Consider the following 115,343-nt stretch of genomic DNA (forward strand, 5'->3'; position numbering starts at 1 on the left):
GACTGAGTGAAGATTTTGCTTGCATTCTAGGGAGCGTCCACACACGTCCGGTGAGCGGATTTTGCTGAACGAGCCAGTTAGGCGATGTTCTGGCATTAGAACCAGCATTAGTGCTGACACTAATTCCAGATCTGAGAGGTTGGCATGGCCCGCATGGAGATCATTTCCGGCGTCGAGCGTAGGCGGCGATGGTCGAAAGAAGCTAAGCTGGAGATATTGGCAGAAGCCGACCAGCCTGGCGTCCGCATTGGTGATGTAGCTCGTCGCCATGACATCTATCCGGCTCAGATCCGTCTATGGCGCAAGACACTTAGCCACTTCGAGGCGTCACCCGGCGCTGGTCGGGCGCCAGGTCTGTTGCGGGTTTCGCCAATCAATCCCCTCCAGCAGATAGGACATCTGACCGGCGGTCAGCGCGATCGCACCATCCTCCGTCGCCGGCCAAATGAAGCGGCCGCGCTCGAGCCGCTTCGGATACAGCGATAGGCCGATCCCATCATGCCAAAGGGCCTTTATCAGTCGGCCGCTGCGACCGCGAAAGACGAAGACGTCACCCTTAAACGGTTATGTGGCGCGCCACATAACCCTATTTATGTGCCGGGCGAGATTATGTGGCGGAGCCGCCCCGGCGCCAGCCGAGGCCTGCCTAATCTGGAATTCTCCGCCACATAATATTTCGTGCCTCTTGGATGGGTGCGGGATCCCCCCGCGCCGCTATTCCGGAGGGACAACATGCTCGAGTTCTATTTCTCGTATCGTGGGGTGCTCAAGCGCCTACGTGGCGGTGCGCTTGGTGGCGAGATGGATCGCTTCGCCGAGCATTTTCTTACGCTCGGTTATAAGCGAGCGTCCGCCAAGATTTACCTGAGCCGGATTGCGCGTTTTAGCCAGTTTGCCGCGACGCGCTGTGGCTCGATGCCAATCCATCAAGATGTCATCGACAGCTATTTGGGCACGTTTACTACAGATACTCCGCGCATCGGGGCCGTATCGGCTCTGGCACACGCACGGCGAGTGGCTCCGGAGCGGTTCATTATTTTCCGTTCCAAGTGAAGAGGCTGACCCGGATGCTCTGCTTCTGGCCTCCTTTTCGGACTATCTGCGCACGGTGCGGGGCCTGGAGCCGAAGACCCGCGAAGGTATTCTTCTGGGCGGTCGCCGCTTTTTGGATTGGTTCCGCCATCGCCACTCCGGCCAAAATCTTGATGCGTTGACAGCCGAGCACGTGCTCGATGCTGTCGAGCATCGGCTGTCGCTATCGGCGACCTCCGGCACCCGCACGGCAGTGACTTCTCACATTCGAACATTCCTTCGGTTCTTATGTTGGGCTGGCCACCATCGCCAAGATCTTGCCCGCCTCGTCCCGAGGACGCCTTATTGGCGTTTGGCGCATCTGCCGCCGCGCCTTGCATGGGGTGACGTTCGGCGCGCAATCGATGCGATCGGCGCAACGACGCCGGTCGCTATCCGCGATCGAGCCGTCCTGCTGCTGCTCGCCACCACGGGCATTCGCAACGGCGAGTTACGCGCCATTCGGCTGCAGGATATCGACTGGCGTACTGGCGAGGTTTTTATCCGGCGCACCAAGGGCAAGCGTGATCGGGTGGTGCCACTCCTCGAGGAGACCGGCGCCGCACTCGTCGACTACATCCTGCGCGCTCGACCGAAGGTGGACAGTCCGTATCTGTTCCTGTCGTTCACGCCGCCGGTGGGAGCGTTCAAGTCTGCGGCGCCTGTTTCAAGGATTGTGAGGAAGCGGTTGCGACATGGCGGGGTCGAACTCGGGCGGGTCGCAGGTGCACATCTCCTGCGCCACAGCCTCGCCACCCAGCTTGTCGGGCAGCGAAGGCCAATCAACGAGGTCGCCGATCTTCTTGGTCACCGGAGCATCAACACAACGGCGCTGTACGTAAAGGTTGCGGCCTCGCAACTCGCCGAGGTCGCACTCCCCTTTCCGGGAGGCGCTGCATGACCGCCTTTGCCCGATTCCTCGGCGAGAAGGTCGAGCGTTACATCGAACTGCGCCACTCGCTCGGCTATGCCTTCAGCAAACAAGCCGGCACGTTGCGGGCTTTCGTCCGCTACGTTGAACGGGCTCAACTCGATGCGCCCGCCACCCGGACGATGGCGCTGGACTTCGTCCTGTCGTTCGGCGGCGCCGCCAACAGCCGCGCCACTCGTCACGGCGTGCTCCGCCGATTCTACGAGTATCTCGCTGTCTATGACGCCCAAACCGAAGCCTTGGAGCGCAGAGCCTTTCCCAGATCCAGGGCGATTCCGCCTCCACGTATCCTCAGCGAGGCAGAGTTGGCGTCGCTCATCGACGCATGCGCCCGCATTTCGCCAGGCATCGCTCTCAGGGGGCGGACTCTGGCGACGCTGATCGGACTGTTAGCAAGCTCGGGACTGCGATCGGGCGAAGTGGTTAGGCTTGATCGTTCCGATGTCGATCTGACCAACGGGGTTCTTCTGGTTCGGAAGACGAAGTTCCGCAAGGATCGTCTCGTTCCCGTTCACACGACGACCCAAACAGCGCTTCGCCGCTATGCCCGTGAGCGCGATGCAGCTTTTCCCAGCCCCAAGGACCAGGCCTTCTTCCTCAGCTCTCGTGGCAACCGCCTCTCGGCGACTGGCTTGCAAAGCGGATTTGCTCAGGTCCGCAAGCTCGCCGGCCTTGATGACGGCAAGCCGTTGCGGCCGCACGATCTGCGGCATCGGTTTGCCGTGACCCGCATGAGCCTTTGGCATCAACAACGCGCCAACGTCCAGGCGCTACTCCCGGTACTCGCCACCTATCTCGGCCACGCCAACTACAGTGACACAGCCTACTACCTCACTGGCTCGGTGGATCTTCTCGCCATGGCGGCGGAGCGCGCCTTCCTCGATGGAGGCGCAGCATGAGTGAACACTTACTCCTGGCGCCGCTCCTGGAGTCCTACTTTCGTCGGCGCTTGACCAAACAACGCAACGCGACTCCCGCGACCATGGCCAGCTATCGCGACGCGTTGCGCATGCTCATCCTCTTTGCCGCCACCCGCTTGCGGAAGAAGCCGGCGGCGTTGGTGCTCGAGGAGCTCGATCGAGACCTCATTCTCGCCTTTCTCGACGAACTCGAGGAGAAGCGGAACAACACCATCGCCACGCGCAACGCCCGCCTAGCTGCGATCCGATCCTTCTTCCACCATGTCGCCGCCGCCGATCCCGCGTCCTTCGGTGTCGCCCAACGCGTGCTGACGATTCCCTTAAAACGGGCGCACATCGAGGTGACGCATCACCTCACCAAGGCCGAAGTGGACGCCCTCATTGAGGCTCCTAATCCAAGGACGTCCCGTGGTCGGCGTGACCGCACGTTTCTACTGTTTCTGGCACGGACCGGCGCGCGGGTCTCCGAAGCTACCGGCGTCAACGCAAACGACCTTCAGTTGGAACGGTCGCACCCGCAAGTGCTGCTGCGCGGCAAAGGGCGCAGAGACCGCGTCATCCCCATTCCTCTGGATCTGGCGAGAGCGCTGACAGCCTTGTTGGCCGAGCACGGAATCGCGAACCACGAGCCGCGACCGATATTCGTCGGCGCCCGCAACGAGCGCCTGACGCGCTTCGGAGCAACCCACATCGTGCGGCGTGCGGTGGCCCAGGCCGTGACCATCAGACCGGCCTTGGCCCAAAAGCCTATATCGCCGCACATCTTCCGACACTCACTGGCCATGAAGCTTCTCCAGTCGGGCGTTGACCTGTTGACGATCCAAGCCTGGCTCGGGCACGCACAGGTCGCCACAACCCATCGCTATGCCGCCGCCGATGTCGAGATGATGCGTAAAGGTCTCGAGAAGGCTGGAGTCGCCGGCGATCTTGGCGTCCGTTTCCGACCAAATGACGCCGTGCTGCAACTACTGAACAGTATCTGACTATTATGTGGCGGAGAATTCCAGATTAGGCAGGCCTCGGCTGGCGCCGGGGCGGCTCCGCCACATAATCTCGCCCGGCACATAAAAACGGATCGCGGCCGAGGCCCTCCTGCACCAGCAGTGCCAGGCCCTGCATGCCCTTGCGCATGTCGCAGTGACCGCTCGCGATCCACACCCGCACCCCGGAACTGATCGGGATCATTTGAGCGCTCGCATGACCGCGGCTGCCAGCTCGCATGGCGCTGCTGCGCCAATCCTCACCCTCACGCCACTCGGGAAGTCACACACACGGCCGGCTCGGCCGCATCGCTGCTGGCAGGGCCAACGAGCTTGGCCGGCAGAAAGGCGGGCTCGGCCTCCTGTGCCAAAGCTAACCGCCGCCAGGTATAGATCAGGCCAGTCGCAACATCGAAACGGCGTGCGACTTCGCAAACCACCGCACCCGGCGAAAACCTCGGCCAGTATCTGGGCGCGATCTTCCAACGACCATCGCCGACGCCGCTCCGGCCCCGTCAGCAAAACTGCATGTCCCATGAATTGCTCGATGTGCTCTTAAGTCCACTCTTAAGAGCGCAGACTCACGGGAGATGCGGAACTTCGCAAGGCGGTTCACACCGGAGGGATACATTCCATTGCGGATAAGCGATGGAATGACCTTCGAGGCGAGAAGTTCGTCGCTTGCGGGATGCAGACGCGCGACGAGGCCGAGCGCGCGTTTGGGTTCAGGCTACCGCGGCGCTTCCGTGAACCGGCCGCTCCTCCTTGAGCAGCTTCCGGTAGAGCGCGACATGTTCGCGGCCGCAGTCGACATGGCTCATCGGGCGCCTGAGGGTTGCCCGAAGGTTGTCCCAGGATCGTGGTGTGCTCAGTACGTCAATAATCCGATCCGCAAGATCTTGTGCGCTGCCGGCGCGGAAATGGTAGCCGTCCAGGCGGTCGCGAACCTTCTCCGCCATGCCGCCGATGTCCGAACACAGAATCGGTCGGCCATGGTGCAGCGCTTCCTGGATGACGACCGGAGAATTCTCCCACCAGACCGAGGGTATCACCACCCAGTCGACCGAACGCATCAGCCGCGGCATGTCCTGGTTCTGGTAGGCTCCGTAGAAGCGGACACGGCGGCCGGCGTCCTCGATCAGTTTCGCGACGCGGTCCTGATAGTCGGTCGGCTGGCGCTCGAGGTTGCCGCCGAAGATCATAAGCGTGGAATCGTCACCCCAGATCTCCTCGGGCACGCGTGAAACGGCGTCGATCAGCACATGCACCCCCTTGAAGGGAGTCATCTGCCCGAAATAGGCAAAGCGGTTGCGTCGTGCCGTCGGCGTTGGCAGTTCGCGTGCGGGGGTCTTCTCACCCATGACGATGCCGTTTTCGATCACAAAGATCTTCTCGGCGGCGATACCCCACTCGACATAGCGATTGGCGAGAAAGGCGCTCGGGGCGATGAAGGCGTCGGCAAGGTTCAGCATGCCCCGGACGAATTGCTCGCGGCGTACGAAGCGCGACACCGGCATTTCGGGGAAGCATGTGTGGCAGCTGATCGGCGAGGCGCCATTGCAAAGCTGACCCGAGGGTCGCTTCACCATTTGTCCGTGGTTGTGACAGATCGGCAGATACTCGTGGAAGGTCACGACGATGCGTGCTTTCGGCAGAGCGTCACGCACCGCATAAAGCGCTTCCAGCCCAAAACCCATGACATGGTGGAAGTGGACGATGTCCGGCTTGATATCTCCCACGAAGCGCAAGAGGTCTCGGCGGATCGCGTCGGTATCCCCGTTGGACAGGAAGAAATGGTCAAAGTCCTCGGCATGGTAGAGCACCTCGTCCATCGCTAGGCGAAGGCTCATCAGCGCCGACGCGCCGTGGCGCGGCACGGGATTGCCGACGCGGGCGAGGTAAATCGATTCGATACCCGGCAGGCCGTTCAACGCCTTGTGCAAACCATGGGAGGCGATCTCGGCGCCGCCGAGCGAATGGGTCGGGTGGCCGTGCGAAACGACCAGCGCGCGGAGTTTTTCACTCATGTCGAAACCTCGTTGTGGGCCGTTCCTTCTGTTTCCACCGTCTGCATCCAGCGACCGCGGAACAGCGTCTGATCGACACGCTCCACGTATCTGGCCGTGGCTGCCGAGACAGCACCGGATGCCTCATCCGATCCGAGCATTTGCAAGACGGGCAGCCAATAGGATTCGTAGCCCCTGCGGCTCAGAACCAAGGCAAGATCCAGCCCCTTGAGAGACGCGCCGAGATAGGTGGGCGAAACACCGGTATCGTCGAGAAGTGCTGCGCGCGGCATGATGCAGCATTCAAGCGAGGCGGTCTGAACCCGCGTCAGCTTCAGGCGGTTCACGGCACCGACCGGATAACCGGCATAGCGGCTCGACTGAAGATGATCGGCACGGTCGAGCGAGGTGCTGCCTGCCCAACGGATCGAGTGATCTTCATAGGCAAGCGTCGGCGATATGATGCTTCCGCTCTTTGTCTCGTAGTTGGCAACAAGTGTCTGATACCAACCCGGATTGGCGGGCGTAAGCGACGCTGACAGCAGGATGACAGTCTCATTGTCCATTGCCTGCGCCGCAGTCCGCGCCAGATCGCTGGCATCGCCTGAACCTTCGACGGACACCAGACGTAGCGGCAAACGATAAAATTCCGCAAGCTGGCGAATACGGGCGGCGCGCCGGCGAAATTGTTCCGATTGCTGAACGAGCACGATCGGCGCTTGCCGCGTATACGGATCAAGCGCCAGAAGGCCCAACAGCGGGGCGAAATCCTCCTCGGCGTCTCCCACGGCGACAAGGATTGCCGCCCCCACGGCCTCACCGAAACGGCCTACATCGATGACGGTTTCGATCGTTGGTGCGTTCGCGCGCGCAGCGGTGAGGAACGGGACGATCTGCCGATCGACGATTTCAGGCAAGGCCCAACTGGTCGGGTCGATGGCGTTCAACAGTCGTAACGCCGCATGTCTTGCCGACAGCCGTGTCGGATGAAGCGGCATATAGGCGCGGCGGGAATCGCGAAGCGTCACTTCGAGGTAAAGCGGGGCCGCCGGATCGCCGACGAGGCCATCCGCGAAAGCGATGAAACCGTGCGAACGGCGATGTCCGGATATTGCGCTCTTGAATTCCGGCCGGTCCGCAAACGCATCTTCGACGTCCAGCCGTTCGGTGCGCGTCCAGGTTCCATCAAGACGCGCCTCGGCGCGCCCGCGCCGCAGCCGAACGCTTTGTACGTGATCGTCAGGATCGAGCATCCAGCCGGAGATTAGAAAGGCGCCCTCGTCGCCCTGATAGAGCGAGTCGACGCCGAGCCGGACCGGAAGTGGGAGACTTGAGATCGTTTCTGTGCCGTCGAAGCCGTTGGCCGCTTCGCGCAGGCGTAACAACACTTGCGGCGAGCTTTGGCTTTGAAGCAGCATCGCGCGAATATGTCCCGGCGTCTCAAGCGGCCCGGCAACGAACTTGCGCTCGTGAACCGCCAAGTAGCGCCAGGCGGTGCGGCCGCGATAGAATATGCCCTGGATATCGCGGGCTCGCGGCAGGTCGTCCGCCGATAGCAGGCCCAAAAAGCCGACGGCATCTTCCGGTGCGTCGTTACGCGGGAAAACCGCAACGTTGCAATCGGCGAGCGACGTGTCCTCGGCCCTGACGACGGCTCGGCACACGCCGGCGGCCATGTCATGCGCCCAGCCCTTGAGCGCGATCGCATCGTCGTGGCTTTCGCCGAGCAGCTCGATATAGCCGTCTCTTGCGATTCCCGCCTTGAGCAGAGTTGTGACCGCGCCAAGCTTCCGCGGATCGAGCGGCGGCTTCATCAATACGTCCACCAAGCGGCCGAGCACGTGGACGACCTGTGGGCCGGCGAGCTCCTTCAGCATCGCGGCAACATCTCCGGTCGACACGGTGCGGGGCGCAACGATGTAGCGTTTACCGCCGCCGTCCTTTCCGAAGCGCAGCGTTGTCGGCATGCTGCTTTCGCGATCGACAGGGACAAGTGCTGCGAAACCGTGTGTGGCGGAACCTTGCGATGCGGCAAGTCGCCAGCCGATAATGGAGGCGATCGCCTGGATCGTCGCGTCTTCGTCGATCTCCACCGGCAATTGATCTGCCAATGGGCCACCGGCGCCGATCACCAGCAACAGCGTTTCATCGATCGGGCACACCACGACCCGTCCGCTGCGCATGATCCGGGCAAGCGGTGCGGGGGTCGGCGAAAGGGAAAGCTCCGAATTGGGCATGAGGCGCCCCTTAAGTCCGTAGAAGAAGCGTCAGGATCGCACCTGCGGTAAAGCCCGCAAGTACGAAGAGCAGCAGGAATGCCGGTTTCAAGTCGCCGTTTGAGCGTTGCTTCAAGGCATGGAGGCTCTTTTCCATGCCGGCCACAACCCCGTCGAGACGCATCAGGTGCACATCGAGGTCGGTCAATCGTTGAGTGATCTCCGAGCGCAGGCTTGCGACATCTTCGCTGACTGCGGCGAGCCCGGCAGCTTCGCCTTCCTCGCCATCGTCGAGTTTCTGCCGGATGGCCGAGCGCTGAGAGACCTGGAGTTGACGTTGTGCCGCCATCAGCACATCGAGCTTGTCGAGCACCTTGGCGAGCGGAGCAGCAATCAAGGCCTCGGCCGCTTGTTCGTCGGGCTTTGGAACCCGAAGCGGCAGTTCACCACCCTTGTCCGTCGATGCCATGACGATCAGTTCGCCGGCGCGTGCACTTGCCAATTCGGGCAGAGCGATCTCGAAGGCGTGGTTGCCATCGCCGATCCCGTTTCGCTTGAGATCGGGTCGGTTGCGGTCAGCGAGCGCTTCTGCGATCACCTTGCCGTCCAAAAGCACGCGAATGGCAAGCCTTTTCTCGGGCGTCTCGGGATCGAATGCCCAGCCGAAAACACGGCCCTGGTCGATCGCATCCACGCGGCCCTTCAGGGGCTTGGCATTGTTTTGTTCCGGTGCGACATCCGGTTTGTCGGCTGCTACAGACATGGTCTTCCTCTAAAGCATTGCCAGCAAAAGTGCGTAGCGGTTTTGCGTCCGGAAATGCGTATAAACAAAGAGATGGAGCTGTTTTCTATTGTTCCATCTCAACTTGAACCGCTCTATGCCGCGGCGATTCGTGCCGGCTCAATCGCGTCAATCAGCGCAAGATAGCGGCGTGCCGTGGCATCGATATCATCGGGTTTGCGGGCGTTCGCCGAAAGGCGGCGCCTGAGGTCAGGGTTCTCGGCAATACGGCGCATGGCAGCGGCGAGCGCACGCGGATCGTTGGGCGTAACGGTTAGGCCGCTCACGCCGTCCTGAACCATTTCGGCCATGCCGCCGATGTTGCTCGCGATCACGGGCTTGCGCTGGGATTGCGCTTCGCCGATCACGAGCGGCGCATTCTCCCACCAGATCGAAGGCACGATGGTGCAATCGACAGCGGCAATGAGGTCGGCAATATCCTCGCGCCTGTAGGCGCCGCGATGCTGGACGGTCGGCGCCGTCTTCTTGAAGAGACGGGCGATCTCGTCCTTGAAACCATCGCTCTGGAACGGCGCGCCGCCGTGCACCCTGAGCTCGAAGCGGAGGCCCTCGTCGATCAGTTGCCGCGCAGCCTCGAGCAGGACGGTGGTGCCCTTCCAGGGATTGAGGTTGCCGAAGTAACCAAAGATTGGCCGGTCGTTTTCCTGCCGATCTTTCCGCGCCGGAACGTCCCGCCGTGGTAACCCATTCGCGATGACATCGATCTGTACCCCGTCGAGCCCCCAGTCGATAAATCGCTGCCTCAGGAACTGGCTCGGCGATACGAAACGATCCACGGTGCGCAACAAGGCTTTCAGATGCTGCTCGCGAAGAACGAAGCGGTCGAGCGGGATATCCTTGAAACAGGCGTGACAGCGGTCGGGCGTCGACTTATGGCAAAGCTCCTTGCCGGTGGTGCGCACCATCAGGCCGTCATGGTGGCATAGCGGATAGTAATCGTGCAGCGTCATCACGATGCGGCACTCGGGCAAGGTCCGGCGCACGATGTGCGGAAACTCGGCGCCGAGCAGCAGCAGGTGGTGGATGTGGACCACGTCCGGCTGGAAATCGCGCAGAAGTTCGGTGAGATCGGGCACGACGCCGTAGAGGTCGATCTGGCTCATGAAGAAGCGGTCGAAATGACCGGACCACAACAGCACCTCGTCGCCCTCGGAGCCGATCGCCTGGAAGCTCGTGCCTGGGCGCACCTGCCGGTGGGTCTGGTTGGTGGCGCCGAGGAAGAGCACCTCATGGCCGGCGCGCTGATAGGCACGGAAGAGGTCGTGCGCGAAAATCTCCGTGCCGCCCGGATGGAGTGCCGGATGATTGTGCGCTGCGACCAGAATGCGCTTCTTCATCCGTTTGCACCCCGGCGTTCGGCAATGAAGACATCCTGGTAGTGACCGGCATCCTGCCCGCGCCAATGGCCGAGTGATTTCAGGATGGTTGAAAAGCCCGCCCGTTCGAGCGCCCGATCGAGAAAACCGTCATCGAAACCGACGGCGGCGAGCGGCAGCAGCCCCGGTACGAACCAGCAGGGGCCGTCGCCGCTACGATTGAAGCCGAGGCGCGGATCCCGCCTGCCATTTTCGTTCTTCGCGGCGACGCGATCGACCACAAATGCCGTCACGAAGAGCCGGCCGCCGGGCTTAAGCATCCGGCTGATCTCGCTGAAATAGACGAGCACTTCGTCCGGCGGTAGATGCGTGACGATCGACGTCATGATCGCGAAATCGAACGTTCGATCCGGATAGGGCAGCTTCAGCGCCTTGCCGTTGATCTTGCCCATGGGATTATAGAGCTCGTGGGCAATGTCGACGTGCTCGAACGTGAAGTTCGGGTAGACCGGCGTGACGGACTTGCGACACCAGGCGACACCGCCTTCGACCGGATCGACGCCGACGTAGCGGGCGCGATCAGGGTCGAGATACTGCGTCAATGGGACCGCCATCCGGCCAATGCCGCTGCCGATGTCGAGCACGTCGCTTTCCGGCTGCAAACCGCCCATGCGGATGAAATGACCGAGAAATTCGGCGCCAACCGCCCGGTAGTTGCCGTCTCCGACGAAGACGCTGTTGCTGTCGGGCTGCGGCAGGAAACGATTGGCGAGAACCGTTTGAAGCATCCCGTCAATACGGTCCTCGTTCGGCTGCCATGCCGTTTGCAGGCTGTCTGCGTGGCGAAGTGCAGGTTGGTTCATGCGGCGCTCCTGGCGGCAGACTTGAGACCGCTCGACGCTGCCGCCTCTTCGGCGCCGAGGTAGGCTGGCATCAGCGCACTGATGTCGTCGTTCCAGCGTTCGGTGTGCAGCCATGCATTGTACTGGCTCGCCACACCGCGCGTGTAATCTTGGCTGCGGCTGATCGATCGCCGCTCGAGATGGTAGAGACAGGCGGCCGGTTCGTAGACGATGTCAAAGCCGGCCTGCCGGATCTTGAGGCAGAGATCGCTGTCTTCGTAATCACCGATCACGAAATCCTCGCAGTAGCCGCCGACGCGTTCCCATACTTCCCGGCGCATCACCTGGCAGGCGCCGGTGATGCCAGGCACGACGCGTGCTTGTTGCGCGGGCGCATAGGCACCGGGCATGCCCTTGTAGAAATGATGGTTCAGCCAGATGCCCTGCTTGTTGCGGCCGAAATAGAGACCCGCATGCTGCAGCGATCCGTCCTCGAAAAGGAGCTTCGGGCCGATGGCGCCGAGCGACTTCTGCTGGAGCACGGGAAGCGCGAGCGTCTCGAGCCAGCCCGGTCCGCAAGGCACGACATCCGAGTTCAGCATGACGACGACGGAACCGCGGGCATGACGCGCGCCGGCATTGCATGCACGGGCATAGCCGCCGTTGCGGTTCATCACCACGAGCTTCATCGATAGCCCGTGCAACAGGTGAAAGCCACCGAGCAGATGTTCCGTTTCGTCGTGGATCTCGGGCGAGTCCAGCACATAGATGATCTCGGCATTGGCGGCGACAAAGGGGTCGGTGGCCAGGCCAGAGAGCTGGAAACGCAGGAAATCGAGAACGCGGTAAAGTGGCACGACGATCGAGACCAGGGGCGCCTCCAGCATCGGACCGAAGTCCTTCGTCTGGTCGACCCTGATTGTCTTTCCGAGCCTTTCCTCGACGTCCTTGAGCGCGGGGGCAAGGATCGTGCGGAAAGCCGCATCGACGGCATGCTGCGGCGGGACCGCCCTTAAGATGCGGTTGCGTTGTGTAACTGGATCGAAGGGCTGCGGTTTCGGTATGAGCGGTTTGACGGCGCCGGAAGCAAGCCGCATCTGGAAGCGGGGCTGAAGCAGGGCGCCTGGCGGCTCGCGCATCGGCAGCCAGCTGACGAAGCCCGTTACATCGGTCTTGGAGCCTTCCTCCGCTCCGCGGGCCCAGCCCGGGAATTCATACCAGTTGCCGTCAAGCGGAAGCGCCGTGCCATCTTCCTGGAGATAGTCGATGCCGGCAAGCACGCCGGACGGGTCACGCGTCCAGCCGCCGACCAACAACCCATCGGCAAGCGCAAGCGCCAGATCGATCTCTGCGCCGGGATGGAGCGGGGATTTGCCGGCCTGGCGCGCCTGCAAGGGCGAACGAAGCTGCAGGTCGGTTGCAAGTGCCGTTCCACTTTCTGGCAATGCCGAGAGACACCTGACGACGAACTCCCGTAGCCCTGGAGCGGCGCCGTGCTCGGGCCACCACTCCTGTAGGCTTGGGCAGCGTGCACCGCGATCCGTCACCTCACGGATGGCAATCCCGCGCTTGCCCATGATCATCAGGGAGAGCGCCTGCGGCGCACGCGGCGTTTCGATGACGAAGTGGCAGCGGCGCCAGCCGCGCTCCGCCCGGCCGGTGACGGCAAACTGTTGCGGCAAGGGTAGGACTGCGTCCGCACTCAACGCATAAATCGCGCTGATCTCGCCGAATTCGGCGCTTATGGTCGTTTCAGCCAGATATCGGCCGTCGGCGAGCCGGCACGCAATCGCCGCAGGGCGCTGTCCAAGGTTCAGGGCGTGGATTGCGTCGTCGACAAGGCCGGTAAAGAACTCATCGCGGGAGAGCCTAAATGCGCTCCTCCAGACGGTGAGCAGGGTGTTGAGAAACTTGAAGCGCCCCTCCGGCAGAAGGCCAGCGAACTGGGCTGCCATATCGAGGAACGGAAGCCTGCCTGCCGGCTCGAGGACGACGGTCTGAAGGACATCGTGGCCGACGGCGATTTCCGCAAGTTCGCGTTCGCTTCCCGCACGCATTGCCCAGAAAACACGTTGCCCGCCATCGGCGCGCGGAAGGGTCATGCTGACGAGGGGAACGAGAGACCGGGATGCAGTGAGCGCGTATTTCGTTTTCGCCGGCAGCTCTGCAGGTGCGTCCCAGATCAACACAGCAACATCGAGGCTGAGCCTGAACGCTACAGCCGTCGTGAATTCTGCACTGAGGCTCCTGATACGGTCGTCTGCCGCCACGCGCTACTCCTGAAAGCACAGAAGGGAGGGCGCGCCCCACGGGAGGAAGTGGGGCGCACCGGTCAATCTCAATGGATCGTGAAGTAGTGGTTCGGGTTGGCCTGGATGTCTTCGGCATCCGCATTGACGAGCGTCAGCGTGTCGCCATGGCCGAAATCGATCACCACGTTGCCGCCAACCTGGGTGACGCGCGAGGCCAGATCTTCCGGAGAAGAGATGTCGAGACCGTTGATGTCCTTCGAAACCTGCAGCAGGTCTTCGCCGGGCGTGAAGTCAAGGATGACGTCGTTGCCGCCACCGCCGTCAAAGACGAACACATCGCTGCCTTCGCCGCCGGTCATGACGTCGTCGCCCTGGCCGCCGTTGATGATGTCGTTGTCGGCACCACCGAACAGGATGTCGCTACCGCGGCCACCCATGAGCAGGTCGCTGCCGCCGCCGCCAATGAGAATGTCGTTCCCATTGTCGCCGTAGAGCAGGTCGTCACCCTGGCCGCCAAACAGGACATCGTTCCCGTTTTCGCCATGGAGAACATCGCTGCCCCAGCCGCCGAACAGAGTATCGCTGCCGTTACCACCGAACAGCAGATCATCACCTTCGTCACCGAAGATGGTGTCGTCGCCATTGCCTCCGTTCACGAAGTCATCGCCGCTACGTGCATGGATGAAGTCGTCGAAGCGCGAGCCAAAAAGGGCGTCGTCATACGCGCCGCCTTCCAACGTGGCCATATGCTACTCCTCTTAGTTGTTGCTTACGCCCATCACTGGTCTCAAAACCTTGGATGAGCGCCGCGACATTGCACTGCAATAAAACAGAAGGCAACAGCAAAAACAAAAGAAATACAGCTGTACTGTATTATTGTTTTCTACCTAGGATGTATCTTGTGTGTCGTTTTGATGTTTATCCCCACGATATAAGGGGTAAGTATCTTTGGTATTACTTGGAATTAAATTCAAAATTAAAAGCAAATTGCCGACGAAATTGAATTCCGCCGGCGTCAGCTTCTTTCGATTTCCTGGTTCAGTCTTCGCGAAATGCCCGGTTCAGGCTGTCCGCAATCGGTGAGACCATATAGTCGATCGCCGAACGTGGCTTGTGGACGATCAGAACCTCGGCGGGCATGCCCGGATAGAGCCGAATGTCGGGGTTGGCGCTCAGCGACGAGGGCGCAATGCGGGCACGCGCCACGTAGTAGGAGACATTCGATTTCTCATCCACCGACTGGTCGGCCGCCACATAGCTGATCTCGCCGTCAAGAGGCAGATGCGTGCGTTGGTTGTAGGCCGTCAGCCGGATCTGCGTCTTCGAACCGATACCGATGCTGTCGATGTCACGGGTGCCGACATGCATCTCGACGAGGAGCGGTTCGTCCTCAGGCACGATATCGAGCAGCGGCTGGCCGGCCGAGACGGCGCTACCCGGCGTGCGTAGCTGAATATTGGTGACGATCCCCGCCTGCGGCGAGCGGATATCGAGACGCGTCAGGACGTCCTTGGCGGCCACCAGTCGCTCTTCGACATCGGAAAGCTCAAGACGGGCCGTGGTGATTTCCCCGGCAATCTCCGACTGGAATTCATTCTCGATCCCGGTCAAACCGAGCTCGGCGCCGGCTTCCGCCTTCTCGGCCTGGGCCTTGTTGCCCGCAAGCTCGCCGCGGGTTGCGGCCAGTTCGCTGAGCTTGGCGTCGATCTCGATCAGCTTCGAGCGCTGCGCGTATTCTTTCTCGACCAGCGTCGCGATTGATGTGCGCTGTTCGCTAATCAGTTCGATCTGGCGATCGGTCGCGCGGAGCTGCTCCGCAAGCGATTTCGCTTTTTCGGAAAACTCCTCGATCGTCTTGCTCTGAACCTCCAGGCGGCCGGTTTTGGCTTCACGCCGCCGCTCGAAGAAGTTTGTCTCCGCTGTGATCGCATCCTCGGCCGTCGCATCAGATGTTGCGGTCAGGTCGTTCGGAAAGGCGATTGATTGCAGTCCGGTCTGCTCCGCGCGCAGACGCGCAAGTTTTGCAATCAGACCGATGCGGCGACTTTGCAGCGCCTGAAGATCAGATCGGGCGCGCGTGTCCTCCAGCTTGAGCAACGGTTGCCCGGCCGCAACTCGGTCCCCTTCCTGCACTAGGAGCCGGTTCAAGATCCCGCCTTCGAAATGGCTGACGGTCTTGCGTTTCGAATCGACCACGATGGTGCCGCTTGCCACGGAAGCACTGCTGAGCTCCGTCGAGAAAGCCCAGCCGAAGAAGCCGCCAAAGGCGACGAGTATAGTCGTGAGCCCTGCAAGGACCACGCCGCGCAGCGGAGCGGTGGCGCTGCTTTCCGCATCAACCTCCAGCCCGTGCAGCGGATGAGGCCGGTCGACGATGGCAGGCAGGCTCTCCGGGCCACGCGTTGTCACCGCGTTCTTTGCATCGCGCGCGATCGGTAGTTTTGGCTTGTTCGTCATGCAGAAGCGCCTTCCCGTCTCGGTTCGCCAGGAGTCATGGATGCGACCACGTCGGTGCGCGGTCCGAACTGGGTGATGCGGCCGTTTTCGAGGACGAGCAATTTGTCTGCCGCCTGCATGATGGTCGGCCGGTGGGCAATCATGATGACGATCGCGCCATCGTTGCGGGCCCGCTCGATGGCGCGAATCAGCGCTCGTTCGCCGATCGCGTCGAGGTTGGCGTTCGGTTCGTCGAGGACGATCAGGCGGGGGCGGTCATAAAGGCAGCGGGCAAGCGCTATTCGCTGCCGCTGACCGCCGGAGAGCGTCAGATGGCCGTCACCGACCGGTGTATCGTAGCCAAGCGGCAACCGACCGATCATGTCGTGCACGTCGGCAAGGCGCGCGGCATCGAGCACCTTTTGCGGCTCGCCTTCCTCCATGCGCGAAATGTTATCGCGGATAGTCCCTTCGAGCAGCGAGACCGATTGCGGCAGGTAGCCCGTCATCTGTCCGAACGATGAGCGCTCCCAGAGATAGACGTTGTTGCCGTCGAGGAAGACGCCACCGGTGGTCGGCTTCAAGATGCCGACCAGAAGCCGCGCGAGCGTCGATTTTCCCGCGGCCGACGGGCCGACGATGCCAAGCACCTCGCCCGGAGAAAGCGTAAAACCGATGCCCTTGATGATCGGAACATCGAGGCCGGGAGCGGCATAAACCAGCTTGTCGACGACGAGATCTCCCTGAGAACGCGGCTGCGGCATCGTCTGGCGTACGGCCAGATCTTCCTTGAGGGCCGCCTCGATGCGGCGCCAGCTGGCAATGGCGAGCACCCATTGGCGCCAGTTTTCGATCATCGAATCAAATGGGGCGAGCAGGCGCCCCGTCAGAATGGTTGTCGCCATCATCGCGCCGGGAGAAATCTCCTGCTTCATCACGAGGATAGAGCCCGTCGCCAGCGCCGCCGCCTGGATCATGAACCGCAGCGAGCGGGTGATGGAGGCCATCGCCTTGCTTCGGCTGCCGCTGACCTCGAGCGCGTCCAGCGCATGCAGTTGCGCCGCGCGCCAGCGGCGGGCGAGGGCCGGAAGCATGCCCATCGCCTCGATGGCTTCGGCATGGCGCAAGCTCGCGCCAATTTTCGAGACGGCCTCGATATTGGCTTGATTGGCCTCTTTCATCAGCCGGCGAGTCAGCAAATCAGTCAGCAAACCGCAACATACGAGCAGGGCAATTGAAATGGCGCCAAGAAGGCCGAACATTGGATGCAGCGCGAAGAGCACGCCGAGAAAAATTGGCGACCAGGCGGCATCGAGCGGCGCACTGACGGCTGAGGTCGTGAGAAAGCTGCGCAACTCAGCCAGGTCCCGTAGCGACTGGGTCGCGCGGGTCAGCCCTTGATCGGCGGCCGCCTGCACGGCAGCCGTCAGCACTGGCAGGTTCAGCCAGCGCACGACCGCACTGCCCATCGCCTGGAATGTCAGCGCCCGGATATATTCGAGCACGCCATAGATGATGAGCGCGCCGATGACCAGAATCGTCAGCATGGTGAGCGTGTCCATGCTCTGACTGTTGAGAACCCGGTCGTGGACCTGCATCATGTAAAGCGGCGTCGACAGCTGCAAGATGCCGATGCAGGCGCTCAGCACCGCTGCATAAATAAGTGCCAAAACGAACACGCGGCGCGCCTTCAAAATAAGCAGCCGTGGATCGTTTGCTCCATTTTGCGCCGTCTTTGGCCCAATTTGGTTCTTGCTAATCATATTGCCTCGTTTGCTGTCACGCGTGGCGATTTTCTGGATAAGTTCGTTGGGGTCTTGAGCAAGCTATTTTGTTTGTTATCACTTAAATCACAGTGTTGCCGTGATAAGTGTGACACAATAATGGTGGAGTGCTCAAGATAATCGTATTCGGGGGGAGTAAAGGGGGCCGGAAATTGCTTCAAAATTTGAAGCAATTTTTGAATATTGTAGTAATGCTTAGTTGGAGAGAGGGATGAATCAAAAGATTCTCTATCCGTTCGCAGATTTTGGCGGCGCTGTTGCCATCCGCCCCGGGGATGACGCAGTTGGTAGTGCCTCTGAACACGAAAATATTGGCCAGGAGAGTGAAGCCTCCGTGGTCACGTATTTCGAGCTGGCGCGGATGATGGAGCGAGCAAGCAGACGCTTTACCGGCCTGTTGCGCGCCGAACTGACAAAGCTCGGCGTCGACGACATTGGCCCGGCGCAAGCCATGGTTCTGCTCGCGATCGGCGATGCCGAAGTGTCCGTGGCTGAGCTTTTGGATCGCGGCCACTATGTCGGTTCCAACGTTTCCTACTATCTGAAGCAGCTCGGCGATGGGGAATATATCGATCGGGCCGCATCGCAGCGCGACCGGCGTTCGGCGCGCATCCGGCTTTCGGAGAAGGGCAGGCAGCTCTGCGATTCGCTCCGTAAAGCTGCCGGCGCCTATGAGCGGGTGCTCAGTCATGGCGAGCAGGACCGGCGCAATCTCGAAACCGCATTTCAAACGCTGCACCGGCTTGAGCTGGTTTGGGGGAATGCAACGCGCTACGGCATCTAAGCCGCGGCGCGAACGCTGTCCTTTCATCGGCAAAAGGCTAGGAACATGCACGTAGCATTTGTACACCGGCGCGGCTTCTGCCAGTTCGCCGCTCTCGCGGCCCATTTGGCGCAGACGGGAAACGAGGTAACCCTCGTGACGGAAACCGTGGACCAGCGGATTCCGTCCACCAGGGTCATCCGCCACAGGGCCGAGCCGGGCCCGCAGGCCAATGCGCAAATGGCAAGGCATCTGGGCGTCCCGGACCATCACGTCCGGATAGGTCACCGGGTCGCAGAGACCTTCGAGGCGATGGCGAAGCAGGGCCAGGTGCCTGATGTTATCGTCGGGCACACCGGCTGGGGCAGCATGATGTTCGTCAAGGACGTGCTGCCGAACGTTCCAGCACTCGGTTATTGCGAATTCTTCTATCGCGCCGAGGGGGCGGACATCGGTTTTGCCCCCGGCGACCAGCCCGATTCGGACACGCGAAAGCGGCTGCGCCTGCGCAACATGGCGCAGCTTCTGTCGCTGGAAGCAATCGATGGTGGCATCAGCCCCACCCATTGGCAAAGAAGCCTCTATCCGGCCGAGCATCGCGGACGCATCGCCGTCTGCCATGAGGGAGTGGATACGCGCGTCTTCCGCCCGGATGCATCAGCCTCCCTCAAGCTTCCGGATGGGCGGGTGCTGAAGGCCGGCGACCCGCCGATCGTCACCTTCGTCGCCCGTGATCTCGAACCTTATCGCGGTTTTCCACAGGCGCTTGCCGCGGCTGCGAAAGTCGCGCGGGAACACCCCGATGCGCTCTTCGTGTTCGTCGGGGGCGACGGCGTCAGCTACGGCGCTCCTCCACCGGGCGGAAGCTCCTGGAAGGATTATCTCCTCCAGTCCCTGGATGTGCCGGCCGACAGGTTCCTGTTTCCTGGCACAGTACCGCATGCCGTGTTGCGGCAACTCTTCCAGATTTCTGCGGCTCACATCTACCTGACCTATCCCTTTGTCCTTTCCTGGTCGGTGCTGGAGGCCATGGCCTGCGGCGCACTGGTCATTGGGTCGGATACCGCCCCCATTAAGGAAGTGGTGAGTTCCGGTCGCAACGGCATGCTCGTGCCGTTCTTCGATACGGACGCGCTCGCGAGTGTCGTATCCGAAGCGTTGCGGCATCCGGAAAAGTATACCGAGATGCGTGCGGCCGCCCGTCGGACGATCGAGCAGCGCTTCCGGCTGGGTGATTGCATCGCCCGACAGATGATGTTGCTGGATAAGGCAACGGGCAATGCATCGCCCTCTAATATTTCACTGGTTTCATCTGCATAATACTTCAAAATCCGAAGTATTATTTCATGAGAAACACAAATATCACTTATTGTGCACTGCAAATAACCTTGGTATGATTTTCGTAGAAGCTTGAATTCGCCGACTTATTTCGTCTCGGCGAATTCAACTTCAGAGGGAAGTTTCTCAATTTTGAAGGTGGCGCGTGCAAGAGTTGATGTCTTCTGGCGTGAGGTATTCGCAGGCGAAGCGAAAGCTGGTGGTGGCATCGGATCACGACAGGGCGAGTGTCGAGGGGAGCGGCATCGAGCATCTGGTCCATTTCCTTCCTGCGGGGGATCGGGGGAAAACCACTCTCGAAAACGTATTCCCGCTGATCGGGCTCGCCTTCTCGAAAGAGGGGGAGGAGGACCTTACGGAGCGGCTCGTCTCCTTGCGTGCGCTGGGCACCGTACCAGAATTCCCGGTCAAGCGGTTGAGTGCACACGCGGCGACGGAAAGCGCAGCCCTCATCCAGGCGCTCGTCGATGGCGGTGTCGGGCGTCTTGCGCGATTTTCGAGTGCAATTACCTCGGAACTCGCGCTGTTGCGCCGCGAGCGCGAAACGCTGCTCGAAAACTACCGTGCGCTCGAAGATGCCTTCCAGGCCCGCAACTGGGAGCCGGTCACCGAGGTCTTTGCGCACGATCCCTATGTCGATCCCAAGGATGAGGGGATCGGCCATCTGATTGCCAATGCCTTCGTCGAACAACTCTTGCCGGTTTCCAGCCATGGCGTGGCCGGCATTGCGCTTCATTTCAATTCGGTCCCACGTGACGGCGGCGAACTGGTCGTTGTCCTGAGCTATGTTGAAAGCGGCGAAGGTGTCGCCGAATGGTCCGTGCCGTTTTCGCAACTGGTGCCAACGTGGAATTTCTTCGCCCTGCCGCGCACCTGCGGGGGCGGTGCCAGAACGCTGCGGGTGAGGGTGTCGACTACCGGCTCGGAAATCATCGGCCTTTCACTCGGCTATCCCATTGCCAGTGAGCATTACACGGCACGCTCTGAAACGCGCCATGCCGATCTCGATCTGCGTCCGCTCGCATTCCGCATCTATACGGGTCTTCCCGGCGTCAAGCCGGCACGCATGCCCAACATGATCGCGCCAACGGCGTTGCTCGACGGCCACTTCATCGAGGACTACCGGCTGTCGGTGGATCTCTTGAGCCAGATCGTCGATGTCTCCGTCACGCCGGTGGTTCCGGAGTTCCAGACGGTACGCTTCCTCGAGCACGAACACGCGGTGGTCTGCCATCCGCTGCCGAGTGGCGTGTCGGCGGGCGCCATTGGCCGCGCGGTGGAGCCCGGAACCATATCGTTTTCCGCAAGCGCCATCGTCGATCATCCAAAGGGCGCCCCTGCCGCCGTCAGCTTCCTGCTTGCGCCCGCCAATTCGAACGCGCGCTCGGAAGTGGCCGAACTCGCCCGCAAGGGTTCCGCCAAGCCTTCGGCCTTCTTCAGTGGCTGGCGCGAGGTGACGAACCAACAGCCGATCAACATCAATTTCCAACTGGACGAGCCGGTGCGCCAGCCCATGGATCTGATGATCCTCAGCCGTGCGGTCACCGACTCCGTCGATTTTTCCTGGCTCAAGGTGTCGGGCTTCCGGATGGTGAAGCAATCGGGTGGTGCGTCTCATGTCCAGCAATAGCGATCCCCGCGACCTTATCGCGATTGCCATGCCGCTTTACGGGCACGCGGCACTGGCGCTCGAGGCAATCGAATCCGCATTGGCTTCGGTGCTTTCAGATTGCCGGATCGCCATCGTCGTCTCCGTCGACGGCGATCCGCGGCACGAAACCTTCGATCAGTTGCTGTTGTTTTCTGCAGCTCATCCCGACATCCATGTGGTCTTTGGCCGCAATGCGGGGCCGGGTGGCGCGCGCAATCGGGCCATCGACTATGTGCTCGAAAACCTGTCCGAAGCGAAGGCTGTCTATTTTCTCGATGCCGACAACCGGATTTTGCCGGGCACGATCGAAACCCTTTACCGGCAACTGCGTGAGAGCGGCGCCGGCTGGGTCTACACCAACATCGATACCTTCTCGGTTAGCTGGCGAGCGCACTACGGCAACCACTATTCCAGACTGGTTCACTGCATCACCGACAACATCTGTGACACCGGCTCGATGATCTCCATCGATGTCTTCCGGGAGGGTGTTCGTTTCAACGACGACCGGCAGAACGGTTTCGAAGACTGGGAATTCTGGCTTTCCTGTGTCGAGCACGGATTCGTTGGTACGCCCTGCCACGAGACGACCTTCGAATACCGGCTGCGCGCGGAAAGCCGCTTCAAGGAAGCCAACCGCGACCGTGCGATGTCCGTCAGCTTCCTCAGAAAGCGTCACAGGGCGCTCTTCCAGCGGCCGATGCTCGTCGACTTCGAACACGAGGAATGCCCGCGCTATCTCTTCGCCCGCACCGAAGACGCGGCAATCTCATTCTTCACCGACCCGACCAAGCAGCCGAAGCGGCTGCGCCTCGATGACATCATTCCGGCCTTCTGGGCAAACACAGGCGAACCGGACAACGTGCACTTTCCGCCCTTCGTGATGGCTGGCAGCGGCGCGACGATCGATCTGCTCCTGCGCTCGCGCATGTTGCCGAACGTGCTGTGCCATCTCGAGCGCCTGAGCGAAAAGGCCAACGTCGTCTTCGTCCATCTCGGCAACGACGCAACTCAGCGCAAGATCGAGCCGACCTTCCGCGATGCCGGAACCGAGCATGTCGGCCAGCCGGATCTCATCTTCATTTCGACGGCGCTTCTGCGCGACGTCATCCGCAACAACGCGCTCGACTGGTTCGCCTCGATCGGCAGCCAGCAGGTCTGGCCGACGTCGGCGGTTCTCAATGTGCGGTTCCCGTTCCCGCGGGCTCTGCCGCGCCGGACGCTGATCACGCCGCAACAGGTGATGATCAACTGCGTCAACGCAATCGCCACGAGCCCGCTGCGTCGCACGGCCGGCCGCCGCTGGACCTGGCGGCCGCCACGCCTCATGCCCTATTCCGATCTGCACAAGGCCTTGCGCACCGAAATCGGCGGTTCGCCGGTGCTGCCGCTCGGGCACAGCGAAGCCGGAAAGAAGACGGCGGCTCTGCTCGTGCCGAACGCCTCCTTCGGCGGTGCTGAGAAAGTGATCTATGCTGCCTCCCGCGAACTGCGCGCCGCCGGCTACGAGACGCATCTGTTCGTGCTCGGCACCAGCCGAATGGACGTGATCGACGAATTCGATGCGAGCTTCGACTACGTTCATTTCTGGGATCAGGGCATTCCGGCCTGGGGCGGCTCCGGTTCCTTCCTTGGACAGGACTTCATTGCTGAACATCATGAGGTCGACTGGGGCGCACTGAAGGGCCAGCTTTCGGGCTTCGACCTCGTCATCAACAACCACGTCATGGCGATGCACCCGCTGATCGCCCGCCTGCGTTCCGAAGGCACGCGCACGGCCTGCTATCTGCACGTCGTCGACAACACGCCGTTCAAGCGCCCGGCCGGGCAGCCTTTCGCAGCGATCGCGCATGAGCATTGCTATGACGCGTTCCTGACCTGCTCGGAACAGCTGAAGTTCTATCTGCATAGCTTCGGCGTGCCGCTTGAGAAGATCTTTGCGGTTCCGAACGGCGCGAGCTTCTCGGTCCCGCCCAAGGTGCTTGCGGAGGTGCTGCAGGTGCGGCGGATCGAACGCAAGGACGATCGGTTGCGGCTGCTTTACATGGGCCGCCTCGACCAGCAGAAGGGCATCGACCGGCTTGCCGCGACGATTGCGGAACTGCGCGCAGCTCATGTGCCGTTCGACGCGCGCGCAATCGGCGGCGAGATCCTGGCCGACGCCAGCTTCTCTTGGACGGACCGGCTCAAGGAGCTTGGCGTTGACGTCCGTCCGCCGGTCTTTGCCAGCCGGGATCTCATCAAGGCGCTCGGCTGGGCCGACGTGCTGGTCATGCCGTCGCGCTGGGAAGGTGCGCCCTTGATGATCGCGGAAGCACAGCAGCTTGGCTGCGTTCCGATCGCGACCGCCGTCGGTGCGGTGGACGAGCTCATCGTCGATCGCGAGGACGGTATCCTGATCGACGCTCCTTCCGATCCGCAGGTGGTCCGAGACATGGTCAAGGCAATCACCGAGGTTGCCCGCGACCGCAACCTGCTTGCCCCCATCATGGAAGGCTGCCTCAGAACGGCGGCGCGACGCGCCTGGCCCAATTCCTTCGCGGAATTCCTTAGCTGGTGCGACGGCGCCGTGAGCAATTCATCTCTTTCGCGCGCCAAGGTCATCCGTGCGCGTGAGACAACCAATACCGGCGTCGCAGCAGCAGTTTGAGCGCGCCGGGCGACTATTCAACTAGAAGGGACATACGCATGCGTCCAAGAATCCTCCTGACGGGAATTCCTGGTCATTACACGCGCCTCGCCAATGGCGCGAATGGCCTGTCGGTTTCCTATTCGGAACGGCAAAAGCAGCCCGAATCCAAGGACGAGTTTCTTCAGGAGCTTCGCAACATCAGCAACACCGGTAACTATCTGATCGGTGAGGGGGCCTTGCGCGCCATCGCACCGCACGCCAAGCAGATTCCGTTCTGGCACCTCTATAATTGCCACAAGAACGGCACCGGTTTCGAAGAGTTCAACAACAACTTCGATATTTGCGTCTTCACCTGCGCGAACCTCTTGCGCAAGGGACTTTCCGCGGATGCGGAGGCTGATGTTCTGAGCAAGCTCAAAATGCCGATCGTCATGCTCGGCATCGGCCACCAGAACCGCAAGGATCTCGAAACCGGCCTGCCGGAAGGAACGAGGCGGCTGCTCGAGGTCCTGAAGGACCGTGAACATTATTTCCTGACGCGCGGCTATGAAACGGCCGGCTACCTGAAGGACCAGGGCTTCAAGTTCGTTCGGCCGACTGGTTGCCCCTCGGTCTACTTCGCGCCGAACAACATGCGCGCGTCGATGCGTAAGCTGCCGAACGTCAAGATCGGCCAGGCAAAGACCATCTTCTCGGGCTATCTCGGCGCCAATCACGATTGCATTGTCGATGCCCTTGCATTGAACCCCGAGGGCGCGAAGCCGCAATATGTCATTCAGGACGAGTTCCTGCACTTCGACATGAAGGTCGAGCCGGATGCCGATGGCAGGGTTTTCGACTCCTGCTCGGGCAAGATGCTCGGCGATCTCACTTTTCCGGGCGCCGACCGCCAGAAGGTGCCGTTCGACGTGCGCACCTTCTTCGACACCAACCAGTGGCGCGCCTGGGCCTCACACATGGACTTCAACTTCGGCCGGCGGTTCCACGGCTCGATCATCGCCATGCAGGCGGGCGTTCCCAGCCTGATGGTAGCGGTCGACGACCGCATGCGCGAAATGCTGGGCTTTACCGGTCTGCCGGCGGTCGAAGTCCAAGACCTCGAAAAGGCGGAAAACCGCGCGCAGTTCGTTGCCGACCATCTGGCCGGTCTGAACGCGTCGGAACTGGTTGACCGCTACTCCGACCGCGAACGCAACTTCCGCACGGTGCTGCGCGAGATCGGCATCGGCCAGTAAATCGCAGCGCCTCGGGTGCGTTCGCACCCGAGGCATGAATGCGATCGATTTAATAATGTTCGGGCGGAAAGAGGAAGATCGCGCATACGTCTCCTCATTCCGCCCGCGCTCTTCGTCAACTCTGTCGGTCAGTCCACAACTCAGGTGTATCGATGCGTATCCTGCTCACCGGAATTCCTTCTTATCTCCAGCGTACCGTCTCGCGCGTTTCCGGTGCGACGGTTCATCACAAGCCCTACTTCGACGACATCCGAAGCAAGAAGGAACTGATCGACCAGGTTAAAAAGATCGCCAACACCGGCAACTACCTGATCGGCGAGGGGGCAGCTTACGCCCTGCGCGGCCATGATGTGACCTATGTGCCCTTTTGGCACCTGGCCAACAGCCGCGGAGCCAACGATGTCTATGAGGCGCTGAACAAGGAATTCGACATGTGCGTGTTCGCCTCGGCGAACCTCTTGCGTCCGGGATATTCAGCCGATCTCGAAGCCGATGTCTTTGAGAAACTGAAGATGCCTGTGCTGGTGATGGGCATCGGCATCCAGAAGCGTGAGGGGCTCAAGGAGAACCTGCCGGCCGGCACATTGCGTTTCCTCGAGGTGTTGAAGCAGAAGGAAAGCTTCTTTCTGACTCGCGGCTATTTCACCGCGGAGTTCCTCAGGGCCGAAGGTATGAAGTTCGTCAAGCCGACTGGCTGCCCGTCGCTCTTCTTCGCGCCGAACGAGATGCGGCGCTCGCTGACGTCTCTTGCCAATGCGGACCTGGCATCGGCACAGAAACTCGCTCTCGGCGGCTATCTCGGCAGCGTCGCCGACACGATCGTCGATGCCCATGCGCTCCTAAAGCCGGACAGTGTCGCAAGCTACGTCGTCCAGGACGAGGTTGTCGCCTATAACCTGACCCTTCCCGTCGACGACAACGCCCCGGTCTACGACCGCTCAAGCGGACGCATCACCGGCAAGACCGAGTACAAGCATCAGGAAAAATGGCAGAGGCAGAACGAGCTCCTGGTGTTCTTCGACACCAACCAGTGGCGCGCCTGGTCGTCGTCCCGCGACCTCTGCATCGGCCGGCGGTTCCACGGTTGCGTCATCGGCATGCAGGCGGGCACGCCGTCGCTGATGATCGCCGTCGACGACCGCATGCGGGAGATGCTCGAATTCATCGGCTTCCCCTACATCGAAGCCGGCGTGTGGAACCGTGAAGGTGACAAGCGCACCCATCTTGCCAACTTCCTGTCCAAGATCGACGCGCAGGCCGTCACCGAGCGGTACTCGGCTTGCGAAGCGAACTTCCAAAGTGCGCTTAAACAGGTTGGGATCTGATCGCCATATGACGAGGGCAGCGCCATGGGCGCTGCTCCTTGCCGCCCAGATTTCCTTGGCGGCGATCGTCTGCGCGCCTGTGGCGTTGGCCGACGACGCGGCGTTTGCGCACTACGGGGTCAATCGCCTCAACCTCGCCTGGCTCGATCCCCGCGAACAGGAGCGCGTGCTCAAGGAGATCGCCGAAAGCGGCGCCACGCATGTGCGTCTTTCCCTGTCTCGGCCAGTCGACAGAAGCATCGAGGCCGTCGCCATAGCCAGCCGGCTGGGCCTGCGCATCCTGCTCGAAATCCAGCTTTCGAACACAAGCTATTATGGGGATGCGGTTCGACCCCGCAGCGGTCAGCGGCGGATCTGGGACATCAACCGCCTGTCCGATCTGGATCTCGATCGATATCGCGTAGGCCTTCGCGAAGCGCTCATGCGCCTCGATGCTCTCGGTGTTCGCCTCGACGCGGTGGAGCCTGGAAACGAGATCAACCTTGCCGGCTACAACGGCGACCTTGCCGTCTATCCAAAACCCGGTCAGCCAACGCCGCGAACCCTCGCCGATCTCAAGGATCGCGCAGCGTTTGAAGAAGGTCTGGACCGCTATATTGAGGTGCTAAAGATCACGCGGGACGAGGTGCGCAAAAGTGAAAAGAGCAGCGCCGCCGCCATCGTCTCGGCCGGTCTTTCCGACATGGGTGCCAGGGAAGCCGACCGACAAGGCATGGAGCGGCTCGATCCGGCTGAGGTGATAACACTTCTGCGGGCCCGGGGAATGGACCAGCTTGTCGATGCTTATGGCATCCACATCTACCCCGCCCGCAAGGATCCGAGCGCGATCAGATCCGTCGTCACCAGGCTCCTCGATTTCTGCAAGCCATCCGAGAGCAGCCGGCCATGCTGGGTGACGGAATGGGGAATCGCCAACACGGCGCGTACCTGTCCCGTCGATGATCGTGAGCGTATGGGCGCGATGGCCGCCATGCGCATGGTCTTTTCCGACTTCGCGAAGGCAAAGCGACTGGATGCGGCCTATTACTACGACTGGGACACGCAGCAATCCTATCGTCTGTGGCGCTGTGGTTCGCTAAGTCCGGCGGGTGCCATGGCGATCGCGCCGGAAACAGTCGATCCTCGTTAGCTGGAGGGTGCCCCCACGGCAGGCGCCAACCTTGTCAGTCAGCGGCGTGCCGCACGGCTCGATGCGGGCTCCAGGCCCTTGCCGCGATAGGTGACCGGGATGCCGAGCTCCTCATGGGTCCGTGCCAGTGTCTCGAGCCAGCTCGCCAGCTCTTCCGGCACCTTCTCCTCTCCGGTCTCCATCGCCTCTATCCATGCCAGGTTGCAATGGAGGGCGCTCGCCAGATTGATCGGCGTCCAACGAAGAACAAGAAGGCATTGGGTGAAACGGGCGGGGGTCATCGGTCGTGCTCAAGGTTGCGTTGTGGAATGGATGAAGCAGGCTTTACACGCAGAAATAAGTCAAGGTGATGACTTGTCGCGCCCAAAAGCCCTGATCTTTTCGTGAGTTAGAATTGATTGATAAATATCGAGGCGAAATGCATCAATCTGCGGAATTTCCCGCTGAGCCTCGCTGAGTCGAATTGACGAAAATCGCTCTTGCTTGAGGTGCGGGGTCGTAGACTACGGTTACGACCAGCATGTAACGCCTGACGGAAGGCTCTTCGAGATTCCGCTTCACGTCCCCTTTGCAAACTATCTCCTGGTTTGACGATGACCCACTGATCCGGCGGCCGGAAGCTGTCGTCGCCGGCAACCCCACCCAATCGCCGCCACCTCGCCAGACCCAATTTGCGACCTCCGGAGGTAGTTGGTGTAGGACTGCTCCATTGGATGGCTTTCCCGCACATGGAATTTCGCGAACGGTCGAATTTTCTCTTTAAATTGGTCACCCTATCACTTTAAATTGGACGAAAAATGAACTAAAAATAGTCGGATGAAGACCGGCCTCCTAGCAAAATCTTACGTCGATCGAAAAGCACGATCCGTTGTAGAAACGGCACTGGCGGACACGCGTGTGGTCCTCATATCAGGCCCGCGTCAGGCGGGCAAAACAACGCTTGCGCGTCAGTTCTCGGATGCCAATCGTCCCTACATCACGCTCGACGACGCGGGCACACTGAACGCCGCGAGGTCCGATCCGACGGGGTTCATTCGTGGCATCGACCGTGCTGTTATCGACGAGGTGCAGCGTGCGCCCGACCTGATGCTTGCCATCAAAGAGAGTGTCGACCGTTACGAAGATCCCGGCCGTTTCCTGCTGACTGGATCTGCCAACCTTGCAACTGTGCCAGCCATCGCCGATTCCCTCGCCGGGCGAATGGCCGTGGTTTCACTGCTTCCATTTGCACAATCCGAACTCCACTCTACGCCCGGTCAAATGCTCGATGCCCTCTTCGCTGGCGATGAGCCGACGACCCGCAGCGAGGTCGTGTTCGGCGAAGAATTGATGAACGTCGTCTTGAAGGGTGGGTACCCGGAAGTTCTACGTCGATCGACACCTGCCCGCCGAACTGCATGGCTCGAGGACTATGTGTCTCTCATTCTCGATCGTGACGTGCGGGATATCGCCAACATAGACCAGCTCGACCGTTTGCCAAGATTGCTTAACGTTCTTGCCGAACATTCCGGGCAATTGGTCAACCACAGCAGCTTTGGGGCGGCGCTCGGATTATCTAGTGTTACAGCGCAGAAATATGTGGCAATACTTGAGCGCCTCTTTCTGGTGCGCACTATCGCCCCTTGGTCGAATAATCGCCTCAGCCGGCTCGTGAAGACCCCCAAGCTCCACTTCGTTGATACCGGTCTTCTCGCAAGTTTGCGAGACGACGACCTGGAAACGCTGCGGCGGGACAAAACCAGGTTTGGTGCACTTTTGGAGAGCTTTGTGGTTTCCGAACTTCTGAAACTCGCTTCCTGGTCGGATCGTCGCTTCTCCTTCTCGCATTACCGGACCAAGGACCAGGATGAGGTGGATGTGGTGATCGAGGACAGACGAGGGCGTATCATTGGAATTGAAGTGAAGGCGTCGGCGACGGTCAAATCGGAGGACTTCAAAGGATTGAGGCAACTGCAGGAGGCGGTCGGAGATCGTTTTGTCCGTGGTCTAGTGCTTCACGACCATGATCGTGTAACTGCGTTTGGAGAGAAGTTGCACGCCGCTCCGCTATCGATCCTCTGGTCGATGTAGAATGACAAAACCGTCGGGCGGCGCGATGACGCCACGGCGCGGTCCGGTTCAGGAGACGGGGAGGCGACGAAAGTCTTCCTCACAGGGCGTGAGAAGTTTAACCATTAAGCTGGCACGCGGTTCTCGGCGCTCCGAGGCCATCAAAGCACGTAGTAACGCTTCGCCCCGATGCGATCCGCGCATTTTTCCGGTGTGTCCGTGGAGCCACGGTCATCCTCGCCCACACGCCGGCGGGCTTGACGACGGCGATAGCCGCGCTGGCGCAAACCGCTTCCATCCTCGGCGGCATCGTCTTCAGGCAAGGCGAGGGAAGTCCCGCCCGGCTTAGACAATCTAAATCAAGCGGCCTCGCGCGCAGCCTGCGAAATTGTCTCATGAATGAAATAGCTCCGACGTCGCCGAGCTGCCGCCTTTTCCTATCCGCAATTGACTCAGCGCTGAATTGCGCAATGCGGCAATCGAGCAGGGGCGCAGCGAACTCATCTCGATACAGGCCGGACAGGGCGCGTCGCTGATCCACCGGCGTGGCGCACCGGAGCTTATGGGCGACTTGACCGGTGAGATGGCCGGTTACTGGGGCGGATGGCCTCCAATAAAGAGGCGCATGAGGCGCCGGCCGAGGTCTAGAACCGCCTACATGTTCGTCTGGGCGTTCGGCAGCCTGGCGATGGGCGCAATGGGCTATGATCTCGTCACGGCCGCATCCGCCGTTGCCACCGCACTCTCGAATGTCGGCGCCGGGCTTGGGCCGATCATCGGACCGGCCGGCAATTTTTCGGCCTTGTCGGATCCGACACTTTATCTGCTGTCGGTCATGATGCTGCTCGGCCGTCTGGAAATCCTGACGGTGCTCGTCGTCCTGACGCCGCTGTTCTGGAAGGATTGAGCTCAGCGCCTATCGGTCGCACACCGCGGGATTCTTCATCCCAAAAAGAAACCTCGGACCGTCTCCAATCCGAGGTTTCTTTTACTGCCAGGCGAGGGAGGTCGTCAGGCCGCCTCGGTCCTGCGATAGGTTCCGGCGTTTTCGACGTAATATTTCTCGAAACGATGGCGATAGTGCTCGGGCCCACCGAAGTCGCTGTACTTCGCCAACTCGTTCATATCCGTCTTGTTGAGGATCACGCCAAGGATCTTGCCATTGATCTGCGGTTCGGAGTTGAGCAGGTCACGCACCAGACGCGACGGCGTGCGCCCCCATTCGGCGACGTAGATGAAGCCATCGGCGAGCGGTGAAAATGCCTTGGCATCGACCACCGGAGCGAGCGCCGCGAGGTCGACAACCACGTAGTCGAACGATTTGCGGGCATTGTCGATGAGTTCGGCCATCGCCGGGGACGCGAGCAGTTCGTGACTGTCATAGGGCTCGCTCTTTGCGCCTGCTTGCCCGCCAACCGGGAAGATCGCCAGTTTTGTCTTCTGGTCGATCTTGATGCCGGCGGGCCAGGTGGATTCGCCGATCAACGCCTCGACGAGGCCGGTCTTCGGCGGCGGGTTGATCATCTGGCTGAGACCCGGCTTGCGGATGTCGGCGTCGATCAACAAGGTCTTCTTGCCGCTCGCCGCGAGCAGTGCGGCAAAGTTCGCCGCGATGATCGACTTGCCCTCGTCCGGAACGGCCGAAACGATACCGATCACGCGCGAGCCGTTGCCATGCAGCATCCGGTCGCAGGCGAGCTTGGCGTTGCGGAAGGTCTCGGCGAAAGAGGAGCGCGGGGCGTCGAGCACGATGCGACTGACGCGCTCGAATGGCACTGCCGCCTGTGTGGTCGGCAGGGGCGTCTTGCCCTTCATCAAGTGCGCACGAACCCGGTCCGTCGTGGTCGGTTGACGCGGGCCGATCAGCGGAACGTAGCCGAAAGACCTGTGTCCGAGGATGGAGCGCACGTCGCTTTCCAGCCGGAAGGTCCGCTCGCGGAACTCCTGGAACGCGGCAAAGGCACCGCCGGCCATCATGCCGAGCACAGCCGAAAGCGCCAGAACCAGTGTCTTCTTCGGGCTTGAGGGCGCGGTCGGAACGCCAGCCGCGGAGATGACCCGAGCCTTGGCGATCGGGAAGGAGCGCTGCTGCGAGGCCTGTTCATAGCGATTGAGATAGGTCTCGTAGAGGGTCTTCAACGCTGCAGCCTTCTGCTCAAGCTCGCGCAGATGCACGAGCGACAGGTTCGCATCCGAATTGCGACCGGTAGTGCCTTCGATGTTCTCTCGCAAGGAAGCCTCGCGCGAGCGCGCAACCTCGTATTCGTTGCGGTAACTTGCGGTCAGTTGCTGCAGCTCTTGGAAGATCTGACGGCCGATATCGGACCTTTCCTTGCGCAGCGATACCGCCTGGGGATGATCGGCGCCGAAGCTCTGCGTCACTTCCTGTTCGCGTTTGCTGACGGCGAGGTAGCGCGTGCGCAGCTCCCGGATGACGGAGTTGTCGCCCTCCTTGGCGGAAATCGTCGCATTCTTGACCGCGGTTTCCGGTCCCTGGTCGACGATTGCCTGGAACTGCTTGAAGCGCGCGGAAGCGCTTGCCGTGTCGGCTTGAGCGATGATGAGCTGGCTGTTGAGATCTGCCAGCTGCTGTTCGGACATGAGTTCGCCGCGAGCGAGCGTCAGACCATTCTCGCTGCGATATTTCTCGACCTCGAGCGAAGCGGCCTGGGAGCGTTGCCTCAGATCTGCAAGGCGCTCCTGCAGCCACACGGAGGCGCGTTCCGTCGCTTCGAAATTGGCGTTCAGCTGATCGTTAAGATAAGCGTCCGCATAGCCGCGCACGATTGCCGCGGCGAGTTGTGGATCGCTGGAGCCGTAGGCGAGCGAAATGACGGAGCTTCTGTTGACGCGTTCGACGGCCAGTCCCTGCTGGATGAGCGCGGCCGCCTTCTGTCGCCGGCCATTGCGCGCTGCTTCTTCCGAGATCTCGGACCCAAAAAACGAAAAGATGCCGGTTACGGATCTCAGCCAGTCCTTGACGACGCCAAAGGGCGAGCGTGGCGGATTGAGAACCGTATCGTTGTCGTCGAGGTTCATCTTGTCGACGACCCGCAAGGCGAGTTCGCCGGATTTCAGGATCTCGACGGCGCTCGCCATCTGCGTGTCGAGCAACTGGCTGTTCTGCGGTGTTGCCTCCTCCTCGGCGTATTTCGACAGGTTCTCGTCGAGCAGGATCTGCGTCATCGACGTATAGAACGGTGTCGTGAAAACGAGATAGACCGCGCCAAGTGCCAGGAAAAGCACGACGAACGCGCCAACCAGCCTGGCACGGCGGACGATGACCGAGAAGAGCCGGTCAAGGTCGATGAACCTGTCGGGTTCCTCCATTTCCCGCGGCACAACGCTGTTGAAGGGGAGACTTCTTTGGTTCATTGGGTCGCTCTGTCCGTTTCCCTTTTGGTCCGACGATCTGGCGCCCCTTCTGAAAGAGGCGCCAAACAGCTTTATGCCGCGCGGATGCGGCCTTCGTGAGACAGGACCATGTCCTTGACCGAGGCATAGACCAAGTCGCCGAGGTCCGAACGCGCGAGCGCGAAGGCAACATTGGCGGCGATGAAGCCTTCCTTGGAACCGCAGTCGAAGGTGCGCCCCTCATAGGGATGGGCGTGAAAGGCTTGATTTTGCGAGAGTTTCAGCATCCCGTCGGTCAACTGGATTTCGTTGCCGGCACCGCGCTGCTGGTGCGCGAGAATGTCGAAGATCTCGGGCTGAAGAATGTAGCGGCCGTTCAGATAAAAATTCGACGGTGCTTCGCCGGCACGCGGTTTTTCGACCATTTTCGTGACTTCGAAGCCGTAGGGAACCGCAGCGCCCTTGCCGACAATGCCATATTTCGACGCCTCTTCCGGGGCGCATTGTTCGACGCCAACGACGTTGCCCCCGGTCTGGCGATAGAGATCGATGAGACCAGCCATGCAGCCGCGCGCGCCGTGACACAGCATATCCGGCAGAAGCAGCGCGAAGGGCTCATCGCCGATCAAGTCACGCGCACACCAGACGGCATGGCCGAGACCGAGCGGTGCCTGCTGGCGTGTGAAGCTGACGGAGCCAGCCCGTGGCAGCATCTCTTCCAGCTCGGAAATCTGGGCATTCTTGCCGGAACGGGTCAGCGACGAGATGAGCTCCGGCGTATCGTCGAAGTGGTCCTCGATTGCCTGCTTGTTGCGGCTGGTAACGAAAACGATGTGCTCTATTCCCGCCTGGCGGGCTTCATCGACCGCATATTGCACGACCGGACGATCGACGATCGTCAGCATCTCCTTGGGGATCGCCTTTGTCGCGGGGAGGAACCGCGTTCCATTGCCGGCGACCGGAATCACAGCTTTCCTGACGGTCCTGATACGGTCCATAGCTTTATCCTTTGCGTACGTGGGGGCTATTGCCCGAGGTGGATCGTTCAGCCGCCACCGTCGGTGTGGCGGACTTCAATCGCGCGAGCGGCGCAAGCAAGCGGCGCAGCCGCACGGCGATCGGCATCCTGAGATGCCGAAGCGCGCGGGGGTCGGAGAAGGCCACCTGTGCGGCCCCCACCAACGATCTGGATTTCAGATGATCGACGAGGCGCAGGAAAGCGTGCGCCTCGCGCAGGCTCCTGTCGCGGCGACGCTGCATTGTCATCGCTCTAGGATCGATCGCGTGTTTTGCCAGGAAGTCCCTGTCGGCCGCAATCATCGCCTCGATATGGCGAAGTTCGAGGACGCGAGAGATCGAACCCTCGCGAATATGGTAGCAATAGCCGGCCGAGGGATCGACGACGCAGCGCCCACCGCAAGCAAGTGCGGACGCCAGCAGGATGTAGTCTTCTCCGATCCGGATGGATTCCTCGAAGCGCAGACCATGCTCGTTCAGAAAACGCCGCTCGAAGATCGGCTTCATATAGCCAAAATTATAGGTGGAGCGGAAAAGCACATTGGATTGAATGAAGGCCGCAAGCGTCAGCACCCGGTGGTGTTCGAGCAAGGCTTCGGGAAACATGCGCTCGACGCGCCCATCGAGGTTTGCAACATCGATGTTGTCGACAGCAATCTCAGCGCCGGTGGTCGACGCCAAATCGATCATGCGGGACAGCCGATTGGCGGTGATGGTGTCGTCCGCATCGAGAATGGCGATCCAGTTGCCGCGTGCGGCGTCAAGCCCGGCATTGCGCGCTCCCCCCGGCCCACGGTTTTTTGAAAGCCGCAGCAGTCTTACGCGGGGATCTGCGATCTCTTCGACCACGGCTGAGGTGTCGTCGGTGGAGCAATCGTCGACGACGATTACTTCCAGGTCGACGTCTTCCTGGGCGAGCGCGCTCAAAATGGCGCGGCGGATCGTGTCAGCGGCGTTATAGGCCGCGACGACAAAACTGACCTCTGGTGGGGAAAGCGTCATCAGGCGGTCGCGGCCCCGTATTGCTGGAGTTCACGTACGCCGAGAAGGCCGCTGACGACACCCGCATGCATGATGGCGCGCAAGGCGTAGCGCGAACGGGCGACCGGCGATCCGAGAAGGAGGAGGCTTGCTGCAGCGCAATAGCCGGATTTGGCCATCGCCCGGGCGATTTCCACCACCTGCCTTGCGGGTTGGCCCGGCTCACTCAACAGGCGCCCGTGGGTCTGGCCGGAGCGGAAGCGGCGCTTGGCAAGCCAGGCAAGGCGTGCCCGCTTTTCCGGAACCGGCTCGAAAACCAGCGCTTCCGGGGCATAGGCGAGACGCCCGCCTGCCGCATGCATATGGCGGAAGAACTCCGTGTCCTCGCCGCCGGTCCGCCCGAGCGCCAGGTTGAACCGCCTTCCGGAAAGGACCGGCCGGGTGAGATCGAGCAGGACATTGCAGGTGTAGCCCGTGCGGATTTCGCCATTGACCCATACGGGGCGGGTCGAATGAAAGTCGCCCCGGCGCATCCAGTTCGGCGCGGACAACGCGTATTCGGCGTGAACCGGGCCGAGCACGACATCGGCGCCGGTCGCAAACGCCGTGTCGAGCAATTGCACGAGCCACGTTCTCGACACCGTCTCGTCGTCGTCGACGAAGGCGAGATAGTGGCCGGTGCTGTTGTCGAGGCAGGCATTGCGGGCGATCGAAATGTTCGACGCCGGGCAATGTACGTAGAGTATCTCGAAAGGCATGGTCGGGCGCATCTGGTTGACCAATGCCTCGGCACTCGGCGTCGTGTCGTTGTCGGCGACGATGACGCGGATGTCGAAATCGGCCGGCACCGTGATGAGTGCCAGCGAATGCAGCGTTTCCGCAAGCTCCGGACGGCGGAAGGTGCAGACCGCAATATCGATCCGCTTTCTGGCGATCGTTCCGGTCATGGCACCATCTTTCGGTTTCGGGAGGTGAGCAGTTCGCGCCAGAAGCCGGCCGACCAGGCGAAATGCATGACCATGGCCGAAAGGGCCGCAAGCGGGCCGTAGGGGTTCCTTTGGCCAAGTGCCATCCACATGCCGTAGCCGATGCAGGCGGCAGCCCAGAGCCCGACCGGCACGACGGCGAGCCAGTTGATGACGGCGAGCAGAGCGCCGATCGCTACCGGCGCTACAGCAAGCGGTAGGAGCTGCCGCAGGCTCGGCCAGGCGCGGTGCTTCAGGACATTGCGCGCGCGCCCGCGTCCATAGGCGAAGTATTGGCGAAAGAGCGGGCCGACCTTGGCACGCGGATAGTAGACCATGTTCGTCCGGTCGGTCATCCAGATGCGGTAGCCCGCCTGACGGAAGCGGTAGTCGAACTCCGCATCTTCGTTGTGGCTGAAGATTTCGTCATAGCCGCCGATCGCCTGGAAGGCGCAGATCCGCATCAATGCGTGGTGCCCGTGATCGGCCCAGTGGCTCGTCGCCCCAAGTCGATGCTTGGCGCCGCCATTGCCGAGCTTGGAATTCTGCGCGTAGGCCGTCGCCTTCTGGAAGGGCGTGAAGCCGACCGTCTGCATCGCGACGACAACCGAGTCCGCACCGGTCTCAAGCGCCTCTTCGACAAGGCGCTCGCAGTAGTCCTCAGGATAGGTCCCGTGCGCATCGATCCGGATCAGATAACCGAAGGACGCTCCATATTCGGCGACGGCCAGATTGATCGCCGCACTCTGAATGCGCTTGGGATTGTCGAGGGCAAGGACCGATGCGTCCGCCGCAGCGAGGCGGGCAGCAATCTCGCGCGTGCCATCCGTGCTGCCGCCGTCGACGATCAGAATGGCGCCGTTGAGACGTGCCGCCGACGGTCGCAACGCCTCAACCAGGCCCTCGATGTGCTCGGCCTCGTTGAGGCAGGGAATGACGATAAGGGTTCGTGTCGAAGCCAGCGTGTTGTTGCTCATGACAATCCGCCTTCGTTCTGGGGCGTTGGGGCGAGTTTCGGTGCAATCCGCGGCGGAGCCGCCGATGTCGCCGCCGAAAGGCAACGGACCAGGTTTTCACAGTCGCTGCGATTGAAGATCCAGGTGTCGGCCGCACAAGCCGCGATCCGGTCGGATGCCTCGGCGTAACGTTCGGGGTCGACCGAGCCGAGGAGGGCGGCGAGAGCGTCGGGCTCGGCTTCATCGAGCAGCACGCCGAGGCCGCGGATCGCAAGGAACCTTGCCGTCTCGGTACCACGCAGCGCAATCGGCACACGGCCGAAGCGGCAGCCCTCGTAGAGCCGGTTCGGCAACAGCCATTTCGAGTTCTGGCCTTCCTCGAAGAAATCGATCGCCCAGGTGAAGTGCACGTCGGAATAGATTGCGCCCAGTTCTTCCGGGCTGCGGTAGGGCCCGTGGAACTTAATGAACGGCTCATTTCGGACGAAGCCGTCGAAGTCGTCGAACTCCGAATGGGCGGGCCGACCACGCAGAACGATCTCGAAGCGGCCTTCCATCCTGCGGGAAAAGGCCGACAGCAGTGCCAACGACTTGCGGCAGCGCAATGCTCCAAACCAGCCGATCCGCCACGGTCCGTCCCGTGGCGGCGTTGCTGCCGGAACGAGCGGCCGCGCCATGGTTTCGTCGAGCTCGAGCACCTTGTTTTCCAGCATCATGGTTGGCGCCGAGATGCCGGAAAGCGGGCGGAAATAGTGCTCGATGAAGGCCGGAGAACTGGTGATCAGCAGTCGTGCATCCCGACCGAGAAACGCCTCGCTCGCCCGCAACGTCTTGCCGGCGATGTCGCGGCGCAAAAGCAGCCGGTGAATATCGAGACATTCGTAGACGATCGGCACGTCGCCGCCAAAAACACTGACAGCCTTCCTGGCGATCGCCAACATGTCGAGATTGCGCGCAATTATCAAATCCGGGCGTTCGACAGTGTGTAGTGCCTGCCTGAGCGTAAGGCAGCTCCTGGCAATCGCACCGATCCTTTGGACGAAACGGCCGTCATGCGTTGTCCCGAGCTCAATGGGCTCGATGCCCTCGATCGCCGCCAGTGGGTTGGCGTCACGCCGGAACCCGGCAAGCTTGACCTTTGCGCCCCCGGCAAGAAGCATCAGGACGCGCCGGCGGACGGCGGGATCGGCAAGATCCTGTGCGAAATAAAGTACCTGCAGCATTTGCACCCGGTTTTCTGCTCGGCTGTCGCCGAGCATGGTTTAGAACGTTGCACGTCGCGGTTTGAACGCGTCGCCTATGAATGCTGTTCCTCGCCTCCGCCTAGTTCGTTCGGCAGACGACAGACTCGGCAAACTGGCATTTGTCTCCCGGTGCGGTGAACGCGATCCGATCGATCTGCATTGTCGTAGGCCCCTTGTAGGAGAAGATGCCCATCCAATCCGAAAGCGTGTCGCTTCCCCAGAGGCTGAAGAAAATCTTCTGCGGGTTGGTGGGGATCTTCGCGGGGTCGGTGACTTCGTGGACCAGTTCGCCATTGACGTAGTAGCGGATCCGCTCCTTTTCCCAGACAAAGGCGTAATCGTTGAAACCCTGGTTGGCGCCGCCGGGCACGTCGACAAGCTTTTCGTTGCCGCCCTTGGCGGAGACATATTGGTTGATCTGAACCTTTGCGGAGTTCTTGCCGAGGACTTCGAAATCGATCTCGTCATGCGGCTTCTTGTCGGCCGGGCCGATATACGTGAAGAAAGCCGAGTTCAGCCCGGAACCATCGGCCGTCTTGATGCGGGCCTCGTAGGTGCCGTAGCCGAAGCGCTTGCGTGTCTGGATTTCGCCGCAGACGTAGTTGCGCTTGCTAAGCTTTCCTTCGGCAAAGGAGAGTTCCGCAATGCCGTTCTCAACCTTCACCTGCTTCTTGGACCAGGTGCAGTTCTGGTGTGCCCCGTTGTTCCAGCCGTCTGAGACGTACCAGATGCCGGTGTCGAGCGTATCGAAGTTGTCGATGAAGGACGTTGCCTCTCCAATGCCTGCGGCGCTTGCCGGGCCGGCAAGGCCAATGGCGACAAGGCTCAAAAGGGCAAGGCGGTGAGGTCCGGAAGATCTCATGGTCAGGTCCTTTGCTGTGGTGAGAGTTCGGCGTGCGCTTCCGCCGGCCGCGCCCTCGCGCCTCGCGTCGCTCCCGCTCGACTGCCGGTCAGGATTGCGGTCAGGTTCGGAAGCCAAAGCCCGGCGAGGCCGTAGGCGGCGACAAGGATGGCGATCGTGATGAACGGAACCGTGTAGTAGAAGGCCGGGTAATATCCGAAACCGGTGCGGTTCCAGATCATCCAGAAGAGAACCAGCAGCGGATAGTGCGCACAGAAGATCCAGAAGCTGAGCCCGCCGCCGCGCGCCAGCGACGCCCCGCAGCCCGTGCGGACCAGGAACGCGGAAACCGCCCAGGAACCGAGGATGCCGGACAAGGCCGTCAGGCTGCGCAGCATGTCGACCCAGACAGGGAAGTCCGGTCCGTAAGGGTAGAGCAGGAGCGAAAGCAGCACAGAGGCGCCAAGAACGGTGATGGCGATTGGCCAGGCAAAGCGATCGAGACTGCGAACGTCGACGCGATGCAGGCTCATGTAGATGCCGGCGCTGAAACCAAAGAGGATCGACTTCTTCAGGAAGATCCCGTTTGGCAATGGCAGCACGACATAGGCGAACAGCAGGGCGAGCGTTTGCATCGGATAGCGTTTGATCAGCCACGCCAGGACCGGCGAAAGCACGATGCAAAGCAGCAGATCCCTGAGGAAGTAGAGTGGCACGTTGATCGGCAGACCCTGGAGGGCCACGGCGAGGTTCACCCATTCCCGTGCGCTTGCACCCACGACATCCGGCAGGTAGCCGAAGCTGATACCCTTGCTTTGCGCAACGAAGGCGAGCGCAAGAAAAGCTATGTTCCAAAGCAGGAAGGGCAACAGAACGGTTCTTGCCTTTGTCTTCAGCGTCTTGCCGTAATCGAAATTGTCGAGGCCACGCCGGAACAGGAGATAGCCGGAGATCGCGCTGAGGCACGGGACACCGACACGAAAAAGGCTGTCGCCGAGGAAGACGCGCAGCCAATCGAGCACACCATAGGTGCCAACATACGGGCTCGTCGCCGGATCATGCGGCACGTGCACGAAGACGATGCCGGAGATCAGTACGATGCGCATCAGATTGATCCGCGACGAGATGTTCGCGTTCACATCCACGATGTCCGTCACCCCTATCTGCCAGCGCCATTTGCAGGCGACCGTTTCAACAGAGCAGACCAGAGCCCGCATTTCACTGTGCTAAAGGTAGGCTTGGGCGCGGATCAAAATATGGCGCCGCAGCAAACGAATCGGTCGCAGTTTGTTGCAATGCAGCATGGCGCGCTCCCCGGTTTCTAGGAAAATGTGCCTATCGGAGCGGCGGTGACGAGGAAAAAAGCCTATGCCCTCGGCGTTTACAGAATATTATCAGATGCTTATTTGGTCGATACTTTCACTTGCATAATTCGTGCTGAGACGCGGTAAAATTGTGCATTTTTTCTCTTCTGTCAGGCGAAAAAGGACCTGTGTGAGCGTGCGCCAAACCGAAATGCGGCGAGGGTGAGGCAGTTTCCAGCCCTTCAATCGGTTATTCCGCCGCCGCGGGCGCGGTCGGCTCGACATCGCGTTTGCGGATCATGCCGTAGAGTTTCAGCAACAATGGACGCTCTACCAGGAACATCAGCACGAGATAGATCAGTCCGCCGACCGCGGCTCCGATAACCACCTGCACGACCGCGTTCTGGACCATCGCACCATAGAAATCCAGCAACAGCCTGACGGCAACCGCCATCACGAAAGCGGCGATCATCGGCCTGATCGAGACCAGGAAGCTGCGCAGGAAGGGTAGGCGGTCGGCCCGGAATACCACCCAGGAATAGCCGACCAGCGTTGCCAGGTTGACGACGCAGAGCGCAATCATCGCGTCCACGAGCGAGCCGCCGATCGCCCCATACGCGACCGCCGCCGTCGTCACGACGGCGCGGATCACCGCCCACCAGAAGAGGACGGTCCCCTGGCCGATCCCTTTCAGGTAGGGAATGTAGGTGCTGCAGGGCGTCAAAAGTCCCTTTGACAGCGCAAGCAATCCAAGGGCCGGCCAGGCTGCCGCCCATTGCTGGCCAAAAAGGACCAGCATTGCGGGTTCGGCGAGCGCCCAAAGGCCAAACATCATCGGCGCGAGCAGTATGGTGGTGACCTGCGTGCTCAGCATCAGCGCTTGTGACCGCCGTTGACGATCTTCGCCCATATGGCTGAAGGCTGGAAAGAGCACGCCCATGACCGCCGAAAGCACGATCTGGTTGGGAATGCTGGAGAAACGGTTTGCCGCCGAATAGGCTCCGGCGTCCGAAAGGCCGAGGTACCGGCTGACCACCACCATCGGCGATTGGAAAGTGACGAAATTGGCCATTTCCGACCCCATCATGCCGAAACTGAATCGGCTGAGCGTAAGAACGCGGCGCGGGGAGAAGACCAATCGGGGCACATAGCCGGATACGGTATAAAGGCCGGCAAGGCGGATGAATGCGGAGACGAAAAGCTGCGCCAGCAGGGACCAGACGCCGAAGCCAAGAAGGGCTGCTCCGACGGCAACAAGCGCCCCGACGGTTTCGGAGATCATGGTCCAGACCGCGTCCTTGCTGAAATTCATCCTGCGGGCAAGGAGCGAATAGGCGACGTCTCCGCCAAGCTGCAGCGGGATTAGCAGGCTCATGATCCGGAGCAGGTGACCCGCCTCGGGCGCCCCGAGCAGGCCTGCGAGCGGATCGGCGAAGGCGAAAAGCGCAAGCGCCATCAGAAGCGCGACCGCGAGATTGGCCCAGAAAGCGGAGTGGATGAGCTCCATGTCTTCATCGCGCTGAATGATCAGCGCGGAGGCGAGACCAGCACCGCCGATCATCGCCAGAAACTGCACGACAGTGAGCGCAACAGCCACCGTTCCGAACTCTTCCGGAGTGAGGATCCGCGCCAGAATCGGCACCGTGACAAACTTCAGCCCGAAAGTACCTGTCTTTGAAAGGACGCTCCAGCCGACATTCCGTGTCACGGACTTGGCATTTACGGTTGAGGGCATAGCGAGCATCCTATGATGCCTTTGAAGGATTCCCGACAAAGGACTAGGGCTAAATATAAGGCCGCGACCCGGTGGGAGGAGACCACGCAAGACTCTTTTAGAGAAACCGCAGGGGCGAAAAGATGGCGAAGCTGACTGTTATTATTCCATACTATCAGAAGGAACCGGGTATTCTTCGGCGGGCGCTCGGCTCCGTCTTTGCCCAGACGTTCCAGGACTTCCACGTTCTGGTGATAGACGATCGCTCACCCTATTCGATAGATGAGGAGTTGAAACCGTTAACCGAGGAGGAACGAGCGCGGCTGACCGTGATTCGCCAACCCAACAAGGGGCCCGGCGGCGCACGCAACACCGGACTGGACCATGTTCCTGACGATGCCGAGTTCGTGGCATTCCTCGATTCCGATGATGAATGGACCCCGGACCATCTGAAAAATGCCTATGAAAGCATGAGCCGCTTTGGCGCCGACTGCTATTGGGCCTCGATCACTGGCGGCGAGGCGTTCTACTACCATTTCGATGTTGCCGAACTGACGGAAAGCCACAGCGTCGTCAGGCTGCAGGAAGCGCCGCTGGTCGTCGAAATTCCTGACCTTACCAATGTGATGCTCAGAAACTGGAGCTTCCTGCATCTTTCCTGCATGGTGATCGGGCGCAGCCTTTTCGAGAGGATCCGCTTCGATGCGGCGCTGAGACTGGCAGCGGAGGACGTCTTGTTCTTCTGCGACTGCATTCTCGCCGCAAGACGCGTCGTGCTTTGCGACGAAGCCGGCGCCGAGCGGGGCGAGGGCATCAACATCTTTCACTCGATCGACAACGATTCGCCACAGTTCCTGCAGCAGCAGTTCAACACCTTCGTTGCCCTGGAAACGCTCGAGGGCCGCTTCTCACGCAAGCCCACGGCAATCGCCTCGATCCGCTCCTATCAACATACGGCCCGGCGTCAGGCGCTGTGGAGCCAGGCGCGCCGGCTCAAGCGACGCAAGTCGCCGCAATTCCGCTTGCTGGCGCGTTGGGTCCTGCGTGATCCCAGACTCCTGCGAAGCGCGCTGGAACTCGCTCTCGGCAAGTTTTCCCGTTCGCATTGAGCAACCGAAACGCTCCTTCGAGAAGGAAGAACAGACCGCCTGTCGGTACCCGGACGTACCCGGCATTTTGAAAGAAGGGACTACCCCATGAACCCCTATTATTGGGAATCTCAGCACGGCAATTTCGGCGACGACCTCAATCTTTGGCTCTGGGATTTCCTGCTGCCGGGGTTGCGCGACGTTCATGAGGGAATCCTGCTGGTGGGCGTCGGCACGGTGCTCAACCGGGCGCTTCTGCCTGATGGCATCAGAAAGCTCGTTATCGGCAGCGGCTTCGGCTACGGCACCCTGCCAGACATGCATGACCCGAAGGAATGGGACATTCGTTGTGTTCGGGGCCCGCTGACCGCCGGGAAAATCGGCATCGCGCCCGAACTGGGCATCATCGATCCCGCCGTGATGGTCGCCGAGATGCCGGAGTTCCAAAACCTGCCGAAGCGCCATAAACGCAGCTTCGTTCCGCACTGGGAAAGTGCGGTTGCCGGCATGTGGCCGGTGACCTGCGGTACGGTCGGCCTGCACTATATCGATCCGCGTGGCGAAGCGAAAAGCGTGATCCGTGAGATTGCCCAGTCCGAGCTCATCATCGCCGAATCGATGCATGGGGCCATTCTCGCGGATGCTTTCCGCGTGCCGTGGGTGGCCGTGACGACGTCCGACAGCATCAATAGCTTCAAGTGGAACGATTGGGCAAGCACCGTCGGCGTCCGCTATCAGCCTCGCCACGTACCGGTATCGAGCCGCGCCGAAGCCATGCTCAAGGGGGAGCGTTTCTGGGGGATGGACTTCGAGGCACAGGCGCTGGCCGAAGCCCCGAACCTGCGCCCCGTCGGTCACGGTGTGATCGCGGCAGCAACAGAGCCGAGACAGACCTTCCTGCGCAGCGCCGCCAAGCAGGTTCTTGCCGCACCTTCGACGCTCGCACTCTGGCAGGCAATGCGGGCAACACCGCAATTGAGCGCAGACGACCGACTTGCCGAGCGCAAGGACCGCTTTCAGGAAGCACTGGCGGCCGTACGGCGCGCGTACTTCTGATGATCCGGCCACGGCCTTGGCGCGTCAGCGCTGATGCGCCGAACCTGATCGCCCATTCGACCAGGATCGAACGTCGACTGCCGCCGGCCCCCGTCCGGATGGGCACGCCATGATGAGGATCCGAGGGCCGTCTTGTTGCCAAGCCGCGATGGCATAAGCCCTTGGTTTCGATCGTAAAAATGAAACTGGCCAAAGATCGGCACTCGGGCTCGGTCGTATCCATCCGTTCAGGGATCGGATGCCGCAGGCACACTCAACAGAAGCGACCTGTTATGAGGGGCCAGCCCCGTCGAAAATCAGTTACGGGCGCGGAACTAATGTCCGGCCGGGCTGTTCAGTTGTAACTTTGATACGACGCTGACGTATCCGGCCCGCCGGGTCCGCGGCGACAAGTGAGGAGCTCTCATCATGAAAATCTCGTCCAGCTTCCGTGCAGTCGCGGTCACCGTTATCGCCGCGGCGGGAATCAGCATTGCCAGTGTTGCGCACGCCGATACCGGCCAGATCCGCTTCGCCATCTACAAGGCCGCTTTCTTCGTGGGTGGCGCCGGAGGCGAGGGCACGCTAACCTTCCATGGTCGCCGTTATCCGATCACGGTTGGCGGCATCTCGGGCGGCCTCGCCTTTGGGGCTTCTAAGACCTATTTCCAAGGTACCGTGCGCCACATTCGCCGCGCCCAAGATGTGACGGGAGTTTACGCTGCGGCGGGCGGTGGCGGTGCGGTCGGCAAAGGGGCCCAGGTGATCGTCATGACCAACGACAAGGGCGCCGAACTTGAACTCTCAGGCAAGCAGGTCGGCCTTCAAGTCAACGCCGATGTCAGCGGGATGACCATCACCATGAAGTAGGGGGCGTCACCCGTTCGCCAGTCGCTGGATAGGCAGGAGTGAAAACTCAGCGATTGGACGCTTGACCGTCCGCAGTTGCGGGAAGGAGATAACGCAGCCCTCCGGCGCCACCGAGAGCGGCCGGAGCATCCGAGCGAGGTTGTCTGAAGCGTTCGGTTTTGTCGGCAAGAATGCCGGCCGTGACGGCGGGAACGGCATCGGGTTGCCGTAGAAGATAGCCTATTGCGGCAACCGCGCCGCGTTCTCTCTTCAAATCGAGAAAGTGCCGGTGCTGATAACGGCTCCTGACGTGCCGCTCGTGTCTTCGGATCGCGGCCTCAGCCGCACTCTCCAGCCTGTTCGCCGCGAGGATAATCCGGTCGGCCTCGTAGAGCCGTTTGAGATCCTCGGTACGGTGGCTACCGCTCAAGGAATTGCTGCGCACGATTGCCGCGTAGCCGCAACTGCGAATGACCTTGTAGCGCGCGCCCTTGGCCAAAGCGCTAAGATAGAGATCGTAATCTTCGCCCAGCCGAAGCGTTTCCTGGTAGCGGATGGAGTGACGATCCAGGAAGTCGCGGCGCATCAACGGCTTCAAGAACCCGACCTCCCCGCGCTTCACGCCGCGCCGGGAGATGTTGCCGTCAACGAAGTCGATAAGGCCAAGCAGGCGGGGCTGCGGTTGAAAATTGTCGATCTTCCGGGCGACGTCGGTCGCTGCGGCCTCGTCGATGAAAGCGATGTTGTCGGCAATAAAGTCCCAATCATCCTCCGCGAGCAACCGGCCGAGGCGACCCGGCAGGAAGAAATCGTCGGCGTCGAGGATGGCAAGCACCGGTGAACGACTGATCGAAATGGCATGGTTGCGGGCGGCTGACGGTCCACGATTGCTTTCGAAGCGCACGATCGTCAGGCGCCCGCTCAGGTCGTCGGCCAAGCGGGCAGCCGCCTCGGTTTCATCCGACGATCCGTCGTCGATAACCACCACTTCGGCGCTTTCCGGCTCGGCCAAGGCCGATGCAACGGCTCGGGCGATGGTCGCCTCGGCATTCTTTGCGGCGATGATGACGCAGACGTCCGTGGTCATGAGGGCCTCCAGCATCGTGTCTTACAGGCAGCGCACTGGTCTTTGCGTTCGCTGCGGCACTTCCGTTCGGCGTGGCCCGCTTTCTGGGTCAAGTCGGCCACGTGACGTCGCCGACGATGGCGACGGCCGAACCATGCAGGGCGATCGTGTCGCAAACGCGTCAAAGATATGATTTTCTGGTGGATCGTTGCCGTCAGCCGACCGCAAGCCCGGCCGGGGTCACCGATTGAAATGCCCGGGGCGATCAAGGCCGCTCGGCGGCGCCTTGGCGGCTGACTTCTCGTCGCCAGCCAATTGCGTCAACGCGGCGGCCTGTCTTTCCTTTTCCCGCGCCTTCTTCCACACGAGGTAAAGCACGGCCAGGAAATAGCCGACCTGCATCAGAACGGCGCATATGACGGTCTGGAGAAGTGTCGACGCCAATGAACCGTTTAGGAAATAGGTAACGATCGCAAATACGGCGAGGGCGCCGAGCATGCTCGCAAGAACGCGCGGTGCGTACATAGCGCTACCTCGCACTCGGTAATGTCGACGATGTGGTCATCGGAGTTCGGCCTTTCCTCCTCAGAGTTCCAATATATTGGCAGCGCCCTTTCGCTTCAACCGCCAAAAGCCCGCGTCCTGCCGCCACTCTGCCTCCAAAGTCTTTATGTCGCGTTTAGAACACCAGGCATACGAATCAAATTGGCCGTTTTTCGATCCCGCGTCGGTCCGGCCTTTGTGACTCCATGGCAATCCTAAGGCAATTCCTCCACCATCCGGCGTTTTGTCAGGCCCGCACCGCCCCCTGGTTGCTGTTTGCGTAACGATTGACATCACCTTTTGTTACAAAATTAACTTTTGGTGTCCCGCTGCGCGTGCGGTGCAAAACCCTGTTGCAACGCAGCATTCGGTCGGAAAGACTGACGCCTGTCAATTTTCATCGAGGCTAAAACACGTGATTGCAGATGAAAGCAAACATAACAGATACCAAGATATATTGGCTTTATCGCAACACAATTGCGCGCCTTGAATACAATACACGAAAGCGCCGAACGTAAGACTTCATCGTCTGACAATATATCGCCTTGCCGGATGGAAATATTATATATTCGAAATCAGTGATATTCGTCGTTTGGGCGCCTTTCGGGTACCCGCCATTATTTTGCCTTCAAAAGACAAATTCTCACCACACACTCTTCCTTGAATAATGAGTGCTCCCTTTCGGGGGACCGACCATTCGCCAACGTAAATGGAGTCATCTCTATGAAGTCTGCGACTCGATCGGCCAATTCGCCGTTTTTCAGTGCCGCAGAGACTGCGGCGCTCAAGCCCGTGGGTGGTATTTCGAAGCGTGGCTTCGATATTTTTGCCGCTTCACTGGCGCTCGTCTTTCTGAGCCCGCTCTTTTTGATGCTGGTTGCGCTCGTCAAGTTCTCTGACGGCGGCAGCGTCTTCTATGGCCATCGCCGTATCGGTCACAACGGGAAGCCTTTCCGTTGTCTGAAGTTCCGCACGATGCGGGCGGACGGCGACCGGATTCTGCAAGAGTATCTTAGAAACAATCCAGCCGCTTACGAGGAGTGGCGTGCGACACGCAAACTGCAGGATGACCCCCGGGTCACCGTCGTCGGCAGCGTGCTGCGCAAGCTGAGCCTCGACGAACTGCCACAGCTCATCAACATCCTGCGCGGTGAAATGAGCATCGTCGGCCCCCGGCCGGTGGTGCAGGATGAGCTGGAGCTCTATGACAGTGCTGCCGTCTACTACCTGCAATCGCGTCCCGGTCTGACCGGCCTGTGGCAGATCAGCGGGCGCAACGACGTATCCTACGCGGCTCGCGTCGCGTTCGATACCCACTATGTCCAGAACTGGTCCTTGCTCAGCGACTTCTCCATCGTCGTGAAGACCATTCCAGCCGTTTGCTTCTCGCGCGGCAGCTACTGACGATCAGCGCTTTGACTCCCGCCCGACCAACACGGTCGGCCGCGGGATCGGCGTCTTTTAACGGGAAGCTCATATGAACAAGCATGCTCCGTCAGGGAAGTCTCGGATTTCCCGCAAGGTGTCTCGTTTCCTTCACCACACCGTCCTGGCCGGCGCTTTGGTCCTCGGGGCCGCTCAGGTCCGAGCCGAGGACTATCAACTTGGTACCATGGACAAGCTCAAAATCCGCGTAGCCGAGTGGCAGACCGCTGAAGGCGCTGTGCGCGATTGGTCGGTCATCACCGGTGAATATACCGTCGGGCCGTCCGGTGCACTGTCGTTGCCGTTCATCGGCGATCTGCCGGCGGCCGGCAAGACGACCGCCGAGGTCGGTGAAGCGATCGGCGAGAAAATGCAGACCCTGTTTGGTCTGCGCGATCGCCCGTCCGCCTCCGTCGAACTCGCACAATACCGCCCGCTCTATCTATCGGGCGAAGTCGAAAAGCCAGGCGAATATCCCTACGCACCCAATCTGACGGTGCTGAAAGCGATAAGCCTCGGCGGCGGATTGCGTCGCTCCGAAAGCGGCCAACGTTTCGCCCGCGACTACATCAACGCTCATGGCGAATCGAGCGTGCAGACAGCGGAACGCAACAGGCTGCTGATCCGCCGCGCCCGGCTTCAGGCGGAGATTGCCGACAAGCAGGACATCGAGTTGCCGAAGGACCTCCAGGGCGTACCGGGCATCGACAAGCTTCTTGCGAACGAGACGGCTCTGATGGCCTCGCGCGACCGGAAGCAGAAGCTGCAATTGAAATCACTCGCCGACCTGAAGTCATTGCTGGAAAGCGAAATCCAGTCGCTGACAAAGAAGTCGGAAACTCAAAACCGCCAGATGGAGCTGGTGGTGGAAGATCGCGAGAAGGTCGAGAGCCTGGCCGAAAAGGGGCTGGCGCTCAGCCAGCGCAAGCTGTCGCTGGAGCAGCGGGTGGCAGAACTGCAGGCGGCCCTGCTCGACATCGACACGGCCTCGCTCAAGGCGAAGCAGGATGCCAGCAAGGCGGCACAGGACGAGACCAATCTTCGCAACGACTGGGACGCGCAGTTGGCGCAGGATCTCCAGAATACCGAAGCCGAGCTCGAAACGCTGCAGCTCAAGCTCGGCACCAGCCGCGACCTGATGGCCGAAGCACTGTTGCAGTCGGCAGAAGCGGCCCGATCGAAGGACAATACGGAAGATGCCGTCATCGGCTATTCGATCATCCGCGAGCGTGACGGCAAGCCGACCGAGATCCCTGCCGATGAAAACACCGCGGTGTTGCCCGGTGACGTGATCAAGGTTCAAGCAAACCTCGCGACACAGTAGGATCGGCCGTGAGAATTGCGAAGTCGAGCTTGATATCGCCTGACCGCAACGGCGCCTATGGCACCGTTGCGGTCGCGCTGTCGTTTTTCGTCTTCGCCTATTCGTCACGCTTCGGGCAGGCGTCGATCCTGCTCTATTACGGGCTTTGGCTGCCGCTGGTGCTTGTCGATTACCGTCGCGTGCTCGGCAACTACGGCAGGCGTCTCTGGATCCTCGGCTTTGCCGTCTTTGCCTGCCTGTCGGTCTTCTGGTCGGCAGCTCCTGCGATGACGGCACGCACAGGCATCCAATATCTCTCGCATGTCGTCTGCGCGCTGATCGCCATGCGGCTCATCGACATCAGAACGCTGACGCGCGGCGCGATTGCGGGGACGGGGATCGTACTCGTCTATTCGCTGCTTTTTGGCGTCTACCACCTGGACCCGCTCGACGGCACATACAGCTTCGTCGGCGCTTTCGCTTCGAAGAACCAGTTGGGCTTCTACGCCTCGCTCGGCATCTATTTCGCTTTCATTGCGCCTGTCGCCCTTGGGGAGCGACGCCTGTGGCTCTTCGCATCCGCCGCAGTCGGACTGCTCGCGGCCTATTCGTTGCTCGCTTCGCAATCGGCCACGTCCGTCTTGACCACCGCCGTGATTATCGGGCTCTGGCTTGGCATGCGCGTCGTCGGGTTGCTCTCGCCCGGCCACCGCAAGGGTCTGTTTCTTGCGGCCGTCATCTGCAGCGCGCTGGTTGCTGTCGCGGGCATCTACGGCGGCGGCGTCGATCTGGTGCTCGGCCTCTTCGGCAAGGATTCGACGCTGACCGGGCGCACCTATCTGTGGCAGCAGGGCATTGCAGCAGCCATGGCCTCGCCTTTGGTGGGCGTTGGCTACCAGGCCTATTGGGTACAGGGCTTCTCGGAGGCAGAGCGCCTTTGGGAGGAGTTCTACATCGCGACGCGCGCGGGCTTCCACTTCCACAACACCTTCATCGAGGCGATCGTGGAAACCGGTGCCATCGGGCTTGTCCTCTTGTCGGGCATTCTGCTGACGACTGTCTTCGGCCACATCAAGCGCCTCTTGACGCTAGACCAGGATACCCAGTCCTCGGTGCTCTTCGGCGTCGCCATGTTGCTGCTGGTTCGCTCGTTCGTCGAGATCGACATCATGAACCCCTATCACGTCGGCTCGTTCCTGCTCTATTTCGCCGCCGGCAAACTGACCCTGCCGCTCACCCGGCCCGAATTGCGCCCGGCTGAGATCCGCAGCGCGCGGATCGCACCGCATGGCATGCCGCAGTTGAGGTACTGATGGATCGGACCACGGGGGGCGTGAAGGCCACAATCTACGGCATCCAGTATCTGCGCGCTTTTGCGGCGCTCGGCGTCGTCGTCTTTCATGCGGCCGAGCGCACGGGGCATCATTTCGCGATCGGCGCTGCCGGCGTCGATATCTTCTTCGTCATCAGCGGCTTCATCATGTGGGTGATCAGCGAGCGCCGGCCGATGTCGCCGTTCTCCTTCCTGCGAGACCGCGTGCAAAGGATCGCGCCGGTCTATTGGCTGGCGACGATGGTGATGGTCCTTGGCGGCCTTGCCGGACTTTTTCCCAATCTGGTGCTCAGCCCCGCTCACGTGATGGCGTCGCTGCTGTTCGTCCCGATGCCATCCCCAAGCACCGGCGAGGTCTGGCCAGTTCTCGTCCAGGGGTGGACGCTGAACTACGAGATGTTCTTCTACGCCCTCTTCGCCCTGACCCTGCTTGTGCCGCGGTCGCGGCGACTGCTGGCGATCACCGCCTGCTTCCTGCTGCTGGTGGGCCTGGGCTATGCCATCGACAGCGACAACGCGTTGTTCGTCGCCTACACGCGGCCGATCATTCTCGAATTCGTGGCCGGCATGATCATAGCCGAGCTTTGGCTGCGGGGTAGGGTACGGGGAAGCAATGTCGGATGGGCTTTCGTCGCAACCGCTATTTCGGGTTTTTCGGCGCTAGCCGTGTTTCGTCTGCCCTTCGACGAATTCGTCCTTGGCCCCTTGGCCGTCATGCTCGTCGTCGGCACATTGGCGCTTGAGGACCGTGGCTGGTTTCGCGGGCGCGGGATGCCGATGCTTCTCGGCGACGCGTCCTATTCCATCTATCTCTGGCATACCTTCGCCATATCGGTTGTGGTGAAGGTCTGTGCCCGGGCAGGTGTGGACCTGCCGCTATCGGCGTTCCTCGCCGTCCTGGCGGGAACGGCATTGGGCGCCGCTGCCTATATTCTCTTCGAAAAACCGCTGACGCGGCGTTTGCGCTCGCGGATCGTGTCGAAGCCATCGCAGCAGGTGGTGTAGCTTACGGTTCTCGTCGGCGCGGCGCACGAATCGCCGCACCGACGTCAGCACGTCATCAGGCGCCCTGGTTGCGACGCGAATGCCAGTTCCATGCGGTGCGGGTGATGTCCGACAGATCGTATCGCGGGACCCAGCCGAGAATGTCGCGTGCCTTGTCGTTGTTGGCGACCAGTGTCGTGGAATCGCCTTCGCGACGCTCGACCAGATCGATATTGAACGCGCGGCCGGAGACGTCGGCGATCGCCGTCAAAAGCTCCTTGACGGTCGTGCCCGTACCCGTGCCGAGATTGAGTTCGACGCTGTCGCCGCCGGAAAGCAGGTACTCGACGGCGCGCACATGCGCGTCGGCCAGATCGAGCACATGGATATAGTCGCGGACACAGGTGCCATCGCGGGTGTCGTAGTCCGTGCCGAAGATCTTGAAGCTTTGGCGGCGGCCAAGGGCAGCGTCGATCGCAAGCGGGATCGCATGCGTCTCAGGCTCGTGCCACTCGCCGATGCGACCTTCCGGATCGGCGCCGGCGGCGTTGAAGTAGCGCAGGATCACCGAACGAAGGCCCTTGTACTGGCCATAGTCCTTCAGCGCCTGCTCGCACACCCACTTTGTCCGGCCATAGGGGTTGATCGGCGCCTGCCGGTGCTGCTCGTCGATCGGAACGCTTTCCGGCAGGCCATAGGTTGCGCAGGTCGATGAGAAGACGAAGGCTTCGACGCCGGCGGCGAGCGCGGCCGAAAGCAGCGTCAAGGTGCCAATGACGTTGTTGTCGTAGAAGGAGACCGGGTCCTTGACCGATTCACCAACCTCGATCATCGCGGCGAAATGCAGGATCGCGCGCGGCTTGTGACGGGCAAGCACCTCGTCGAGCCGCTGGCGATCGCGGATATCACCCTTTTCGAGAACGCCCCATTTGACGAATTCCTCGTGACCATTCGACAGGTTGTCGTAGACGACCGGTTCGAATCCCTTGTTGGCAAGTTCGAGGCAGGTGTGCGAGCCGATATAGCCGGCACCGCCGACGACGAGGACTTTGTTGCTTTCCATGATGCTTTTCGATCCCTGGGAGGTTCAAAGGAATTGCCGAGATTTTTCAACGGATAATGACAGGCTTGTCAATGCCGGCTGCAATCAAGCACGCGTCCATGTCGCGTGTGTGGCGGGCAGGCTGAGCGGCGGCTTTTCCACAAGGACAAGCCACTCAATGCCATGTCGAGGTCGGCGCGAAAATCCGCTCCGGGGACAATTATCTCAGCCTGGCCCATGAGCGAGATGCTTCTTTCCCATCCGCCAAAACATATAGCATATTAATTTACTAGATTTAATTGATAATGACGCCGACAGTCGTACCATTGCCTTCGGATTTTTGAAGGAAGGCTCTCATGACGACGAAACTGAAACGGCTAGCGCTTACCCTGGCGATGCTTGCAGCAACCAGCCTGGCCCACCCGGGTGCCCGGGCCGAAGGCACGGCGGAGCCGGCCAAGGGCGGAACACTGATCTATCTGGAGCAGCAGGCCCATACCAATCTCTATCCCCCCGCAGGCGGCTTCTATCCGAACGGCGGTATCCTCAATCAGATCACCGACAAGCTGACCTATCAGAACCCGAAGACGCTCGAGATCGAGCCGTGGATTGCCGAATCCTGGACGGTCAACGCGGATGCAACCGAATACACGTTCAAGATCCGCCCCGGCGTCACCTTCTCTGACGGCACGCCGCTTGACGCTGCAGCCGTCGCCAAGAACTACGACGTTTTCGGCCTCGGCAACAGAGCGCTGAAGCACCCGGTTTCCGAGGTCATCAACAACTATGAACGCAGCGAAGTCGTCGACCCGCTGACGGTGAAATTCTACTTCAAGAAGCCGTCACCCGGTTTCCTGCAGGGAACATCGGTGATCGGCTCCGGTCTCGTGGCGGCAAGCACTCTCGCATTGCCCTTCGAAGAACTCGGCGATGCGACCAAGATAATCGGCTCCGGTCCCTTCGTGGTCGAGAGCGAGACGATCGGCAAGGAACTGAAACTCAAGGCCCGCGAGGAGTACAATTGGGGGCCGGTGAAGCTCGAGCACCAGGGGCGAGCCTATCTCGATGGCATCACCTATATCATCACCGGCGAGGACAGTGTCCGCATCGGTGCGCTGCTTGCGGGCCAGGCCGACTTCATCCGCCAGGTCCAGGCCTATGACGAGGGTCAGGTCGAGGCACAGGACTACCAGATCTACGCACCATCGACACGCGGCGTGAACAACAGCGTCGTTTTCCGGCCGGACAATCCACTGGTGGCCGACGTCAAGGTGCGCCAGGCACTGTTGCATGCGACCGACACCAAGGAAATCGTCACGACGCTGTTTTCGGCCAACTATCCGCAGGCGACATCGATCATCGCGTCCTCCGCACTCGGCTACAAGGATATCTCGGCAAAGCTTGCTTTTGATCCCGAGAAAGCCAAGGCGCTGCTTGACGAGGCCGGTTGGTTGGTCGGTTCCAATGGCCTGCGCCAGAAGGACGGCAAGGAACTGGTTCTGACGGCCTATGAATCTCTGCCGCAGCCGCAGAACAAGGAAACGCTGCAACTGGTTGCCCAGCAATGGGGCAAGGTGGGCGTGAAGCTCAACGTGCTTGCCGGCGACAGCGGCAGCAAGACGGTCGACGATCTCGATCCCCTGAAGACGCCGGTCTCGCCGGCCATGGTCGGCCGCGCCGACCCGGATGTGATCAAGAGCCAATACTATCCAAAGAACCGTGACGTGCTGCGCCAGAAGGGCGGTCTCAGCGACAAGGTCCAGAGCTTCGTCGACGACAAGCTGAACGGCCTGCTCGAGGCCCTGGCCTCCGAACCGAACCGCGAAAAGCGCCTGGCGATTGCTGGCGAGATCCAGGACTACGTCGTTGACCAGGCCTATGCGATCCCGATCTTCGAGGAGCCGCAGGCCTATGCCGGTGCACGATATGTCCAGGGCGTCGCCTTCGAGGCCGTCGGTCGCCCAAGCTTCTACAGCACCTGGCTCGCCGAGCACTGATCGAGCCGCGGCCACCGCGCTCGCGGTGGCCGCCACTCCTGAAATCTGCGTGCAGAGGAACGGATCATGTCCGCCTATTTGCTCAATCGTGTTGGCCAGGCGCTGTTCGTCCTGTGGGCCGCCTTCACGATTTCCTTCGTGTTGCTGCAGGCGATGCCCGGCGACGCAATCCTCATCAAGTTCCAGAACCCCGATCTCGGGCTGACCGCTCAACAGGTTGCCGAGATCCGGGCATCCTATGCTGCCGATAGCCCCGTTTTCGTCCAGTACGCACACACGATCGGCAAATTCCTGACCGGCAACTTCGGCTACTCCGTTCAGGCCGGTGTCCCGGTGAGCAGTCTTCTTGCAGCTCATCTGCCGGCGACGTTGAAGCTCGCCACGCTTGGCTTCCTCCTTGCCTCAGTGCTGGCGATCCTCATCGCCTTCCTTTCCAGCCTGACGCCGTTCGCCTCGCTGCGCGGCGCGCTGCAATCGGTTCCTTCACTCTTCATTTCGATCCCCACTTTCTGGCTGGGGATCATGCTGATCCAGATCTTTTCCTTTCGTCTGAAGCTCGTTCCGGTCATCAACCCGGGCCCATGGCAGGAATTGATCCTGCCAGTCATCACGCTGGCGGTGCCCATCTCCGCACCGCTCGCCCAGGTGCTCGTGCGCCACATCGACGACGTGATGACGCGACCCTTCGTCGGCGTTGCGCGCGCCAAAGGCGCCAACCGCCAGTGGATACTCTGGCGGCACGTCGCGAAGAATGCACTCCTCCCGACACTGACCATCGCCGGCGTGCTCTTCGGCGAACTGATCGCCGGAGCCGTCGTGACGGAAACCGTCTTCGGGCTCAACGGCATCGGTGGTTTGACCGAACGCGCCGTCGGCAGCCAGGACGCCGCCGTTCTTCAGGCCATCGTCGTGCTCTCGGCGCTCGCCTTCGTGATCATCAATCTCATCGTGGACCTGCTTTTCCCTGTGCTCGACCCGCGCCTGAGAACAAAAATCGGAGCCGCCGCATGACCACCTTCGATACACTTCACGAGGAGACCGCCGCGGATGCGAGGCGGCAGCGCCAAGGACAGCGCTCTCGCGCGGCCTCGACGCTGCGGCGCGTGCCTCCGGGACTGGCCTTGTCCTGGCTTATCCTGGCGACGGTTTTCCTCTGGGCGGTCGCCCCCTCGCTGTTCACAGGCTACGATCCGCTCGAGGGCGTGGGTGGCGCGCAGTTGAAGCGCCCGACCGCAGAGCATCTGCTGGGGACCGATGCACTTGGGCGCGACCTGTACGCCCGCATCATCCATGGTGCCGTGCATTCGCTGACCGGCGCCTTCGTTGCGGTTGGCCTCGGCCTTATCGTCGGCACCGGGCTCGGCGTCGTCGCCGGCTCCGTCCGGCGTCGTTTTGACGATGCGATCATGCGCCTCGTCGACGTTTTCCTGTCCATTCCGCCACTGCTGCTTTCACTCAGCATCATCATCCTGCTTGGCTTCGGCACGGTGAATGCGGCCATTGCCGTCGGCGTTACCTCGGTCGCCGGTTTCGCCAGATTGGCGCGCGCCGAAGTCGTACGTGTTCGCCGCAGCGACTATGTCGAAGCTGCCTTCGGCAGCGGCGGTACCTTTGTATCGGTGCTTTGGCGGCACATTCTGCCGAACTCGCTGACATCGGTTCTTGCCTTCGCATCGCTGCAATTCGGCTCGGCGGTCCTGCAAATCTCGACCCTCGGCTTTCTCGGCTATGGCGCGCCACCGCCGACGCCCGAATGGGGGCTGCTGATCGCAGAAGGACGCAATTACATCTCGACGGCCTGGTGGCTGACGACGGCTCCCGGCGTCGTGGTCGTTCTCGTCGTATTGGCCGCCAACCGGGTCAGCCAATCCTTTGGAAGGGCCGCAGCATGACCGTAATTCCCAAACAAGTGCCGCCCGTTCTCGAAGTCGAGGGGCTCTGCCTCGCCTATGATGATGGGACTGCGCCGCGCCGCGTCGTCCAAGATGTTTCCTTCCGCATCAATCCTGGCGAAGTCGTTGCTCTTGTCGGTGAATCCGGCTCGGGCAAGACGACCACGGCGCAGTCGATCATCGGTCTGCTCGCCGCCAACGGCCGCGTGGAGCGCGGCAGCATCAAGCTCAACGGGACCGACATTGCCCGGTGGACCGACCGGCAACTGCAGACGGTACGGGGCGCCAGGATCAGCCTGGTGCCGCAGGACCCGGGAAACTCTCTCAATCCGGTCAAGAACATCGGGGCGCAGATCGGCGAGATCTTCCGGATTCACGGGGCGTTGCGCCCGGACGAAATCGACCGCCGCGTCATCTCGCTGCTCGAGCGCGTAGGGCTGAGCGAGCCGGAACTGAGAGCACGGCAGTACCCGCACGAGCTATCGGGCGGCATGCGTCAGCGCGTACTGATCGCGATCGCCATCGCCCTGAAACCGCAATTGATCATCGCCGACGAGCCGACGAGTGCGCTCGACGTCACGGTGCAGAAACGCATTCTCGATCTCATCGATGAATTGCGAGCCGAGTACGGCACCGCCGTGCTCCTCGTGACCCACGATCTCGGCGTGGCGGCCGACCGCGCCGACCGGATCGTCGTCCTCCAGAACGGCCGAATTCAAGAACAGGGCGCGGCCAGCGCCGTTCTTGCGGCTCCGCGCAGCCCTTACACACGAGAACTGCTTGCGGCTGCACCGTCCTTTGCGCGGCCGGTGTCCAGGCCGCAATCGGAAGTGCGTTCAAGCCCACCAGGCGTTGAGGACGATATTGTCGTCGTGGACGGTCTTGTTCGCGAATTTGCCGGCGCGGGCAGCAGCCGGTTTCGCGCAGTCGACGAGCTGAGCTTTCGCGTCCGCCGCGGGTCGACCCATGCGATCGTCGGAGAATCCGGCTCGGGAAAGACGACGACCATCCGCAGTATCGTTGGCTTCGACAAACCGACTGCGGGCCGGATCGTTATCGACGGGACAGATCTCTCGTGCCTTGCTGGAGAGGATCTCCGGCAGTTTCGACGCAGGATCCAGCTCGTCTACCAGAACCCCTACGGATCGCTGGATCCGCGCCAGAGCATCCTGCAAATCGTAACGGAGCCACTGCTCAATTTCGGCAGGCTCAAGCGCGTCGATCGCGAGGCGAAGGCGTGGGCGATCCTCACCCGGGTCGGGTTGCCCGAAGACGTGTTTGCACGGCGACCGCACGCGCTTTCCGGCGGTCAACGTCAGCGGGTCGCGATCGCCAGGGCGCTTGTGCTCGATCCTCAGGTGCTGGTGCTGGACGAGGCCGTGTCCGCACTGGATGTGAGCGTCCAGGCGCGTATTCTCGCGCTGCTCCAGGAACTGCAGAGCGATCTCGGCCTCACCTACGTTTTCGTCTCCCACGACCTCGCCGTCGTGCGCCAGATATCCGACACCGTTTCCGTCCTGAGGGATGGCCGCCTCGTCGACGGTGGCACGGTTTCGGAAGTCTTCGAACACCCCAGAAGCGCGTACACGCGCGAACTGATCAACGCCATTCCCGGGCAAAGCCGCCGGGCCGCTGCCTGAGGCAGCGGGAACGACAGACAGGACAGATCATGACAGAGACGACCCCACGCAAGCGCCTTGGCTTTTTCACGCGCCTGCTCGACGATGTTCCCGCCGGCACACGCTATTATTACGCCAAGGAGCAGATCGTCGCGGCCGAGCGCTTTGGCTTCGATACGGCCTGGGTGGCGCAGCATCACTTTCATGCTGATGAGGGCGGCCTGCCCGCGCCCCTTGTTTTCCTCGCTCATGTGGCTGCCGAGACGACGCGCATCCGCCTTGGCACGGGCGTCATCACCTTGCCGCTCGAAAACCCGATCCGGGTGGCGGAAGACGCAGCGGTTTTCGATCTGCTCTCCGGCGGCCGGCTGGAGGTCGGCTTCGGCACAGGCGGAACGCCATCATCCTTCACTCCCTTCGGCCTTGAAAGCGCGGAGCGTGGTGTGGTCTTTGGCCGGCATCTGCAAACCGTGCTCGATGCCTGGGCCGGCCGAGCGCTCGCCGGCGGCGATCGTCTCTATCCCGCGGCACCGCAACTGCTCGATCGTATCTGGCAGGCAAGCTTCTCGGTCGCCGGCGGTGAGCGCGCCGGTCGCGCTGGCGACGGCCTGATGCTTTCACGCACGCAGCCGCGACCGCACGACAACCCGAGTGCCACATTGGCGGAACTGCAGAACCCGATCATTGACGCCTATCTGCATGCGCTTCCCGCCGGTCGCGCGCCGCGCATTCTCGGTTCCCGCAGCCTTTTTGTCGCCGATAGCCGCGCCGAAGCACTGCGGCTGGCGGAGATCGGACTGAACCGCGGTGCAGAACGCCTGATTGCCGCCGGCCACAAGGTTGCCGGCAACTCCCTTGCCGATCTGATCGCCGCCTTCGACGTACATGTCGGATCGGTGGACGATGTCATCGAAAGCCTCAGCCGCGACGAAACCCTGGAGCGCGTGACCGACCTCGTGTTCCAGGTTCACTCGGTCGATCCACCGCACCCGTTGATCCTGCGCTCGATCGAACTGATCGCGACGAAGGTTGCACCGGCGCTCGGGTGGTCGCCGCAGGAGAAGTTCCATGCGCGCCGTTTCGGGGCCGTCGGTTGAGACCAAACGCCGATTTCACCCTTAGAGGAGACCAAGCATGACCCAAGTGTCACCAGACGTCATCGATCTGCTCGCCGGCATCACGCCGGGATCGAGCCTCGACCGCATCCGCGCCCAACGGCCAGAAACGCGAGAACAGGCGCAGCAAAGCTATCTCGCGCTGTTTCGACCCAAGGCATTTGGCGAGGTCTCCCTGGCGGAGCGGCAGGTGATTGCGAGCTTCATCGCCGGACTTCACCGTCAGCCGGATATCTATGAATTCTACGTCAATCCGCTCGAGGAAAGCGGTATCGACCGCTGGCTTGTCGAGGTCTTGAAGGCAGAGATCGGGGCGGGGCGGGCGATAGGCCCCTACGGCGATTATCCCGCGGGTCCGTTGAGCGTCGAAAACAGGGCTGGGCTGCTTTACCGCGTCACGGACACAAACCGCGACGTGCTCGGCGAAAGGCTCTCAGCCGCGTTGGAGCATGCCCATCTGCTCGTCTTCCGCCCACGCGAGGCCAGCCCGCAAGCGTTGCAGGCGCTGCTCGATGCCGGCTGGACGACGGATGGCATCGTCACGTTGTCGCAACTCATCTCGTTCGTCGCGTTCCAGATTCGCGTGATCGTCGGGCTCAGCCTGCTCTCTGCCGCTTCGAAGCGTGCCGCCGCATAAGTCATCGAGAGGAACCGCAACAATGACGGAACGTGCCATCATCCCAGACGTAGCAAATCCTCCTGTAACCTTCACTCAAGCCGAGATCGGCTGGACACCCTGGCTCCAGCCTTTGGCGGAAGACGATCTGACCGAACGACATCTCCTTGGGCTCGTCGAAGCGGCGCGCGCAAAGTCTCCCTATTTTCGGCTGCTGGTGCGCGATCCGGAGGCGCTGGAGGCACGCACGAAGACGGACAAGGACATCTTCTACAACACCCGCACAGGCCTGCCGCGTGCCGAGCGCGAACTCGCGGCCACGGCTGCCTCGCGCTCGAATGGCTGCATCTTCTGCGCATCCGTCCATTCACGCTTCGCATCTCACCATTCGAAACGAGGCGAGGACGTGCAAAAGCTGCTGGATGAGGGCGTCGGTGCCGAACTTGGCGAACGCTGGAATGCGATCGTTGCCGCCTCAGTCGCGCTGACTGCGACACCGCCGGCCTTCGGCGACGAGCATGTCGCACGACTGACTGCGGCGGGCCTTGATGAGTTGGAAATCGCCGATGTGATCCACGGCGCTGCCTTCTTCAACTGGGCGAACCGTCTGATGCTTTCGCTGGGCGAGCCAACTCCTGCGAACTGATTAGCGTCTGGTCTGCGGGCTCTAGGCTGAGAATAGCTGCCCAGAGGTTAACCCTAACCGACGGCCCTACGCTGGCGAAGTTTTGCAGGGTCAGATCAGACCTGATAGGGCGGCCGCCCAACCATGTAGAGATGGTGGGCGGCCGCGACATGAGGACTTTATTGAGCGGGTGTCGTGGTAGAAGGCTGGGTAGTAGAGGGTTGTGTGGTTGAAGGCGCCGTTGTCGACGGCTCGGTCGTGGAAGGCGTCGCCGTAGACGGCTGGGTCGTGGACGGTTCGGTGGTCGACGGGGCCGTTGTCGAGGGGGTGCCTGTCGACGGTTGAGAGGTCGTCGGCTCAGTCGTGGTCGCCGGCGGTGTCGCAGTCTCCGTGGTCGTTTCCTTCTTCGGCACTAGAAGGACGACGAGGATGATAACCACTACGGCAAGAATTATTCCGAGGACAGTATTTCGGCTCATGCTTCACTCCTCTTGGATGCATCGACTCGGAAATTGTACCACGGCATCCCGAACCGGAGATGAACAGGCTATCAAGGCTTGGGGCTATCGCCGCGACCGGCCACCTTCATTGTGTAATGGAGAAATTTGGCGCATCACCACCTTCGCCGTGCGCTAGGAATTGCACCAGAGCGGAGAGGAGCCGTTCCGCTGTTGCGCGATCGAGCATGACTTCAACGACTTCCTCTTGCTCGGCCACTAACTGAAGACGACCGAGCAGCGGGTCAGTAGAAATCACGCCGATGTCATCACCTTGGTATTCCGCCTCCAATGTCGACCAGTTGCTTTCCATCGCCCCGTCCTCGTTTGTGCATTAGCAGAAGACGATAAACGAGTCCGGTTCGCAAAGCGAAGGAAACCAGCATGCAGGTCCAATCATGCAAGCCCAAGGCGCGAACTCTTTACTTCGTCAAAGCGGTTAGGAAGTCGCGATACATGGGCAGGCCAACCATATCACCAAAGTCGAGGCTGACGCGATTTGCGATCGCATGCCGCGTCGCCTCCGAGGCAACTTTCACATCTGACGCCTGAAAAGGCGTGCCATAACTGAGTCGCCGCGCTATCGGCGACCGGTCGCATGTCTCCGCGGAACGGCGCAGTTCAGCCAGATCTACCGCGTCGTCGGGACGCGCGAATCTGCACTGCGCCTGACGACCTTGCCCTCCTCAGCCTTGTAGAAGAACTGACTTGAGACGAGCCAGCCCTTCAAGGGCCGAAGCGGTGGAATACATGTCAGCAGCATGAACGGGCCGGTGACCAGCAAGTGAACCCAGAGCGGCGCGCTGTACTGAACTTCGAGCCAGACGCCAAGAAGCACGCTTGGCACGCAGGCAAAGCAGATGACGAAGAAGGCAGGCCCGTCGGCTGGGTCGGCGAAGGAATAGTCGAGGCCGCAGACTTCGCATTCCTTGCGCATCTTAAGGAAACCCTCGAAGAGGTGCCCCTGTCCGCAGCGCGGGCAACGGCCGCGCAGGCCGGTCTGCATGGGCGGGATAGGCGGCCAATCGTGATCCGAAGACATCGTCGATCCTTTCAGACGTCTTGTCCGGCGCATTCCTAATGTTGCGCCGATGTTGCCTGGGTATGCGGCCCGCCATTCCAGGCGCCGCCTCAGGTCCAGGGGATTAAGCGCCTGAAAGCATACATTGTCAATTTATTGTATGCATACATTGCTGCGACAATTCCGCCCGCCATTAGGACTCTCGTTAGACCACGAGGCTGGATGCCGCCGGGGATTGGCCGAGGAGATCGGCGATGATCAGCAGACTGCGACGCAGTTCCTCCTGCGTTGCCGGTGCGCCAAGCCCCAGGCGTACGGCCTCCGGGAGCGGTCCGAGGGAAAAGGCGTCGCTCGGTACGACTGCAATTCCCGCAGCCTGCAGCCGCCCGCTGAACTCACCGCGTGTCCACGGTTGCGGCAGGCGCAACCAGACGTGAAAAGCACTTGGATCGGTGACGGCCGTGCCCTTGGGGAGGACGTTTTCGACGATCTGTTGCCGAGCGGCCGTTTCGCGACGGATCGCGGCGAGGACGGCTTCGGCCGTTCCATCCTCAATCCAGCGGGTCGCGATCGCTGCCGTGAGCGGTGAAGCGAGACCGGCAGTCGCCCTGATCGCGCCCTCGATTCGGACCGAGCTGCGGCTGTCCGGAACGGCGAGATAGGCAACGCGGAGCGCTGGCGAAAGGCATTTCGCGAGACCTCCGATGTAGTAGACGAAATCGGGTGCCAGAGCGGCAAGTGCGGGCGGCGGCGCGACGGGCAGGGGGCCGTAGGCATCATCCTCAATGATCGGCACCCCATGCCGTCTGGCGATGGCAACGATCGCTTCACGACGCTCCAGCGGGAGCGTGGCGGTTGTCGGATTGTGAAGTGTCGGATTGCAATAGAGTGCCTTTAATGTTCGCGTTGAACATAGCTCATCAAAGGCTTCTGGTATAAGGCCTTTCTCGTCGATGGCGATCCCCAGCAGCGTTAGGCCGAGATGGGCGGCCAAGGCCCGGAGGCCGGGGTAGGCAATGGCCTCGGCACATATGGTGTCGCCTGGCTTTGCCAAGCTGGTGAGCGTTGCAGGCAGCGCGCCTTGTGCACCGGGGCAGATCAGCACGCGCTCGACCGGCACGTCGCCGAGGCGCGGCCTCAGCCAGGCGGCGCCGGCGGCTCTGTTGTGCGCAGTGCCGGCCGGCGCCTGGTAGCGCATCAGGAGGTCGAGTCCGTGCTCGGCCTGAAGTGAGGCCATGTCGTCCCAGAGCTTTGCAGCAAGCGCTTGATCGTCAAACAACGGCGGCAGGTTCATGCTCATGTCGACGATACCGCTCGTCGCCGGACGGGCGTTCGTGGCGCGCCGTGCCTTGACATAGGTGCCCTGGCCCACGCGACCTTCCACCAGGCCACGATGCCTCGCTTCGTTGTAGGCGCGGCTGACGGTGGTAAAATCGATCCCAAGGGCCTCGGCGAGCACGCGTTGCGGCGGCAGGCGGATGCCGTCGACAAGGCGGCCATCAGCGATATCCGCCGCAATTGCATCCGCGATCGCGAGGTAGAGAGGTCCGTCTGCCTTACGAATGGTGGGGCGCCACGAGATCTGCAGGCGTTCGTCGTTCATCACTACCATATCCGGCTACTATTATTGTATGGATATTGCATGTTTTTGCGTGGTGGGCAAGTCTCCCGACCGGCTGCTGAACGAGATAACACGCCAAAGCCCGCCAGCAGGACGCCGAGGACGCGATCCAGAGCCGCAGTCGAAACAGGCGGACACGCAGCCGGCCAGACAACGCTACATTTCTGGGTAGCACGTAGCGCTGGTGCGGTTGCAAAAGTAGTAGCTCGTTAACCAAATTTGTGGTTGAGTGAAGACATCGACTCGCCCATGAAGGGCAAAAATCTCTAATCGACGGCTCTGTAATGTCCAGCATTCATACGAACGCGGCAGCGATGTCTGCCGTCCATATTTTGAGAAATACCGCTGTAACGCTTGCTACCACTCATGATGAAGTGAGTTCCGGCCTTCGTATACAAACCGCGGCGGATGACGCTGCGTACTGGTCGATCTCCACGACGATGCGTTCAGATCGCAAGGCGATCTCGGCCGTTGCCGACGCTCTCGGTCTGGGGGCAGCGAAGGTCGGCGTCGCCTACGAGGGGACCGAATCGATCGTTGAGATTTTGACTGCATTCAAGACAAGGGTCATCGCCGCAAAAGAGCCTGGCGTTGACAAAGCCAAGATCCAGAAGGAACTCGGCCAACTCAATGCTCAAGCGGAGAGCGTCATTGCCTCGTCCAGCTTCAACGGCGTGAACTGGCTACGCACAGGCGCCTCGACCCACCTCATGCAAACCGCTGAATTGACCGCTTCGATCGTCTCGTCGTTCGTCAGAGCGGCGGACGGATCGGTGGCAGTGAACACGACGGATCTCAATCTCAAGCTGACGAGCATGCTCAATGCTGGTGGCGGCGGCATCTTGCAGAAGGAAATAGGCGGTGTGGGAGACATTGGCGGTTTCCGGAGAACGGGCATCAATTCGACCGCTCATCAGGGTCACGAGAACCATGCCTTCACGGGGCCGGCGACATTCGGGCCGACTGACTATATCGAGTTCGATCTTACGGTCGATGCGGGTACGCACTCCGCAGGCCAGGTTTTTGCGGGCTTGCGGATTGACAAAGCCGTGATCGACGCGGCGCTCGCCACAACCGACGGCAAAATCAACACGGCGTCTCAACTGCGTGCTGTCCTGCAGCGAGTCTTTCAGGACAACTCGGTTCCCGCTACCGCCTATGAAACATTGTTCAGCGGATCCCCCTCATCGAGTCAATTCGAGATCGGCTCGCTCGAGACGTCCGGGGAACCAGGCTCCAGCATCGATATTTCCAACGTGGTGTCCGACTTCAACGGTGTTCACCCCGCAGGGTTTGCGCTGGGCCTGGAGGACGCACCAATAAACAATCACGATAATATGTATCCCCAGGCGAGCATCGGGTTTACCAAACCGTTTACGGTCTCGCCAACGGCGGCAATCTATTTTGATGTCAAGGTCGGCCCCGGCGCTTTACAGACCTACACGATAGATCGGGCGACGGTCGATGCCGCACTCGGCACAAGCGACGGCACGGTCGGCGACGCAACCGCGCTTGCGACGGTTATCGCATTTGCCTCGGCAGGAAGCGGGCTGGCCGTCACAGCGTCCGGCACGTCTCTCACGTTTTCCGCGGATCAGGCAATCTACCCCGAGGCTGGTAATCGCGCTGCGAGGGTCACGGTCGAAAACGTACGATCTACGCCACGCTGGACGCTCGACTTCGACCTTGCCGAGATTGACGTAACCGGCGCGGACTTTACTCTCGACGAATACATCGAGGGTATCGAATACATGTTGAAGGGCGCGATTTCGAGTGCGAGCTTGCTTGGCTCTCTGCAAATGCGCATCGACCTGCAATCCGACTTCACCAGTACTCTGATGGAGAGCATCGAAAAGGGCATCGGGCGCCTCGTCGACGCAGATATGAATGAAGCATCGGCTCGCCTCAAAGCCGCTCAAGCACAGCAGCAACTAGCAATACAGTCCCTGCAGATTGCCAATACAAACGCCGCTGGTGTGCTCTCATTGTTCCGATAGATTGGGGTACCGTTTCAGGCCGCACGCTCGGGCGACGCTCCCACAGTTTCGAGTACGTCTACATCAGCCTTCGGGCCGCCATTGCCGCCGAGCCTCCGTACGCCAAATTCCCTGACTGGCTGTTGGCGATTGTCATCTGAAACCAAGCCGTTTTCATTTCTGTTATTTGCATAAAGGGCAGCAACGTCATACGTTTGCCAGCGAAGCATGCACAACTGGCGATCCGATCGTCCGAAGGGTGTGTGTGCCATCTGAAATACAATCGATTCGACCCCGCGGGTCCCCGGAGCGGCGCCATGACTATCCTCAAAACCGATCTCGACCACGGGTGCCGCGCGGAGCGCCGAACCATGGGGCCGCGCCTGGACGCGCTGAAAATCGCGGCGCGCGCAGTGAAAAACCTGCTGGCACCGGCGATGACCGCCTGCCTTGTTACCCTTGCGGCGCCGGCCGTGGGCCACGCCGCCAGTTGCAAGGACGCGGCAGCACCCGGAGCGGACTGGACCGATTGCAACAAGAAGGCGCTCATGCTTGGCGGGAGCGATCTGCAAGGCGCCAATCTGGTCAATACGGATTTCACCCTGACCGATCTGCGCGCTGCCAATCTGACAGGCGCCAATCTGGAAAAGGCAACGCTGGTGCGCTCATCGGTAGCGGGCGCTCTGGCCGAGGGCGCGAATTTTTCGAGGATCGAAGCCTATCGCTGCAATTTCGCGGGTATCGCCGCTGAAAAAGCGTCCTTCGTCAATTCAGAACTGCAGCGTGCCAATTTCACCGGCGCTCGGCTGACGGGAGCGAGTTTCGAGAAAGCCGAACTCGGGCGCGCCAATTTCGATAAGGCGGAACTGACCGGAACCCGTTTCACACACGCCAACCTGTCGCGCGCCACCTTTACCAACTCGAGCTTTAAAGGCCCGCTCGACTTTCATGGCGCCTTCATGTTCCTGACGCGCATCGAGGGCGTAAACCTCTCCGAGGCGACCGGACTTGAACAGGAGCAGATCGACCTGACCTGTGGCGACAGCTCGACCAAGTTGCCGCCCGGCTTGAGCACGCCGGCGGCCTGGCCCTGCGCTTCCGACTAGGGATACTTCGCTATCCTCCGAACACTGGCGTGGTTGCAGCGACCATCCGCAGACGAGCCACGGCATCTCGATCTGGCGTACGGGAGGCCAGCCCTTTTTGTGCCAGATCCCGACGTGGAAGACCGTGGCTGATTCATCAATGCTTGGGGCGGCAGTGCTTATGGCGCAGATGGCGGGTACGGATACTGCCGAAATGTTGGATGTAACAAGCGGCGAATCTGATCGCGGAATTCGGGATAGTACGGAAATATGGCCTTTTAGGATTGCCTTCCGCGGCTCGGCTAAATCGACAACCCGACGAGTTTGGCGCGACCCTCGATCAAGTCCGCAAAGTGATTTGCGGAATTCCAAAGAAACATTCAGCCGGATGTTGGCGCGGGTTGTAGGGTATACCCGAACGACTTTGCTCTTCGCTCGAGATTGGTGAGGACGCGTCGACGGTAATTCTCCTCGTAGCGGGAGGGTCCCGGATCGCTGTATTCCATACCGTGCCGCAGGGTATTGTAGAACAAGACGGCGATTTTGCGGGCCGTGGCAGTGACCGCCTTGGCCTTACCGACGCGAGCCGACAGACGCCGATAGAATGCCCCCAACGTGCGCCCAACCGCAACCGCGGCAGGTCGCAGTAGCGCCGCGGCCCGGCTATCAGATCGTCGGGTCCGTGATGACAACACTTTGCCGCCGGAGATTTTGTTGCTTGGTGAGAGGCACAGCCAGGAGGTGAAGTGCTTGGCACTCGGCCAGGCCGAGAGGTTGGTCCCGCACTCTCCGACCAATTTGAGCGTCAGATAAGGTCCCGAGCCCGTGAATCTGGGTGACATCGCAGCCGAGCAAGCCGTACAGGGCGGCGCGAACGTCGAAGGCTGGGTCATTGGATTGCTTCTGCGTTGTCCGTCCGGTCTGCGGTTTGCCTACAGCGGTGGACGAGGCCCTCCGCAGCCGTTTCAACGCAGCCTCGATGCGCGCGTCGCAGAGCGCCACTTTGGCTTGGTAGACGTCGTAGAACTCCAGGGCCTGGGTCAGGGCAAAGATGTGCTCTTCGCGATCATTGCCGACGAGCGCTTGACGGATCGTCTCTGCGGACGCATGGCAGCGTGGGTCACGGTAGGACGCCAGAACCATCGGATCGCGCTCACCGGCGACAATCGCACTATTTACGGTTTCCCCGGACCGCTAATGACACTTTCACCGGATTCCTATTGACACTTTCCCCGGACCGCTATCGACACTTTCACCGCAACTCTATTACAACTTTCCCCATATCGCCTTGCTGAGAAAATGAAGTGACAAGCCAGGCGCTGGCATTCTTCGGGCAGCAGGCCGCCAAAAAATGGTCTGCATTCACGACGGGAAAAACGTGCCGGGCGCTTCGGGAGGGAGGCTGAAAGCGGAAGTGTGCTTTCATCGTCAAGCCAAGCTTCAGCGTAGGCGAAGCCGATATCGCCGTGCCGATCCTGGGTGAATTGCCCGGCTTCGACTATCCCACCAGACGTTGAGAACCCTTGCCGTCATTGTCTGCGTTCACCAGGAGCCAGAATATCGACCGAACAGCCGAGCGTTTGCAGAACCTGCAACACTTTTCCTATCTGAGCTGTCGGCTTGCCGGCCTCGAGATCGACAATGAACCGGAGCCCGACGCCAGCAACCCCGGCAAGTTCATCCTGCCGCAACTTTTGCTCCTTGCGTGCACTTCGGACCAAGGTGCCGATATCAGATGGAGTTTTAACGCGCTTTGCCATCATTATTTTCCCGCTCGGGAAAATAGCAAAATATTGGGTGGTCCGTCGAGAATAATATTCCCGATCGGGAAAAATAACGCGGACAGGGATATCTTCCGCAGATAACTTCCCGATCGGCGAATTTTATAGGAGATTGTCTCGACCCGGCCAATCGTTTGATGCGCATAAGCGAATGGAGAGGATTGAACCAGTCTTTGATGCCTCTTTGATACCGAAGGGATTGAGAACTACAAGCTGGCGACCGAGCGATCGGCGACAGCTGTGGATCACGGCACGTTTCGCCCTTGATGTCGAGGGCGGCGACCGGTCCGTCAAGGTCAATGACTTCTCCGGCTTCGGCAGGCCCTTGCCGGACGACAGGATTGATCGTAAGTCTATCTGAGGTGCCGCCTTGCGGCGATGGCCAGGCATTGCTTGAAAGCCTCGAGATCGGTAAGGCGATCGGCCTCCGGTACTTCCCGCTTGATCAGCACTCCCTCCCGGCGAAGGATGCCGCCGTCCAGCATGAGATTGTCGGCCATGTCGAAATCTTCGATGCTGAGGCCGTCGGAGCCGGCCATGCGTCCGTCAGGGCGCAGCGCAGCGTTACCCTGGTAATGATCGTTCAAGATACGTTCGTAGTAGCTGCGCGAAGTGTTGGTATAGGCGTAGACATGCTTGCCACGGCCACACATGAAGCCGAGCTCGAACACCGTGCCGACATCGGCACTGATGCCGCGAAACGGTGTAAGGTTGGCGATGATCATTTCGGATGCCAGCATCATGCCCTCATCGACGGCATAGATCGCCAGACCGCGTTCATGCTTGGTGGGGGCCGGTGGGATTTCAAGGTCGCCCGGCACCAGAGGCGTGAAGCCGGCCGCACGCGCCAGCGCCGCTTTCTCCTTCTGGACCTCGACCGCTTTGGACAGAAAAACTTCCGGGCCAGCGAGATAGACTTTCACGCGCAAACCTCCTCACGTCTCAGGCGGCCAATCTAGGGGAGCAACGCCGCCGCGCCTAGCTGCAGTCCAAAGCGAGCGTGCTTACCCACGGATTTCTCGCCTTTTGTCGAACTGGAGCGGACGCGAACGCTGTGTCCGACCGCCATGGACAGAGGCATTGGCCATCCGCTATGTGTCGCAACCGGTCACAACTCGACGATTGAGGCGCGCCCCATGTCTTTGCAGGATTTGACAACCTATGTCGGCGTTGCCCACCCTTGGATGTGCGACACGATGGGGCACATGAACGTGCGCCATTATGCGGCGATGTTCGACGACGCGAGTTTTCAGCTTCTTGGCCATATCGCCGGCACCGAAACAGAAGCAGACTCGGGCAGGGGGTGGGCGGATGTGCGCTCCGAGGTGGAATACAAGCACGAAACAAAGGCTGGCGCGCTGATCACCATCCGCTCGCGCGTCATCAAGCTCGGCCGCTCGTCGGTCACTTTCGAGCAGATCATGTCCGGTACGCTTGACGGCGTGGTACACGCCATCAACAGGACCACGACCGTACGCTTCGATCTTCAGGCGCGCGCGGCGGTCGTGCTCGAAGCGGACGCGCGGGAACGGGCGGAAGCGCTGGTGTCAAATGAGCCGGCGCGGCTTCGCGATCAATCGACGTAGACGCGTTCTTCAACCGGCGTTTCGGCAATCAGCGTCTGCAAGCCGCCGATCAAAGCCCTCTCGGCCCGGTTGATCGCTTTCTCCGGGTTCGTCAGCATGAAAATATCGATGGCGGGCGGATTGTCGTAGGGCGGCAGGCGCCAGAGAAGCCCGTCTGTTACATCGCGGCGGGCGACATGCAGTGGCAGTGAGCCGACGCCGAGACCGGCAAGTGTCATCCGCCGCACCTCCTCGAGGCTTGAGGAGACGCCAACGACATTGGCGTTGAGCTTGGCTTCGCTGCGAAGCAGCGCCACAGGCCGGAGCGCGTCGGCGATATGGTCGGTATGGAAGGAAACCGACGTCTCCCCCTTGAGGTCGGCGAGCTTCAACCCCTCCCGACCGAACAGCCGGTGGTGCGGACCACAGAAGAAGCCGAAAAACTCCCTGAAGACCATGAGATAGTCGAGCGCCGGATCCCGGACGCTGACGAGGCAAAGACCGAAGGAAGCACGCTTCTCTCGGACCTGGCGCGTGACCTCACCGCTCGGCCCGACATTGATCGTCAGCGTCGCACGCGGATAGCTGCGATGGAACTCCATCAGCGCCCGGTCGAAGATCGGCGTGACCACATGGCTCGCAACGGCAATCGTGACGTGGCCGGTGACGTCGTCGCTGACGCCGCGCACGAGTTGCGGCAGTTGCGAGATCGTGCCGAAGACCTCGACGCTCTGTTCGTAGAGCAACTGTCCCACTTCGGTGAGCTCAAAGCGCGTCGCATCCCGCTCGACCAGACGTCGCCCGACGCGGTCTTCAAGCCGCCGAAGTGCATTGCTCACACTCGGCTGCTTGAGGTTCAGCCGCTCGGCCGCACGTGTGATGCTTTTGACCTCGGCGATCACCACGAAGGTGCGCAAAAGGTTCCAGTCGAGCTCCCAGACGAGCCGATCCAACCGCGGTGAAGTCATTCTTCAGATCTATGCCTTCTATTTCCATTATCTATTTGCGCAATGCTGAAGCAGAAGCAATCATGAAATTCGGAAGGCGCCTCCGTGCCGGGCCCCAAGCGCACCAGAAGGCGCATTCACCCAGAGGAACAAGGAACAATTTATGAAGAGCCTATTCTCCGGCCTGCTGGCCGCGACGCTGACCATCGCTGCAACTTTCTCCGCCGTCTCGGCGAAGGCCGACGACCTCGAGAACGTCAAGGCGGCCGGCGAACTGAAGATCGCCATGTCGGGCCAGTACCCGCCGTTCAATTTCGTCAATGAAGAAAACCAGGTCGTCGGTTTCGACGCTTCAATCGGCCAGGCAATTGCCGAGCGTGTCGGCGTCAAGGGCACGCTGGTCACGACCGCCTGGGACGGCATCATCGCCGGCCTGCTCGCCAACAAATACGATACGATCGTCGGCTCGATGACGATCACCCCGGAGCGGGAGAAGGTCGTCGATTTCGTCGGTCCATATTACCATGCCGGTCGCGCCGTCTTCGTCAGCGAGGCATCCAGTGTTCAAAAGCTCGACGAACTCAAGGGCAAGACGCTTGGCGTGACGCTCGGGGAAACGCATGAGAAGTGGGCACGCGAGCAGGGCGGCTGGGATGTGCGCACCTATAAGGGCCTGCCGGAGCTGCTGATGGAATTGAAGAGCGGTCGTGTCGATGCGATCGTCGTCGACAACATTCCGGTCATGGTCGCCGTCAAGGAAACCGGCGAAAAGGTCCGTCGCCTGGAAACGCCTGACATCGAAGGCGGTAGCGTCGCGATCGGCATTGCCATCCGCAAGAACAATCCGGAGCTGAAGGCGGCGATGCAGAAGGCGCTCGAGGACATGCTGGCAGACGGTTCCTACGAGAAGATCGCCATGGAATGGGTCGGCAGCGATATCCGCTGATCCCCTGAGCTTCCCGTCTCTCCGGCCGCAGCATGAGCCGCGGCCGGAGCTTATGAATTCGCCTTCCGGAGTTTTCCCATGGACGTTTCGCTGGTTGAGCGCGTCTTCCCGTTTTTCGTGGAAGCGGCGTGGATCACGATCGAGATCTCGGTACTTGCGCTTGCGCTCGGGCTGGTGGTGGCGTTCCTGATCGGCGCCGCCAAGATGTCGCGCTCGTTTCTGCTGCGCGCCTTCGGTACCGCCTATGTCAGCCTGTTTCGCGGCACGCCGTGCCTCATCCAGCTCTTCGTGCTTTACTTCGGCGGTCCGCAGATCGGCATCAATCTGGAGCCATTTGCTGCCGGCGTCATTGGCCTTGGTCTCAACATCGGCGCCTACATGGCGGAATCGATCCGCGGCGCGGTGCTCTCGGTCGATCGCGGTCAGACGGAGGCAGCACGCTCGATCGGCTTCAGCCGGTTCCAGACCATGCGCAAGGTGGTCTTGCCGCAAGCTGCGCGCCTGATGATCCGGCCGCTCGGCGTCAATGCGGTAGCCCTCGTCAAGGGATCAGCACTCGTCTCGACGATTTCAGTGGTCGAGCTCACCTATACCGCGCAGCGCTACATCGGTTCGACTTACAAGCCGTTCGAGATCTTCGGCGTTGCCGCGGTGCTCTACATGCTCATCGTCTATGTCGTCGCGCGGATCGTCGATCTCATCGACCGACGCTACGCCATAGCTTGAGGGGGAGACGCGCATGCAAGGTCTCGATTTCAGCGTCGTTCCACCCTATGCCGACATCCTCTGGCTGGGCGTCTGGTGGACGGTCGTCCTGACCATCTCCGCCGCCCTGATCAGCTTCGTCTTCGGCATCGTTTTCGCCCTCGTCGTGCTCTATGCACCGAAAACCGTGGCCCTGCCGGTGCGGGCGTTCATGTGGCTGTTCATGGGCACGCCGTTGCTCCTGCAGCTTTTCCTGATCTATTACGGGCTCGGACAGCTGGGCTTCAAGATCCCGGCGCTGATCGCCGGCATCATCGGTCTCGGCCTGCATTTTGCCGTCTACAATGCCGACATCCTTCGCGCCGGTATCGTGGCCGTCGATGCCGGACAGACGGAGGGCGCCCGCAGCCTTGGCTTCAGCCGCATGCAGACGCTGCGCCACTTCATCGTGCCGCAGGCGATCCGCAACACCATTCCGGCCATGGGCAACAACCTGATCGTGCTCCTGAAGGAATCCTCGCTCGTTTCGATCATCGGCATTGCCGAACTCGTCCATGCCGCACAGCTCGCGATCAGCGAGACCTTCAGGCCGTTCGAATTCTACATCACGGTCGCAGCTCTCTATTACATCCTCAATCTCGTCCTCGAAGCGGGTCTGCGCCAGGTCGAAAAGAACGTGGAGGTTTCACGATGACCGCACAGAGACCCATGGTCGAAGTCAAGGGTGCCCGCAAGAATTACGGCGCCCTGGAAGTCCTGAAGGGCATCGATCTCTCCGTGGCGCGCGGCCAGATCGTTGCGATTATCGGCCCGAGCGGTTCGGGCAAGAGCACGCTTTTGAGGTCGATCAACCATCTGGAGACGCTGAATGGTGGCGAAGTCTGGCTTGATGGCGTTCAGGTCAACCAGGACCTGAGAGGTCAGGCCTTCGAAAGGCACATCAATGCGGTGCGCCAACAGATGGGTATGGTGTTCCAGCACTTCAACCTGTTCCCACACCTGACCGTCCTGCAGAACATTACCATGGGGCCGATCATTCTGAAGGGCATGGCAAAGGCGGCGGCGCGTGAACTCGCCATCGAACTCCTGTCGAAGGTGGGCCTTGCCGACAAGGTCGATGCCTTTCCGTCCCGGCTTTCCGGCGGACAAAAGCAACGCGTCGCGATCGCCCGGGCGCTTGCGATGCAGCCGAAGGTGATGCTCTTCGACGAGGCGACTTCGGCCCTCGACCCGGAACTGGTCGACGAAGTGAACGCGGTCATGAAGCAACTCGCGGCCGAGCATATGACCATGCTGATTGTCACCCATGAGATGCGGTTTGCCGGTGAGGTCGCCGACCGTGTCCTGTTCATGGATGGCGGTGTCGTCGTCGAGCAAGGCGCGCCTGGCGAGATCTTCCGCCAACCGACGCAGGAGCGCACCCGGGCCTTCCTCAAGAAGTACCTGGCGGCGTGATGGGGGTGATGATGGAAGAAAACAACCGATACCCCGATTTCGGCCTGACGCCGGAACAGCGCCGCGAGGCGGTGCTAGGTCACTATTACGAATATCCGGGCATGGACGGGGAGCGCGGCGAGATCTGGTGCTACACCGACGCCTATGCCTATCCGCCAGGCGCCACCGTGCGGCTGCAGGTCAGTTCGACGGCTCCCCGCTTCTCGCTTGAAATCGTTGGCGACGGTGCAACCGAGCAAAGCGTCATGAAGCATGACGGCCTTGCCGCGCGCTGGCAGGAAACGCCTGACCAGTGCTCGGTCGTCGGCTGCGGCTGGGAGTCGAGCTTCGAGTTCAAGGTTGAAGAGAACTGGCCGTCCGGCGCCTACCGCGTCACGCTGAGAGCGGAGGGCAAGGACGGCACGCCGATCTATTGTCATCACCTCTTCATCGTGCGGCCGATCGCTGGCCGAAAGCCGGGCCGCGTGCTGCAGATCGCCGCTACCGGCTCCTGGACCTCTTACAATACCTGGGGTGGATCCAACCACTACCAGGGCATCACGGGTCCCAACCGCGACCAGTATGCGACGACGGTCAGCATCGAGCGCCCCTTCTGCCGTGGCTTCGTCGTGCTGCCGGCCGACGCGCCGCGCGTGCCGCTTGAAATCTACGCGCCAATGGCCGTCGCTCCACGTTACCCGCATATGGAATGGGCCTATGCCAACGGCTATTCCAAGAAGTATGCCTCCTCCGGCTGGGCGAGTTACGACAGTCATTTCTTCCGCTGGGCGGAACGTCAGGGCTATGCCGTCGATCTCGCCAGCCAGCATGACCTGCATTTCAACCCTGAGATCCTCGACGGCTATGACTGCGTCGTCTTCGTCGGCCATGACGAATACTGGACCTGGGAAATGCGCGATGCGGTCGACACCTATGTCGAGCGCGGCGGCAGGGCGGCCCGTTTTGCCGGCAACTTCATGTGGCAGACGCGCCTCGAAGACGGCGGCAAGCGCCAGGTTTGCTACAAGTACCGGTCACGGGCCGAAGACCCCGCCTATCGCTTAGCTGATCCGACGCGGACCAGCGGCTCCTGGGAGGCCGCCGAGATCGGTCGGCCGGGCGCGGCGACCTTTGGACTCAACGCCACCCGCGGGCTCTACGTCGGCTGGGGCGGTTGCGCCCCGCGCGGAGCACGGGGCTTTCCGGTCTATCGGCCCGAGCATTGGGCTTTTGCCGGAACAGGTATCTACTACGGCGATATCCTCGGCGCGGAAGGCCATGCCTTCGGCTATGAGGTCGATGGTCTCGACTACATCATCCGCGGCGGACTGCCGGAGCCTGCCGAAAACAGTGGCGCGCCGGAAGGTCTCGAAATCCTCGCGCTCGGCATGTCGTCGTTGAAGGAAGAAAGCGCCGACATTCCCGCCGACGACCAGTTCCTCTCAGATGCCGACGCGAAATTCGTCGCCGAGACGCTGACCGGCGACAATGGCCCGGCGGCCGTCGAACGCGTCAAGCGCGGCGCAGGCATGATCGTCAATTTCCCGCGCGGCAAGGGCGAGGTCTTCCACGCCGGAAGCTGCGAATGGGTGGCGGCACTCAAACGCGGCGACGCGATGGTCGAGCGCGTCACCGCCAATGTTCTCAATCACTATCTCAACCGCTGACAGAGACTTGCCATGCTCAAGACGACAGCTTCCAACGAACGACCCGCCTCTCACCTCTTCTATCAGTCGCGCCTGCGCCGTCCGCTGGTTGACCGCGCTGAAGGCATCTATCTCTGGGATCAGGACGGACGCCGTGTGATCGACGGTTCGAGCGGCGCCATGGTGGTCAATATCGGCCATGGCAACCGCAACGTGCTCGATGCGATGAAGCGCCAGATGGATCGGGTGACTTTCGCTTACCGGCTGCATTTCGAAAACGAGCCTGCGGAGGACTTGGCCCGCCGCGCCGCCGAAAAGCTGCCTGATGGCATGGACAAGATCTTCTTCGTTTCAGGCGGCTCGGAAGCCGTCGAATCCTGCCTCAAGCTCGCGCGGCAATGGGCTGTCGCCACCGGCCAGAAGGATCGCTGGAAGGTGATTTCGCGCTTTCCCTCCTATCATGGCGGCACGCTTGGAGCCTTGGCCGTCACCGGTTATGCCGCACTCTCTGCCCCCTTCTCGCCGATGATGCGCGAGATGCCGAAGGTGCCGGCGCCAACCGCTTATCTTGACCGGGACAACCTGACGATGGAGCAGCGCGGCATCAAATATGCCGACATGCTGGAGGAGAAGATCCAGGCGGAAGGCCCGGAAACGGTGCTGGCCTTCATCATGGAGCCGATCGGCGGCGCCTCGACCGGAGCTCTGGTGGCGCCGGACAGCTACTACCCGCGCATTCGCGAAATCTGCGACAAGTACGGCATCCTGCTGATCCATGACGAGGTGATGAGTGGTGCGGGCCGCACCGGAAAGTTCCTCGGTGGCGACCACTGGAATTGCCGCCCGGATCTGATCGCGCTCTCAAAGGGCTTCGCTTCCGGCTATTGCCCGCTCGGCGCCATGGCCGCGCCGTCACGGATCGTTCAGCCGGTTCTCGATGCCGGCGGTTTCCAACATGGCTTCACCTATGCCGGCAATCCGCTTGCCTGCGCGGCCGGTCTTGCCGTTCTCGACGAGATTGATCGGCTTGGCCTCATAGACAATGCCGCCGCCATGGGCGAGGCGTTGAAGGCAGAACTGGTGGCGCTTTCCGGTCGCTTCCCTTTCATCGGCAACGTGCGCGGCAAGGGGTTGTTGCTGGCAGCCGAGTTCGTTTCCGACCGCGAAACGATGAGGCCATTGCCAAAGGAATTGAACGCACACCAGCGCATGGTCGATCTCGCCTATGAACGCGGCCTGATCATCTATTCCAGGCGCACGCGCGGCGGCGTCGAGGGCGACCATTTCCTCGTCTGCCCACCGATGATCATCACCCGTGAGCAGATCGGCGAGATCGTCGGCATCCTCGGTGACGTTCTCGAAGTGCTCGCCGAAGAACTCAACCTTCCCGTCAACCGCTGAGGCCTTGACCATGACGAAAGCCAAGACATCGCGCAAAGTGATCATCACCTGCGCGGTGACGGGATCGGTGCACACGCCGACCATGTCGCCTTACCTGCCGATTACGCCCGACCAGATCGCCTTTGAAGCGGTTGCAGCGGCCGAGGCCGGCGCTTCCATCCTGCATCTACACGCGCGTAACCCGACGGACGGCCGTCCGTCCGCCGATCCGGCGCTGTTCATGCAATTCCTGCCGCGCATCAAGCAGTCGACCGATGCGGTCGTGAACATCTCGACCGGCGGCTCGTCGCTGATGGCGCTGGAAGATCGACTTGCCGCATCCCTTCGCGCCGAACCGGAAATGTGCTCGCTGAATATGGGTTCGATGAATTTCGCGCTCTTTCCGGCGCTCGACAAACCGACGGAATGGAAGCACGAATGGGAGCCGGAGCTTCTGGAAGCAACGCGCGGTTCGATCTTCAAGAACACCTTTGCCGATATGGAGTTTATCCTGACGCGGCTCGGCCAAGGCTGCGGCACGCGCTTCGAGTTCGAATGTTATGACGTCGGCCATCTCTATTCGCTGGCGCATTTCCGCGATCGCGGCCTGGTGTCGGGCCATCTCTTCATCCAGTTCGTCTTCGGTGTCCTCGGTGGCATCGGCGCCGACCCGGAAAACCTGACGCATATGAAGCGCATCGCCGACAAGCTCTTCGGCGACGACTACAGCTTCTCGGTGCTGGCTGCCGGCCGCCACCAGATGCCGATGATCACAATGGCTGCTGCCATGGGCGGCAATGTGCGCGTCGGGTTGGAAGACAGTCTCTATAACGGCCGCGGGACGCTTGCGACCAGCAATGCCGAACAGGTTCACCGCATCCGCACGGTGCTGGACGCGTTGTCGCTGGAGGTTGCCACACCAGCCGAGGCACGCGATCTTCTCGGCCTAAAGGGCGGAGACAAGGTCGCGTTCTAATGGCGCAGCCCGCCGCCAAAGCGCAGGCCGCCATGGTCATGGGAACAAAAGGAAGAATAGGTGATGACAATAGGAGCCGATGCCTTGGATGTGGCGATCCGCCCCGGGCGGCCGGAGGATGCCGATGCAATGCACCGGGCAATCCTTGAAATGGGGCGCGGACTTGGCATGGAGGCCAAGATCACGAGTAGTGTCGAGGTTTTTCGCCGATGCGGCTTCGGGCCCGAGGCCGCCTTCGGCAGTTTCGTCGCGGAAGCGCGCGGGGAATTGGTCGGGCTTTGCCTCTTTTTCCCGATCTTTTCCACCTGGCGCGGCCGGCCCGGCGTTTTCGTCCAGGACCTCTATGTCGATGGACGCCTGCGCGGGCAGGGCATCGGCGAGCGGCTGCTGCGCGAGGCGGCAAGCTGGTCGAAGGCGCGGGGAGGCGACTACCTGCGACTGGCGGTCGATGCCGAGAACTTCGCCGCTCAACGCTTCTACGAACGGCTCGGCATCACCTGGCAGAAAGCCGACCATGAACACGCCGCCTATGGTGACGCCTTTCTGGCGCTCGCCGATGGACTGAATTGATGAGGACGGAACGAGTATGAAAGCCTTCTATGCAGAGGAACAGAAGCGCCACGACCCGAAGGCCTTTCTGTCGAGCGGCGCGCCGAAGCCGAATCCCGAACAGCCGGAGCGCGTCGAGCGGTTGGTCGCCGGGGCGAAGGCAGCAGGCTGCGAAATTCAGCGGCCACAGGATCACGGGCTTGGCCCGATTGCCGCCGTGCACACACCCGAATATCTCGATTTTCTCGAGCATATCTATCAACGCTGGCAACGCATCGCGGAAGCTTCAGACGAGGTCATACCAAACATCCATCCGTTGGCGCGCGATGGTCGGTATCCGGCTTCGGCCGTCGGGCAGGCAGGTTATCACATGGCCGACACCGCGTGCCCGATATCCGGCGAGACATGGGATAGCGTGCGCTGGAGCGCCTGGAGTGCGGTCGACGCGGCAGACGCAGTCATGGCGGGGGACCGTGCGGCTTATGCGCTGTGCCGGCCGCCGGGGCACCACGCCTTCGCCGACGTCGCCGGCGGCTTCTGTTTCGTCAACAATTCGGCCGTTGCCGCACAGCGTTTTCTGACGAATGCCTCACGGGTCGTAATCCTCGACGTCGACCTGCACCACGGCAACGGCACACAAGGCATCTTCTACCAGCGCGCCGACGTGCTGACCATTTCGATCCACGCGGACCCAGTCCGTTTCTACCCGTTCTTCTGGGGTCATGCGGATGAACGCGGCGAAGGGCCTGGGCTGGGCTACAACCTGAACCTGCCGCTTGAACGCAAATCCGGCGATGCTGAATTCCTGGCCGGCCTCGATGTCGCATTCCGCCGCATTCGCGCCTATGCACCCGATGCGCTGGTCGTAGCGCTCGGCCTCGATGCGTTCGAGGGAGACCCTTTTGGTGGCCTGTCCGTATCTACTCCGGGCTTTGCCCGGATTGGCGAAGTGATCGCAGGGCTCGGGATTCCGACGGCGATCGTGCAGGAGGGTGGCTACCTCTGCGACGCGTTGTCCGACAACTTGACGGCGTTCCTTACGGGATTTGGTTCGGCGGCTGCGCGCTGACCTACTGCGTCGATGGCTATTACTACGTGGTCGGGCGAGGTCGCTCGCGTTCGTGGATAGCGCGCAGCCGGCCCGGTAACGCCGCGCAAAGACTTCATCGCCCTGACCCAAGCGCCGGCAATTCGCGCCACCGATGAAGGGGCGAACAGCCGGCTAGTTTGGCGCGCTGGCTGCGGTTTCACCCGGCGGCAAGATCCGGAACATAAAAGTCGACACCTTGTCTCCCGGCTTGAACGGTCCGGGGACCTGGTTGGTCACAGGCTTCAGGCTTTGAAGGAACGCTGCAATTGATGTCACGTCTTCTTCAGTGAGCTGCGCGAACGCATGCCACGGCATGATTGGCGCCAGGATGCGACCGTCCGGCCTCTGCCCGCTCTGAAGGGCAGTCACGATCTGTTCCCTAGTCCAGCCGCCAATGCCGGTCTCCTTATCCGGCGTAATGTTGCGGCCGACAAAAACGCCCTGTCCCGGGATTTCAAATCCGACATCCGATCCACCGAGAAATCGCGAAGTGTCCGGCTTTCCGAAGAAGTATCCCGGTGTATGGCAGTCGCTGCAGCCGCCAATCGTGACGAGATATTCGCCGCGCGCAGTGTCAATATCGTCGGCAGCTGCTGCCGTGCTCGCCGGGAGCCCCAAGGCACAGGCTAAAAATGCGAGCCGAACGCTCAGTCGAAACATCTTGCCCTCCGCGATACAGCCGCTTGCAACCAAAAAATATGAATAACACGAAGAACTTGTTCTATGTATTAGCCACTTTGAATTAGCGAATATGGGAACGCGGGCTCGTTAGGCCGCAGTGGCAAAGGCCCTGCGGTCCAAATGGCGCGAGGCGCAGGAAATTGAACGACGCATCGAAGGTGCGACAACGGCGCCCTTTAGCGGGGTTTGTGCAGTGCTGCTGCCGGAAAGTCTGAAGAAATTTGTGTGCGTGTCCTACTGGCGCCCGACGATCCGACCTCGAGGACCATTCAACACCACCTACGCCGCCCCGTTCAAGAAACGCCTTGACGACGTGCGGGCCTAGGGGGCGATCCCGAGGACGACGATGATCCGAAAGAAACTCCCGCTTCATATCACCGGCAACGAGAGCACGGCGTCGTCGAGAGAATTTCTGCCTGCATAAATCCTTGCGACAAGTGGCGCGCCACTCTCGCTGACGGATGGCCTCGGACGAAAGGCTCAGGTTCTGTTCGGCCCAGGCGTCCAATATCGGCGCAACTTTGTGATGTGCTACGTCTCGCCCACAGGTTGCTGAAGAGTTCGGCTATCTGCTCTCATCTTTGGGGCGAGGAGATCGATGCTTCTGTCTCGTATGCGACATTGAACAATTATGCATACAGAATTGTCGACAAAAGAGTTGACATTGTCGCCAACAACTTCAAATCTAGAGCTGCCTGCTGGACGGAAGAACGCAGACGCTGTTGGCGCCCGAATATGGCGACAGACGAAAAAACAGAGGGAACGACATGAAACTGAGAAAGCATCTCCTTGCGGGGCTGGCATTTGCCTTTCTTGCAACCACCGCATCCGCCGAAACGCTGCGTTGGGGGAGCCCGCGGGATATCTACTCGCTCGACCCGTATTCTTACGGCAGTACCTCCAACCTGGCCTTCCTCAACCATGTTTACGAGGGCCTGACCCGCTATACGCCCGAGTTCAAGGTCGAGCCGGCGCTTGCCACCAGCTGGGAGATGGTCAAGGACAATGTCTGGCGTTTCCATCTGCGCAAGGGCGTGAAGTTCCAGAACGGCGCCGACTTCACCGCTGACGACGTCGTTGCCTCCATGGCTCGCGTCAGCCACCCGACCTCGCCGCTGCGCGGCAATATTCCGGCCTACGTCTCCACCACCAAGGTCGACGACTATACCGTCGACATCGAAGTGAACTCGCCGAACCCGCTGTTCCTCAACGACATGACCAACATCTTCATGTTCGACAAGGACTGGCTGGTCGACAACAAGTCCGAGCTGCCAACCGACGTCGGCGCCAAGGTTGAAGGCTACGCGACCCACAACACCAACGGCACCGGCCCGTTCAAGCTCGAGTCCCGCGTTCCCGACAGCAAGACGGTGCTCGTCAAGAACGACGGCTGGTGGGATACGCCGAAGCACAATCTCGACCGCATCGAGTTCATGCCGATCACTTCCGCCGCCACGCGCGTGGCGGCACTGCTCTCGGGCGAAATCGATCTCACTGACGGCGCGCCGGTACAGGATCTCGAGCGCCTGAAGAGCTCGCCGGACATCAAGGTCATCGAGCGCACCGATTTGCGCACCGTGCACATGGTCTTCAACCGTCACGAGACCTTCGCCGACGGTCGCGAGAACTTCTTCAACAACATCAAGGTGCGCCAGGCGATCGACCATGCAATCGACCGTCAACTCATCTTCAAGCGCGTGATGCGTGGCAAATCGCATGTCGCCGGCACCATGGTCGCCCCGGAAATCCCTGGCTACAGCGCAGAGCTCGACGTGCCGACGAGCTACGATCCGGAACTCTCCAAGAAGCTGCTTGAAGAGGCCGGCGCCGTCGGCAAGGAGTTCACGCTCGTCTGCATGAACGACGAAAGCGTCAACGAAGAAGACGTCTGCAGCGCACTGGTTTCGATGCTGTCGCGCATCGGCCTCAAGCCGACCCTCGACATCGGCCCGCGCGCGGTCCAGGCGCCGAAGCGCGCCGGCGGCAAATCCGACGCCTACATGATCGGCTGGGCCAACGAGCCGACGCTCGACGCCTATTCGATCCTGGTTCAGGTGCTTTCGACCCGCGAAGGTGCGGCCGGTGTCGCCAACTACGGCGGCTGGTCCTATCCGCAGCTCGACGCGATGGTGAAGAAGGCCGCGCTCGAGATGGATCATGACAGGCGCCTGGCAATCGAGACCGAAGCGCTGAAGTTCGCCAAGGACGAGGTCATCATGATCCCGCTGCATCAGCAGCCGATGGCCTGGGCGATGTCCAAGAACGTCACGGACGTGACCATTCGGGCCGACAACAAGCCGCGCCACTGGCTGACCCGTATCGGCGATTGAGTTTCCTTGCGCCGGCAGGGTTCGCTCTGCCGGGCCTTCTCATTCAGCGAGAAACCCAATGATTGTCTTTCTCATAAAGCGGCTGGCCAACGCCGTGCTGGTCATGCTCGCCGTCGCGCTGCTGGCCTTCCTGATCTTCCGCTTCGCCGGTGACCCGGTCGAACTGATGGCCAACGAGCAGATGTCGCAGGCCGACCGCATCGAGCTGCGCGAAAAGCTCGGGCTCAACGATTCGTTCCTGACCCAGTACGGCCGCTTCGTCGTCAACGCCGCGCGGGGCGACTTCGGCATCAGCTACCGCAACGGCCAGGACGTCATGACGCTCATTGCCGAGCGCTTCCCGGCGACCATGGAACTTGCACTGGTTGCGACCATCCTGTCGCTTTTGATCGGCATTCCACTTGGCGTCGTCACCGCCATCCATCGAGGACGATGGTATTCGGAGGGGCTGCAATTCGTCAGCATCATCGGCGTCTCGCTGCCGAGCTTCGTCGTCGGTATCCTGCTGATCCTCGTCTTTGCCGTAACCCTCGGCCTCGTGCCCGCCTTCGGTCGCGGTGATGTCGTGCAGCTCGGCTGGTGGAGCACCGGCCTGCTGACGGCCTCGGGCCGCGCATCGCTGCTTTTGCCGTCTCTCGCGCTCGCGCTCTACCAGATCACCCTGGTGATGCGCCTCGTTCGTGCCGAGATGATGGAGGTTCTGCGCTCCGACTTTGTCAAGTTCGCGCGTGCCCGTGGCGTGCCGCGCCGGCGCATCTATTTCCGCCACGCGCTGCGCAACTGTCTGATGCCTGTCGTCACCATGACGGCCATGAATTTCGGCTCGCTGATCGCCTTTGCGCTGATCACCGAAACCGTCTTCCAGTGGCCGGGAATGGGCATGCTCTTCATCCAGGCGGTCACCTTCCTCGATATGCCCGTGATGGCGGGTTATCTCTGCATCGTCTCGTTCATTTTCGTCACGCTCAACACCCTGGTCGACATCGCCTATGCGGTCATCGACCCGCGGCTGCGCGATGCCACCCGTTGAGGTCGCTGTCATGACAGATCACGTTCAGCCAACCACGCCGCCACGCCAGCCCTCCAGGCTTGCTCGCTGGCGCCAGAGCGATCTCTGGTGGTCCTTCACCCACAAGCCCTCGGCGATCGTCGGGGCGGTCATGCTCACCTTCCTGATCGTGACCGCTTTTTCGGCACCGCTAATTGCGCCGCAGAACCCCTTCGATCCGGCTCAGCTCGAACTCTGGAATTCCGAACTGCCGCCGATCTGGGAGGCCGATGGCCAGTGGCCCTACGTGCTCGGCACGGACACGCAAGGCCGCGACATGCTCTCGGCCATCCTCTACGGCTCACGCATTTCGATCCTGATCGGCGTCGCTTCGGTCATGCTGTCGCTCGCCGTTGGCCTCAGCCTCGGTCTCATTGCCGGCTATTTCGGCCGGTTTATCGACAACCTCTTGATGCGTATCGGCGATGTGCTCCTGTCGATCCCGACCATCCTGATCGCTATCCTCGTCAGCGCAGTCGCACGCCAGATGCTGCCGCCGGAACTGAGGGACGTCGGCGCCGCCGCAGTGCTGGTGCTGGCGATCACGCTCAGCGCCTGGGTGCAATATGCCCGTACCGTCCGCGCCCAGACAATCGTCGAGCGCGGCAAGGAATATGTCCAGGCCGCGCGTCTTTTAAAGACGCCGGCTCGGCGCATCATGTTGAAGCACATCCTGCCGAACACGTTGACGCCGATCATGGTCGCTGCGACCTTGAACTTCGGCATGGCGATCCTGACGGAGGCAACGCTTTCGTTCCTCGGTATCGGCATGCCGCCCAGCCAGCCGAGTCTTGGAACGCTGATCCGCCTTGGCAACCAGTTCCTGTTCTCGGGCGTATGGTGGGTCGTGCTTTTCCCGGTCATCCAGCTTTGCCTTCTCGTGGTCTCGGTCAACCTGCTCGGTGACTGGCTGCGCGATGCGCTCAATCCGAAATTGAGGTGAATGATGTCCAGTCTCCTGATCCGCAATGTCAGGCCCAATGCCGGCGAAGCGACCGACATTCTGGTGCGCGACGGCAAGATCGCGGCCATCGGCAAGGGGTTTTCTGCCGAAGGTGCTGCGACCGAAGACGGCAACGGCCATATCGTGATCTCCGGCCTCGTCGAGGCGCATACGCATCTCGACAAATCGGTCTGGGGCATGCCCTGGCATGTGAACGCCAAGTCCGCGACGCTGCGCGAACGCATCGACTTCGAGCGCGAGAAGCGGCTGGAAATCGGCATCGACCCGCACCGCCAGTCCATGCGCCAGGCGATCATGCTCGCGGCCAACGGTGCAAGCCACATCCGCAGCCATGTCGACATCGATACCACCCACGGCCTGCGCCTGATGGAAGGCATCATCGAGACCCGCAACGCGCTCGAAGGCGTAATCGATATCGAGATCGTTGCTTTCCCCCAGTCGGGGCTCGTCACGCGCCCGGGCACGGTCGAGCTCCTCGACCAGGCTCTGAGCAATGGCGCGGAAGTCCTTGGTGGCATTGACCCCTGTGGCATCGATCGCGATCCCAAAGGGCATCTCGACACGATCTTCGGCCTCGCTGACAAGCACGCAAAGCCGATCGACATCCACCTGCACGAACAGGGGGAGCTTGGTGCCTTCAGCATGGAGCTGATGTTCGAGCGCATCCGCGCGCTCGGCATGCAGGGCAAGGTCGCAATCAGCCATGCCTTTGCGCTCGGCGCGCCCGACTACCTGCGCGTGGCGGGTCTGATCGAACAGATCGCCGAACTTGACGTCCGCATCATCACTACAGGCTCGCCGTCTTCGACCGTGCCTTCGATCCTTCGGCTGAAGGACGCCGGCGTGAAGGTGGCAGCCGGCTGCGACGGCATCCGCGATACCTGGGGTCCATGGGGCCAGCCCGATATGATGGACCGCGCCCGCGTTCTCGGCATGAAGAACGGGCTCCGCCGTGATGTCGATCTCGAACATGCGCTGCATGTCTGCTCCAAGGGCGGCGCCGAGGTTATGGACATCAAGGGCTACGGCCTGGACGTCGGCTGTGACGCCGACTTCACCCTGCTCACCGGAGAGACGTTGGCGCATGCCGTTGTCGACGTGGCCCCGCGGCCGCTGGTCGTCAAGCGTGGTCGCGTCATCGCCCGTAATGGCATTGCGGAGGTAGCCATCCCATGAACAGCATCAAGGATTTGACACTCGGCCGTCGTCCGGACGGTCGCACGCTTCTGACGGCGCAATGGGTGCTCGGCCACCGCGACGGCTCACACCGGCTGATCCCGAAGGGCGAGGTCGTTATCGAAGGCGGTACGCTGCTCTACGTCGGACCACGTTTCGAAGGCGAGGTCGCTCGGCGGATCGATCTCGGCGCGGCCATGATCAGCCCCGGCCTGATCGACCTCGACGCGCTTTCCGATCTCGACACGACCGTTCTCTCGATCGATCACCAGCCGGGCTGGGCCAAGGGTCGCGTCTGGCCGCGTTCCTATATCGAGCGCGGGCCCTACGAGATGTACACGCCTGAGGAGCTTGCCTTCCAAAAGCGCTTCGCCTTTGCGCAACTCCTGTTGAATGGCATCACCACGGCAGCACCGATTGCGTCGCTCTTCTACCGCGAGTGGGGCGAGACCGTGGCGGAGTTCGCCGCTGCTTCGGATGCTGCCGGCGATCTCGGCTTGCGCGTCTATTTGAGCCCGGCCTATCGCGCCGGCGGCATGATGGTCACGGCCCCAGGGCAGCTCGAAGCGATCTTCAATGAAGAAAGAGGACTGAAAGGCCTCGACGATGCCATCGGCTTCATTCGCGATCACGAAGGTCGTCACGGTGGCCTGGTCAAGGGCCTGCTGGCTCCGGATCGGGTGGAAACCTGCACCGAAAAACTCCTGCTTCGCACGGCCGACGCGGCTCGTGACCTGGACTGCCCGATCCGTCTGCACGCGGCGCAGGGCACCATGGAGGTCGATACCGTTCGCCGCCTCCACGACAAGACCGCGCCGGAATGGCTGGCGAGCTTCGGCTTCCTCAGCGACCGGCTGATTGCGCCGCATGCGACCCAGGCGACGGACAACGATCTGCGTCTCTATGCCGAAAACGGCGTCAGCATCGTCCATTGTCCGCTGGTTTCAGCCCGCGGTGGCAGCACGCTGAATTCCTTCCGCTCGGTCAAGGCCCGCGGCATCAACATCGCCATGGGCACCGACACGACGCCGCCGGACATGCTGATGAACCTGCTGGTGGGCCTGATCACCTGCCGCGTCGTTGAAAACGACGCGACCGCGGTGCGCTGCGCCGATCTCTTCGATGCCGCCACGCTTGGCGGCGCCAAGGCGCTCGGCCGCTCGGATCTCGGTCGCCTGGAAGCGGGCGCTCGCGCCGACATCGCCGTCTTCGACCTCATGGACCACCACATGGCGCCGGCGGTCGACCCGATCACCACGCTGGTGGTCGGCGGTTCCGGGCGCGTCACCAAGGCGGTCTTCGTCGACGGCCGCCTGTCGATGCGCGATGGCGAAGTCGCAGGTTTCGACATGAACGAAGCCCGCGCGAAGGCACAGGTGCAATTCGATGGCCTGATCGCAAAATACCCCGAAAGAAGCTTTGGCCACCCGCCGGTTAGCGAGATCTTCCCGCCGAGCTACCCACTGGAGGGGCAGCGATGACCGAACATCTCTCATCGGCCGTGCTTGACGTTCGCGGCCTCTGCGTCGAATTCCCCGGGCGCCATGGAACAGTGTCGGCGCTGTCCGACGTGTCGCTCAGCATCCGCCCGGGCGAAATCCTCGGTGTCGTCGGCGAGTCCGGCGCCGGCAAGTCGATGACCGGGCTGGCGGTCCAGGGGCTGCTCGAGCCCCCGGGCCGGATTTCCGGGGGCGAGGTCTGGCTCGCTGGCCGTCGGATCGACCAGCTCGACGACAAGGAAATGCAGCAGGTGCGCGGCCGGCAGATCGGCGCGATCTTCCAGGATCCGCTAACCTCGCTTAACCCGCTGTTTACGATCGGTGCCCAACTGGTCGAGACCATTCGCCTGCACCTGAAGCTCTCCAAGGCCGATGCCAAGGCGCGCGCCATCCAGCTTCTGAAGGAAGTCGGCATTCCGGCGCCCGAGGCCCGCTACGACCACTATCCGCATCAATTTTCGGGCGGCATGCGCCAGCGTGTCGTCATTGCACTCGCGCTCGCCGCCGAGCCGAAACTGATCATCGCCGACGAGCCGACGACGGCGCTCGACGTATCGATCCAGGCACAGATTACGTCGCTGCTGCGCCGACTTTGCGACGATCATGGCACCGCAGTCATGTTGGTCACGCACGACATGGGCGTCATCGCAGAGACGGCCGATCGGGTCGCGGTCATGTATGCCGGGCGGCTGGTCGAGATCGGTCCGGTCGGCGACGTGCTGAAGAACGCCCGTCATCCCTATACCCGCGGTCTGATGGCCTCGATTCCGGCACTCGGCCGTCGCGTCGAGCGGCTGAACCAGATCGACGGTTCGATGCCGCGGCTGAACGCAATCCCGACCGGCTGCGCCTTCAACCCGCGCTGCCCCGAGGCGGGTCCGCGCTGCCGGAAGGATCGTCCCGAACCGGCGCCGGTCGGCTCAGGCGTCAGCGCATGCTGGCTCAATGCAGGAGGAGTTCTATGAGTGATGCCCTGACGGTCAACGACCTGACCTGCAACTTCGATGTGTCCGCGCCCTGGCTCAACCGCGTGATCGAGCGCAAGCAGAGGCAATTCGTGCGCGCGGTGGACGATATCAGCTTCACCGTGCCGATGGGGGGATGCCTCAGCCTCGTTGGCGAATCCGGCTGCGGCAAGTCGACGGTGGCAAGGCTCGTCACGGGCCTGTACCGGGCGAGCGAAGGTGAGGTGCGGTTTGCGCCCGGCAAGAACGGGCAGCCGCTTTCCGCGCAGATGATCTTCCAGGATCCCTATGCCAGCCTCAATCCACGCTGGAGGGTGCGCAACATCATTGCCGAGCCGCTTCGCGAGTTGAAGCTGCGCAACTCGGAAGACGAGATCATGGAGCGGGTCGGCGAGCTGCTGACGATCGTCGGCCTCGCCCCATCGGACGGCGCCAAGTTCCCGCATGAATTCTCCGGCGGACAGCGTCAGCGCATCTCGATCGCACGGGCGCTTGCCGGCGAGCCGGAGTTCCTCGTCTGCGACGAGCCGACCTCGGCGCTCGACGTCTCGGTCCAGGCCCAGATCCTGAACCTCATGCGCAAGCTGCAGGACGAGATGGGGCTGACCTATCTTTTCATCAGCCACGACATGAGCGTGGTGCGCCACATGTCCGACCGCATTGCGGTGATGTATCTCGGCCGCATCGTCGAGGAGGCGGACACGGAGACACTCTTCGCCAATCCGCGGCATCCCTATACGCAGCTGCTCTTGGAGACGATCCCGGATATCACGGACCCGAAGCGTGGGCGCAGCATCGCTGCCAGTGAGGTGCCGAGCCCGCTCAATCCGCCGACCGGCTGCGCGTTCCATCCGCGCTGCCCCTTCGCGGACCAGCGTTGCAAGAGCGAGCGCCCGGAAATGCGCAATTTTGCCGACGGGTCGCGTGCTGCTTGCCACCGCATCGAAGAGACGATGAAAGCCATCCACGCCGCTTGACGCAGCTTTCTTCCCTGAAGCCTTGGGCTCCGTGTCGTGCCAGTCGCGGAGCCTCTTTTTTGGCCGCAGTTGCGGCGAGCCCTTGCGGCATGTTTCGCATTGCTGTCGTCAGGTGCATGCAACAGTGCTAACCGGAATTCAACGAAATAGACCGATGAACCATTTTCGGGCCCCGACACTCACGTTAGGGTAGGGGCCGAAAGCCGGGCCGCACTACACTTGGCGGACGCGGCTGGGATCGATGCGTTGATTTGAAGAGTTGGCCCATGAACACGACCTCCGACACTGATTTCCCTGTCCTCAATGCCGTTGAAGCCCGCGTTCTCGGATGCCTGATCGAGAAGAAGGAAACGACGCCCGACGTCTATCCGCTGACGCTCAATTCGGCACATTCGGCGGCGAACCAGAAGACCGCACGCGATCCCGTCATGGCGCTCGAGCAGGTGGATGTCCACCGTGCGCTCGCATCATTGGTGCAGAAGGGATTGGTCCGGCAGGCGTTCGCGTCGAGGGTCGAGCGCTACGAGCACCTGGTGGCCAACCGTTTCTCGCTGACGTCGCCGCAGATCGTCGCGCTAGGCCTGCTGCTTCTTCGTGGTCCGCAGACGGCATACGAGCTCTGGGCGCGCAGCGAGCGCATGGCGCGGTTCGCATCGATCGAGGACCTGAAGGACAATCTCGACCTGATGATGGGCCGCCGGCCGCCCCTCATCGTTCAACTGAACCGGGGCGCCGGCCAGCGCGAGGACCGCTTCGCGCATCTGCTTTGCGGGGAAGTCGAGCAGCCAACATCCGAGAGGGTGGCAGTGTCACCGGCGTCGAGTGGTTCGGCGCTATCCGCCCTTGAAGAGCGACTGGAAGCGCTTGAGCGGAAGGTGGCGACGCTGCAGGAGCAGCTCGACGCCTTGGTGCGCTGAAAAGCTCGAGGTCTCCTATGAAGAGGGTAGCCTGAGCTTCGTCGGCCAACATAGCCCGTTCAAAACGAAGCCGCTGAAGGGGAAGGAATCTTCACGAGAGTCAGCTCCCAACTGACGACGAGAGCCGCTCGGTCTCGGCATTCCGCAAATCCCTGGTGCGCGGACGGTCTATGATTGCATGAGGATTCCGGTTTCCTGCGCCCCTCAGTCATTTCCCCATGCGCCCATCAGCATCTCAAGAAATCTCTCCGCTGCAGGCGACAAGGTGCCGCCGCGGCGGCGGACCACGCCGATCGTGCGCGATATCTCGGGATCGCCAATCGGGCGCGTGATCAGGAACGGATGGTCATCCTGCGGGGTCGCCATGCGCGGCAGGACCGAAATTCCGAGGCCGGCCTCCACCAAGCCGAGGGAGGTGGACAGATGGGTCACCTCGTAGAACCAACGTAGTTTGATATTCGATTTTGCCAGCGCGGCGTCAAGCAAGGTTCGGTTGCCGCTCGATCGATGAACTGTAATCAGATGGTAGGGCTCAAGCTCTGCCCAGCCGACCACGGGCTTGGCGGCGAGGGGGTGATCCCTGCGCGCTGCAAGCACGAACGGGTCTTCCACAAGCCGGTCGAAAATCAAGTCCGGATCCGATGTGCCCATGATATTTATCCCGAACTCCACCTCACCGCGCGCCACGGCTTGGAGGCCGTCGGTCGCCGGCAGGTCGAGGATCCGAAAGCGAATGTTGGGATACTCCTCGTTGAACTGTCGGATGACGGTCGGCAAGAAGTAGAATGCTGCGGTCGGAAGGCATGCGATCGTTACCAATCCACCTCGATTGGTACCAACGTCCCGCACGGCGAACAAGGAACCGTCAAACTCTTCCAACATGCGCCGCACAAGCGGAATGAGTTCTGTTCCGAGCGCCGTCGACGACACATGCCTCGTCGTTCGCTCCAGGAGAGGCGCTCCAATCGCCTGCTCAAGCTTTTGAATACGGCGGCTCAGGGCGGGCTGCGACAGATGCAGCGCATCGGCAGCGCGATGAAAGCTCTCCAACTCGACGACGCTCAAGAACGCCCGCAGATCTAGGATTTCGCAATTAATGCTCATCTTGCATCAATTTCCCGATTCTTAGCATTTCACAAATCAACCGTAGTTTCGATAATTGGATCAAATAGGCCGATTGATACGGCGATGACATAATTCCAATGGAAGCACAAGCGATGAACGACCTGTTGGCGATCCCTTGCGTACTGATGAGAGGCGGGACCTCGAAAGGTCCCTTCTTTCTGGCAAGCGATCTTCCCGTCGATACTCACGAACGCGACAAGATCTTGCTTTCCGTGATGGGTTCAGGTCATCCCCTGCAGATCGATGGCATCGGCGGCGGCAACCCGGTCACGAGCAAGGTAGCCATCGTCGGACCTGCCACCATCCCTGGTGCTGACGTGGACTACCTCTTTGCCCAGGTGCGGGTCGATCAACAGATCGTCGACACGTCACCGAACTGCGGCAACATGCTTGCTGCGGTCGGCCCTTTCGCCATCGAGGCGGGTCTCGTTCCGGCCCGAGGCCAAACGACGCTCGTGCGAATCCACAACGTCAACACCGGCAAGATGATCGAAGCCGACGTTCCCACGCCGAATGGCAACGTCTCCTATCTCGGCGAAGCGGCGATCGATGGTGTGCCGGGCAACGCAGCGCCGATCGCGCTGACCTTCATGGACGCAGCCGGCGCGCGTACCGGACAGCTCTTCCCCACTGGCCAGCCGATCGATTCGATCGACGGTGTGGCTGTTACATGCATCGATTGCGCCATGCCGATGATGTTGGTCGAGGCTGGCGCGGTCGGCGCAACCGGCTTCGAGTCGGCGGCAGAACTCAATGCCGATAGGACGCTGCTTGACCGGTTGGAGAAGCTGCGCATCGATGCCGGAGAACGAATGGGCCTTGGCGATGTGCGGAACCAGGTGACCCCGAAGCCCGTGCTCATTTCCCGGCCAAAGTCAGGAGGGGATGTCAACGTGCGCTATTTCATGCCGCATCAATGTCACCCTTCGCTGGCGACGACCGGGGCCGTGGGAATTGCCACCGCCTGCATCCATGAAGGCACCGTTGCTTCCCTTCTCGTCGGCACACGCAAACCGCCGGTGGTGCTTTCGATTGAACACCCGAGCGGCCACCTGGATGTCAAGCTTCATGAAAGGGACGGCAAGGTCGTTGCCGGCATCCTGCGCACCGCCAGGCGGCTGTTCGAAGGCCATGTCTTTGCAAAACCTGTCACGCAATTCGGTTGCGCGGCATAATGATCGTGGCCGCCGGGAGGGCGCCACCAACAGGAGGAGAATATCATGCACAAGCTCATGCTCGCCCTCGCGGCAACCGTCGCCTTTGCCGGTTCGGCATTGGCGGATCCCGTCCGTATCAGCGTCGGTTCCTATAATCTTAACAATCTTCCCTTTCCGGTTGCGCAGGGTCTCGGCCTCTACGAAAAGGAAGGCTTGGAGGTGACCGTCGAAAACTTCGCGTCGGGCGGCTCGAAAACGCTTCAGGCGCTTGTTGCTGGCTCGACGGATATCGCCGTCGGCTTCTACGATCATACGATCCAGATGCAATCGCAGAAGAAGGCTGTGGTGGCGTTCGTGCAACTCGCCCGCAATTCCGGGCTCGTCCTGGCGGGCGGCAAGGACAGCACGTTCGACCCGGCAAAACCGGAAACGATCAAAGGTGCAAAAGTCGGCATCACCTCGCCAGGCTCGTCTTCCGACTTCTTCGTCCGCTATTATCTGCAGCGCAACGGCATGTCCGCGGACGATGTCTCGCTCATCGGCGTTGGCTCCGGGTCCGCCGCCGTCGCGGCGCTTGAACAGGGCAAGGTTGACCTCCTCGTCAACTACGACCCGGCGGCGACCTTCGTTGAGGCCAAGGGCGTCGGCAAGATCCTGATCGACGGGCGCAGTGATGAGGGTGCCAGGGCGATCTATGGCGGGATTTACCCGACCTCCGTCCTCTATGCCACGCAGAGCTATATCGAGGAAAATCCGCAGACCATCCAAAAGGTCACGAACGCGACGGTCAAAGCGCTCGAGTGGATGAATAGCCACTCGGCGGAAGAGATTGTCGACAAGCTCCCGAAGGAGTTCATCTCCGGAGATCGCGACACCTACATCAAGGCGGTCGAGAACGCGAAGGCGATCTTTTCAAAGGACGGCCGTATCAACGAAGAAGATATCAAGACTCCGCTCGCGGTCTTGAAGAGCTTCAACGAAAAGGTCGCGGCAGCCGAAATCGACCTGACGAAAACCTACACGAACGAGTTCGTCGGCAAGGCCCCGAACGTCGCCGCCAACTGACAGGAGGAGTTCATGGCATTGGCTGTAGTGAAAACCGCACCCCCGACGGACAGTCGGCATCAGGCAAAGCCGATGGTTTCCATCGACTCGGTCACCATGTCCTTCGGTGCCTATGTGGCCGTGCAGGATGTGAACCTGAGTGTCGCCGACGGCGAGTTTCTCGCGATCGTAGGTCCGACAGGCTGCGGCAAGAGCACGATTCTTAATGCGATTGCCGGGCTGTTGAAACCATCGAGCGGTACTGTCGCTATTGACGGTCAGCTGGTACGCGGTGTCCAAAACGATATCGGCTATCTGTTCCAGCAGGATGCGCTGCTTCCGTGGAAGACTGCTCTCGAGAATGTGGAACTTGGCCCCATGTTCAAGGGTACAGGCGCCGCCGAACGGCGCGAGCAGTCGATGAAGTGGTTGGCGAAGGTCGGGCTGAAGGGCTTCGAACACCGCTATCCGCATCAGCTTTCCGGCGGTCAGCGCAAGCGGGTGCAGATGGCGCAGGCGTTGATCACAGGCCCCAAGGTCATCCTGATGGACGAGCCCTTCTCGGCGCTCGATATTCATACACGTCACCTGATGCAGAACGAGCTGTTGCGGCTCTGGCAGGAGGAACGGCGCGCCGTGGTGATGATCACCCACGATCTTGAGGAGGCAATCGCTCTCGGGGATCGCGTGGTGGTGCTTGCCGCCGGACCGCGCTCGCGCGTGATCGACAGCTTCCCCGTCGATCTCGAACGTCCACGCGACGTTGCCGAAATCAAGCTCGATCCAAGCTTCATGGATCTTTATCGCAACATCTGGTCATCGCTGCGCGGCGAAGTGGAGAAAAGCTATGAACGCCATGACTGAACGCCTTATCCAAGTCGTGCTGCTGCTGGCAATCGTCGGCGGCTGGCAGCTCGGCGTCACGGCCGGCGTCATCGACGTCTTCTTTTTCCCGGCCCCGGCCGACATCTTCAACCAGGTGGCATCCTGGGTGGCTGACGCCAGCTTTTATAACCATGTGGCCATCACCCTGACGGAAACCGTGCTCGGCTATCTGGTCGGAACGGGCCTTGGGGTAGCAGCAGGCGTCTGGCTCGGCCTCAGCCGTTCGGCCGCGCGCATTCTGGACCCTTTCATCAAGGGCTTGAACGCGATCCCTCGGGTCGTGCTTGCGCCTATCTTTGTGCTCTGGCTCGGCCTCGGCCTCTGGTCCAAGGTGGCGCTCGCCGTGACGCTGGTATTCTTCGTCACCTTCTTCAACGCCATGCAGGGCGTTCGTGAAGTCAACCCGGTGGTGCTGTCTAACGCCCGCATTCTGGGAGCCAAGCGATCGGATCTGCTTCGCCACGTCTACTTCCCGGCAGCGGCAAGCTGGATTCTCTCCTCGCTGCGCACATCGGTCGGCTTTGCCGTCGTCGGGGCGATCATCGGCGAGTATCTTGGCTCGTCTGCCGGCCTTGGCTATCTGATCGCTCAGGCGGAAGGCAATTTCGATGCGGTCGGGGTCTTCGCAGGCATCCTCATCCTCGCGATCTTTGTCCTGATCATCGACAGCATCCTGGACGTCGCCGAGAAGCGACTGATCAAGTGGCGACCGAGCGCTTCCGACCGGCCTGCGTGACGATCCTTAGCGGCAACCCTGAAGCCGCATATTTGCAAGCGTTCTCCCTTTTTGCCAGAAGGGAGAACGCAGGCGTTCTGAGCACTCTCCGGGACGCATCGGCTTCCGAGCCTCGTTCAATTTGCGTACCCCCTACAGCGCCGCGCGTCCTATCAGACGCGCAAAGGTCGCTGTAGCGCTTTGATTCGCTGCATGTCTCCTTAAATCGAGGTCGATCTAAGGAGACATGCAGTAGGGATATTTAGTGGGAAATCTACGCTGGCTCTCTATCGGGCGGGGATGCGCCCGGTGACATGCCGAGACTTAGCCGGCGACGTCAACCAGGCGGCAGGCTGGCACTTCTTTGGCGCGAGGGTAGTCGTAGGCCCCCACCTTCGAGGTGGCATAGCCGCCGCCGACAAGGGCTTCGGCGAGCTTTACCGCAGCAGTCACTCCGTCGATGACAGGCATGCCGGTGCGCGCCTTCAGGCGGTCGCAGAGTTCGGACATGCCAGCGCAGCCGAGAATGATCGCTTCGGCGCCATCTTCCTGCCGCGCCTTGAGGATCTCCTGCACCAGCATCTCCTCGGTATGGGCAAGATCCTCTTCCAGCGCCAGTACCGGCATGTCCACCGAACGGACCTTGCGGCAGCGATGGCCCGCACCATAAGCCACCGCCAAATCTTCGATGATCGGCACGGAGCGGGGCAGGGTGGTGATGATCGTGAACCGGGTGGCGATGTTCATCGCCACCTGCACCGCCGCCTGACAGATGCCGATGACCGGACCGCGGGCGATTTCGCGCGCGGCGCCAAGGCCGGGATCATCAAAGCAGGCGATCACATAGGCGTCGATCCCGCGCGCCTCGCCCTTGCGGATCTCGGCAAGCATGGCCGGGACGGCCATCGCCTCGTCGGCATGGCCCTCGATGCTGGCAGGGCTCGACGTCGGGTTGATGGACTCCAAGCGGGTCCCGGGGGCTGCGACGCGCTCAGCGCTGCGATGCGCCTGTTCCGTCATGGAGCTGGTGGAATTCGGGTTGATCAGCAGGAGACGCATTGGGATCAGCTCATTTTCCGATGGACGATTGCGAGGACCACATGGGCCGTGATGCCGGGAGCGCGCATCGCGGCCCCTCCTGGTGCGGCAGTTCAGTGAATTCAAAGTCCATTGGAGCTCTCAAGTGGCACCACGCACCGGCTTCAGGCCGATCGCGTGATCGTGTTTAAGCAGTTGCCTTTGCACATCAAGTTGCGGTACACAATATTGTCTACAATTTTGTAGTCAATATCTAACTGCAGCGGATGGAATTGACTTTGAGCGCCGCACGGCGAGAGTAGGCGAACGGCTAGAGCGGGATGAGGAAAAGTGTACGCGGTTTTCCGCCCGCATCCCGCTCTAACTTTTTAGAATCGATCACGTTCATGATTTTGGGTCGGATCGACCCAAAATCATCGTGATCTAAGGGAGATTTCATGTACAACGCGGACGAAGCCGCCGGTGCTCCGACGGCGATCATTTGCGAGAAGATCTGGCTTGCGATTGCAGAACGGCGGCTACGGCCGGGCACGCGGTTGAAGGAAGAGCAACTTGCCGAAATATTCTCCGTCAGCAGGGCCCGCATTCGCCAGGCCTTGACCGCGCTGGAACGCGACGGCCTCGTGACGATCATGCCGAACCGCGGCGCCTTCGTTTCCGAGCCCTCCGTCGATGAGGCGCGCGACGTATTCGTCGCGCGACGGGCGATCGAGCAGCGCGTCGTCGAGCGCTTGTGCGAACGCGCCACCCCCAAGGATATCGTTCGGTTGCGAGGCCATATCGAAGAAGAGCGCATTGCCGGCCGTTCCGGCAATCTCTCTGATATCGTTCGGCTTTCCGGTGGCTTTCACCTGTTGCTCGCAGAGCTGTCAGGCTCGGCCTTTCTCTTCGGCATCCTGCGCGACCTCGTCTCGCGCACATCTCTGATTACCGCGATGTACCGCTCGAACCATCTGCACAATTGCGGGCCGGACGAGCATCTGGCTGTCGTCGAGCACATCGCGGCGCGCAATGTCGCGAGCGCGATCAAGGAAATGGCCGAGCACCTGAACCACGTCGAAGCGGAACTGGATCTGGACGAAGAGAAGGATCAGCCCCGGGATCTTCGCACCGCATTGCTTTGAGGCCTGCAGCGCCGCACGTCTCATCCAACGTGCAAAAAAGTCGCTGTAGCACTTTGATTTGCTGCATGTTTTTGTCCTCAATTCGGAGACGATTTAAGGACAGATGCCGTAGCGCAGGACCAATTGCACCGCATTTGAAGAAGAGGCGGTGCCTGCCAGCAGACTGAAGGAAGATATGACCAACCGTAGTTACTATGCGCCGCATGGCGGCAACCCGGCACAAACCCAACTCCTGACGGATCGCGCAGTGTTCACCGAAGCCTACGCCGTGATCCCCAAGGGCGTGATGATGGACATCGTCACCAGCTACCTGCCGTTCTGGGACAAGACCCGGCTGTGGATATTGTCGCGTCCGCTCTCCGGTTTTGCTGAAACATTTTCACAATATATCATGGAAATCGCTCCCGGCGGCGGCAGCGATCGGCCGGAACTCGACGAGGGCGCCGAAGGCGCGATCTTCGTCGTCGAGGGCGAACTGACCGTTACGCTCGACGGCAAGGTGCACAAGATGCAGCCGGGCGGCTTCGCCTTCATTCCGCCGGCCAGCAGCTGGACCGTTCGCAACGGAAGCGAAGCGCCTGTTCGCTTCCACTGGGTGCGCAAGGCCTATGAACACGTCGACAGCTTGCCCGTACCGGAAGCCATTTTCACCAACGAGGCCGAGATCACCCCGGCGCCCATGCCCGGAACGGATGGCAAGTGGGCGACGACCCGCTTCGTCGATCCGTTGGATCTCCGTCACGATATGCACATCACCATCGTCACTTTCGAGCCCGGTGCGATCATCCCCTTTGCTGAAACCCATGTCATGGAGCACGGCCTCTACGTGCTCGAGGGCAAGGCGGTCTACCGGCTCAACCAGGATTGGGTCGAGGTCGAGGCCGGCGACTACATGTGGCTGCGCGCCTTCTGCCCGCAGGCCTGCTATGCCGGTGGTCCGGGCAAGTTCCGCTACCTGCTCTATAAGGACGTGAATCGCCATATGAAGTTGCGGTCGCGCTAAGGAAGCTCACGCAAGGCAAAGCAAACCGCGCGTCCGATGAACGCGCGGTTTCTCTTTTTCAATGCGTTGCAGCCTCTTCCGGATGTCTCGGCTGACAAGTGGCCAGGGCAGGCAGTGCCCGCTGCTCTTTTGCTTCAATCCACCAACTGCGGATCGGCAGGCCGAAGGCTCCTTGGCTGCAGCCGCCGCAGCGTACTGCCGACCGGGTTCTTGTCCAGGTGCAGCACGCGGGTGAAGAAATGATTGCCGCGTTCTGTGCGCCCGATGTTGACGATCGCGACACCTTTGAGCTCCTCGTCCATGAACTTCAGGACCCGTTGGTAGGCGTCGTCCTCGAGCGTGTCGAGCGCCTCGTCGATGATTAGCCACCGGGGCTTGTGCAGGCTGAGCCGGGCGATGGCGAGAAGCCGCTGCTCCGCCTCGCTGAGGTTCATCTGCTTTCGTGCATCCTGGTCAAGCCGGCCACTAAGCCGACCGAGCCCCACCTTGGAGAGCACCGCTGCAAGTTCGCCCTTGCCGTAGCTATCGGCCGGACTGGGATAGGCAAGAACGTCGCCAAGGGTACCGGGCGGGAAGTAAGGTGACTTCGGAACGAAGGCGAGACCATCGTCCACCGGCAGTGCAATGCGGCCGTGGCCCCAGGGCCAAAGGCCGGCGATCGCCCGGAAGAACGGGGCCTTTTCCACTTCCGGAGCACCGGTGACCAGCACCCGTTCGCCCGGGTCGATGGTGACGCTCTGTTCTCGAAGCTTAATGCAGCCGGTCGGCGAGACGATCTCGATATTGTCGAAGCTCATCTGCGGCGTTTCCGCCGTCTTGAAGTCGATACGCTTGTCGCCCTCGTGCCGTTCGTCGGTCATCAGCAATGCTGAACGGAAGGCGGCGACACGTAGCAACGTGGCACGCCAATCGGCGATCGCGCCGATGTTGTCGACGAACCAGCGCAGCGACGCATGCACCTGGTTGAACGCGCCAACCGCCATCATCAACCCGCCGAAGCTCAAGTCTCCCGAGAAATAGACCGGCGCGGCAATGACGATCGGTGCGACGACGGTGATCCAGCCGTAGCCCCCCGTCACCCATGTCAGCCGCGTGACCGCACGCAACAGGCCGTAACTGATCTCGAGTACCGAAGCAAGATCGCGGTGCAAGCGCTTCTTTTCATTTGCTTCTCCCGATGAGAGCGACACGGCTTCGATATGTTCGTTGACGCGCATTAGCGAGAAGCGCAGCGCCGCCTCGCGGGCATAGTGTTCGCCGTTCAGTCCTACCAGCGGACGGCCGACGAGCCAGCTTAGCCAGGAGGCCGTGCCCGCGTAGAGAATGGCAGCCCAGACCATATAGCCGGGAATGGCGACGGCGTAGTCCGCGACATGGAAGACGAAGCCGTCGGACAGGGACCACAGGACGCCGATAAAGCTCACCAGCAGAATGCCCGACTGGAAAAGGCCGATCGAAAGCCCGGCGGAAAGATCGGTCAGGTGACGTGCGTCCTCATGGATGCGTTGATCCGGATTGATGCCGATTGCGCCGGCATTCGCCAGGCGAAATGCCCGCGTGGGGCGCATCCATTCGTTGATGAGATCTTCCGTCAGGCCCTCTCGCAGGCGCAGCTTGATGACCTGCCCGAGCCAGGTTTGCACAACGTTGAGGACAAGAAGCACGCCGGCGATCTCGGCGAAGACGACGAGCTGGTGAAGGAAGGCAGGCAGGTCGCGTCGCTCGAGCGTGTCGTAAAACGGCTTGTACCATCGATTGAGGATGATCTGGCCGAAGGCTGTTACGACGATGACGATGATGATGCTGATGCTCAGCCAGATGATCTTGTTGCGTAGCGGCGAGGCCATGAAGGCCCGATGCATCATCCGCAATTGATCACCGAGGGGTTGTTCGTCGCTGGGTTCTATCCGGCCGTTATCCCTGCCGTTCGTCCGGTTCGACATCGGTGCGAATCTCTCCTTCCCACTCTCCTCAATTAGAATATAGCGTGCCTTGCCGTCCCACCCTAGAGCGGATTGGCTCAGCGCACACGTAACCGCGGTCACAAAGGTCCTCGTCCCGCGGCGCAAATTTGATTTGTAACGTTCCGCAGCCGGTTCATAGTTCCGCCAGACGAGGTCGGAAACCGGCGCCAGGGAGGAACCTTATGTCCGCGCATCTCGATCAAATCCGCGATCAGCAAAGAGAGACATGGGACCGCTTCTCCGCCGGCTGGAAGAAATGGGATGCACTGGTTCTCGGCTGGCTTGCCCCCTTCGGCCAGGCGATGATCCGGCAGGCGGCCATCGAGGACGGCGATCAGGTGCTCGACGTTGCTGCCGGTACGGGAGAGCCGGGGCTCACGGTCGCTGCATTGATCCCGAACGGTCGGGTCACCGTCACGGATCTATCCGAGCGTATGCTTCAGGTGGCGAGCGAGAATGCCGGGAAACGCGGCCTGACGAATTTTGAAACCAGGATCTGCGACGCCGGCGCATTGCCTTTCCCGGATGCGGCATTCGACGCCGTCCTTTGCCGGTTTGGGTTCATGTTCTTCCCTGATGTCGCGGCAGCGGCTGAACAATTGAGACGGGTTGCGAAACCGGGCGCACATGTCTGCGCCGCCGTCTGGAGCTCGCCGGAAAAGAACGCCTGGGCAACCACGATCATGGCGACCATCGCGCGCAACGTGGAACTGCCGAAGCCACCGGTTGGAGCGCCGGGCCTGTTCCGCTGTGCACCCGAAGGCATGATGACGGCCGTCTTTGCCAACGCCGGCCTGCATGACGTTCGGGAAGAAGAGATCACCACCACGATGGTTCACGATAGTCCCGAGGATTATTGGGCCTTCATGACGGAAATCGCAGCACCCGTGGTCGCCGGGTTGGGGCAGACGGATATTGCGACGCGGGAGCGTATCAAGGCGGAGGTTCTGGATCTCGTCCGGCAGTCGATGCGGGCCGGCAAGGTGGAGCTGCGCTCCACCGCAACCGTCGTGGTCGGGACGCGCGAACTGCCTTAGGGCCACAATTCGGGGCGAAACCTCCAGGCAGCGTGGAGGAACGCGCGGCCACGAGATTAGAGCAAGTTGCCGGCTCTATCGCACCACATCGGGGACGACGACGCGACTACCGCGGTGGAGTAGGTTAAGACCGGTAAGGCGCAATATGCCGGCCACAGTACGCGAACGCTTCGCCGCGGCTTTTCCGTGCAAAACTGGGAACGGCGATGATGCAATTGAGCATTGCGACGCGCTCCAATTTGCTGCGGCTGCCGCAAATCTTTAGTTCTCCGTTATCAAACGGAAAGCTCCGGCAGGTCGCCAAGCAAAATCTCAGGCGTGATCCGCAATTTTGAAAGGTCGAGCGCCGGCATCCATTATTCCATCCATTTCCATCCAATACCGCCTGCCGGAACGGCTTTTCGACGACGGATTGGCCCCGCCTTGGGGCGGGGCCGGTGCTCCTCAGTCCCGGTTCGGGCGGGACCAGATGAGTTGGTATCAAGACACGCATCGCCCGCGTCGAAAACCCCTCCGACAAGGGGCCGAACTACCGCATCTACGCCGGCAATGTCGAGCTCGGCGCCGCCTGGCAAGAAGCGCTCCGACCAAACCGACCGCGACTACCTCTCGGTCAAGCTCGACGACCCGAGCTTCGTGGCTCCCATCTACGCGACGCTGACGGAAGTTGAGGGCGAAGATGGCTGACGTTGAGGGCCAGTGTGCGGATCGAGCCGGTGAAGCCGTTTCGGCGGAGGTGAAGGTGCCCATGGTAGCCATGTCCAAGTTCCTTTTGCTGTTTCGGGCCGCGCCCTTCGCGGCCTCGATGGCAGTCGCAAAGACCGGGGAGGATCGGACCGCACCCAAGGGGCCGGAATGAAATGGAGGGCGGCCGGGAGGAATTTTGTTGCTCCGCGAGGAATGGCGGTGGAGAACCGACAGGGGAAGAAGGTTCCGAAGGCCGTTGCGGGAAGACATCGAGCCCGCAGAAGGGAGTGCCCGCAGATCGACCATTTCATCTCGGTGGGCGACCGAGAATAAATCCGGACGATCCGCCGCCCGGACGAGGCCGAAAAGGTCTACCGAATACCAAGAAGACGCCTGTCATGGTGATCGTGCAGCGACCAGATGACGTCACACCCGGCACTCCGGCCGACTTAACTTACCGGGCAATCGCGCCCCAGAGAACGAACCCGCCTGCCACGAAAATTGCAGACTTTATAAAACCTCCAATTTGCTCGCAAATTGCGAGCAATGTCATTGTTGCATAAAGTGAATTTCCCCCCCAAAAAAAATTGTCTCGGGCCACCTCTTGCGACATGTCACCAGAGGCGAGCCACAACTCGAACTCGTGGCGCCGACGAAGAGGTTGTTCGGCTGGGGCAAGAGATTTTCGCGGGCGGCACAACCGTTTGGGGCCTTGTTTACTCTTGAGCGCAAGCTTCACCGGGTCGCGGCAGGCTCTTGCGATGGCGCTGCGTGCCCTGTCGTTCCATCTTCGAGCATTCGGACCATTTCGCCTATCGCCGCCTCCCGTTGCGGATCCTTGCCCGCCGCATAAGCAAGCGGAAACGGCACCGCCCGGTCCGGTTCGATGCCGATCCCCTCAAGCCGCAGACCGTTATCGATCACCGCGTCCGAAACCGCGAGTTCGAGCAAGCTGTCGTCAGGCAGCACATAGGCGCGGCCTGCGAGCAGGGCGCCCGCACTCCGTTCACCAACCAGCGCGATGGCGTTCTGCCGTAGGGCATAGGCGAAGAGTTCCAGGCCGCTGCGCGTGCCCTTGTCGATCAACGCGACGACCGGCTTTCGCCAACGGAAGTTTGCAAGCGTCGCATCCCCACGGCGCGGCACCAGCCGGAAGGACGGGGTATCGCCGACGAAAAGCTCGGCCGCATCGGCAGGGCCACCACCCCAGCGTCCGCGCAAGTCAACGATAACGCCCTCGGCATCCTTGAGGCGGCCAGTCGCAAGGGCCTCCGCGACAATATCAAGGCCGTTGCGCGTCGAGAGCGTCCATAACCGCACGTAGCCGATCTTGTGACCTTCGCGTTCGCTCAAGGCAAGGCTTTCATCGATTGCCCGCTCGAACATCGGCAGCGGCCGCAATCGCTCGACCTGGACTTTCGCCGAAATCGGCGCGGCATCGCGATGGCGTCGAAGCCGGATCTCGACACTTCGGCCGACTTTCTCGGCGAAAGAGCCGATTTCGCGGTAGGGTAGCCCGTCAACCGACAGGATCTCGTCACCAACGAGGAGGCCGGCCTTCTCGGCCGGCGATCCATCGTAGACATCGGCAACGAAGCGCCGACCACCATCAACGGCCGTCACCATGCCGATGCCGGGATAGCGGACCTCGCCATCGGGCGGAAAGAGGCGACGCAAATCGTCCCTGATCGCGAAACGGAAAATGTCCGAGAGTTCAAAATAGTCGATCGTATCGGACTTGTAGCGTCCCGTATGCGAGACCCGAAGGCTGGCAAGGGCCGATGTGATTGCGTCGTCTACGTCGCTGGGCGGGCTCGCTGCCGAGATCGAGTGCCTCTTCCCGTCGATTTGTGCCCGAGCAACGGCGTTGAAGCGGTCCAGCGCCGTCGTGTCGTAGAATTCTTCATCCACCAGTTCGACGACACGGTCAAACACGGGCTGGCCGGAACGCGTGACGTCGGCCGCATAGGGAGCATCCAGTGTCGACAGGAGCAATGAAAAGGTTAGCAACGTGCCTAAGCAGCCTTGGCCCATAGCTTCGTCCTCCGGTTTCCGGTCGCTCGATTATCGGCAAAACACGGGAGACTTGGGAGGCGACGTGCTTGCAAATTCGCGTGATCCCGGTAGCGGGCATCATCCGCCCTGTCGTGTGCCGGGCGGCTGTCGGAGGCGGGCAAGACAGCACAACAACAGGTAGCGATAGCAAGACAAGTAGAGATTGCAAAAGATCGCTCACCGAACGAGCGGCATTTAGGTATGCCCGAATTGCAATCACGGGGCAGAAAACCGACACAGGCTTCTGACCACTTTGGGTCATCAAAAGGAGGCGGCCAAACTAGCCCCAAAGAGCTATAAAATCCTTTCAAACCAAATTGTTAACGGCCCAGCATTATTTAGGGGGTTTCTGTAACAAAGTTGCCATATGCTTTACGGTTTAAGTAAAAATCTAGTGGATTATAAAGTTTTTCTGACAACGCAAGATTACATCTTGTCTTTCCGCATTAGAGTTTGTTAACATTCGAATATAGGGGTTTCATTACAGCTTTGAACGCGGGAGGGTGGCATGCCGCTGTCGTCGATGCTTGATTCCAGGAATTCCCGTCACCTTCGCCAAAAATCAGCCGCACAGGATGGGCCACCTCCCCAGGAAACGGCTATGGTCGAACGCCTTTTCCGGTGGTTCGGTGGCAGGAAGGCGCGAGGCTTCACACCGCGCTCGGAAACCACCCATCTGTCCGGGCTCGCGCTCGAGACGCTTGAGCCTCGCTACCTGTTGTCTGCCGATATCATGCCCTTTGCGGTGGACATGGTCGGCGATGGCGGCGCCGACTACAGCCTGCGCTATGACAATCTCATCCAGACGGTCCAGGTTTACGACAACAGGTCGAGCCTCCTCGTTGCGCAGCGGAACGCTGCGGAAATCGACTATATCCGGGTGACCGGCACGGCGGCGAACGACACGCTGACAATCGATTTTGGCACGGATTTCCTTCAGGCGCTCGATATCGATTTTCAGGGCGGTGACGGCGACGACAAGCTCTCGCTGACCGGCGGCCTGTTCGATCTCGTCGAATTCGCGGCCGATGGCGCGAAGTCCGGCGTGTTCACCGCCGTAGACGGCCAGATCAGCCATCGGATCGGTATCGGCGGCGTCTCGGCCGTGACCGATGCCACGACTGCGCAGGAGCGGATCTTTGCCGACGTGACCGGTGAGGGGCAGACTCTGCGCCTCAGCGATGCCGGCACGCCCGGAGATGGGTTCTCGACGCTCGACAGCATCAATGACGGCGCGCTGGTGTCCTACACCTTTGCTTCGCCCAATCTGAAGCTGACAATCGACACTGGAGCCGGCGACGACACTTTCGTTCACAACGGCTTCGACAACGCCATTTCGGGCAAGGTTCTCTTGAGTGGCGGTGCAGGAAGCGACGCGGTAATCGGACCGCCGGAAGATACCGACTGGAACATAACCGGACTGAATTCCGGCAACGTTTCAGGGGTGTCCTTCGTCGAGGTTGAGAATCTCAGAGGTTCTGCCGACAACGAGGACACCTTCTTCGTTTCAGCCGGCGGCGGACTGGCCGGCGTCATGGACGGCGGCGCCGGTGGCTTCGACAGCCTCGTTCTCGATGGCGGTGTCTTCCATTCCGTCACTTACGTTGCGACCGGTCCCGCCTCCGGCACGATCACCCGCGATGGCCAGGTTCTGCGCTACGACGGCCTGGAGCCGATCACAGACAAAAATACGGTCGTCGCCGATCGCATTATTGCGACCAGCGATTTCGACGACGAAGCACGCCTGAAGGACAACGGTGACGGCACTCTGACGCTCGAGTCGCTGTCGCTGATCCCGACCTTCGAGGAGGTCACCTTCGCCAAGCCCACCAACAGCCTGACGATCAAACTTGGCGCAGACCTCGGCATCCCGCTCCTGTCGAAGGATGTCCTGACGGTTACGGGCGTCAACCTCGGGGCTGCGAGCCTTACCGTTTTTGGCGAAAGCGCTGCCGATACGGCCGGCGATGACGGCAAGGACGAAGTCCTGATCGAGGGGGCGAACACATTCGGTGCCTTGGCGATTCATGCCGAAAAGATCACGGTTTCAGGCAATGTTTCGGCGACGACGGTTACCCTTGTGGCGCTCGCCGAAGACGACGGCAAAATCACCGGCGGCGCCTATTTCGCGACACCCGAGGCGATCATCGACCTCAGCGGTGCGACCATCACCGCCTCTGGCGCTGTGCAGATCTCGGCGACGGCGGATGCGACCGTTTCGGCTTCGACCGCGGAAGTCGGGCCGCTCGAAGGCGTCATCGTCACCGTGCTGCCGGAGGCGAGGATCAAATTTGACAACAGCACGCTGACGGCTGCGAGCCTTTCGGCCGGCAGTTCGGTCAGCGTTTCGCTGACCGCAGCCGACGAAGGCGATGCAAGCGAGAACGACACGACAAAGGATGCCGCGGTTTCCGTGACAGTTGTTCTCAGCGATTCCATCACCGAAGTGCTGGGCGGGAGCGCCCTCAACGTATCCGGCGCTGTTTCGCTGACCGCCGACACCAATCTCGCATTGACGACGACCGCAGATGGCGGCTCCGGCTCCAAGGGTGCCAGCGTTGCTGTTTCGGAAGTGAACGCGACAACGCGCGCCTATATGTCGGGCAATTCCGCGCTCAACGCCAATAGTGGTAACCTGCCCGATTCCGTCGCCTTTAGCGCAACACTGACCAGCAATGTCAGCACCACAGCGATTTCCAGCGCCGGCGGTTCGAACCAGGGCGACGGCTCAAACGAATCCGAGAAGCGGCTCGCCGACCCGAACCAGGACAGCAATACCTCGGACAAGGCAACGACGAGTGGCGGTGACATTACCTTTGCCGGCGCGGTGGCCGTCTCCGATTACCGGACCACGACCGAGGCCTATGTCGACAGTTCGACCCTTGTTTCTGCGACGACCCTCGGCTTGACGGCGACCTCCACCGAGAGCGTCACGGCATCGGCAGACGGCTCGGCCACGGGCAGCGCCGGGACCGGCGTTGGCGTGGCTGTCGCGCTCGGCATTGCCGACGTTACCACTCGCGCCTATATCGCCGGAACGTCCGACCTGACGGCAAGTTCCGTCAACCTCAATGCCACGCTGAACGCCGGCGACAGCTTCGTCGTGACGGCGGAAGCCGGTGCCGGCGGCGCCGAAACGAATGTCGCCGGCGCTCTCGCGGTCAGCATCATCATGACCGACGTCGAGGCCGTTATCGAAGCGGGCGCCTCGGTCGACCTCAATGGTGCGGACCTCAGCCTCACCGCTTCGTCGACCACCCATGCCGAGACGGCCGCCACCCCGAACGGCGACGACCTCGGCGAAGCCGGCGAGACCGGCGTCGGCGGTTCGGTAGCGCTCGCGGTCATCGACAACAATACGAGCGCACTCGTCGAAAACGGGGCGACGGTCACGGCAGCAGACGACGTGACGCTGTCGGCAACCGGCAGCCATGAATCCGAAACGACGGCGGAAGCCGGCGGCACCGGTGGCAGCACAGGTATCGGCGGTGCAGTGGCGATCGACGTGATCGACAACACCACCCGCGCCTCGCTCGGAACGGATGAGGTCGAGCTCGACATAACAGGAGATTTCTCTGCAACAGCGACCCATCATGGGCTGAGCACGGCCACGGCTGACGGCACCGCGATCGGTTCGACCGCTGTCGGCGCGGCGATCGCGCTTGCCTTCGTCGACAACCGTGCAATCTCGACCACAAACCGGAACCTGCGTGCTGACGGCTCTGTCAGCCTGTCGGCGTTGGGCGACGGCTCCAGCAAGGCGGAAGCCAAGGCAAGCGCGAAGGGCGCCGACAAGAACGACGAATCCGCCGACGGCAACACCAAGGCCGACCAGCAGAAACAGAAGCAGGTCGCCTTCGCCAACAGCAAATCCGGCGATGCCGACAGCACGAGCCAGACCGCTAATACCGGCGGCGGCAGCGGTGGCGATGTCGGCGTTGCAGCTGCCCTTGCGATCAACGTCTCCGACAGCGAAGCGCTGGCCAGCATCGGCAATGGCCGCACCATAACGGCCGGCGATGGCGCCGGAACCGGCGGCGTGAGCCTGCAAGCCAAAAACAACACGGATGCCTCGGCAGTCGCCGATGGCAGCGCGACGCTCGAAAGCGAAACCTCGGGCACGGCGGTTGGTGCTGCAGTGGCGATCAATGTCGCCGATATGAGCAACAGGGCGATCATCGGCACCGGCGCGATCGTCAATGCCGACGGCAGCGTCACGCTGTCTGCCACGATGAAGAACGTCGGCGGCGACCAGAAGAACGTCTTCGAAGCGCATTCGACTTCCGGCGCCAGCGGCGGCGACACCGGCGTTGCCGGATCGTTTGCGCTCAACGTGTCGGATGCCACCGCGGAAGCGGCGATCCGGCCTTCCGCCAGCATCACGCTCAGCAGCGACGACGCTACGCTTACAGCCTCCAATACGTCCGAAAGCAGCGCTGTCGCCGAGGCGGATGCCGAGAGCGCCAGCACCGGTGTCGGGGCCTCCTTTGCGATCAATGCGGCCGACAACACGGCGTCGGCCAAGGTCGAGAATTCCGCCGTCCTGACTGGCCTCGATGACCTGACGCTCAGCGCCACGGGCAGCCACAAGACCACCACGACGGCAGAATCCGGGGCGGCAGCTGAAGATGGTACCGGCGTCGGTGGCGCGATTGCGATCACCGTTGCCGACAATGTGACGGAGGCAAAGCTCGGCACCGGCGGCCTGATCGATCTCGACGGCGCCTTCAGCGCCACCGCGACCCACCATGGCGATAGCACCACCTCGGCACTGGGCGATGCGCTTGCCGGCGACACGGCGGTCGGTGCGGCAATCGCGCTGGCGTTTGTCGACGACAGCGCCACTGCGACCACGGCCCGCAATATAACCGCTGATGGCAATGTCAGCTTCGCAGCCCATGGCGATGGTGCGAGCAAGGCCGAAGCCACGGCCAGCGCCGCCGGCGCGGACAAGGACAAGGAAAACACGAGCGGTAACACGACCGCCGACGATCAGAAGAACAAGCAAAAGCAGCTTGCCAACGAGAAATCGGGCAAGACGAACACCGGCGACAAGTCCGCAACGAGCCAGGGCGGCACTGGCGGCGGCCAGGTGAGCGTCGCTGCAGCGCTCGCCATCAACGTCTCGTCGTCGCTTGCCGTCGCTTCGATCGGTGATGGCGTCACGATCATTGCCGGGCAGGGCGTAGGCACCGGAGCGCTTCTGCTCCAATCCTCCAACAACATGAATGCCAGTGCCACGGGCGACGGCAAGGCAACGACCACGAGCAGCGGCACCGGCGTCGGTGTCGCCGTTGCCATCAACGTCGCGACCATGCGGAACGAAGCCTCGGTCGGGGCAGGCGCCCACATCACGGCCGATGGCCTCACGGCTTCGGCGACAATGAAGACGGTCGGCGGCAATGCCGAGCACAATTTCGGTGCGAAATCCACGTCAGGTGCGAGCGGCGGCGACACCGGCGTGGCGGGTTCGTTTGCCTTGAGCGTTGCAACCACCAATACGCTCGGCACGATCGGGCTTGACCACGGCGGTGGCGGCACGACGAGCGTGGCGCTCACCGGCGGCAATGTCAGCCTGCAGGCGACCAACACAACCAAATCGACGACAGAGGCGACCGCCCATGGCGCCGGCAGCGGTTCGGGAAGCACCGGCGTCGGCGCATCGATAGCACTTGGAATTTCACTCAACACGACCTTCGCCGGGATCGAGAACGGCGAAACGGTCAGCGGCAATACCGGTAACTTCCAGGTTCTTTCCACCTCGAACGATACGGTCACCACCACGGCCAAGGCCGGCGCAGCCGGCAACACCGCCGTCGGCGGCGCAATTGCAGTCGCCTACGTGGATAACGACACGGATGCGCATATCGGCACGGGTGCCGGCGGCGCGATCACGCTCACCGGCAATCTCGCCGCGCAGACGACCCATGCCAGCACGATCCATACGCTCGGCGACGGCGAAGCGGCAGGCAGCAATGTCGGTGTCGGCGTTTCGCTCGCTTTGAACATCGCGGAAGTGACCAACGACGCCTTTGTCGGCAGAAACTTCTCCGGCGCCAACAATGTCAGCGTCACTGCCACGTCGACCTTCGACACGAAGGCAGAATCCAAGGCCAGCGCCAAGGGTAACGACACCTCGAAGGCGAACTCCGACCAGGAGACCAGCAACCAGACGAGCATGGCGCAGAACCAGAGTGGCGGCTCGAAGGCGCCGACCCAATCTGGCAGTAGCAGCCTCGGCACCGCCGATAGCAAGAGCACGAACGAGACCGGCAAGTCGACACAGGGCGGGACGAGCGTCGCCGCAACGATCGCCGTCAACTTCCTCGACGCCGACAACACCGCGACGATCGCAAGCAATGTCGTGATCGGGTCCTCGGGTGCGATGAAAATCGAAGCGACGATGACCACCGACGCGCGCGCACTCGGCACGGCGACGGCGACCAATACCAGCGCCAACACTGGCGTCGCCGCCGCGGTCGGCCTCAACATCGCCTTGCTCGACAATACCGCGCAGGTCAATTCCGGCGCCGACCTTACCGCCGGCTCGATCAAGGTACGGGCAGTCACGGCCGATGGCGAAAGGAATACCTTCCAGGCGCGGGCACTGGCCGGCGCCGTGTCGAAGAATACAGCCGTCGGCGGCTCCGTCGCGATCAACTATCTCGACGTCAATTCAAGTGCGGTCATCGGCAACAATGCCGATCTCGACGCCAATGCCGGTGGCATTGCCATCAATGCAGTCAGCGTCAACGAGATGCAGAGCATCGCCGGCGGTGCGGCGCTCAGCAGCGGTAGTGGCAGCACCGGCGTCGGCGTCGCGGTCTCCATCAACATCGTCAACGATCTCAACACCAAGGCCGACGTCGGAACCGGCGTCGATGCCGAGGCTACCGGCGCGATCGGTGTCACGGCGCATGCCGAGCTGTTGCCGATTACCGAGAGCCTTCCTGTCATCGGCAATCTGGCGGTGACCAGCTTTGCCGCCGGCGTTGCGGCAAGCAACGGAACGGCGGTGGGTGGCTCCTCCAGCGTCAACGTCATCTTCATGGAGACGCATGCCTTCATCAATGATGGCTCCGACTTTGACGGCGATGGCGGCGTGACCGTCGAAGCGACCGACATCTTGACCATGGTTAGCGGTGCTGGCGGCATCGGACTGTCCGGCGGCAGCAATGCCGGTGTCGGCATCGGGCTTGACGTGAACGTCATCATTCGCAACACCAGCGCCTGGGTCGGCGGAACCGCGGACCTCGGTGCGACTGCCGGCAATATTCTGGTCAATGCGGATTCGTTCGACACCATCACCTCGATTGCCGCCACCTTTGGCTTGAGCCTCAGCGGCTCGGGCGTTGCCGCCTCCGTCGGTGTCGTCGTGCTCGACACCTCGACCGAAGCCTATGTCGAGACGGGAACGGCACTCGACAAATCTGAACTTCATGCCGGCGGAAATGTCTCCGTCAAGGCAACCGGTGACGCCAAGATCTTTGCGCTCGCCGGCGGCGTCGCCTTCGGCCAGGGCGCCGGCATCGGTATCGCCGGTACGGTCTTCGTTCACATCGACGATGTGAAGGCACAGATTCTCGGCCACGCCGACGTCGAAACCGGTGGACCGGCCGGCCTCGATGTCTCCGCGATCTCGACTGAGGATGTGACCACGATCGCCGCCGCCGGCGGTGTATCGACCAGCAGCGCTGCCGTGGCTGGCTCTGTTGCCGTCACGGTGCTGACGGAAACGACGATCGCGCGCATTGGCTCGAATACGGCGGTGACCGCCCAGTCCGGTGCAAACGATCCGGGTGTTGCGGTCTACGCTTATGGCGAGACCGATCTGCTCACTGTCGCCGGATCGCTTGCGGTGTCCGGCGGCAGCGCAGCGGTCGGTGCCGGCGTCAATATCGCGACACTGATCAAGACCACGCAGGCATCGATCGATTCCGGCATGGACATGGACGCTGACGGCAACGTCAAAGTCGAGGCAACCAGCAACGAGGACATTGGTTCCTTCTCGGTGGCGGCCGGCGGTGCCTCCACGGCCGGCATCACCGTTTCGGCGGATGTCTTCGTTTTCGACATGACCACCCGCGCCTTCATCGGTGACGATCCGCTCGACGGTATCGCCAATGCGGGCCTGACCGACGTGCGCGCCCTTGGCAGCGTGCTGGTACAGGCGATCGACGAAACGGAACTCGACCTGATCGTTGGCGGCGTCGCCGTTGGCGGCAGCGCCGGCGTTGGTGTTGCTGCCGGCGTCGCGGTTGTCGACAAGGTGACGGAATCGTTCATCGGAGAAAACGCGCGCGTGACAGGCGAAGGCCAGCACAGCGTGGCCGCACGCACCGGCCGCTTCGACATCAGCTTTGCCGGTTCGCAAAGCATGGGCGACGGCTACGATCCGAAGACCGACGGCCAGGTCGGCAAGGACAGCCTCGAAGCGGGCGTGCCGGTCAAGGAAGGAGGCGGCGGCCTCGGACAATTCAACGACCTCGACCAGGATCACAGCGATGACGGGACGCCGACCGATCCGGGCCTGACCCAGCAGCGGATTGCAACAGCCTCTGTCGACAGCGGTTTCCGTGGGGTCGCGGTCTCGGCAACCACCAAGGACGATATCGAAACGGCAGCGATCAGCGTTGGCGGCGGCGGTTCCGTCGGCGTCGCCGTCGGTGCGGCGGTCAACGTCCTCAACACGACGACCACCGCGCTGATCGGCGAGGGCGCCCGTATCAATCAGGACATGAGCGGCGGCGGTAATGGAGCGCAGTCCGTCCTCGTCGCTGCGGCCAGCGATTTCAGCCATCTCGGTGTTGGCGCAGGTGCCGCCTTCGGCGGTTCGGCTGCGGCCGCGCCTGCGGTCGACGTGTCGGTGGTTACGACGAAAACTACGGCGACGATCGGCGACGACACTCTGGTCGATGCCAACAATGACGTGGCGGTGATCGCGACGGCGAAGGAGAAGGTTCTCGTCGTCTCCGCCGGTCTGGCACTCAGCGGTGCGGTCAGCCTTGCCGGCGGTGTCTCGGTCGTCTCGATCGATGCCGACACCTTTGCGCGCATCGGAGATTCGACCGTCGAAGCCGGTGGCGACGTCGCCGTCATGGCGAAGGACGACTCCCAGTTCACGATCGTTTCCGGCGCAGTTGCCATCGGCCTTTCCGGCGGTGGTGCCGCAGGCTCCGTCGGCGTCGTTAACGTCACCAAGGACACCGAGGCGACGATTGGCGCCAACGCCACCATTGATGCGCGCGCCAACGGCGCAGGCATCGCGAATGTGCTCAACGGCAACATCGCCACGAGCGGTGGCGACCCAACCGGCTTCTCGACGCTTTCGGGTGAGGCCCATGGCGTCATCGTCCAGGCGCAATCGTCCGAAGTCGTCACCCATATCGCCGTTGCCGGCGCGGGCGGGCTTTATGTCGGCATAGCCGGCGCGGTCAGCGTGACCATCATCGATTCCGATACCTTCGCCGCCATCGGTGCGGGTGCTGCAATCAACCAGGGCTTTGCCAACTATCAACTTCATCCGGCCGCTGTCGGCCTCGGGCAGGGAGTCTACGTCAACGCGGCCAATGATGTCCGCATCACCTCCTTTGCCGGTTCGGCAGCCGTCGGTTTCGTCGGCATTGGTGGCGGCATCGACTTCGGCAGCATCAAGAACGACACAACAGCCTCGATCGGCGCGAATGTCGACGTCCTGGCGCGCAACGATGTCGCGGTCAGTGCGGACTCGATCCAGGTCCTCAAGGGCTTCGCGTTCAGCGGCGTCGGCGGTGTCGTCGGCCTCGGCGCGTCGGTCTCCGTCTGGTCGATCGGGCAGGATTTCAGCGACGACTATAAAAACGAGAAGGAAAGCACGTCCGGCGATGCCACCACAGGCAGTGGCGACAATGCAGCCGCCGATGCGGGCGAAAAGACCGACGGCGGCGTCGGCGAACTGACCGGTCAGATGACCGGCTTCACCGGCGACGGAAATGCGCGTACAGCCGATTCCCGCGTCCGGGACAATATGCAGGGCGCATCGAACCGGTTGAGCGATCCATCGTTCTTCTCTGCCGCCGACCTGAATGCTGCCCTGGCCCCGACGAGTGAGGAGCATGGCACCACTGCGACCATCGAAGCCGGTGCGGAGGTGCAAGCCGGCCATGATATCCTGGTCGTTTCGCGCCAGAACGTGAAGGTCGATCTGCTGATCGGCAACGCCGCCGTCGGCCTGGTCGGCGCCGGCGCAGCGGTGACCGTTCTCAATGTGTCCGAGCAGGTCAAAGCAAAGGCAGGCGGCAATCTCAAGGCCGGCAACCAGATCAAGGTCGAAGCTGAACTCGACGAAGAGATTGATGTAACCACCGTCGCCTTCCAGGGCGGGTTTGTCGGCCTCGGGGCTTCGGTCATCGTTATCAACGATACCAGCCGCGTACAGGCGCGCCTGCTCGACGGAACCGTGGTGGATGGCGCAAGCTTGCTATCGGTCTCAGCTTCGAATACGCAGGATTTGGACGTCACGACGACGGGCATACAGGCAGGCCTATTGGCGGCCGGCGCGTCCTATGTCGACCTCAACATCGGTGATACGGACGACAGCACGATCGAGGCTCTGGCGACCATCGGGTCCGGTAGCCAGATTGGCCAGACCGACACCGTGGGCGCGATCACCGTGCATGCGGATTCGACCGTCGACGCCAAGGCGAAGACCTTTGCGCTCGCCGGCGGTGCGCTCGGCCTCTCCTTCAATTTCGCGCTGATTGATGTCGAGACCAACATCGAAGCCTCGATCCTTGGCGGCGCGAACATCGATGCCTCTGGCACGGTGACGCTGGGAGCGCTCTCAAGCCACAATGCCAAGGGTGACGTTTTCGCGCTCAGCATCGGTCTCGGCGCTGTGGGCACGAGCTTCGTGACCGTCAATGTCGTGCCGACGACAAGTGCGCTGATTGCCGGCGGTTCGACCATTTCGGCCGGTGGCATCGTCATCCTCGCCTCCCATAACTTCTCCGGTGCGACCGCCACGGATCGCGGCGCCAAGGCCTTCGCGGAAGCCTCGGGCGGCGGTCTGTTCAGCGGCCAGGGCGCCGTGCCCACCGCCAGGTCCAATGCCGTTGTAACCGCTTCGATCGGCGCGGGCGGTGCCCTGACGATCACCAACGACATCGATA

Annotated in this window: 89 protein-coding genes and 8 pseudogenes (1 of these 97 running past the window's edge); 58 read left to right on the top strand and 39 right to left on the bottom strand. The window is 61.4% G+C overall.

Going from position 1 to position 115,343, the window contains the following annotated elements; all coding sequences use genetic code 11:
• Positions 1–153: 153 nt before the first annotated feature.
• A pseudogene (locus tag BHMPCIPO_RS33820) lies at positions 154–273 on the top strand (transposase); the annotation flags it as partial.
• Between the two features lie 54 nt (positions 274–327).
• Here BHMPCIPO_RS33820 and tnpB (BHMPCIPO_RS33825) read toward each other — a convergent pair.
• Positions 328–552, bottom strand: a pseudogene (gene tnpB / locus BHMPCIPO_RS33825) (IS66 family insertion sequence element accessory protein TnpB); the annotation flags it as partial.
• Between the two features lie 180 nt (positions 553–732).
• On the opposite strand from tnpB (BHMPCIPO_RS33825), the gene BHMPCIPO_RS32915 reads away from it, so the two are divergent.
• The 4 genes from BHMPCIPO_RS32915 to BHMPCIPO_RS17960 are packed head-to-tail and all read left to right on the top strand — an operon-like array spanning position 733 to position 3,905.
• The gene (locus BHMPCIPO_RS32915) at positions 733–1,053 is read left to right on the top strand and encodes a hypothetical protein (RefSeq protein ID WP_246304456.1); all 321 of its coding nucleotides are present in this window, start codon (positions 733–735) and stop codon (positions 1,051–1,053) included.
• 55 nt (positions 1,054–1,108) lie between these two features.
• Positions 1,109–1,972, top strand: a complete 864-nt coding sequence (locus BHMPCIPO_RS17950) for a site-specific integrase (protein ID WP_312033048.1) — start codon at positions 1,109–1,111, stop codon at positions 1,970–1,972.
• Positions 1,969–2,901, top strand: a complete 933-nt coding sequence (locus BHMPCIPO_RS17955) for a tyrosine-type recombinase/integrase (protein WP_173518221.1) — start codon at positions 1,969–1,971, stop codon at positions 2,899–2,901. Before BHMPCIPO_RS17950 ends, BHMPCIPO_RS17955 begins: the two co-directional genes overlap by 4 nt.
• Positions 2,898–3,905, top strand: coding sequence for a tyrosine-type recombinase/integrase (locus tag BHMPCIPO_RS17960; protein ID WP_173518222.1), 1,008 nt, complete (start codon positions 2,898–2,900; stop codon positions 3,903–3,905). Before BHMPCIPO_RS17955 ends, BHMPCIPO_RS17960 begins: the two co-directional genes overlap by 4 nt.
• 25 nt (positions 3,906–3,930) lie before the next feature.
• Here the strand turns inward: BHMPCIPO_RS17960 and tnpB (BHMPCIPO_RS17965) are convergent, their stop codons facing one another.
• The 11 genes from tnpB (BHMPCIPO_RS17965) to BHMPCIPO_RS18015 all read right to left on the bottom strand — a co-directional run bounded on the left by tnpB (BHMPCIPO_RS17965) (position 3,931) and on the right by BHMPCIPO_RS18015 (position 17,535).
• Positions 3,931–4,107: an IS66 family insertion sequence element accessory protein TnpB gene (gene tnpB, locus BHMPCIPO_RS17965; RefSeq protein WP_173518223.1), complete on the bottom strand. Its 177-nt coding sequence runs from the start codon at positions 4,105–4,107 to the stop codon at positions 3,931–3,933.
• Between the two features lie 61 nt (positions 4,108–4,168).
• Positions 4,169–4,342, bottom strand: a complete 174-nt coding sequence (locus BHMPCIPO_RS33830; protein ID WP_173518224.1) for a hypothetical protein — start codon at positions 4,340–4,342, stop codon at positions 4,169–4,171.
• Between the two features lie 285 nt (positions 4,343–4,627).
• Positions 4,628–5,929 carry a glycosyltransferase family 4 protein gene (locus BHMPCIPO_RS17975; RefSeq protein WP_173518225.1) on the bottom strand — a complete coding sequence of 434 codons (1,302 nt, stop codon included), beginning with the start codon at positions 5,927–5,929 and terminating at the stop codon, positions 4,628–4,630.
• Positions 5,926–8,145, bottom strand: a complete 2,220-nt coding sequence (locus BHMPCIPO_RS17980) for a hypothetical protein (protein ID WP_173518226.1) — start codon at positions 8,143–8,145, stop codon at positions 5,926–5,928. Before BHMPCIPO_RS17980 ends, BHMPCIPO_RS17975 begins: the two co-directional genes overlap by 4 nt.
• A gap of 10 nt (positions 8,146–8,155) precedes the next feature.
• Positions 8,156–8,887, bottom strand: a complete 732-nt coding sequence (locus tag BHMPCIPO_RS17985) for a hypothetical protein (protein ID WP_173518227.1) — start codon at positions 8,885–8,887, stop codon at positions 8,156–8,158.
• 113 nt (positions 8,888–9,000) lie between these two features.
• Positions 9,001–10,263: a glycosyltransferase family 4 protein gene (locus BHMPCIPO_RS17990; RefSeq protein WP_173518228.1), complete on the bottom strand. Its 1,263-nt coding sequence runs from the start codon at positions 10,261–10,263 to the stop codon at positions 9,001–9,003.
• Entirely contained in the window at positions 10,260–11,105 is an 846-nt protein-coding gene (locus tag BHMPCIPO_RS17995) for a class I SAM-dependent methyltransferase (RefSeq protein WP_173518229.1), read from the bottom strand. Before BHMPCIPO_RS17995 ends, BHMPCIPO_RS17990 begins: the two co-directional genes overlap by 4 nt.
• Positions 11,102–13,354 carry a glycosyltransferase family 2 protein gene (locus BHMPCIPO_RS18000; protein ID WP_173518230.1) on the bottom strand — a complete coding sequence of 751 codons (2,253 nt, stop codon included), beginning with the start codon at positions 13,352–13,354 and terminating at the stop codon, positions 11,102–11,104. Before BHMPCIPO_RS18000 ends, BHMPCIPO_RS17995 begins: the two co-directional genes overlap by 4 nt.
• Before the next feature lie 68 nt (positions 13,355–13,422).
• On the bottom strand, positions 13,423–14,082 hold the full coding sequence (locus BHMPCIPO_RS18005) for a calcium-binding protein (protein WP_173518231.1): 660 nt from the start codon (positions 14,080–14,082) through the stop codon (positions 13,423–13,425).
• Positions 14,083–14,374: 292 nt separating this feature from the next.
• The gene (locus tag BHMPCIPO_RS18010) at positions 14,375–15,793 is read right to left on the bottom strand and encodes an HlyD family type I secretion periplasmic adaptor subunit (protein WP_173518232.1); all 1,419 of its coding nucleotides are present in this window, start codon (positions 15,791–15,793) and stop codon (positions 14,375–14,377) included.
• The gene (locus BHMPCIPO_RS18015) at positions 15,790–17,535 is read right to left on the bottom strand and encodes a type I secretion system permease/ATPase (protein WP_173518233.1); all 1,746 of its coding nucleotides are present in this window, start codon (positions 17,533–17,535) and stop codon (positions 15,790–15,792) included. The genes BHMPCIPO_RS18010 and BHMPCIPO_RS18015 overlap by 4 nt, the downstream gene beginning before the upstream one ends.
• 232 nt (positions 17,536–17,767) lie before the next feature.
• Here BHMPCIPO_RS18015 and BHMPCIPO_RS18020 point away from each other — a divergent pair, with 232 nt between their 5' ends.
• The 7 genes from BHMPCIPO_RS18020 (at position 17,768) to BHMPCIPO_RS18050 (ending at position 27,626) form a co-directional block, all read left to right on the top strand.
• Positions 17,768–18,340: a MarR family transcriptional regulator gene (locus BHMPCIPO_RS18020; RefSeq protein ID WP_173520084.1), complete on the top strand. Its 573-nt coding sequence runs from the start codon at positions 17,768–17,770 to the stop codon at positions 18,338–18,340.
• A gap of 45 nt (positions 18,341–18,385) precedes the next feature.
• The gene (locus BHMPCIPO_RS18025; protein ID WP_173518234.1) at positions 18,386–19,639 is read left to right on the top strand and encodes a glycosyltransferase family 4 protein; all 1,254 of its coding nucleotides are present in this window, start codon (positions 18,386–18,388) and stop codon (positions 19,637–19,639) included.
• 175 nt (positions 19,640–19,814) lie between these two features.
• On the top strand, positions 19,815–21,287 hold the full coding sequence (locus BHMPCIPO_RS18030; protein ID WP_173518235.1) for a DUF6212 domain-containing protein: 1,473 nt from the start codon (positions 19,815–19,817) through the stop codon (positions 21,285–21,287).
• A complete protein-coding gene (locus BHMPCIPO_RS18035) occupies positions 21,274–23,955 on the top strand; it encodes a glycosyltransferase (protein WP_173518236.1) in 2,682 nt (893 codons plus the stop codon). The genes BHMPCIPO_RS18030 and BHMPCIPO_RS18035 overlap by 14 nt, the downstream gene beginning before the upstream one ends.
• A 38-nt stretch (positions 23,956–23,993) precedes the next feature.
• The gene (locus BHMPCIPO_RS18040; RefSeq protein WP_173518237.1) at positions 23,994–25,172 is read left to right on the top strand and encodes a polysaccharide pyruvyl transferase family protein; all 1,179 of its coding nucleotides are present in this window, start codon (positions 23,994–23,996) and stop codon (positions 25,170–25,172) included.
• Between the two features lie 152 nt (positions 25,173–25,324).
• A complete protein-coding gene (locus tag BHMPCIPO_RS18045) occupies positions 25,325–26,497 on the top strand; it encodes a galactoglucan pyruvyltransferase (protein WP_173518238.1) in 1,173 nt (390 codons plus the stop codon).
• A 31-nt stretch (positions 26,498–26,528) separates the two neighbouring features.
• Positions 26,529–27,626 carry a glycoside hydrolase gene (locus BHMPCIPO_RS18050; protein WP_173520085.1) on the top strand — a complete coding sequence of 366 codons (1,098 nt, stop codon included), beginning with the start codon at positions 26,529–26,531 and terminating at the stop codon, positions 27,624–27,626.
• 38 nt (positions 27,627–27,664) lie between these two features.
• Here the strand turns inward: BHMPCIPO_RS18050 and BHMPCIPO_RS18055 are convergent, their stop codons facing one another.
• A complete protein-coding gene (locus tag BHMPCIPO_RS18055; protein WP_173518239.1) occupies positions 27,665–27,907 on the bottom strand; it encodes a hypothetical protein in 243 nt (80 codons plus the stop codon).
• Between the two features lie 535 nt (positions 27,908–28,442).
• Here BHMPCIPO_RS18055 and BHMPCIPO_RS18060 point away from each other — a divergent pair.
• On the top strand, positions 28,443–29,696 hold the full coding sequence (locus BHMPCIPO_RS18060; protein WP_173518240.1) for an ATP-binding protein: 1,254 nt from the start codon (positions 28,443–28,445) through the stop codon (positions 29,694–29,696).
• Positions 29,697–30,330: 634 nt separating this feature from the next.
• Positions 30,331–30,582, top strand: a pseudogene (locus BHMPCIPO_RS18065) (TrkH family potassium uptake protein); the annotation flags it as partial.
• Between the two features lie 104 nt (positions 30,583–30,686).
• Here the strand turns inward: BHMPCIPO_RS18065 and BHMPCIPO_RS18070 are convergent.
• From BHMPCIPO_RS18070 to BHMPCIPO_RS18110, 9 genes are all read right to left on the bottom strand, one after another.
• Positions 30,687–33,050 carry a polysaccharide biosynthesis tyrosine autokinase gene (locus BHMPCIPO_RS18070; protein WP_173518241.1) on the bottom strand — a complete coding sequence of 788 codons (2,364 nt, stop codon included), beginning with the start codon at positions 33,048–33,050 and terminating at the stop codon, positions 30,687–30,689.
• 71 nt (positions 33,051–33,121) lie between these two features.
• Complete coding sequence (locus BHMPCIPO_RS18075; protein WP_173518242.1) at positions 33,122–34,027, bottom strand: UTP--glucose-1-phosphate uridylyltransferase; 906 nt, start codon at positions 34,025–34,027, stop codon at positions 33,122–33,124.
• Positions 34,028–34,031: 4 nt separating this feature from the next.
• Positions 34,032–35,048, bottom strand: coding sequence for a glycosyltransferase family 2 protein (locus BHMPCIPO_RS18080; protein WP_173518243.1), 1,017 nt, complete (start codon positions 35,046–35,048; stop codon positions 34,032–34,034).
• On the bottom strand, positions 35,048–35,974 hold the full coding sequence (locus BHMPCIPO_RS18085; protein ID WP_173518244.1) for a glycosyltransferase family 2 protein: 927 nt from the start codon (positions 35,972–35,974) through the stop codon (positions 35,048–35,050). Before BHMPCIPO_RS18085 ends, BHMPCIPO_RS18080 begins: the two co-directional genes overlap by 1 nt.
• Complete coding sequence (locus tag BHMPCIPO_RS18090; protein WP_173518245.1) at positions 35,971–36,969, bottom strand: glycosyltransferase family 2 protein; 999 nt, start codon at positions 36,967–36,969, stop codon at positions 35,971–35,973. Before BHMPCIPO_RS18090 ends, BHMPCIPO_RS18085 begins: the two co-directional genes overlap by 4 nt.
• A complete protein-coding gene (locus BHMPCIPO_RS18095) occupies positions 36,966–38,171 on the bottom strand; it encodes a glycosyltransferase family protein (RefSeq protein ID WP_173518246.1) in 1,206 nt (401 codons plus the stop codon). The genes BHMPCIPO_RS18090 and BHMPCIPO_RS18095 overlap by 4 nt, the downstream gene beginning before the upstream one ends.
• Positions 38,172–38,271: 100 nt before the next feature.
• Positions 38,272–39,054, bottom strand: a complete 783-nt coding sequence (exoK, locus tag BHMPCIPO_RS18100; protein ID WP_173518247.1) for an endo-1,3-1,4-beta-glycanase ExoK — start codon at positions 39,052–39,054, stop codon at positions 38,272–38,274.
• A 2-nt stretch (positions 39,055–39,056) separates the two neighbouring features.
• Positions 39,057–40,178: an acyltransferase family protein gene (locus BHMPCIPO_RS18105; RefSeq protein ID WP_376741709.1), complete on the bottom strand. Its 1,122-nt coding sequence runs from the start codon at positions 40,176–40,178 to the stop codon at positions 39,057–39,059.
• 409 nt (positions 40,179–40,587) lie between these two features.
• The gene (locus BHMPCIPO_RS18110; RefSeq protein ID WP_173518248.1) at positions 40,588–42,072 is read right to left on the bottom strand and encodes a lipopolysaccharide biosynthesis protein; all 1,485 of its coding nucleotides are present in this window, start codon (positions 42,070–42,072) and stop codon (positions 40,588–40,590) included.
• Between the two features lie 122 nt (positions 42,073–42,194).
• Here BHMPCIPO_RS18110 and BHMPCIPO_RS18115 point away from each other — a divergent pair, with 122 nt between their 5' ends.
• From BHMPCIPO_RS18115 to BHMPCIPO_RS18125, 3 genes are all read left to right on the top strand, one after another.
• Positions 42,195–43,160, top strand: a complete 966-nt coding sequence (locus tag BHMPCIPO_RS18115) for a glycosyltransferase family 2 protein (protein WP_173518249.1) — start codon at positions 42,195–42,197, stop codon at positions 43,158–43,160.
• 87 nt (positions 43,161–43,247) lie between these two features.
• A complete protein-coding gene (locus BHMPCIPO_RS18120) occupies positions 43,248–44,195 on the top strand; it encodes a polysaccharide pyruvyl transferase family protein (RefSeq protein WP_173518250.1) in 948 nt (315 codons plus the stop codon).
• A gap of 408 nt (positions 44,196–44,603) precedes the next feature.
• Positions 44,604–45,044 (top strand): lipid-binding SYLF domain-containing protein, encoded by a 441-nt coding sequence (locus BHMPCIPO_RS18125; protein ID WP_173518251.1) that lies wholly within the window; start codon positions 44,604–44,606, stop codon positions 45,042–45,044.
• A 46-nt stretch (positions 45,045–45,090) separates the two neighbouring features.
• On the opposite strand, the gene BHMPCIPO_RS18130 is transcribed toward BHMPCIPO_RS18125, so the two are convergent.
• Together BHMPCIPO_RS18130 and BHMPCIPO_RS18135 are read right to left on the bottom strand one after the other, a co-directional pair.
• Positions 45,091–46,110: a glycosyltransferase family 2 protein gene (locus BHMPCIPO_RS18130; RefSeq protein WP_246304459.1), complete on the bottom strand. Its 1,020-nt coding sequence runs from the start codon at positions 46,108–46,110 to the stop codon at positions 45,091–45,093.
• A 219-nt stretch (positions 46,111–46,329) separates the two neighbouring features.
• Positions 46,330–46,614, bottom strand: coding sequence for an exopolysaccharide production repressor protein (locus BHMPCIPO_RS18135; protein WP_173518253.1), 285 nt, complete (start codon positions 46,612–46,614; stop codon positions 46,330–46,332).
• Between the two features lie 741 nt (positions 46,615–47,355).
• Here BHMPCIPO_RS18135 and BHMPCIPO_RS18140 point away from each other — a divergent pair.
• From BHMPCIPO_RS18140 to BHMPCIPO_RS18155, 4 genes are all read left to right on the top strand, one after another.
• Complete coding sequence (locus BHMPCIPO_RS18140) at positions 47,356–48,036, top strand: sugar transferase (protein ID WP_173518254.1); 681 nt, start codon at positions 47,356–47,358, stop codon at positions 48,034–48,036.
• A 73-nt stretch (positions 48,037–48,109) separates the two neighbouring features.
• Positions 48,110–49,381: a polysaccharide biosynthesis/export family protein gene (locus BHMPCIPO_RS18145; protein WP_173518255.1), complete on the top strand. Its 1,272-nt coding sequence runs from the start codon at positions 48,110–48,112 to the stop codon at positions 49,379–49,381.
• 8 nt (positions 49,382–49,389) lie between these two features.
• Entirely contained in the window at positions 49,390–50,673 is a 1,284-nt protein-coding gene (locus BHMPCIPO_RS18150) for an O-antigen ligase family protein (RefSeq protein ID WP_312033049.1), read from the top strand.
• Positions 50,673–51,698 (top strand): acyltransferase family protein, encoded by a 1,026-nt coding sequence (locus BHMPCIPO_RS18155; protein WP_173518256.1) that lies wholly within the window; start codon positions 50,673–50,675, stop codon positions 51,696–51,698. The genes BHMPCIPO_RS18150 and BHMPCIPO_RS18155 overlap by 1 nt, the downstream gene beginning before the upstream one ends.
• 55 nt (positions 51,699–51,753) lie before the next feature.
• On the opposite strand, the gene galE is transcribed toward BHMPCIPO_RS18155, so the two are convergent.
• The gene (gene galE, locus BHMPCIPO_RS18160; RefSeq protein WP_173518257.1) at positions 51,754–52,740 is read right to left on the bottom strand and encodes a UDP-glucose 4-epimerase GalE; all 987 of its coding nucleotides are present in this window, start codon (positions 52,738–52,740) and stop codon (positions 51,754–51,756) included.
• Between the two features lie 335 nt (positions 52,741–53,075).
• On the opposite strand from galE, the gene BHMPCIPO_RS18165 reads away from it, so the two are divergent.
• From BHMPCIPO_RS18165 to BHMPCIPO_RS18195, 7 genes are all read left to right on the top strand, one after another.
• Positions 53,076–54,716 (top strand): TIGR04028 family ABC transporter substrate-binding protein, encoded by a 1,641-nt coding sequence (locus BHMPCIPO_RS18165; protein WP_173518258.1) that lies wholly within the window; start codon positions 53,076–53,078, stop codon positions 54,714–54,716.
• Between the two features lie 66 nt (positions 54,717–54,782).
• Positions 54,783–55,727 carry an ABC transporter permease gene (locus BHMPCIPO_RS18170; RefSeq protein WP_173518259.1) on the top strand — a complete coding sequence of 315 codons (945 nt, stop codon included), beginning with the start codon at positions 54,783–54,785 and terminating at the stop codon, positions 55,725–55,727.
• Complete coding sequence (locus BHMPCIPO_RS18175; protein WP_173518260.1) at positions 55,724–56,608, top strand: ABC transporter permease; 885 nt, start codon at positions 55,724–55,726, stop codon at positions 56,606–56,608. Before BHMPCIPO_RS18170 ends, BHMPCIPO_RS18175 begins: the two co-directional genes overlap by 4 nt.
• A complete protein-coding gene (locus BHMPCIPO_RS18180) occupies positions 56,605–58,248 on the top strand; it encodes a dipeptide ABC transporter ATP-binding protein (RefSeq protein WP_173518261.1) in 1,644 nt (547 codons plus the stop codon). Before BHMPCIPO_RS18175 ends, BHMPCIPO_RS18180 begins: the two co-directional genes overlap by 4 nt.
• Positions 58,249–58,277: 29 nt before the next feature.
• Positions 58,278–59,324 (top strand): putative FMN-dependent luciferase-like monooxygenase, encoded by a 1,047-nt coding sequence (locus tag BHMPCIPO_RS18185; protein ID WP_173518262.1) that lies wholly within the window; start codon positions 58,278–58,280, stop codon positions 59,322–59,324.
• A 37-nt stretch (positions 59,325–59,361) separates the two neighbouring features.
• The gene (locus tag BHMPCIPO_RS18190) at positions 59,362–59,979 is read left to right on the top strand and encodes a CMD domain protein (protein WP_173518263.1); all 618 of its coding nucleotides are present in this window, start codon (positions 59,362–59,364) and stop codon (positions 59,977–59,979) included.
• Between the two features lie 22 nt (positions 59,980–60,001).
• Positions 60,002–60,604 carry an alkylhydroperoxidase domain protein gene (locus BHMPCIPO_RS18195; RefSeq protein WP_173518264.1) on the top strand — a complete coding sequence of 201 codons (603 nt, stop codon included), beginning with the start codon at positions 60,002–60,004 and terminating at the stop codon, positions 60,602–60,604.
• Between the two features lie 564 nt (positions 60,605–61,168).
• Here the strand turns inward: BHMPCIPO_RS18195 and BHMPCIPO_RS18200 are convergent.
• From BHMPCIPO_RS18200 to BHMPCIPO_RS18210, 3 genes are all read right to left on the bottom strand, one after another.
• The gene (locus BHMPCIPO_RS18200; protein ID WP_173518265.1) at positions 61,169–61,393 is read right to left on the bottom strand and encodes a hypothetical protein; all 225 of its coding nucleotides are present in this window, start codon (positions 61,391–61,393) and stop codon (positions 61,169–61,171) included.
• Between the two features lie 318 nt (positions 61,394–61,711).
• A complete protein-coding gene (locus BHMPCIPO_RS18205) occupies positions 61,712–62,122 on the bottom strand; it encodes a DUF983 domain-containing protein (protein WP_173518266.1) in 411 nt (136 codons plus the stop codon).
• Between the two features lie 184 nt (positions 62,123–62,306).
• Positions 62,307–63,704 (bottom strand): aminotransferase-like domain-containing protein, encoded by a 1,398-nt coding sequence (locus tag BHMPCIPO_RS18210; protein WP_173518267.1) that lies wholly within the window; start codon positions 63,702–63,704, stop codon positions 62,307–62,309.
• 302 nt (positions 63,705–64,006) lie between these two features.
• Between BHMPCIPO_RS18210 and BHMPCIPO_RS18215 the strand changes: the two genes are divergently transcribed.
• Positions 64,007–65,719, top strand: coding sequence for a flagellin N-terminal helical domain-containing protein (locus BHMPCIPO_RS18215; RefSeq protein WP_173518268.1), 1,713 nt, complete (start codon positions 64,007–64,009; stop codon positions 65,717–65,719).
• 416 nt (positions 65,720–66,135) lie between these two features.
• Positions 66,136–66,804 (top strand): pentapeptide repeat-containing protein, encoded by a 669-nt coding sequence (locus tag BHMPCIPO_RS18220; protein WP_173520087.1) that lies wholly within the window; start codon positions 66,136–66,138, stop codon positions 66,802–66,804.
• A gap of 359 nt (positions 66,805–67,163) precedes the next feature.
• Here BHMPCIPO_RS18220 and BHMPCIPO_RS33835 read toward each other — a convergent pair.
• The 4 genes and pseudogenes from BHMPCIPO_RS33835 to BHMPCIPO_RS18240 form a co-directional block, all read right to left on the bottom strand.
• Positions 67,164–67,956, bottom strand: a pseudogene (locus tag BHMPCIPO_RS33835) (transposase); the annotation flags it as partial.
• Between the two features lie 140 nt (positions 67,957–68,096).
• A pseudogene (locus BHMPCIPO_RS18230) lies at positions 68,097–68,316 on the bottom strand (HipA N-terminal domain-containing protein); the annotation flags it as partial.
• The gene (locus tag BHMPCIPO_RS18235) at positions 68,313–68,543 is read right to left on the bottom strand and encodes a helix-turn-helix transcriptional regulator (protein ID WP_173518269.1); all 231 of its coding nucleotides are present in this window, start codon (positions 68,541–68,543) and stop codon (positions 68,313–68,315) included. The pseudogene BHMPCIPO_RS18230 and the gene BHMPCIPO_RS18235, both read right to left, overlap by 4 nt.
• A gap of 374 nt (positions 68,544–68,917) precedes the next feature.
• A complete protein-coding gene (locus tag BHMPCIPO_RS18240) occupies positions 68,918–69,493 on the bottom strand; it encodes a nucleoside 2-deoxyribosyltransferase (protein WP_173518270.1) in 576 nt (191 codons plus the stop codon).
• A gap of 207 nt (positions 69,494–69,700) precedes the next feature.
• On the opposite strand from BHMPCIPO_RS18240, the gene BHMPCIPO_RS18245 reads away from it, so the two are divergent.
• Positions 69,701–70,150 carry an acyl-CoA thioesterase gene (locus BHMPCIPO_RS18245; protein WP_173518271.1) on the top strand — a complete coding sequence of 150 codons (450 nt, stop codon included), beginning with the start codon at positions 69,701–69,703 and terminating at the stop codon, positions 70,148–70,150.
• On the opposite strand, the gene BHMPCIPO_RS18250 is transcribed toward BHMPCIPO_RS18245, so the two are convergent.
• Complete coding sequence (locus BHMPCIPO_RS18250; protein WP_173518272.1) at positions 70,138–71,097, bottom strand: LysR family transcriptional regulator; 960 nt, start codon at positions 71,095–71,097, stop codon at positions 70,138–70,140. The genes BHMPCIPO_RS18245 and BHMPCIPO_RS18250 overlap by 13 nt on opposite strands.
• Positions 71,098–71,239: 142 nt before the next feature.
• Here BHMPCIPO_RS18250 and BHMPCIPO_RS18255 point away from each other — a divergent pair, with 142 nt between their 5' ends.
• The 9 genes from BHMPCIPO_RS18255 (at position 71,240) to BHMPCIPO_RS18295 (ending at position 79,781) form a co-directional block, all read left to right on the top strand.
• A complete protein-coding gene (locus BHMPCIPO_RS18255; RefSeq protein WP_173518273.1) occupies positions 71,240–72,022 on the top strand; it encodes an ABC transporter substrate-binding protein in 783 nt (260 codons plus the stop codon).
• A gap of 78 nt (positions 72,023–72,100) precedes the next feature.
• Positions 72,101–72,748: an amino acid ABC transporter permease gene (locus BHMPCIPO_RS18260; protein WP_173518274.1), complete on the top strand. Its 648-nt coding sequence runs from the start codon at positions 72,101–72,103 to the stop codon at positions 72,746–72,748.
• 13 nt (positions 72,749–72,761) lie between these two features.
• Positions 72,762–73,421, top strand: a complete 660-nt coding sequence (locus BHMPCIPO_RS18265; protein WP_173518275.1) for an amino acid ABC transporter permease — start codon at positions 72,762–72,764, stop codon at positions 73,419–73,421.
• Positions 73,418–74,182, top strand: a complete 765-nt coding sequence (locus BHMPCIPO_RS18270; RefSeq protein ID WP_282439071.1) for an amino acid ABC transporter ATP-binding protein — start codon at positions 73,418–73,420, stop codon at positions 74,180–74,182. The genes BHMPCIPO_RS18265 and BHMPCIPO_RS18270 overlap by 4 nt, the downstream gene beginning before the upstream one ends.
• A gap of 8 nt (positions 74,183–74,190) precedes the next feature.
• Positions 74,191–75,828: a N,N-dimethylformamidase beta subunit family domain-containing protein gene (locus BHMPCIPO_RS18275; RefSeq protein WP_173518276.1), complete on the top strand. Its 1,638-nt coding sequence runs from the start codon at positions 74,191–74,193 to the stop codon at positions 75,826–75,828.
• 12 nt (positions 75,829–75,840) lie between these two features.
• Positions 75,841–77,208, top strand: a complete 1,368-nt coding sequence (locus BHMPCIPO_RS18280) for an aminotransferase family protein (protein ID WP_173518277.1) — start codon at positions 75,841–75,843, stop codon at positions 77,206–77,208.
• A 10-nt stretch (positions 77,209–77,218) separates the two neighbouring features.
• Positions 77,219–78,163: a 3,5-dioxohexanoate:acetyl-CoA acetone transferase gene (gene kce, locus BHMPCIPO_RS18285; protein WP_173518278.1), complete on the top strand. Its 945-nt coding sequence runs from the start codon at positions 77,219–77,221 to the stop codon at positions 78,161–78,163.
• A 63-nt stretch (positions 78,164–78,226) separates the two neighbouring features.
• Positions 78,227–78,733, top strand: coding sequence for a GNAT family N-acetyltransferase (locus BHMPCIPO_RS18290; protein WP_246304460.1), 507 nt, complete (start codon positions 78,227–78,229; stop codon positions 78,731–78,733).
• A gap of 16 nt (positions 78,734–78,749) precedes the next feature.
• Positions 78,750–79,781, top strand: coding sequence for a histone deacetylase family protein (locus BHMPCIPO_RS18295; protein ID WP_173518279.1), 1,032 nt, complete (start codon positions 78,750–78,752; stop codon positions 79,779–79,781).
• 153 nt (positions 79,782–79,934) lie between these two features.
• On the opposite strand, the gene BHMPCIPO_RS18300 is transcribed toward BHMPCIPO_RS18295, so the two are convergent.
• The gene (locus BHMPCIPO_RS18300; protein ID WP_173518280.1) at positions 79,935–80,462 is read right to left on the bottom strand and encodes a c-type cytochrome; all 528 of its coding nucleotides are present in this window, start codon (positions 80,460–80,462) and stop codon (positions 79,935–79,937) included.
• Positions 80,463–81,250: 788 nt separating this feature from the next.
• Here BHMPCIPO_RS18300 and BHMPCIPO_RS18305 point away from each other — a divergent pair.
• The 8 genes from BHMPCIPO_RS18305 (at position 81,251) to BHMPCIPO_RS18340 (ending at position 90,359) form a co-directional block, all read left to right on the top strand.
• Positions 81,251–82,813, top strand: coding sequence for an ABC transporter substrate-binding protein (locus BHMPCIPO_RS18305; RefSeq protein ID WP_173518281.1), 1,563 nt, complete (start codon positions 81,251–81,253; stop codon positions 82,811–82,813).
• 58 nt (positions 82,814–82,871) lie between these two features.
• Entirely contained in the window at positions 82,872–83,843 is a 972-nt protein-coding gene (locus BHMPCIPO_RS18310) for an ABC transporter permease (RefSeq protein WP_173518282.1), read from the top strand.
• Between the two features lie 10 nt (positions 83,844–83,853).
• Positions 83,854–84,804: an ABC transporter permease gene (locus tag BHMPCIPO_RS18315; protein ID WP_173518283.1), complete on the top strand. Its 951-nt coding sequence runs from the start codon at positions 83,854–83,856 to the stop codon at positions 84,802–84,804.
• 3 nt (positions 84,805–84,807) lie between these two features.
• On the top strand, positions 84,808–86,001 hold the full coding sequence (locus BHMPCIPO_RS18320; protein ID WP_173518284.1) for an amidohydrolase family protein: 1,194 nt from the start codon (positions 84,808–84,810) through the stop codon (positions 85,999–86,001).
• Complete coding sequence (locus tag BHMPCIPO_RS18325) at positions 85,998–87,482, top strand: amidohydrolase family protein (RefSeq protein ID WP_173518285.1); 1,485 nt, start codon at positions 85,998–86,000, stop codon at positions 87,480–87,482. Before BHMPCIPO_RS18320 ends, BHMPCIPO_RS18325 begins: the two co-directional genes overlap by 4 nt.
• Positions 87,479–88,465, top strand: coding sequence for an ABC transporter ATP-binding protein (locus tag BHMPCIPO_RS18330; protein WP_173518286.1), 987 nt, complete (start codon positions 87,479–87,481; stop codon positions 88,463–88,465). Before BHMPCIPO_RS18325 ends, BHMPCIPO_RS18330 begins: the two co-directional genes overlap by 4 nt.
• Positions 88,462–89,442, top strand: a complete 981-nt coding sequence (locus BHMPCIPO_RS18335) for an ABC transporter ATP-binding protein (RefSeq protein ID WP_246304461.1) — start codon at positions 88,462–88,464, stop codon at positions 89,440–89,442. The genes BHMPCIPO_RS18330 and BHMPCIPO_RS18335 overlap by 4 nt, the downstream gene beginning before the upstream one ends.
• Before the next feature lie 266 nt (positions 89,443–89,708).
• Entirely contained in the window at positions 89,709–90,359 is a 651-nt protein-coding gene (locus BHMPCIPO_RS18340) for a YceH family protein (protein WP_173518288.1), read from the top strand.
• A 204-nt stretch (positions 90,360–90,563) separates the two neighbouring features.
• Here the strand turns inward: BHMPCIPO_RS18340 and BHMPCIPO_RS18345 are convergent, their stop codons facing one another.
• The gene (locus BHMPCIPO_RS18345; RefSeq protein ID WP_173518289.1) at positions 90,564–91,463 is read right to left on the bottom strand and encodes a LysR family transcriptional regulator; all 900 of its coding nucleotides are present in this window, start codon (positions 91,461–91,463) and stop codon (positions 90,564–90,566) included.
• Positions 91,464–91,576: 113 nt separating this feature from the next.
• Between BHMPCIPO_RS18345 and BHMPCIPO_RS18350 the strand changes: the two genes are divergently transcribed.
• From BHMPCIPO_RS18350 to BHMPCIPO_RS18365, 4 genes are read left to right on the top strand one after another with little or no spacing between them, the layout of a single operon-like run.
• Positions 91,577–92,659: a 4-oxalomesaconate tautomerase gene (locus tag BHMPCIPO_RS18350; protein WP_173518290.1), complete on the top strand. Its 1,083-nt coding sequence runs from the start codon at positions 91,577–91,579 to the stop codon at positions 92,657–92,659.
• A 45-nt stretch (positions 92,660–92,704) separates the two neighbouring features.
• Positions 92,705–93,706: an ABC transporter substrate-binding protein gene (locus tag BHMPCIPO_RS18355; protein WP_173518291.1), complete on the top strand. Its 1,002-nt coding sequence runs from the start codon at positions 92,705–92,707 to the stop codon at positions 93,704–93,706.
• Between the two features lie 12 nt (positions 93,707–93,718).
• The gene (locus BHMPCIPO_RS18360; RefSeq protein ID WP_173518292.1) at positions 93,719–94,549 is read left to right on the top strand and encodes an ABC transporter ATP-binding protein; all 831 of its coding nucleotides are present in this window, start codon (positions 93,719–93,721) and stop codon (positions 94,547–94,549) included.
• Positions 94,533–95,306 (top strand): ABC transporter permease, encoded by a 774-nt coding sequence (locus BHMPCIPO_RS18365; protein WP_173518293.1) that lies wholly within the window; start codon positions 94,533–94,535, stop codon positions 95,304–95,306. Before BHMPCIPO_RS18360 ends, BHMPCIPO_RS18365 begins: the two co-directional genes overlap by 17 nt.
• Positions 95,307–95,609: 303 nt before the next feature.
• Here the strand turns inward: BHMPCIPO_RS18365 and BHMPCIPO_RS18370 are convergent, their stop codons facing one another.
• On the bottom strand, positions 95,610–96,344 hold the full coding sequence (locus BHMPCIPO_RS18370; protein WP_173518294.1) for an aspartate/glutamate racemase family protein: 735 nt from the start codon (positions 96,342–96,344) through the stop codon (positions 95,610–95,612).
• A 416-nt stretch (positions 96,345–96,760) separates the two neighbouring features.
• Between BHMPCIPO_RS18370 and BHMPCIPO_RS18375 the strand changes: the two genes are divergently transcribed.
• Positions 96,761–97,447 (top strand): GntR family transcriptional regulator, encoded by a 687-nt coding sequence (locus BHMPCIPO_RS18375; RefSeq protein WP_173518295.1) that lies wholly within the window; start codon positions 96,761–96,763, stop codon positions 97,445–97,447.
• A gap of 175 nt (positions 97,448–97,622) precedes the next feature.
• Positions 97,623–98,450, top strand: a complete 828-nt coding sequence (locus tag BHMPCIPO_RS18380; protein WP_173518296.1) for a bifunctional allantoicase/(S)-ureidoglycine aminohydrolase — start codon at positions 97,623–97,625, stop codon at positions 98,448–98,450.
• A gap of 134 nt (positions 98,451–98,584) precedes the next feature.
• Here the strand turns inward: BHMPCIPO_RS18380 and BHMPCIPO_RS18385 are convergent, their stop codons facing one another.
• Positions 98,585–100,393, bottom strand: a complete 1,809-nt coding sequence (locus tag BHMPCIPO_RS18385; RefSeq protein ID WP_173518297.1) for an ABC transporter ATP-binding protein/permease — start codon at positions 100,391–100,393, stop codon at positions 98,585–98,587.
• Between the two features lie 203 nt (positions 100,394–100,596).
• Here BHMPCIPO_RS18385 and BHMPCIPO_RS18390 point away from each other — a divergent pair, with 203 nt between their 5' ends.
• Together BHMPCIPO_RS18390 and BHMPCIPO_RS18395 are read left to right on the top strand one after the other, a co-directional pair.
• The gene (locus BHMPCIPO_RS18390) at positions 100,597–101,451 is read left to right on the top strand and encodes a class I SAM-dependent methyltransferase (protein ID WP_173518298.1); all 855 of its coding nucleotides are present in this window, start codon (positions 100,597–100,599) and stop codon (positions 101,449–101,451) included.
• Positions 101,452–101,924: 473 nt separating this feature from the next.
• A pseudogene (locus tag BHMPCIPO_RS18395) lies at positions 101,925–102,138 on the top strand (DUF736 domain-containing protein); the annotation flags it as partial.
• Here the strand turns inward: BHMPCIPO_RS18395 and BHMPCIPO_RS33840 are convergent.
• A pseudogene (locus BHMPCIPO_RS33840) lies at positions 102,137–102,210 on the bottom strand (DUF736 domain-containing protein); the annotation flags it as partial. The pseudogenes BHMPCIPO_RS18395 and BHMPCIPO_RS33840 overlap by 2 nt on opposite strands.
• Positions 102,211–102,443: 233 nt before the next feature.
• Here BHMPCIPO_RS33840 and BHMPCIPO_RS18405 point away from each other — a divergent pair.
• Positions 102,444–102,584 (top strand): annotated as a pseudogene (locus BHMPCIPO_RS18405) (IS1595 family transposase); the annotation flags it as partial.
• A 289-nt stretch (positions 102,585–102,873) separates the two neighbouring features.
• On the opposite strand, the gene BHMPCIPO_RS18410 reads toward BHMPCIPO_RS18405, so the two are convergent.
• Entirely contained in the window at positions 102,874–104,172 is a 1,299-nt protein-coding gene (locus tag BHMPCIPO_RS18410) for a S41 family peptidase (RefSeq protein ID WP_173518299.1), read from the bottom strand.
• A gap of 622 nt (positions 104,173–104,794) precedes the next feature.
• Here BHMPCIPO_RS18410 and BHMPCIPO_RS18415 point away from each other — a divergent pair.
• Positions 104,795–115,343, top strand: the start of a protein-coding gene (locus tag BHMPCIPO_RS18415; protein ID WP_173518300.1) for an LEPR-XLL domain-containing protein. 16,433 nt of this gene lie beyond the right edge of the window; only the first 10,549 of its 26,982 coding nucleotides appear in the window; it begins with the start codon at positions 104,795–104,797; its stop codon lies off the right edge, out of view.

It is taken from the genome of Ensifer sesbaniae (assembly GCF_013283665.1).
Lineage (GTDB): Bacteria > Pseudomonadota > Alphaproteobacteria > Rhizobiales > Rhizobiaceae > Ensifer > Ensifer sesbaniae.

Coding starts and splice junctions, on each gene's coding strand:
- BHMPCIPO_RS18005 (WP_173518231.1), bottom strand. CDS start 14,082: ATGGCCACGTTGGAAGGCGGCGCGTATGACGACGCCCTTTTTGGCTCG.
- BHMPCIPO_RS18270 (WP_282439071.1), top strand. CDS start 73,418: ATGACCGCACAGAGACCCATGGTCGAAGTCAAGGGTGCCCGCAAGAAT.
- BHMPCIPO_RS18115 (WP_173518249.1), top strand. CDS start 42,195: ATGGCGAAGCTGACTGTTATTATTCCATACTATCAGAAGGAACCGGGT.
- kce (WP_173518278.1), top strand. CDS start 77,219: ATGACGAAAGCCAAGACATCGCGCAAAGTGATCATCACCTGCGCGGTG.
- BHMPCIPO_RS18060 (WP_173518240.1), top strand. CDS start 28,443: ATGAAGACCGGCCTCCTAGCAAAATCTTACGTCGATCGAAAAGCACGA.
- BHMPCIPO_RS18335 (WP_246304461.1), top strand. CDS start 88,462: ATGAGTGATGCCCTGACGGTCAACGACCTGACCTGCAACTTCGATGTG.
- exoK (WP_173518247.1), bottom strand. CDS start 39,054: ATGAGATCTTCCGGACCTCACCGCCTTGCCCTTTTGAGCCTTGTCGCC.
- BHMPCIPO_RS18190 (WP_173518263.1), top strand. CDS start 59,362: ATGACCCAAGTGTCACCAGACGTCATCGATCTGCTCGCCGGCATCACG.
- BHMPCIPO_RS18250 (WP_173518272.1), bottom strand. CDS start 71,097: ATGACTTCACCGCGGTTGGATCGGCTCGTCTGGGAGCTCGACTGGAAC.
- BHMPCIPO_RS18330 (WP_173518286.1), top strand. CDS start 87,479: ATGACCGAACATCTCTCATCGGCCGTGCTTGACGTTCGCGGCCTCTGC.
- BHMPCIPO_RS18195 (WP_173518264.1), top strand. CDS start 60,002: ATGACGGAACGTGCCATCATCCCAGACGTAGCAAATCCTCCTGTAACC.
- BHMPCIPO_RS18245 (WP_173518271.1), top strand. CDS start 69,701: ATGTCTTTGCAGGATTTGACAACCTATGTCGGCGTTGCCCACCCTTGG.
- BHMPCIPO_RS18315 (WP_173518283.1), top strand. CDS start 83,854: ATGACAGATCACGTTCAGCCAACCACGCCGCCACGCCAGCCCTCCAGG.
- BHMPCIPO_RS18175 (WP_173518260.1), top strand. CDS start 55,724: ATGACCACCTTCGATACACTTCACGAGGAGACCGCCGCGGATGCGAGG.
- BHMPCIPO_RS18075 (WP_173518242.1), bottom strand. CDS start 34,027: ATGGACCGTATCAGGACCGTCAGGAAAGCTGTGATTCCGGTCGCCGGC.
- BHMPCIPO_RS18235 (WP_173518269.1), bottom strand. CDS start 68,543: ATGGCAAAGCGCGTTAAAACTCCATCTGATATCGGCACCTTGGTCCGA.
- BHMPCIPO_RS18055 (WP_173518239.1), bottom strand. CDS start 27,907: ATGACCCCCGCCCGTTTCACCCAATGCCTTCTTGTTCTTCGTTGGACG.
- BHMPCIPO_RS18280 (WP_173518277.1), top strand. CDS start 75,841: ATGCTCAAGACGACAGCTTCCAACGAACGACCCGCCTCTCACCTCTTC.
- BHMPCIPO_RS18155 (WP_173518256.1), top strand. CDS start 50,673: ATGGATCGGACCACGGGGGGCGTGAAGGCCACAATCTACGGCATCCAG.
- BHMPCIPO_RS18365 (WP_173518293.1), top strand. CDS start 94,533: ATGAACGCCATGACTGAACGCCTTATCCAAGTCGTGCTGCTGCTGGCA.
- BHMPCIPO_RS18180 (WP_173518261.1), top strand. CDS start 56,605: ATGACCGTAATTCCCAAACAAGTGCCGCCCGTTCTCGAAGTCGAGGGG.
- BHMPCIPO_RS18325 (WP_173518285.1), top strand. CDS start 85,998: ATGAACAGCATCAAGGATTTGACACTCGGCCGTCGTCCGGACGGTCGC.
- BHMPCIPO_RS18295 (WP_173518279.1), top strand. CDS start 78,750: ATGAAAGCCTTCTATGCAGAGGAACAGAAGCGCCACGACCCGAAGGCC.
- BHMPCIPO_RS18275 (WP_173518276.1), top strand. CDS start 74,191: ATGATGGAAGAAAACAACCGATACCCCGATTTCGGCCTGACGCCGGAA.
- BHMPCIPO_RS18095 (WP_173518246.1), bottom strand. CDS start 38,171: ATGCTGCAGGTACTTTATTTCGCACAGGATCTTGCCGATCCCGCCGTC.
- BHMPCIPO_RS18185 (WP_173518262.1), top strand. CDS start 58,278: ATGACAGAGACGACCCCACGCAAGCGCCTTGGCTTTTTCACGCGCCTG.
- BHMPCIPO_RS18170 (WP_173518259.1), top strand. CDS start 54,783: ATGTCCGCCTATTTGCTCAATCGTGTTGGCCAGGCGCTGTTCGTCCTG.
- BHMPCIPO_RS18320 (WP_173518284.1), top strand. CDS start 84,808: ATGTCCAGTCTCCTGATCCGCAATGTCAGGCCCAATGCCGGCGAAGCG.
- BHMPCIPO_RS18215 (WP_173518268.1), top strand. CDS start 64,007: ATGTCCAGCATTCATACGAACGCGGCAGCGATGTCTGCCGTCCATATT.
- BHMPCIPO_RS18290 (WP_246304460.1), top strand. CDS start 78,227: ATGACAATAGGAGCCGATGCCTTGGATGTGGCGATCCGCCCCGGGCGG.
- BHMPCIPO_RS18305 (WP_173518281.1), top strand. CDS start 81,251: ATGAAACTGAGAAAGCATCTCCTTGCGGGGCTGGCATTTGCCTTTCTT.
- BHMPCIPO_RS18015 (WP_173518233.1), bottom strand. CDS start 17,535: ATGATTAGCAAGAACCAAATTGGGCCAAAGACGGCGCAAAATGGAGCA.
- BHMPCIPO_RS18200 (WP_173518265.1), bottom strand. CDS start 61,393: ATGGAAAGCAACTGGTCGACATTGGAGGCGGAATACCAAGGTGATGAC.
- BHMPCIPO_RS18130 (WP_246304459.1), bottom strand. CDS start 46,110: ATGACCACGGACGTCTGCGTCATCATCGCCGCAAAGAATGCCGAGGCG.
- BHMPCIPO_RS17990 (WP_173518228.1), bottom strand. CDS start 10,263: ATGAAGAAGCGCATTCTGGTCGCAGCGCACAATCATCCGGCACTCCAT.
- BHMPCIPO_RS18035 (WP_173518236.1), top strand. CDS start 21,274: ATGTCCAGCAATAGCGATCCCCGCGACCTTATCGCGATTGCCATGCCG.
- BHMPCIPO_RS17955 (WP_173518221.1), top strand. CDS start 1,969: ATGACCGCCTTTGCCCGATTCCTCGGCGAGAAGGTCGAGCGTTACATC.
- BHMPCIPO_RS18030 (WP_173518235.1), top strand. CDS start 19,815: ATGTCTTCTGGCGTGAGGTATTCGCAGGCGAAGCGAAAGCTGGTGGTG.
- BHMPCIPO_RS18045 (WP_173518238.1), top strand. CDS start 25,325: ATGCGTATCCTGCTCACCGGAATTCCTTCTTATCTCCAGCGTACCGTC.
- BHMPCIPO_RS18110 (WP_173518248.1), bottom strand. CDS start 42,072: ATGCCCTCAACCGTAAATGCCAAGTCCGTGACACGGAATGTCGGCTGG.
- BHMPCIPO_RS18375 (WP_173518295.1), top strand. CDS start 96,761: ATGTACAACGCGGACGAAGCCGCCGGTGCTCCGACGGCGATCATTTGC.
- BHMPCIPO_RS18310 (WP_173518282.1), top strand. CDS start 82,872: ATGATTGTCTTTCTCATAAAGCGGCTGGCCAACGCCGTGCTGGTCATG.
- BHMPCIPO_RS18300 (WP_173518280.1), bottom strand. CDS start 80,462: ATGTTTCGACTGAGCGTTCGGCTCGCATTTTTAGCCTGTGCCTTGGGG.
- BHMPCIPO_RS17995 (WP_173518229.1), bottom strand. CDS start 11,105: ATGAACCAACCTGCACTTCGCCACGCAGACAGCCTGCAAACGGCATGG.
- BHMPCIPO_RS17960 (WP_173518222.1), top strand. CDS start 2,898: ATGAGTGAACACTTACTCCTGGCGCCGCTCCTGGAGTCCTACTTTCGT.
- BHMPCIPO_RS18345 (WP_173518289.1), bottom strand. CDS start 91,463: ATGAGCATTAATTGCGAAATCCTAGATCTGCGGGCGTTCTTGAGCGTC.
- BHMPCIPO_RS17975 (WP_173518225.1), bottom strand. CDS start 5,929: ATGAGTGAAAAACTCCGCGCGCTGGTCGTTTCGCACGGCCACCCGACC.
- BHMPCIPO_RS18120 (WP_173518250.1), top strand. CDS start 43,248: ATGAACCCCTATTATTGGGAATCTCAGCACGGCAATTTCGGCGACGAC.
- BHMPCIPO_RS17980 (WP_173518226.1), bottom strand. CDS start 8,145: ATGCCCAATTCGGAGCTTTCCCTTTCGCCGACCCCCGCACCGCTTGCC.
- BHMPCIPO_RS18085 (WP_173518244.1), bottom strand. CDS start 35,974: ATGACCGGAACGATCGCCAGAAAGCGGATCGATATTGCGGTCTGCACC.
- BHMPCIPO_RS18255 (WP_173518273.1), top strand. CDS start 71,240: ATGAAGAGCCTATTCTCCGGCCTGCTGGCCGCGACGCTGACCATCGCT.
- BHMPCIPO_RS18145 (WP_173518255.1), top strand. CDS start 48,110: ATGAACAAGCATGCTCCGTCAGGGAAGTCTCGGATTTCCCGCAAGGTG.
- BHMPCIPO_RS18260 (WP_173518274.1), top strand. CDS start 72,101: ATGGACGTTTCGCTGGTTGAGCGCGTCTTCCCGTTTTTCGTGGAAGCG.
- BHMPCIPO_RS18380 (WP_173518296.1), top strand. CDS start 97,623: ATGACCAACCGTAGTTACTATGCGCCGCATGGCGGCAACCCGGCACAA.
- BHMPCIPO_RS18360 (WP_173518292.1), top strand. CDS start 93,719: ATGGCATTGGCTGTAGTGAAAACCGCACCCCCGACGGACAGTCGGCAT.
- BHMPCIPO_RS18355 (WP_173518291.1), top strand. CDS start 92,705: ATGCACAAGCTCATGCTCGCCCTCGCGGCAACCGTCGCCTTTGCCGGT.
- BHMPCIPO_RS18350 (WP_173518290.1), top strand. CDS start 91,577: ATGAACGACCTGTTGGCGATCCCTTGCGTACTGATGAGAGGCGGGACC.
- BHMPCIPO_RS18220 (WP_173520087.1), top strand. CDS start 66,136: ATGACCGCCTGCCTTGTTACCCTTGCGGCGCCGGCCGTGGGCCACGCC.
- BHMPCIPO_RS18370 (WP_173518294.1), bottom strand. CDS start 96,344: ATGCGTCTCCTGCTGATCAACCCGAATTCCACCAGCTCCATGACGGAA.
- BHMPCIPO_RS18165 (WP_173518258.1), top strand. CDS start 53,076: ATGACGACGAAACTGAAACGGCTAGCGCTTACCCTGGCGATGCTTGCA.
- BHMPCIPO_RS18265 (WP_173518275.1), top strand. CDS start 72,762: ATGCAAGGTCTCGATTTCAGCGTCGTTCCACCCTATGCCGACATCCTC.
- BHMPCIPO_RS18205 (WP_173518266.1), bottom strand. CDS start 62,122: ATGTCTTCGGATCACGATTGGCCGCCTATCCCGCCCATGCAGACCGGC.
- BHMPCIPO_RS18125 (WP_173518251.1), top strand. CDS start 44,604: ATGAAAATCTCGTCCAGCTTCCGTGCAGTCGCGGTCACCGTTATCGCC.
- BHMPCIPO_RS18010 (WP_173518232.1), bottom strand. CDS start 15,793: ATGACGAACAAGCCAAAACTACCGATCGCGCGCGATGCAAAGAACGCG.
- BHMPCIPO_RS18390 (WP_173518298.1), top strand. CDS start 100,597: ATGTCCGCGCATCTCGATCAAATCCGCGATCAGCAAAGAGAGACATGG.
- BHMPCIPO_RS18090 (WP_173518245.1), bottom strand. CDS start 36,969: ATGAGCAACAACACGCTGGCTTCGACACGAACCCTTATCGTCATTCCC.
- BHMPCIPO_RS32915 (WP_246304456.1), top strand. CDS start 733: ATGCTCGAGTTCTATTTCTCGTATCGTGGGGTGCTCAAGCGCCTACGT.
- galE (WP_173518257.1), bottom strand. CDS start 52,740: ATGGAAAGCAACAAAGTCCTCGTCGTCGGCGGTGCCGGCTATATCGGC.
- BHMPCIPO_RS18135 (WP_173518253.1), bottom strand. CDS start 46,614: ATGTACGCACCGCGCGTTCTTGCGAGCATGCTCGGCGCCCTCGCCGTA.
- tnpB (WP_173518223.1), bottom strand. CDS start 4,107: ATGATCCCGATCAGTTCCGGGGTGCGGGTGTGGATCGCGAGCGGTCAC.
- BHMPCIPO_RS18410 (WP_173518299.1), bottom strand. CDS start 104,172: ATGGGCCAAGGCTGCTTAGGCACGTTGCTAACCTTTTCATTGCTCCTG.
- BHMPCIPO_RS17985 (WP_173518227.1), bottom strand. CDS start 8,887: ATGTCTGTAGCAGCCGACAAACCGGATGTCGCACCGGAACAAAACAAT.
- BHMPCIPO_RS18020 (WP_173520084.1), top strand. CDS start 17,768: ATGAATCAAAAGATTCTCTATCCGTTCGCAGATTTTGGCGGCGCTGTT.
- BHMPCIPO_RS18385 (WP_173518297.1), bottom strand. CDS start 100,393: ATGTCGAACCGGACGAACGGCAGGGATAACGGCCGGATAGAACCCAGC.
- BHMPCIPO_RS18080 (WP_173518243.1), bottom strand. CDS start 35,048: ATGACGCTTTCCCCACCAGAGGTCAGTTTTGTCGTCGCGGCCTATAAC.
- BHMPCIPO_RS18070 (WP_173518241.1), bottom strand. CDS start 33,050: ATGAACCAAAGAAGTCTCCCCTTCAACAGCGTTGTGCCGCGGGAAATG.
- BHMPCIPO_RS18340 (WP_173518288.1), top strand. CDS start 89,709: ATGAACACGACCTCCGACACTGATTTCCCTGTCCTCAATGCCGTTGAA.
- BHMPCIPO_RS18025 (WP_173518234.1), top strand. CDS start 18,386: ATGCACGTAGCATTTGTACACCGGCGCGGCTTCTGCCAGTTCGCCGCT.
- BHMPCIPO_RS18210 (WP_173518267.1), bottom strand. CDS start 63,704: ATGAACGACGAACGCCTGCAGATCTCGTGGCGCCCCACCATTCGTAAG.
- BHMPCIPO_RS18140 (WP_173518254.1), top strand. CDS start 47,356: ATGAAGTCTGCGACTCGATCGGCCAATTCGCCGTTTTTCAGTGCCGCA.
- BHMPCIPO_RS18040 (WP_173518237.1), top strand. CDS start 23,994: ATGCGTCCAAGAATCCTCCTGACGGGAATTCCTGGTCATTACACGCGC.